Annotated in this window: 78 protein-coding genes (1 of these 78 cut by a window edge); 36 read left to right on the top strand and 42 right to left on the bottom strand. The window is 51.8% G+C overall.

What is annotated here, in order from left to right:
• Positions 1 to 116: 116 nt before the first annotated feature.
• The 3 genes from NDI45_RS03825 to glmM form a co-directional block, all read right to left on the bottom strand.
• A complete protein-coding gene (locus NDI45_RS03825) occupies positions 117 to 902 on the bottom strand; it encodes a TIGR03943 family protein (RefSeq protein ID WP_190792768.1) in 786 nt (261 codons plus the stop codon).
• A gap of 67 nt (positions 903 to 969) precedes the next feature.
• Entirely contained in the window at positions 970 to 2,007 is a 1,038-nt protein-coding gene (locus NDI45_RS03820) for a permease (RefSeq protein ID WP_348246403.1), read from the bottom strand.
• A gap of 179 nt (positions 2,008 to 2,186) precedes the next feature.
• Positions 2,187 to 3,641 carry a phosphoglucosamine mutase gene (gene glmM / locus NDI45_RS03815; RefSeq protein WP_348246401.1) on the bottom strand — a complete coding sequence of 485 codons (1,455 nt, stop codon included), beginning with the start codon at positions 3,639 to 3,641 and terminating at the stop codon, positions 2,187 to 2,189.
• Between glmM and NDI45_RS03810 the strand changes: the two genes are divergently transcribed.
• On the top strand, positions 3,577 to 3,720 hold the full coding sequence (locus NDI45_RS03810; RefSeq protein WP_348246426.1) for a hypothetical protein: 144 nt from the start codon (positions 3,577 to 3,579) through the stop codon (positions 3,718 to 3,720). The genes glmM and NDI45_RS03810 overlap by 65 nt on opposite strands.
• 441 nt (positions 3,721 to 4,161) lie before the next feature.
• On the opposite strand, the gene NDI45_RS03805 is transcribed toward NDI45_RS03810, so the two are convergent.
• Entirely contained in the window at positions 4,162 to 4,458 is a 297-nt protein-coding gene (locus NDI45_RS03805) for a hypothetical protein (RefSeq protein WP_190792771.1), read from the bottom strand.
• Between the two features lie 317 nt (positions 4,459 to 4,775).
• On the opposite strand from NDI45_RS03805, the gene NDI45_RS03800 reads away from it, so the two are divergent.
• Complete coding sequence (locus NDI45_RS03800) at positions 4,776 to 6,461, top strand: alpha-amylase family protein (RefSeq protein WP_348246399.1); 1,686 nt, start codon at positions 4,776 to 4,778, stop codon at positions 6,459 to 6,461.
• 62 nt (positions 6,462 to 6,523) lie between these two features.
• Here NDI45_RS03800 and NDI45_RS03795 read toward each other — a convergent pair whose 3' ends face one another.
• Positions 6,524 to 6,874, bottom strand: coding sequence for a hypothetical protein (locus NDI45_RS03795; protein WP_190792774.1), 351 nt, complete (start codon positions 6,872 to 6,874; stop codon positions 6,524 to 6,526).
• Positions 6,875 to 7,438: 564 nt separating this feature from the next.
• Between NDI45_RS03795 and NDI45_RS03790 the strand changes: the two genes are divergently transcribed.
• Genes NDI45_RS03790 through NDI45_RS03775 form a run of 4 tightly spaced genes read left to right on the top strand, consistent with a single transcriptional unit; the run spans position 7,439 to position 10,545 of the window.
• Positions 7,439 to 8,980: an acyl--CoA ligase gene (locus NDI45_RS03790; protein WP_348246396.1), complete on the top strand. Its 1,542-nt coding sequence runs from the start codon at positions 7,439 to 7,441 to the stop codon at positions 8,978 to 8,980.
• The gene (locus tag NDI45_RS03785; RefSeq protein ID WP_190792776.1) at positions 8,977 to 9,951 is read left to right on the top strand and encodes a 2-dehydropantoate 2-reductase; all 975 of its coding nucleotides are present in this window, start codon (positions 8,977 to 8,979) and stop codon (positions 9,949 to 9,951) included. The genes NDI45_RS03790 and NDI45_RS03785 overlap by 4 nt, the downstream gene beginning before the upstream one ends.
• A 35-nt stretch (positions 9,952 to 9,986) precedes the next feature.
• Complete coding sequence (locus NDI45_RS03780) at positions 9,987 to 10,364, top strand: hypothetical protein (protein ID WP_348246394.1); 378 nt, start codon at positions 9,987 to 9,989, stop codon at positions 10,362 to 10,364.
• A 46-nt stretch (positions 10,365 to 10,410) separates the two neighbouring features.
• Positions 10,411 to 10,545 carry a hypothetical protein gene (locus NDI45_RS03775; RefSeq protein WP_348246392.1) on the top strand — a complete coding sequence of 45 codons (135 nt, stop codon included), beginning with the start codon at positions 10,411 to 10,413 and terminating at the stop codon, positions 10,543 to 10,545.
• A 131-nt stretch (positions 10,546 to 10,676) separates the two neighbouring features.
• On the opposite strand, the gene NDI45_RS03770 is transcribed toward NDI45_RS03775, so the two are convergent.
• The 5 genes from NDI45_RS03770 to NDI45_RS03750 form a co-directional block, all read right to left on the bottom strand.
• A complete protein-coding gene (locus tag NDI45_RS03770) occupies positions 10,677 to 11,681 on the bottom strand; it encodes a hypothetical protein (protein WP_348246390.1) in 1,005 nt (334 codons plus the stop codon).
• Positions 11,682 to 11,876: 195 nt separating this feature from the next.
• Positions 11,877 to 12,194 carry a hypothetical protein gene (locus tag NDI45_RS03765; RefSeq protein ID WP_348246388.1) on the bottom strand — a complete coding sequence of 106 codons (318 nt, stop codon included), beginning with the start codon at positions 12,192 to 12,194 and terminating at the stop codon, positions 11,877 to 11,879.
• Between the two features lie 222 nt (positions 12,195 to 12,416).
• The gene (gene dnaA / locus NDI45_RS03760; protein ID WP_190792699.1) at positions 12,417 to 13,805 is read right to left on the bottom strand and encodes a chromosomal replication initiator protein DnaA; all 1,389 of its coding nucleotides are present in this window, start codon (positions 13,803 to 13,805) and stop codon (positions 12,417 to 12,419) included.
• Positions 13,806 to 14,083: 278 nt separating this feature from the next.
• Positions 14,084 to 15,100, bottom strand: coding sequence for a ribonuclease HI (gene rnhA, locus NDI45_RS03755; RefSeq protein ID WP_348246386.1), 1,017 nt, complete (start codon positions 15,098 to 15,100; stop codon positions 14,084 to 14,086).
• Positions 15,101 to 15,169: 69 nt separating this feature from the next.
• The gene (locus NDI45_RS03750; protein WP_348246384.1) at positions 15,170 to 16,405 is read right to left on the bottom strand and encodes an acetate kinase; all 1,236 of its coding nucleotides are present in this window, start codon (positions 16,403 to 16,405) and stop codon (positions 15,170 to 15,172) included.
• Positions 16,406 to 16,534: 129 nt separating this feature from the next.
• Here NDI45_RS03750 and psaK point away from each other — a divergent pair, with 129 nt between their 5' ends.
• Complete coding sequence (gene psaK / locus NDI45_RS03745) at positions 16,535 to 16,795, top strand: photosystem I reaction center subunit PsaK (RefSeq protein WP_190792696.1); 261 nt, start codon at positions 16,535 to 16,537, stop codon at positions 16,793 to 16,795.
• Between the two features lie 494 nt (positions 16,796 to 17,289).
• Here psaK and NDI45_RS03740 read toward each other — a convergent pair whose 3' ends face one another.
• Positions 17,290 to 18,417 (bottom strand): DegT/DnrJ/EryC1/StrS family aminotransferase, encoded by a 1,128-nt coding sequence (locus NDI45_RS03740; RefSeq protein ID WP_348246382.1) that lies wholly within the window; start codon positions 18,415 to 18,417, stop codon positions 17,290 to 17,292.
• A gap of 285 nt (positions 18,418 to 18,702) precedes the next feature.
• Complete coding sequence (locus NDI45_RS03735) at positions 18,703 to 20,523, bottom strand: N-acetylmuramoyl-L-alanine amidase (RefSeq protein WP_348246424.1); 1,821 nt, start codon at positions 20,521 to 20,523, stop codon at positions 18,703 to 18,705.
• A gap of 306 nt (positions 20,524 to 20,829) precedes the next feature.
• Here NDI45_RS03735 and NDI45_RS03730 point away from each other — a divergent pair, with 306 nt between their 5' ends.
• The 6 genes from NDI45_RS03730 to NDI45_RS03705 all read left to right on the top strand — a co-directional run bounded on the left by NDI45_RS03730 (position 20,830) and on the right by NDI45_RS03705 (position 25,569).
• Positions 20,830 to 21,156: a helix-turn-helix transcriptional regulator gene (locus NDI45_RS03730; protein WP_190794293.1), complete on the top strand. Its 327-nt coding sequence runs from the start codon at positions 20,830 to 20,832 to the stop codon at positions 21,154 to 21,156.
• A gap of 150 nt (positions 21,157 to 21,306) precedes the next feature.
• On the top strand, positions 21,307 to 21,579 hold the full coding sequence (locus NDI45_RS03725) for a hypothetical protein (RefSeq protein ID WP_190794292.1): 273 nt from the start codon (positions 21,307 to 21,309) through the stop codon (positions 21,577 to 21,579).
• A 125-nt stretch (positions 21,580 to 21,704) separates the two neighbouring features.
• Positions 21,705 to 22,991 carry a histidine--tRNA ligase gene (gene hisS / locus NDI45_RS03720; protein ID WP_348246380.1) on the top strand — a complete coding sequence of 429 codons (1,287 nt, stop codon included), beginning with the start codon at positions 21,705 to 21,707 and terminating at the stop codon, positions 22,989 to 22,991.
• Between the two features lie 175 nt (positions 22,992 to 23,166).
• Positions 23,167 to 23,367 (top strand): hypothetical protein, encoded by a 201-nt coding sequence (locus NDI45_RS03715; RefSeq protein WP_190794290.1) that lies wholly within the window; start codon positions 23,167 to 23,169, stop codon positions 23,365 to 23,367.
• Positions 23,368 to 23,998: 631 nt separating this feature from the next.
• On the top strand, positions 23,999 to 24,196 hold the full coding sequence (locus NDI45_RS03710; RefSeq protein WP_348246378.1) for an NblA/ycf18 family protein: 198 nt from the start codon (positions 23,999 to 24,001) through the stop codon (positions 24,194 to 24,196).
• A gap of 500 nt (positions 24,197 to 24,696) precedes the next feature.
• Positions 24,697 to 25,569, top strand: coding sequence for a universal stress protein (locus tag NDI45_RS03705; protein WP_190793341.1), 873 nt, complete (start codon positions 24,697 to 24,699; stop codon positions 25,567 to 25,569).
• Between the two features lie 46 nt (positions 25,570 to 25,615).
• Here NDI45_RS03705 and NDI45_RS03700 read toward each other — a convergent pair whose 3' ends face one another.
• Complete coding sequence (locus NDI45_RS03700) at positions 25,616 to 27,160, bottom strand: serine/threonine-protein kinase (RefSeq protein ID WP_347277904.1); 1,545 nt, start codon at positions 27,158 to 27,160, stop codon at positions 25,616 to 25,618.
• A 386-nt stretch (positions 27,161 to 27,546) separates the two neighbouring features.
• On the bottom strand, positions 27,547 to 28,656 hold the full coding sequence (gene proB / locus NDI45_RS03695) for a glutamate 5-kinase (RefSeq protein WP_190793342.1): 1,110 nt from the start codon (positions 28,654 to 28,656) through the stop codon (positions 27,547 to 27,549).
• 599 nt (positions 28,657 to 29,255) lie between these two features.
• On the opposite strand from proB, the gene gmd reads away from it, so the two are divergent.
• The 3 genes from gmd (at position 29,256) to lipA (ending at position 31,554) form a co-directional block, all read left to right on the top strand.
• Entirely contained in the window at positions 29,256 to 30,329 is a 1,074-nt protein-coding gene (gene gmd, locus NDI45_RS03690) for a GDP-mannose 4,6-dehydratase (protein WP_348246375.1), read from the top strand.
• A 76-nt stretch (positions 30,330 to 30,405) separates the two neighbouring features.
• The gene (locus NDI45_RS03685; RefSeq protein WP_190793344.1) at positions 30,406 to 30,597 is read left to right on the top strand and encodes a YqaE/Pmp3 family membrane protein; all 192 of its coding nucleotides are present in this window, start codon (positions 30,406 to 30,408) and stop codon (positions 30,595 to 30,597) included.
• 87 nt (positions 30,598 to 30,684) lie between these two features.
• Positions 30,685 to 31,554 carry a lipoyl synthase gene (gene lipA / locus NDI45_RS03680; RefSeq protein ID WP_348246372.1) on the top strand — a complete coding sequence of 290 codons (870 nt, stop codon included), beginning with the start codon at positions 30,685 to 30,687 and terminating at the stop codon, positions 31,552 to 31,554.
• 124 nt (positions 31,555 to 31,678) lie between these two features.
• Here lipA and NDI45_RS03675 read toward each other — a convergent pair whose 3' ends face one another.
• The gene (locus NDI45_RS03675; RefSeq protein ID WP_348246370.1) at positions 31,679 to 32,275 is read right to left on the bottom strand and encodes a hypothetical protein; all 597 of its coding nucleotides are present in this window, start codon (positions 32,273 to 32,275) and stop codon (positions 31,679 to 31,681) included.
• Positions 32,276 to 32,468: 193 nt separating this feature from the next.
• The gene (locus NDI45_RS03670; RefSeq protein WP_190793347.1) at positions 32,469 to 33,404 is read right to left on the bottom strand and encodes a phosphoribulokinase; all 936 of its coding nucleotides are present in this window, start codon (positions 33,402 to 33,404) and stop codon (positions 32,469 to 32,471) included.
• Positions 33,405 to 33,726: 322 nt separating this feature from the next.
• On the opposite strand from NDI45_RS03670, the gene NDI45_RS03665 reads away from it, so the two are divergent.
• From NDI45_RS03665 to NDI45_RS03650, 4 genes are all read left to right on the top strand, one after another.
• Entirely contained in the window at positions 33,727 to 34,488 is a 762-nt protein-coding gene (locus NDI45_RS03665) for a peptidylprolyl isomerase (protein ID WP_190793348.1), read from the top strand.
• Entirely contained in the window at positions 34,485 to 37,013 is a 2,529-nt protein-coding gene (locus tag NDI45_RS03660) for a type I secretion system permease/ATPase (RefSeq protein WP_190793349.1), read from the top strand. The genes NDI45_RS03665 and NDI45_RS03660 overlap by 4 nt, the downstream gene beginning before the upstream one ends.
• A 170-nt stretch (positions 37,014 to 37,183) precedes the next feature.
• On the top strand, positions 37,184 to 39,031 hold the full coding sequence (locus NDI45_RS03655; protein WP_348246367.1) for a cadherin-like domain-containing protein: 1,848 nt from the start codon (positions 37,184 to 37,186) through the stop codon (positions 39,029 to 39,031).
• A gap of 312 nt (positions 39,032 to 39,343) precedes the next feature.
• Positions 39,344 to 39,784 (top strand): ferritin-like domain-containing protein, encoded by a 441-nt coding sequence (locus NDI45_RS03650; protein WP_190793351.1) that lies wholly within the window; start codon positions 39,344 to 39,346, stop codon positions 39,782 to 39,784.
• Between the two features lie 11 nt (positions 39,785 to 39,795).
• Here the strand turns inward: NDI45_RS03650 and NDI45_RS03645 are convergent, their stop codons facing one another.
• Positions 39,796 to 40,254, bottom strand: a complete 459-nt coding sequence (locus tag NDI45_RS03645; protein ID WP_348246365.1) for a metallophosphoesterase family protein — start codon at positions 40,252 to 40,254, stop codon at positions 39,796 to 39,798.
• Positions 40,255 to 40,839: 585 nt separating this feature from the next.
• Between NDI45_RS03645 and NDI45_RS03640 the strand changes: the two genes are divergently transcribed.
• Positions 40,840 to 41,388, top strand: coding sequence for a GNAT family N-acetyltransferase (locus tag NDI45_RS03640; protein ID WP_348246363.1), 549 nt, complete (start codon positions 40,840 to 40,842; stop codon positions 41,386 to 41,388).
• Between the two features lie 46 nt (positions 41,389 to 41,434).
• On the opposite strand, the gene NDI45_RS03635 is transcribed toward NDI45_RS03640, so the two are convergent.
• The 3 genes from NDI45_RS03635 to NDI45_RS03625 all read right to left on the bottom strand — a co-directional run bounded on the left by NDI45_RS03635 (position 41,435) and on the right by NDI45_RS03625 (position 44,349).
• Entirely contained in the window at positions 41,435 to 43,162 is a 1,728-nt protein-coding gene (locus tag NDI45_RS03635; RefSeq protein ID WP_348246361.1) for a succinate dehydrogenase/fumarate reductase flavoprotein subunit, read from the bottom strand.
• A 142-nt stretch (positions 43,163 to 43,304) separates the two neighbouring features.
• Positions 43,305 to 43,859, bottom strand: coding sequence for a ComEA family DNA-binding protein (locus tag NDI45_RS03630; protein ID WP_348246359.1), 555 nt, complete (start codon positions 43,857 to 43,859; stop codon positions 43,305 to 43,307).
• 88 nt (positions 43,860 to 43,947) lie between these two features.
• The gene (locus NDI45_RS03625; protein WP_348246357.1) at positions 43,948 to 44,349 is read right to left on the bottom strand and encodes an SHOCT domain-containing protein; all 402 of its coding nucleotides are present in this window, start codon (positions 44,347 to 44,349) and stop codon (positions 43,948 to 43,950) included.
• A gap of 1,151 nt (positions 44,350 to 45,500) precedes the next feature.
• Between NDI45_RS03625 and NDI45_RS03620 the strand changes: the two genes are divergently transcribed.
• Together NDI45_RS03620 and NDI45_RS03615 are read left to right on the top strand one after the other, a co-directional pair.
• Positions 45,501 to 46,403: a J domain-containing protein gene (locus NDI45_RS03620; RefSeq protein WP_190792572.1), complete on the top strand. Its 903-nt coding sequence runs from the start codon at positions 45,501 to 45,503 to the stop codon at positions 46,401 to 46,403.
• Between the two features lie 109 nt (positions 46,404 to 46,512).
• Positions 46,513 to 47,535 carry an aspartate carbamoyltransferase catalytic subunit gene (locus NDI45_RS03615; protein WP_190792571.1) on the top strand — a complete coding sequence of 341 codons (1,023 nt, stop codon included), beginning with the start codon at positions 46,513 to 46,515 and terminating at the stop codon, positions 47,533 to 47,535.
• Here NDI45_RS03615 and NDI45_RS03610 read toward each other — a convergent pair.
• Entirely contained in the window at positions 47,487 to 48,323 is an 837-nt protein-coding gene (locus tag NDI45_RS03610) for a YdcF family protein (RefSeq protein ID WP_242067401.1), read from the bottom strand. The genes NDI45_RS03615 and NDI45_RS03610 overlap by 49 nt on opposite strands.
• A gap of 622 nt (positions 48,324 to 48,945) precedes the next feature.
• Between NDI45_RS03610 and NDI45_RS03605 the strand changes: the two genes are divergently transcribed.
• From NDI45_RS03605 to NDI45_RS03595, 3 genes are all read left to right on the top strand, one after another.
• Positions 48,946 to 49,908 (top strand): protochlorophyllide reductase, encoded by a 963-nt coding sequence (locus NDI45_RS03605; RefSeq protein ID WP_190792570.1) that lies wholly within the window; start codon positions 48,946 to 48,948, stop codon positions 49,906 to 49,908.
• A 153-nt stretch (positions 49,909 to 50,061) separates the two neighbouring features.
• A complete protein-coding gene (locus NDI45_RS03600) occupies positions 50,062 to 51,108 on the top strand; it encodes a serine hydrolase domain-containing protein (protein WP_348246353.1) in 1,047 nt (348 codons plus the stop codon).
• 159 nt (positions 51,109 to 51,267) lie between these two features.
• Complete coding sequence (locus NDI45_RS03595) at positions 51,268 to 52,953, top strand: NAD(P)H-quinone oxidoreductase subunit 4 (protein ID WP_348246351.1); 1,686 nt, start codon at positions 51,268 to 51,270, stop codon at positions 52,951 to 52,953.
• A gap of 395 nt (positions 52,954 to 53,348) precedes the next feature.
• On the opposite strand, the gene NDI45_RS03590 is transcribed toward NDI45_RS03595, so the two are convergent.
• The 4 genes from NDI45_RS03590 to NDI45_RS03575 all read right to left on the bottom strand — a co-directional run bounded on the left by NDI45_RS03590 (position 53,349) and on the right by NDI45_RS03575 (position 57,441).
• Entirely contained in the window at positions 53,349 to 53,738 is a 390-nt protein-coding gene (locus NDI45_RS03590; protein ID WP_190789759.1) for a DUF2267 domain-containing protein, read from the bottom strand.
• 117 nt (positions 53,739 to 53,855) lie between these two features.
• Positions 53,856 to 55,238, bottom strand: a complete 1,383-nt coding sequence (locus tag NDI45_RS03585) for an ATP-grasp enzyme (protein WP_348246349.1) — start codon at positions 55,236 to 55,238, stop codon at positions 53,856 to 53,858.
• 104 nt (positions 55,239 to 55,342) lie between these two features.
• Entirely contained in the window at positions 55,343 to 56,188 is an 846-nt protein-coding gene (locus NDI45_RS03580) for a class I SAM-dependent methyltransferase (protein ID WP_348246347.1), read from the bottom strand.
• Entirely contained in the window at positions 56,185 to 57,441 is a 1,257-nt protein-coding gene (locus NDI45_RS03575) for a sedoheptulose 7-phosphate cyclase (protein WP_348246345.1), read from the bottom strand. Before NDI45_RS03575 ends, NDI45_RS03580 begins: the two co-directional genes overlap by 4 nt.
• 897 nt (positions 57,442 to 58,338) lie before the next feature.
• Between NDI45_RS03575 and NDI45_RS03570 the strand changes: the two genes are divergently transcribed.
• On the top strand, positions 58,339 to 59,643 hold the full coding sequence (locus tag NDI45_RS03570) for an efflux RND transporter periplasmic adaptor subunit (RefSeq protein ID WP_348246343.1): 1,305 nt from the start codon (positions 58,339 to 58,341) through the stop codon (positions 59,641 to 59,643).
• Positions 59,640 to 62,987: an efflux RND transporter permease subunit gene (locus tag NDI45_RS03565; protein WP_348246341.1), complete on the top strand. Its 3,348-nt coding sequence runs from the start codon at positions 59,640 to 59,642 to the stop codon at positions 62,985 to 62,987. The genes NDI45_RS03570 and NDI45_RS03565 overlap by 4 nt, the downstream gene beginning before the upstream one ends.
• 4 nt (positions 62,988 to 62,991) lie before the next feature.
• On the opposite strand, the gene NDI45_RS03560 is transcribed toward NDI45_RS03565, so the two are convergent.
• Genes NDI45_RS03560 through NDI45_RS03550 form a run of 3 tightly spaced genes read right to left on the bottom strand, consistent with a single transcriptional unit; the run spans position 62,992 to position 64,628 of the window.
• Positions 62,992 to 63,411, bottom strand: coding sequence for a PIN domain-containing protein (locus NDI45_RS03560; RefSeq protein ID WP_348246339.1), 420 nt, complete (start codon positions 63,409 to 63,411; stop codon positions 62,992 to 62,994).
• A complete protein-coding gene (locus tag NDI45_RS03555) occupies positions 63,408 to 63,707 on the bottom strand; it encodes a hypothetical protein (RefSeq protein ID WP_190794465.1) in 300 nt (99 codons plus the stop codon). The genes NDI45_RS03560 and NDI45_RS03555 overlap by 4 nt, the downstream gene beginning before the upstream one ends.
• 48 nt (positions 63,708 to 63,755) lie before the next feature.
• A complete protein-coding gene (locus NDI45_RS03550) occupies positions 63,756 to 64,628 on the bottom strand; it encodes a lipid kinase (RefSeq protein WP_348246337.1) in 873 nt (290 codons plus the stop codon).
• A 365-nt stretch (positions 64,629 to 64,993) separates the two neighbouring features.
• Here NDI45_RS03550 and NDI45_RS03545 point away from each other — a divergent pair, with 365 nt between their 5' ends.
• A complete protein-coding gene (locus tag NDI45_RS03545) occupies positions 64,994 to 65,710 on the top strand; it encodes a heme oxygenase (biliverdin-producing) (protein WP_190794454.1) in 717 nt (238 codons plus the stop codon).
• Positions 65,711 to 66,064: 354 nt separating this feature from the next.
• On the opposite strand, the gene NDI45_RS03540 is transcribed toward NDI45_RS03545, so the two are convergent.
• The gene (locus NDI45_RS03540; RefSeq protein ID WP_348246334.1) at positions 66,065 to 68,293 is read right to left on the bottom strand and encodes a transglycosylase SLT domain-containing protein; all 2,229 of its coding nucleotides are present in this window, start codon (positions 68,291 to 68,293) and stop codon (positions 66,065 to 66,067) included.
• A 415-nt stretch (positions 68,294 to 68,708) separates the two neighbouring features.
• Between NDI45_RS03540 and NDI45_RS03535 the strand changes: the two genes are divergently transcribed.
• Positions 68,709 to 70,175, top strand: coding sequence for a leucyl aminopeptidase (locus NDI45_RS03535; RefSeq protein ID WP_190794456.1), 1,467 nt, complete (start codon positions 68,709 to 68,711; stop codon positions 70,173 to 70,175).
• Between the two features lie 273 nt (positions 70,176 to 70,448).
• Here NDI45_RS03535 and NDI45_RS03530 read toward each other — a convergent pair whose 3' ends face one another.
• On the bottom strand, positions 70,449 to 71,030 hold the full coding sequence (locus tag NDI45_RS03530) for a chromophore lyase CpcT/CpeT (protein WP_190794457.1): 582 nt from the start codon (positions 71,028 to 71,030) through the stop codon (positions 70,449 to 70,451).
• A gap of 256 nt (positions 71,031 to 71,286) precedes the next feature.
• Here NDI45_RS03530 and NDI45_RS03525 point away from each other — a divergent pair, with 256 nt between their 5' ends.
• Complete coding sequence (locus NDI45_RS03525) at positions 71,287 to 71,514, top strand: hypothetical protein (protein WP_190794458.1); 228 nt, start codon at positions 71,287 to 71,289, stop codon at positions 71,512 to 71,514.
• Here the strand turns inward: NDI45_RS03525 and NDI45_RS03520 are convergent.
• Complete coding sequence (locus tag NDI45_RS03520) at positions 71,489 to 72,379, bottom strand: DUF3598 family protein (RefSeq protein ID WP_348246331.1); 891 nt, start codon at positions 72,377 to 72,379, stop codon at positions 71,489 to 71,491. The genes NDI45_RS03525 and NDI45_RS03520 overlap by 26 nt on opposite strands.
• Positions 72,380 to 72,755: 376 nt before the next feature.
• On the opposite strand from NDI45_RS03520, the gene NDI45_RS03515 reads away from it, so the two are divergent.
• The gene (locus NDI45_RS03515; RefSeq protein ID WP_348246329.1) at positions 72,756 to 74,180 is read left to right on the top strand and encodes a septal ring lytic transglycosylase RlpA family protein; all 1,425 of its coding nucleotides are present in this window, start codon (positions 72,756 to 72,758) and stop codon (positions 74,178 to 74,180) included.
• Positions 74,181 to 74,195: 15 nt separating this feature from the next.
• Here NDI45_RS03515 and NDI45_RS03510 read toward each other — a convergent pair whose 3' ends face one another.
• The 4 genes from NDI45_RS03510 to NDI45_RS03495 all read right to left on the bottom strand — a co-directional run bounded on the left by NDI45_RS03510 (position 74,196) and on the right by NDI45_RS03495 (position 77,581).
• Positions 74,196 to 74,894 (bottom strand): PHP domain-containing protein, encoded by a 699-nt coding sequence (locus tag NDI45_RS03510; protein ID WP_190794467.1) that lies wholly within the window; start codon positions 74,892 to 74,894, stop codon positions 74,196 to 74,198.
• Between the two features lie 158 nt (positions 74,895 to 75,052).
• On the bottom strand, positions 75,053 to 75,532 hold the full coding sequence (gene ispF / locus NDI45_RS03505; RefSeq protein WP_190794460.1) for a 2-C-methyl-D-erythritol 2,4-cyclodiphosphate synthase: 480 nt from the start codon (positions 75,530 to 75,532) through the stop codon (positions 75,053 to 75,055).
• A gap of 86 nt (positions 75,533 to 75,618) precedes the next feature.
• Positions 75,619 to 76,518 carry a hypothetical protein gene (locus NDI45_RS03500; protein ID WP_190794461.1) on the bottom strand — a complete coding sequence of 300 codons (900 nt, stop codon included), beginning with the start codon at positions 76,516 to 76,518 and terminating at the stop codon, positions 75,619 to 75,621.
• A 307-nt stretch (positions 76,519 to 76,825) separates the two neighbouring features.
• Positions 76,826 to 77,581 (bottom strand): histidine phosphatase family protein, encoded by a 756-nt coding sequence (locus tag NDI45_RS03495; RefSeq protein ID WP_190794462.1) that lies wholly within the window; start codon positions 77,579 to 77,581, stop codon positions 76,826 to 76,828.
• Positions 77,582 to 77,846: 265 nt separating this feature from the next.
• On the opposite strand from NDI45_RS03495, the gene NDI45_RS03490 reads away from it, so the two are divergent.
• The gene (locus NDI45_RS03490) at positions 77,847 to 78,914 is read left to right on the top strand and encodes a fatty acid desaturase (RefSeq protein ID WP_190794463.1); all 1,068 of its coding nucleotides are present in this window, start codon (positions 77,847 to 77,849) and stop codon (positions 78,912 to 78,914) included.
• A gap of 128 nt (positions 78,915 to 79,042) precedes the next feature.
• Here the strand turns inward: NDI45_RS03490 and NDI45_RS03485 are convergent, their stop codons facing one another.
• The 3 genes from NDI45_RS03485 to NDI45_RS03475 form a co-directional block, all read right to left on the bottom strand.
• Entirely contained in the window at positions 79,043 to 79,987 is a 945-nt protein-coding gene (locus NDI45_RS03485) for an FTR1 family protein (RefSeq protein ID WP_348246421.1), read from the bottom strand.
• Between the two features lie 117 nt (positions 79,988 to 80,104).
• Positions 80,105 to 81,196: a heat-inducible transcriptional repressor HrcA gene (gene hrcA / locus NDI45_RS03480; RefSeq protein ID WP_190792367.1), complete on the bottom strand. Its 1,092-nt coding sequence runs from the start codon at positions 81,194 to 81,196 to the stop codon at positions 80,105 to 80,107.
• 94 nt (positions 81,197 to 81,290) lie between these two features.
• Positions 81,291 to 81,647 carry a rhodanese-like domain-containing protein gene (locus NDI45_RS03475; RefSeq protein ID WP_348246325.1) on the bottom strand — a complete coding sequence of 119 codons (357 nt, stop codon included), beginning with the start codon at positions 81,645 to 81,647 and terminating at the stop codon, positions 81,291 to 81,293.
• A gap of 481 nt (positions 81,648 to 82,128) precedes the next feature.
• Here NDI45_RS03475 and NDI45_RS03470 point away from each other — a divergent pair, with 481 nt between their 5' ends.
• The gene (locus tag NDI45_RS03470; protein WP_348246323.1) at positions 82,129 to 82,323 is read left to right on the top strand and encodes a hypothetical protein; all 195 of its coding nucleotides are present in this window, start codon (positions 82,129 to 82,131) and stop codon (positions 82,321 to 82,323) included.
• A gap of 65 nt (positions 82,324 to 82,388) precedes the next feature.
• Here the strand turns inward: NDI45_RS03470 and NDI45_RS03465 are convergent, their stop codons facing one another.
• Positions 82,389 to 83,708, bottom strand: a complete 1,320-nt coding sequence (locus NDI45_RS03465; protein ID WP_348246321.1) for a tetratricopeptide repeat protein — start codon at positions 83,706 to 83,708, stop codon at positions 82,389 to 82,391.
• 433 nt (positions 83,709 to 84,141) lie between these two features.
• Between NDI45_RS03465 and purD the strand changes: the two genes are divergently transcribed.
• Positions 84,142 to 85,413, top strand: coding sequence for a phosphoribosylamine--glycine ligase (gene purD, locus NDI45_RS03460; protein ID WP_348246319.1), 1,272 nt, complete (start codon positions 84,142 to 84,144; stop codon positions 85,411 to 85,413).
• A 149-nt stretch (positions 85,414 to 85,562) separates the two neighbouring features.
• On the top strand, positions 85,563 to 87,563 hold the full coding sequence (gene nblS, locus NDI45_RS03455) for a two-component system sensor histidine kinase NblS (protein ID WP_348246317.1): 2,001 nt from the start codon (positions 85,563 to 85,565) through the stop codon (positions 87,561 to 87,563).
• A 62-nt stretch (positions 87,564 to 87,625) separates the two neighbouring features.
• Here nblS and NDI45_RS03450 read toward each other — a convergent pair whose 3' ends face one another.
• The 3 genes from NDI45_RS03450 to NDI45_RS03440 form a co-directional block, all read right to left on the bottom strand.
• Positions 87,626 to 88,972, bottom strand: a complete 1,347-nt coding sequence (locus NDI45_RS03450) for an FMN-binding glutamate synthase family protein (protein WP_190793874.1) — start codon at positions 88,970 to 88,972, stop codon at positions 87,626 to 87,628.
• A gap of 333 nt (positions 88,973 to 89,305) precedes the next feature.
• Complete coding sequence (locus NDI45_RS03445) at positions 89,306 to 90,019, bottom strand: protein glxC (protein WP_190793873.1); 714 nt, start codon at positions 90,017 to 90,019, stop codon at positions 89,306 to 89,308.
• Positions 90,007 to 90,867, bottom strand: partial view of a class II glutamine amidotransferase gene (locus tag NDI45_RS03440; RefSeq protein ID WP_190793872.1) — the 3' portion only. The gene runs 30 nt beyond the window's last position; the window shows 861 of its 891 coding nt (coding positions 31-891); its start codon lies beyond the right edge, outside the window — the gene reads right to left on this strand; its stop codon occupies positions 90,007 to 90,009. The genes NDI45_RS03445 and NDI45_RS03440 overlap by 13 nt, the downstream gene beginning before the upstream one ends.

Here is a 90,867-nt window from a genome sequence, read left to right as displayed (position 1 = left end):
TAGTTGTCGATGAACGTGACGGTAGTGACTGCTTCACGGGGTGCAACCATTGCCCTGGCTCGCCTTCAGCAAACTTGTCCCTATTTTACTCCTTCTAGAGTGATGAAACAGGGATATTAGTAGTCGTAGGGATTTTGCGGTTTAGGAATCGCCTGAAGCCGCTCTGCCTGGATCACAAGCTGCCGCTTATTGTCGATCGTCTCTGTAATCATCTTGCCCTCTACTCGAAACCACTGATCTGCGGGGTAAGCGGCACGGCTGCCAGCAAGCTTCACAGGCAAACCGACCGGATACACATCCGCAGCACAGCAGGTAATCACGAAGCGAGAAATCATCAGATAATCATCTGGCAAGCTGGGCAGGTGAATCGCAAATCCATCGACGTTTGCTTTTTGCCCTTTGTAAGCATCCGGTTCGGGGTACACATTCAGTGTTCGCACCCATTCGATGATCGATCGGTCTTCAGGACGCTTATTGCCGCGAAAGGCTTGGGGCTGCGATCGGGTCATGCTCAGCGTGTCAGTTACGCCTCGATTAAGAGCAACATCGCTGGCAAACGGCTGGGGCGTAAACTGCAAGCCAAACAGTGCGACAGCTAACAGTAAGCCGCTACTCCATCCCGGCGGAAACAGGGAAAAGTGAGCGGGCATTGCCGTGGGTCTAAGCCGATTCGAGCGACGCATTCGCCAGAGAAACTGCCCCAGTTTGTACAGACCCAATCCCACCAGAAAAAATCCGGCAGAATATGCCAGCCAGATATAGCCCGGATGCAGCAGCACGTTAATTTTGCCAGTCAGCCAATACTTTAGCAGCAGCGCACCCCAAGCAAGAATTGCCAGCACATCCAGCAGGGGTTGCAGCCAGAGCAAGCGAGGAGCGATCGGCTTTGAACTTAGGGTCATATCAATCGGAAAAGAGAAAACGTCTGCAACAGAAAAAGTTTGGTTCAGGGCTAGCTTTGGTTCAGGGCTAGCTAACGTAGAGATTTACTAGCAACGCTATCAGAAACGTCATTTGCCCCGCCAGCAAGAAGAGGTAAACGATCGCCCTTGTCCGAAACACCGACAGCAGCAGCGCAATATTCTTCAAGTCGATCATGGGACCAAAGATCAGAAACGCCAGCAGCGATCCAGTGGTAAACGTCGAGGCAAACGACAGCGCAAAAAAGGAATCCACTGTCGAGCAAATCGACACTATGCAAGCCAACACCATCATTGCCACGATCGAGCTAACCTGCCCCTGTCCCAGCCCCAGCACCACTTCACGCGGAACTGCAATTTGCACGATCGCCGCTACCGCACTTCCCAAAATCAAAATGCCACCCAGTTCGCGCAATTCTTGAATAATGTTATCTACCATCAGCCGCAGGCGATCGGCAAAGGGTTTTGACAAAACAGGATTCTCTGGCAGGGCGGCCATCGCAGCCAGATTACCGTCTAAACGAAAAGGCTGCTCCTGTTGTCCCAGAATGAACGTACCGGACTGAAGCAGCGTTGGCGTACTGTCCTGATGCTTGCCTTTGCCTTTCGAGGGTTTTTCGGGCGGAACGGGCATCGCACGGGCGATCGCAGGCTGCATCAGCGGACGCAAATCTGCCTGCGTACTGAACACCCAGCCAATTACCGTGGCAATCAGTAGCGAACAGCCCACCCGCAAAAACACTAGCTCCGGCTGATCGCGAAACGCTGTCCATGTTGCCCAAAACACGATCGGATTCACCGTCGGAGCCGCCAGCAAAAAGCCGATCGCCATTGCTCCCGGCGCACCTTGCACGATCAGCCGTCGCGCTACGGGAACGTTCCCGCACTCGCACACCGGAAACAGGAAACCAATCAAACTGCCCACAAATGCTGCTAGCAGCGGGTTTTTCGGCACAAGCTGAATTAACCGCCGCTCATCTACAAAAAGCAGCAGCGTACTGGAAAAAAGCACCCCCAGCAGCAGGAACGGAATCGCTTCAACCAGCAGGCTAAAAAAGAGCGTCAGAGCGTTGTTGAGCTGATTCATGCAGAAATAGGGAACCTAAAACAATGTAGAGAACTGTGATTACCCCAAGGGGAACGCCTTCGCATCGGTGAACTGCTGCTGAGCTATTCTACCCGATCGCCGAAACCAAACGGAGTCCTCCCCCTATCTCCTCACTCCGTCATCTCCCCATTTCCTCACCGCTCCACTCATCCACCCTTCTACCCCACATACTTCTGCACCGCCGCCACCAGAGCCTCCGTCCAATAATGAGTCAGCTCTGCACTCTCAGCCTCTACCATGACGCGAATCACAGGTTCCGTTCCCGATGCCCGCACCAGCACCCGACCCCGATCGCCCATTACCGCTTCTGCCTGAGCAATCTTCTGCTGAAGTGTGTCGTCCTGCTGCCAGTTGAGCCGATGCTCCCGGTCTTCCACCCGCACGTTTTTGAGAATCTGGGGATAGGTCTGGAAGCTTTGATCCACCAGTTCTGTGAGCGAAGTGCCCGCTCGCTTGACCAGCGAAGCCAGATGCAGAGCCGTTAGTAAGCCATCGCCCGAGACGCCGTAGTGAGGACAGAGAATGTGTCCTGACTGTTCGCCGCCCAGCATGGCACCCTGCTTTAGCATTTCCGCCTGCACATACTGATCGCCTACCGCCGTCCGAATCAGCGATCCGCCCTGCTTCTTCCAGGCATGCTCAAAGCCGAGGTTTGCCATCACCGTGGAAACGATCAGGTTATTGGGAAGCTGATTTGCCTGCCGCAACGCCTGACCCCAAAGATACAAAATGTAGTCACCATCTACAGTGCGACCTGTGCTGTCTACTGCCATGACGCGATCGGCATCGCCATCAAACGCAAACCCTAGATCTGCGCTATGAGTCAGAACGGCAGCTTTGAGCGATTCCAAATGGGTCGAGCCGCAGTTAACATTAATGCGATCGCCTTTGGGTTCAGCATGGAGGCTAATCACTTCTGCGCCCATTTGCTGAAAAATGATCGGAGCGACCTGAGCCGCCGCACCCCAAGCCAGATCGAGGACAATCTTCAGACCCGACAGATTCGGGTAGGACAACAGCGGACCCCGGAGTGAGGCGAGATAATCTTTCACCAGTTCAGGACGATGGTAGTGCTGTCCCCAGGATGAGGAGAGAGCTTCTGTGCCCCAGTCTGTTTCGCCGCGCAAAGCAGACTCGATCGCTGCTTGCAGTTCGGTTGCCAGCTTTGTGCCGTTTGCGCCAAAAAACTTGATGCCGTTATCTTCGGGCGGATTGTGGCTCGCAGAAATCATTACGCCGCCGATCGCATCCGTGGCATGGGTCAGCTGAGCAACAGCAGGGGTGGGACACAAGCCCAGATTCCACACTTCTAGTCCGGCAGCAGTCAAACCCGCGGACAGGGCCATCGCCAGCATATCGCTGGAGTTGCGGGAATCTTGACCTAGGATGATCGCACCGGGACTGCTGCTATGCAGACGAAGCACTTGCCCTGCCCAGTAGCCCACCTGAAGCGCAAGCGGCGCCGAAAGCAAATCTCCCACCTTGCCTCGGATTCCATCTGTACCAAACAACTTGGCTGGAAGGGTCATCGCTCCCCAATTCAAGCCAGTGCTGGATAGAGCAAAGTTAACAGGAGGCGATATTTTTCCAGACGGTACAGACGATAAAACCATAAAGACCACTCCATACATCACACTCAAAGCGGAGAATAACACGGTTGCCCGCCAGGAGGAAATTCACCTCGCGGTTTAGTTTTTCTTGCATTGCGCCAAATTGCATTCAATAGGAATCAAATTCCGTTGAAATCCTGTTGGACAAGGCTGCAAATGACCTGCTTAATCCAACCCATTGCCGCCTGATTCTTAATTGCGATCGAACCTGCACAAGCCAGATACTCTCCTGGTAGCACGGACTACTGCTCAACCGGATTTGTTTCGTTAGCTTCGTACACCTTGATAACAAAAATCCTGACAACCAAAATCTTGACAACCAAGATTTAGAACAAAGCAGCGATCGAATTCTGACTGCTCTTTCCTCTAAAAATTAAACTGCAAGATTAAGTCTCTAAGAATGCTATTTCTTTCTGAAAATACCTCAGTATATCCGGAGAAATCAGTGCAAATATTTATACCCGATCGGTTGTGAGCTAATTGCGTAGGTATAACCGTATAACTTTTTGAGGAATGAGGTAGCCTATAGCCCGATCTCCGCCAACAATTCTTCTATATCTGCTAGCGATCGCCCCTGCTCAATGTATCGAGGATTTTGTGGGTTAAAGGGTCCATACAATCGATCGATCGCCGTAATCGTCGCGTTTTCTGGTAAAACAGGCACCTCTGGATCGTAGGCAGTCGGACGCATTAGCGAACTCGAAAACCCTTTAAAGATGGCGATCTCATCCAGTTCTCCTTCAATCTCAGCATAAACCAGCAACACTTCTTGAGGACGTTTGAGCGTGTATAGTTCTAGGCGACGGGCGATCGAAGTCACAGCTTCAGCTTCAATAAAACAACTCTCTGATTGTCTAAGATTTGGGGCACGATCGGATAGGATTGCGATCGATATCGTTAGCGGCTGTATCGCAGGATCTTCTTCAAAGCAGATGCAATTCAACATCAACAATTCAATATTAGAAGATACAATCTGGCTAGCCGGAAGGAATGCACCAACCCGAAATGAAGTACTTAGGGTTTACTTGTCGTTCAATGATTAAAGGCAAAGGGTTTTTGGCGTGTACATTGGCGTACACAAAAAATTCCTTGTCCGCTCTGTAAGTTTGAATCAAGTGAGTAGGTATTGTAAGGCTTATGCTGGATTTATGGTACAAAAACACCATCATTTATTGTCTCGATGTGGAAACCTTTCGGGATAGTGATGGAGATGGTGTGGGTGATTTCCCAGGACTGACTGAATGCCTTGATTATTTATCAGGTTTGGGAATTACCTGTATCTGGCTAATGCCGTTCTATCCCAGCCCAAATCGTGATAACGGCTATGACGTGACTGACTATTACAATGTCGATTCGCGTTTGGGCACATTAGGCGATTTTGTTGAATTTACGCGGCAGGCAAATCATCGCGGCATTCGGGTGATTGTCGATCTGGTGGTGAATCATACCTCAACCGAACATCCGTGGTTTCAGGCAGCTTGCAGTGATCAACAATCAAAATACCGGGATTACTACGTTTGGAAAGAAAAAAAGCCAGAGGACGCAGACGAAGGCATCGTATTTCCAGGGCGACAATCGACCACATGGACGTATCAAGAACAGGCACAAGCCTTCTATCATCACCGCTTTTATGAGCATCAAGCAGACCTCAACATTGCCAATCCCACAGTGAGGCAGGAAATCTGCAAGATCATGGGCTTCTGGCTTCAGTTAGGTGTGTCAGGTTTTCGGGTGGATGCTGCACCTTATCTGATTGAGCTACAGGGCGTGGAAGACCAGGCAGATGTAACCGATCCTTTTACCTACCTGAGCGAATTTCGTGATTTTCTCTCCTGGCGGCGCGGCGATGCGATCGTCCTGGCAGAAGCAAATATCAGCATCGAGGAAATGCCCAAATACTTTGGCAATGGCGATCGAATGCAGATGCTATTTGGGTTTATCGTCAATCAGCAGATGATGCTGTCGCTAGTGCGCGAGGAAGCCGCTCCGCTGGTCAATGCGCTAAAGTCCCTGCCGCCGATTCCCCAGATCGGACAATGGGCAATTTTTGTGCGAAATCATGATGAGCTGTCGCTGGATAAACTCACCCCCACTGAACAAGAGGAAGTTGCCGATCAGTTTGCGCCCGATCGCGAGCAGATGTGGATTTTCGATCGCGGCATTCGCAGGCGGTTACCGCCAATGGTGGAGGGCAACATCCGGCGGATTCAGCTTGCCTACAGCCTCATGCTGACCCTGCCCGGCACGCCTGTGCTGTTTTATGGCGAAGAGATTGGCATGGGCGAAGATTTATCGCTTGATGAGCGTAATTCTACCCGAACTCCAATGCAGTGGTCGGACGCACCGAATGGAGGATTCTCCACTGCGCCAAGCGAGAAACTGATTCGTCCTGTGATTTCCGAGGGGCAATTTGGCTATGCTGCCGTGAATGTCATGGATCAGCGGCGCGATCCCAAATCGTTGCTCAACTGGATGGAGCGGGCAATTCGGATGCGAAAAGAATGTCCTGAATTCGGCTGGGGCAAGTGGCAAATCCTGGATACGGGAAAGCCGCAAGTGTTTGCCCACCGCTGCGAGTGGCAGAAGGGTGCGGTAGTTGCGCTTCACAATCTCTCTAGTCAGCCCTGCACGGTAACGCTAAGCAGTTCGCCGGAAAATAGTCCGCCAGGAAACAGTCCGCCCGAGAACCTGCCGGAGAACGATCACCATTGGCTGGAACTGTTAGGCGACTGCCCCTATGAACCGTTAAAAGGCGCGTCTCGCGAGATTTACCTGGAGAGTTATGGGTTCCGCTGGTTTCGCGTCTGTTCCCGAGGAGTCTAGTGATTTATGAATTTAATCTATGAGTCTACAAGTGAAACAGCAAGTGAAACGGCAATCGATCGCTAGTAATAACCTGCGCTGTCGTGCTGCTTAATAGCTGCCTGATACGCACGATCGGCTAAAAGACGCGGAACGAGCTGTCCGTTTTCATCGAGCAAGCCTTCGCGCTGCATGAATTTGTAGATAATTTCGGACATCAACCGTTCAACGTGCAACGTTTCGCCTTCAAGCCATTGATGAATTTCGAGGGCTTGAGGTTCTTCTTTCGGACAATTGGCAGTGTAGTAGCGAAACTTCCGAACTTCTCGGAGCAAACCAACTAGATAAGCAGGACATTCACAGGAGATAACATCAGAGATATTGCAGATCTCTTGAAGCTCCTCATCGGAGAATTGGGGAGTGATTGCAGTCATTGGGAAAATGAATCTCCTAACACGATCCACAGGGGTTCCACAGAGACATTCTGGCAGGGCGGTTAATGTTGCCAGGATAAACGTAGATGCTTCGATCAACGTTCAAAAACAGGGACTACAGGTTGAAAGGCAAATGGAGATAGAGTGTATCTCAGCCGATCCTTAAATTGCACATCCTTCTTAACTGCACTTATAGGATACCCATTGAGGATTTGGTTTATTTTAGCTGGGGGCCACACCCGGAAAAAATACCTCTAGAGGAGTAGAAACTACGTAATTGTTAAGCATTAGAAGGTGATATTAAATACACGAATCTACTCTTAAAGGGGCACTTTGCTAATACAGTCGAGCAGCAATCGTCACAATCACGGCTCAGGAGAATTGTTGGTGAGTATCCGAGGTGCGGCATGGTTGCCCCAATTCCTGAGTGCTGCCTCAATCCCTTAATGTTAAAGGACTTTCTAGAGGACTTTAAAGCTCTCAAGCTCAGGCTTCTGTCTTGAATCAAGCTGATACAATCAATCGTATTTTCCCGCAACGCCCAATCTTTTTGCAATTCCTTTCATGACTGCAACGCTACCTCCATCTACAACATTACTCGATTTGCTACTTGGTGAAGATGACCAGATCGCGCTGATTGCGCCCAATTCTCCCGGCATTTCCTATCGCCAACTGCGGCAGCACGTCGTTGCTCTGGTAGAAACGCTGAACCAGTTTGGCATCAGTCGAGGCGATCGGATTGTGATTGCAATGCCCAACGGCGTCGAGATGATCATCACGTATCTGGCGGCGGCAATGTGCGGCACAGCAGCCCCTCTCAACCCGAAATACAAGCCTGAAGAATTTGCTTTTTACTATGAAGACACGCAGGCAGCCGCGCTGATTACCCTTAATGACGGCATCGAAGCTGCGCGGTCGTCTGTCCTGCCAGAGATGCTGCTGATTAAAGCCACAGCAAACCCAGACGGAATGCTGACCTTTGAGAAAACTGGAGGAGCCGCTCGACCCGCAAAATCGCCGGAATTAGCCGTTTCTGAAGACGTAGCAATGATTTTGCACACCAGTGGCACTACCAGCCGTCCGAAGCGAGTTCCGATTCGCCATCGCAATCTGGCAGCCTCGGCGACAAATATTATCGGAACCTACGGCCTCACCGCCGCCGATCGCGCTTTGTGCATTATGCCGCTGTTTCATGTGCATGGCATTGTCGCTTCGATGCTGTCTACCCTGGCATCCGGCGGTACGGTGATCTGTCCGAATGGCTTTAACGCAATGGAGTTTTGGAGCATTCTGACCGAATTTCAGCCAACCTGGTATTCCGCCGTGCCCACCATGCACCAGCTTCTTTTATCACGGGCAGAGCGCAACCGAGAGGCGATCGCCGCCAGCCGCCTCAGATTTATTCGATCGAGCAGTTCTTCGCTCCCGCCGATCATCCTGGAGCGGCTAGAGCAGACCTTTAACGCGCCCGTGCTGGAAGCCTACAGCATGACCGAAGCTGCCCATCAGATGACCTCGAATCCTATGCCTCCGGCAGCACACAAAGCAGGCACAGTCGGCTATGGTCACGGTGTTGAAGTCGGAATTATGAATGAGGCAGGCAATCTCCTGGCATCCGGCGAACTGGGGGAAGTGGTGGTTCGCGGCGCAAATGTCGTAGACGGCTACGAAAATAATTCAGAGGCAAACGCCAAAGCATTCACCAACCGCTGGTTTCGCACGGGAGATCAAGGCTACCTTGATCCAGAGGGCTATTTATCCCTGACCGGGCGCATTAAAGAGCTGATCAACCGGGGCGGCGAGAAGATTTCTCCGCTTGAGGTCGATAACCTGCTGCTGCGTCATTCGGCAGTGGCAGAAGCGATCGCCTTTGCAGTTCCTCATAAAATGCTGGGCGAAGATATCCATGCGGCAGTGGTGCTTAAGGGCGATCGGACAGCGAGCGAGAAAGAGCTGCGCGACTATTGCGCCGAACATCTGGCAGAGTTCAAAATTCCCCGGCAATTTCACCTTCTGACTGAGATCCCCCGTGGAGCAACCGGGAAGCTGCAACGACTCAAAATGGCAGAACTGCTGAATCTAAGCGCAGAGGGCAAATCACCATGAGAATCTGCATTGTTGGGGCGGGTGCGATCGGCGGCTATCTGGGTGCAAAGCTGGCACTTGCCGGAGAACAAGTGACCCTTATCGCACGAGGGGCGCACCTGGAAGCGATCCAGACCCACGGGCTAAAACTGAGATCGCCCAATGGAACCGAAGAAGCGGTGAAAGAAGTGTTTGCGACCCAGGACATTCGCCAGGCAGGAACCCAGGATATCGTCGTCGTCGCGTTAAAAACCCAGAGTGTCCCTGCGATCGCCCCCCAATTGCCCGCCCTTTACGGATCGGAAACGATCGTCGTCACCGCACAAAACGGCATTCCCTGGTGGTATTTCCGCAAGCTGGACACCCCTTATGCAGATTACCGGATTCGGGCAGTTGATCCTGACGGAACAGTCGAGGCAAATATTTCGGTCGATCGTGTGATTGGCTGCATTGTTTATCCGGCGGCAGAACTGGCGGCTCCCGGTGTGGTGCAGCATTTGAAAGGCGATCGGTTTACCCTGGGCGAACTAGATGGCTCCAAGAGCGATCGGCTGCAAAAACTCGCACAAACGTTCCGGCATGCAGGCTTAAAGGCTCCCGTACGAAACCAGATTCGCAATGAGCTATGGGTCAAGCTCTGGGGCAACCTGGCGTTTAACCCCCTCAGTGCCCTCACCCGCGCCACCCTAGAGCAAATCTGTCAGTATGCCCTCACTCGTGATCTGGCACGAGCCATGATGCAGGAAGCGCAGACGATCGCTGAAAAGCTGGGCGTAGAGTTCGGCATTTCCCTGGAGCAGCGGATTCAGGGCGCAGAAGAAGTCGGGGCACACAAAACCTCTATGCTGCAAGATATTGAAGCCAGACGACCAACCGAAGTAGACGCGATTGTCGGGTCTGTTGCCGAACTGGGAAGGCTGACCCAAACGCCAACCCCTCACATTGATGCAATTTATGCCAGCGTTAAACTGCTAGAGGAGCAGTACAAATAACGATCGGATGAGATCTCCCTGAAGGAGCACCGATTATGACTCGCGATGCAGCAGTTAGCCATGCCCAACTCAAACAGCTCCAAATGATTAACCGCAGCGGTGAACATTTGCTAATGCTAATTAATGACGTTTTAGAGATGTCAAAGATTAAAGCAGGTAGAACAACATTAAACGAAAATAGTTTTAGTCTATATCAGCTTTTGCAATCAATCGAAGAGACATTTCAACTTAAAGCAAACGCAAAAGGGCTAGAACTTATCTTTGAACAGAATGGAAATGTCCCGGAATATCTCCAGGCAGATAAAGGAAAACTGCAGCAGGTTTTAATTAACCTGATTGGCAACGCGATCAAATTTACAGAAAGTGGACGGGTTACGGTTCGCACGGTGGTGAGTAATCAGTCTAATTGTTGAAGACCAATGGGGAAATCACCAGTGGCTCGATCGCCTGCTTACACTAATGGAATTTGAATTGCGCGAAGACCAAACTGCAATTGCCCAAACTCTGAGTGATCTGGTCGATCGCCTTCAGTTTCAAGAGATTGTCGCGCTGACGCAAAATTTCGCTACCCAAACCAGTCATGAGCTAGATTAAAAAACCGTGCTTGGAGTTAGCACGGCTCATGCATTACACAAATTGAATTAAATCTGCCAGGTAAACTGCACCCTGAAAAAATAAAAATCACTGTATCTCGGTATGCACAATCAAGAATCGGTGCGAGTGCTTTAGCCCTCCTGATGGCTTGGCATCGACTCAACCGATCTGCGCTTCAATAGTTTGGCTGCTCCGATCGCACTTAGAACGATCGCCGTAGTCACACCTGGTTCGGGAACCTTCGCAGGTGGGGCTGGAGGTGGCGACACAAGAACGACAGGAGGAATATAAGGAGCCGGAACCGGAGCTGGAGCTGGAGTCGGAGCCGGAACCGGAGCTGGAGCTGGAGTCGGAGCTGGAGCTGGAGTCGAGTCTTGAGTCGGAACTGGAGCCGGAGCCGGAGCTGGAGCCGGAACCGGAGCTGGAGCTGGAGCCGGAGCTGGAGCTGGAGTCGAGTCTTGAGTCGGAACTGGAGCCGGAGCCGGAGCTGGAGCCGGAACCGGAGCTGGAGCTGGAGCCGGAGCTGGAGCTGGAGCTGGGGTCGGAGTTATGGGAGCGGTTCCCACCAGCTTACTGCTGCCCTCACGATTCGTTCCGACGCTTTGAACGCGCACCCCAAAGCTTTGATTCGTAAACAGAGACAGATCTAACTTGTGACCCAGTTTATGAGAGAGGGTAAAGACTGTCGATTGAATGTCATCACCGGCACCAATTCCTTGTGTACCAATCTCAACACCGGCATCAAAGAATTGCTTCTCACCCTTTCTACCCTCACCGTTCAGGTTGTTTCCGTTACCCAGCTCATTCACCTTACCGGCATCAAAGAGAAATTGGGATACGTTTGCTCCAGTTATGGTGAGATTCTTCAAAAGCGAATCATCACTAATGTTGAAGAAAATTCCCCGCAGATCTGCGAGATTAACGGTTCGATCGACATCCACCTTGAACTGAATGTTTCCAGCTCCGGCTGCCTGATCGTCTAGCGTGAAGTTTATTTTGGCAGGATCGCCTGTAAACGGGCTGACGCTAAAGGACAAAGAAGCCGCACTTGCAGACGAAAAGTTGCCTGCAACCAGGGGAAGAGAGACTGCGGTCAGGGCCACGGGGAGGAGCCTTGTTAAAACAATATGCTTCATGGAAATCGACTCCGCGTTGCAATAAAATAACAGAGTTACTGTATGCAACCTACACTATTTTCAAGGAAAACAAATCACGATTTCCACGCGCTTAATTGACTTTTTATTGATTGCAAAATCAATCCGAGAAAGTACGGAATTGCAAAATTTATCTCGGAAATTACCTGCGTTTTCGATCGCTCACTTTCTTATTAATTAAGCCGTTTTGTGAGGCAAAGCCTGTACATTTACGGATGGTTGCATCGGCGGTTTACCGTTTGCTTTTGCAGTTGCAGGGGGTAGAGGTTGGATTAGATCAGATTGGGAACCATTTTGAGTGCTATTGACGCTGCTAGTTCCGTTACCAGGGTTAGGCATCCACCAAGCCATAATTCCCGTAACGCCGCCCCAATAGAGTGCCTGATAGCTATCCTGCTGATCGGTAACTGCGAGTTTGTAGAGGCTAAATGTTAAGACGACCGTGCTGAATGCGACCTGAACAAAAAACTTCCAGGTTTCCTGATTATTTTTCATGAACTTGACCTTGAAGATAAGTGACAGCTAGGTGAAGTGAAAAGCGTACTGAGCAGCAGAGTTTTTTCACTGTCTCTCGCTATGAATAATCCTCAAGAGAGAGATCGGAAATTTCGTAAATCCCGAACAGCTTTATCAACCTGTTATCGCTCTATCCGCGAATTCTCTAAATTCTTCAATCCAAGCAAGACTAAAGCAACAGAAACTAGTTCCTATCCGGCATCAGCGGCGGGATTGATTCGGAGCGTGATTGGGAAGCGTAATTCGATCGCTAATTTGACGTAGATTCCTTGCCATTTCTGGATCAGCATTCTTTTGCTGAGAAATTTTCTCGCAGCTATACATCACGGTCGTATGATCCTTGCCGCCAAACACTTCGCCAATTTTTGGCAGACTCAAACCTGTATGCTGACGCATCAGGTACATTCCAATCTGTCTTGCCGTGCTAATTTCTCGACGACGCGAACTGCCCTTTAGATCTTCGATCGAGATGCCAAACGTTTCGACGATCGCATTCATCACGGCATCGGGGGAGGCTCCCACCTGGTCGCTGGGCGGATTAAGCACCGGGGCAATGTTCTCTACCGTCATCGGCAAACCGGAAATCGAAATATAGGCAACTGCCCGAATCAGTGCCCCTTCCAGTTCCCGAATGTTAGAGGTGTAGCTGCTGGCGATATATTCAATCACTTCACGAGGCAACCGCATATTCTCGTACTCTGCCTTTTTTTGCAGAATTGCCATGCGGGTTTCCAGATCGGGCGGCTGAATGTCGGCGATCAGCCCCATTGAGAACCGGGAGCAAAGCCGTTCTTGCAGACGGGGAATGTGATTGGGCGGACGATCGGAAGCGAGAACCACCTGCTTGCCTGCTTCGTGCAGCGTGTTGAACGTGTGAAAGAACTCTTCCTGCGTGTATTCCTTGCCTTCGATGAACTGAATATCGTCTACCAGCAACACATCAACTGCGCGATAATGCTCCCGAAAGCTCTGCATACTGTCTTTCCGAATTGCAGCAATCAGGTCGTTGGTAAACTGCTCAGTTGAGACGTAGAAGATTTTCGAGCGCGGGTCGATCTCTAGCCGATAGTGCCCGATCGCCTGCATCAGGTGAGTTTTGCCCAGTCCAACCCCCCCGCAGAGAAACAGCGGATTAAACTCGCGTCCGGGTGACTCTGCCACTGCGAGAGAAGCGGCGTGTGCCATGCGGTTGTTTGCACCAACGACGAAGCGCGAAAAAATGTACTTCTGATTTAGCTCGGTATGCCGCACTCGGTTGGCAGGCGGTTCTGCCGGGGGAACTTCCGCAGGCTGCGACCATACCATTTCTGAAGTTTCGGGCAAACCCTCGGACTCTGCCCCCGGTTTTACCACAATATGGATATCCACCGATCGCCCCAAAAGCTCTTGTACGACCTCGGCGATCGTCTTGACATAGTACTTCTGGAGCCAGTTTCGAGCAAAGGGGTTGGGGGTGCAAATCACCAGACAGTGATCGTCGAGCCGCTCGGCAGTGGCAGATTTAATCCAGGTTTCAAAAGTCGGGCGACTAAGTTGGAGTTGCAGCCGCTCCAAAACCTGATTCCAGAAGTTTTCCAGGCTAATTTCCACTGCTCACCTCAATGCTCGATCGCCACAGGACAAAATGAATGCTCAAATATCGTCACGTTCACCCACCTACACTCAAATCCTGCCAGTCTATTTCATATTCTTTTTCTAAGGGAAATTATTGCTGGATGCCCAGCCCACTTCAAGCAGCCCGCTAGATGTTGCGTAGAGGATGCCCTTTCGATCAAGATGTGGTGATATTATGCAGACAAACTGCCAAGAAAGCTAGAGAGCGATTGTTCTGATTCCACCCCTCACCGTCTCATTCCCTCACTCATCCCCTAATCCACCCGCTCGAGCTGCCAAAGAATCTGATTTCCCTCCCGCCGCACTCGCGAAACAACCCAATTGCGCCACACCCAGTTATCGCCGCGACTGGTCACTGCGCTCGCGTTCACATCCATTAGGTCTGCCAGCTCGGAACTGGTAATCAAGTAGCCCTGCTGAGCAATTTCGTCTGCCATTCGCAGCGTTTCGACTAGGCCTCGCAACATCGAGACCCGGACTTCACGCGGCAGGTCTGACCCCTCAGTCAGCGCAGATGAGTTGGTGGAATCTACCATAGTTAAGTCTGAAGTTAAGTTTGATCCGGCTTGCTCCGCGATCGAAAACTCGTGGGGTTGTCTGTGCGGTTGAGAGGATTGTATCGCTTCCTTCTGAGTCTGGTCAGTATTTACCGTAGCGAGATTGAGTATAGCTGGAGCTGTTGAACCGTTTTCTGGAGAAATGCGGCTCTGTGGCTCCCACTCAACAGGATCCCGCTCACTGGAACCCTGATTACCAGAACCCCGATCACTGGGACTCGGCGTCTTTTGGCTCAAGACGGGAGTTTGTCCCAGCGAAAAGGCACGGGCGATCGTATCACACCGTTCGTTGCCTTCGTTGCCCGAATGTCCGCGCACGTACTGCCACTTAAAAGCCGGAATCTGCTGCACTGCTTTTTGATTGAGCTGATCGAGCAGTTCCCAGAGATCCTGATTCAGAACGGGCTTTCCCGCAGAAGTTTTCCAGCCTTTGCGCTTCCAGCCGCTAACCCACTTGGTAATGCCGTTTTTGACATACTCGCTGTCGGTGTAGAGCGTCACAGATTCGGTCTGCGGGGAATTGAGCAAGTATTCCAGGGCTGCGATCGCCGCCTGCATTTCCATCCGGTTGTTGGTCGTTTGGCGATCGGCTCCGCCTAGCTCATACACCGAACCGTCGTCATAATAAATCACCGTGCCCCAGCCTCCTGGTCCTGGATTGCCAGAACAGGCTCCATCGGTATAAATACGCTGAATATTGGGTTGAGCAGTCATGGAGGAAAAGGCATCGATTACAGCAGCTTATTAATATACCGTGCAAGTCGATCAGTGGATAAAAATCAGCTAAGCCTGGAGAAGTTCCCAGCAGTCCCGTGCGATCGTCCAATCTTCCTGCGTGTGGATTACCCAGACGGGAATTGCCGAATCAGGGGCAGAAATCAAGGCGTCTTCCGAAGAAACCGTTTGAGCCGGATCAAGCTTTACGCCTAGCCAGGTTAACGGCTCACAAGCAGCCGATCGCACCAGGGCAGAATTTTCGCCCACACCGCCCGTAAACACCAGTGCGTCCAGTCCTCCCAGGCTCATCAGCATTCCCCCAATTTCTCTTCGGAGCCGATGCAGATAAATGTCGAGTGCCAGCCGAGCCCGGTAGCTTCGCTGTTCCCCGGAGGGGTCATCGTTCCCAGATTCGATTGCCTGCATGACCGCTCGCATATCGTTAGATACGCCGGAAATGCCCAGCAGTCCTGATTCTTTATTGAGCAATTGATCGAGGCGATCGGCGGTGTAGCCCTCTTGTCGCATGAGATAAATCAAAATACTGGGGTCAACACTGCCTGAGCGTGTGCCCATCATTAATCCATCCAGGGGAGTGAAGCCCATTGTCGTATCAATGCTGCGCCCGTTTTGAATCGCAGCCAGCGAGCAGCCGTTGCCCAGGTGACAGGTAATCAGCTTTAGTTCGCTCAGATCTCGCGCCATCAAGTCCGCCGTGCGCTGGGCGCAGTAGCGGTGGCTCGTGCCGTGAAACCCATAACGACGAATTCCTTTTTTGATCCAGTCATAGGAACCGGGATAGATCGCGGCGGCATCGGGCATCTGGGCATGAAAGGCAGTGTCAAAGACAGCAACCTGCGGCACATCGCCTAAGATTTGCTCGATCGCCTCAATACCTTCTAAGTTGGCAGGATTGTGAACGGGCGCAAGGGTTGAGAGCCGATCGATAGTGGCTTTGACCTCCGACGTGATCCGGATGCTGGTGTGATAGTCCTTGCCACCATGAACCACCCGATGCCCGACAACCTGAACTTCTTGCGGATTGGCAATCACCTGCGTTGCCCCTGTCCAGAGGGTTCCCAGCAGACGGTTTATCACCTGAGCCCGGGGCGAAGCGGGTAATTCTGCTTTTACCTTGCCGCCTTCAGTCGTGACGCTTAGTTCTGCCACGTTGGGCTGATGCGTCCAGTCAATCTTTGCCTCCCAGAGCGGATTTGGGGGCTGTGTCGGCAGCAAATCGCCAATCTCATAAAGACAGCTTTTCTGGCTACTCGATCCGGCATTCATCACCAGAATCTTCATCAGCTCACATCCTGTGCGGTCAGAAATGATCACCAATGTTAACTATTACTGCAATTCTTCGATACAGCGTCCCGTTTTTTGGTAAAACTCCGAAACAAGCGATCGTTAATAATCAAAGGAGACAAACCCTTGTTTACTGCTCTCATCGCTGATGTTGTTGCAAGACTACCTGAGTGGACTCCCACCGTTGGTTTAATCATGCTTGCCTGTAACCTGGTTGCTCTGGCGATCGGGAAGGTGGGCATCCGCTATCCCAAAGTGGGACCCGGAATTCCCATTCTGTCAGATACGCTGGGTCTGAGTGCAGCAGCAATCCTGGCAGCGACCAGCTTTGGTCATATTATCGGTACAGGCGTCATCCTGGGCTTGACAAACGCTGGCGTGATTTAACCCAGATTTTGCTGTAATTCGTTTTATCGAACAGTTCTCTTTTTTGCTTTTATTCCGCTTAAGGCGATCGGTCAGGGTCAAATCCCTGACTTTTTTGTTGGTTCTTATTTGTTAGTTCTTATTAAAAATGTTAATTCTGGGGACTAGACCGCTTGCACGAATGCGGCTCTCGGCTTAAATTCCTCTTCCAGAACGTAGAGAGACTTGAACCTCACTGAGGCTCTTTTGTCTTGCTCCCCTTCGCTCTTGGTGAGAGAAGGAGTTGGGGGATAAGGGGAAGCTTGGATTCTTGCAGGAGACATCATGATCAATCGCGCTCATCACCACGAATGAAACGCAATTTTCAAAGCAGGTCTATTGTCTCAGCCTGGCAATCAAGCTGCGATAATTCTGCCTCGATCGCCGCTTAGAAGGCAAACCCTCGCGCATGAGACTATAACACTGCTGAAAAGACGCTGCTGAAAAAAGCAGGCGGTTTTGGTGAAGTTCGCAAGTTATTGGAGACTGTCCTTTAGGGCGTAAACAATCTGATCCTGCTGGAGCGGTGAAAGTTCTGGAAACATTGGCAGAGAAAGCACTTCCTGCGCCATTTGTTCAGAAACAGGCAGTTGCCCCGGCTGATAGCCCAGCGACGCATAAACGGGCTGCAAATGCAGGGGCATCGGATAGTAGATCATGGAGCTGACCTGCTGCTCCTGGAGACGTTGCCGCACTCGATCGCGCTCATGAGACAAGTTGCCCTTGCTGAGCACCCGAATGGTGTACTGATTCCAAACCGAGGTTCCGCCTGCGATCGTTTGAGGCGACTGGATACCGGGGAGGGGCTGAAGCAGTTGGGTATAGCGATCGGCGATCGTCTGACGCTGGGCATTCCACTGATTGAGATAGCGCAGTTTAATCAGCAAAATGGTTGCCTGTACTGCATCAAGGCGGCTGTTCACGCCAACTTCTTCGTAGCGATATCGCTGACATTGTCCGTGGTCGCGTAGCATTCGCACCCGGCTGGCGATCGTCGGATCGTTTGTTGTAATGGCTCCCCCATCGCCGCAGGCTCCCAGATTCTTAGTTGGGAAAAAGCTAAAGCAGCCCACATGACCGATACTGCCAACTTTTGCCCCATTCCACTCTGCCCCGGTGGATTGAGCGCAGTCTTCAATCACAGAGAGGTGGTGCTTTTGGGCGATTTCCATTACCCGCGTCATATCCACAGGCTGACCAAACAGATGTACCGGGATAATGGCTTTGGTGCGATCGGTAATGGCAGCTTCTACCTGATCGAGATTCAGATTAAACGTTGCCGCATCGATATCCACAAAAACGGGCGTTGCGCCCACTGCGCTCACTGTTTCAGCCGTAGCAACGAAGGTAAACGGCGTGGTAATGACTTCATCCCCTGCGCCAATATTGAGCGATCGGAGTGCGAGATAAAGCGCATCGGTTCCAGAATTGCAGGTAATGCCGTGAGCCGTACCAACAAACTGCGCGAACTGCTGCTCAAACTGCTCCACCGGACTGCCGCCAATATATCGCCCAGATGCGAGAACTTCTAGGACAGCAGCACCCACTTCTTCGCCAATCAGCTTGTATTGCTCAGTTAAATCAAATGGGGGAATCGAATTCACTTGCGTTTACCGGGTTTTTAAGTCGAAATGCGATTTAGCTAAACAGGACTATCTTGCCTTATCTGGCTCGCGATCGGAAGAGACGCACTTTCGTAAAAAGGATGGTTAAAGAGGTTTGAAACAGATAGCGTGCCCAAAACTGCTTCCTGCCCCCAATTCTGGAGGGAACCGAGCCAATCACGCTCACGTTCAAAGTCCTCCAAAGTTGGGGGATTTAGAGGGCAATAGTAGGATTGCCACGCCTTGAACCACCTAGAGACACGCCGCAAACCACTTAGAGAGAGTCTATGGAGTCGAACTCCGAGCATCAATCCAAGCCTGAATTCCATCTGCCAGCGCGTCAGCAAGCCGCTCCTGCTCCTGGGGATCGGTGATCCACTCAAACTCATCTGGATTAATCATAAAGCCCAGTTCGAGGAGGACAGTTGGGGAAACGGTGGGTCGAGTCAGAGCCAGATTGTTCCAGAAAGTGCCGTAGGAAGGGCGATCGAGCTTTTCTACCAGGTAATCGTGCAGAAATACCGCCAGGTCGTGGGACTGCGGGTTGTACCAGAAGGTGCCAACGCCCGCTGTGTTTTCTGCGTCTCCGTTATCGGGCAGCGCGTTGTAGTGGATGCTGAGCGCGATCATCGGTTCTTGTGCATCAATAAAATCCATACGCGGACGCAAATCCAGATCGATATCGGCTTCTCGCGTCATAGAAACCCTTGCCCCTCTCGCTTCGAGCCGATCGCGTAGCAGGTTAGACACCACCAGAACCGCATCTTTTTCGGGGTAGCCCGTTGGACCTCGCGATCCCAGATCTTCGGGCCCGCCATGTCCGGGATCAAGGACAATCGAAACACCTTCTAGCTCTCGTCCCGTTCTCATCGGCGGATGCCGGAATGCCAGAATCAGGGTGGTTCCCTCATAGCGCATCCGGTAGCCCCACTGCTGGTCTGACTTCAGATGAAAAACGTATTGCACCTGATTGGGGCTGGGCTGTTGCCAATCCATTCGCCGAATCACGGGATCATTGTCCATATAGATCGTGTCGGTCTGGGCAGTAGTGTTGTACAGGTTCAAGGTGAAGGTGCGATCGTCCTCTTGTACGCTCAAGGGCACGGCAACCTGGAGGGGAAACAGCACTTCTGTCCAGTCTCCGGCTTCACGCGATCGAATGCTGCGAATCAGGCTTTGGGGCGGCATCGCGTTGGCAATTACTTGAGTTTCGGAAGCGCGAATCCAGGCTCCGTAGTCTAACCGCAGCCATTCTCCAGTGCGGGCGGTAACGGAGGCTCTGGTTCCTTTCGGGAGGGGAGTCAGGCGCGAATAGTCAGTGCTAGGTCCGGTGCGGGCGGCTCCCGGATCAGCAGTCACTTCCACCACTTGAAGCTGATTCGGCGAGAGCAGTTCCACTTTGCCGCTGCCTTGTTGAGTTACGGTTTGCCCGTTCAAGCTGAGGCGAAAAGTGGGAAAGCCCAAATCCTCAGTTCCACGCGCAGGCGCGAGCATAAAACCGCTTTGAATCGCATTCCCATCGCTTAACCTCGGCTGAAGTTCAGACGGAAACGTGGTGCAGCCCTCATAGGCGATCGCCTCTGACATTGCATTCGATGAAGTCGGCTGGTTTTGCAGCGTCAGAACGGCAGCATTGGGCGGCAAACTAACCGCATTGGGCTGAGGCAACAGCGGGAGCGATCGATCCTTTAGCGTCACCGAAACAGTCGCATTCGCAGGCGCGATCGCACTAAAGCAAATCGGCTCATTAGGCAGGCGAGCAATATTTTCCGCAGGGGAGAGCGACCCTTCTGCAAAAGCAGTTCCCACAGGAGCAGGCGGCTGGCCAGACGTGCGAATGACACGCAAGGTCAGCGTTTGGGAGCTAGCCTGGAGCGTGAAAACATTCTCTCCTATCTGAAGCGGAAAGCTGGGCGCAAAATGTCCTGCCGCACTGCGATCGATTGTTTGTCCGTTGACCATAACCGTCTCGCTTGCCGGAGCCGTGCCGATAAGAAAGATGCGATCGGAAGTGGTTTCGTGCTGGTCAGGTGGATAGACCACCGAAAGCGGCTGTTCTGCACTGGCGGGCTGTTCTGCTCTAGCACTATCTACAAGAAATGTCATGCCGATCGCTATCCCAAATCCAATAGCTCCAACACCGATCAAGCGGCGGAAATTGCTCATGCGGTTGCTCATGCGAAAAACGAGAAACAAAACCTGACTTCAAAATCATCCCTTATCCTATCGAACTCAGGACGCTTATCCCGCAGAAGCCGTTCCCAGTTGCAGCCCAAACCGTCAAAGGCTCAGTCAGCCCAACATCGAGCTAAAGAATCTCTAATAACAATGCGGCGATCTCAGAATAAATGCCTACAATGAAGACAGTTAGACTAAGTACATATACACATTGCAGTTAAGCGAGCACTGGTTATGACAATGAGCGGCGAGACGCAAAATGCTGGAAGCCTTTCCGAGCGGGAACTCCAAATCGTTGAGCTGGTCGCGGCTGGTTTAACTAACCAGGAAATCGCTGCAAAGCTTGACATTAGCAAACGCACCGTAGACAACCATATCAGCAACATCCTGACCAAGACCGCAACCGGAAATCGAGTGGCACTGGTGCGCTGGGCATTGCAGTGGGGCAAAGTCTGCATTGACGAAGTTAACTGCTGTACGCTACCGATCGCCAGAGACGCGCTCCCGCCTGCCACAGAGATGCCTGAAGAAGAAATAATGGCTACCGAAGATTTGCTCTAACCGACTCCATCTTTTCGCTTTCTGAAAACCTTTCGTATCCCGAAAGTTTGTATCCCAGAAATCTGTATCTTAGAAAACACAGTGTCAGAAACCTGTGAAAGAATGGGTAATACCTGCACAAACCCATGCCCCCTCACCGAAACTGCTTGAATGAATGCCTCTTTAACTCCTGTTCGACTGGTTTGTCCCCAGTTACCGCTTGCAGTCTACTGCGAAGTTGCTGCCCACCTGAGACAGGTTGATGGGGTTGAAGCAGACTTGCTGCCGCAAACTTCTCAACAGTTCAGCTATCAAGAAAGTCAGGTCGGCGGACTCTGGCTCCGCTACACCTCAGCCGCAAATACAACTGCTCAGCAGCGCGTCGAGCAAATTCTGCGCTACTATGCCGATCGCTTTGGAGGGTGGGAACGGCTGAATTCCTAGAGGGTGGGGCGATCACCTGCCGCACGAGTTGAGCTAAGATTTATTGCTTGGGAATTGATGCAAAAGCGATGCAAAACAGTTTCCCCTGCGCGGTAATCGCCTTTTTCACTCTCTAGATCTGATCCATGAGCGGAATTCAAGCCATTAAGGGAACACGCGACATCCTGCCCGATGAGGTGGGCTACTGGCAGTGGGTTGAGTCCGTTGCCCGGACAATTCTTAGCCGCGCCGCCTATCGAGAAATTCGCACCCCTATCTTTGAGCAGACCGATTTGTTTGAGCGCGGAATCGGGGAAGCCACCGACGTGGTCGGTAAGGAAATGTACACCTTCCTTGATAAAGGCGATCGATCGATCACGCTGCGCCCTGAAGGCACTGCTGGAGCCGTGCGGGCATACATCCAGCGTAGCCTCTATGCCCAGGGAGAAACTCAGCGGCTCTGGTACACCGGACCCATGTTTCGCTACGAGCAGCCCCAGGAAGGACGGCAGCGACAGTTTCACCAGCTTGGGATCGAATCAATCGGCAGTGCTGATCCCCGTGCCGATGTGGAAGTGATTGCGCTGGCGATCGACATTCTCAAAACCCTGGGTTTAGACAACCTGCGCCTGGATTTGAACTCAGTCGGAGATCCAGACGATCGCCGCCAGTATCGCGAAGCACTCATCAACTATCTCATGCCCTATCGGGCAGACCTGGATACCGATTCCCAAAACCGCCTGGAGCGAAATCCCCTCAGAATCCTCGACAGCAAAGACCCCAAAACAAAGCAAATTGTCCAGGACGCGCCTAAAATCTGGGATCACTTTTCGCCAGACTCCCAGCAGCGATTTGAACAGGTGCAGCAGCAGCTAACGGATTTGGGCATCGCCTATCGGCTGAATCACTGCCTAGTGCGCGGTTTAGACTACTACACCCACATGGCATTTGAAATCATTGCCGACACGGGACTGGGGGCGCAAAATACAGTCTGCGGCGGCGGTCGCTACGACGGGCTGGTGAAAGAGCTGGGTGGACCCCAAACTCCGGCAGTCGGCTGGGCGATCGGCTTAGAACGGCTCATCATTCTGCTGCGACAGGCGACTGAGGCAGCTCCGGCAGCTCCGCTGGATTTTTATTTAGTATCAAGGGGCGATCGGGCAGAAGCTCAGGCAACCCAGCTTGCGCAGATGCTGCGGCATCAGGGCTTTTCAGTAGAGCTGGACTTAAGTGGCAGTGCGTTTGGCAAACAGCTGAAACGTGCCGATCGGAGCGGCGCAACTGCCTGTCTCGTTCTGGGTGATGCAGAAGCAGATAGTCAAACAGTGCAGCTTAAATGGCTGGCTTTGGGTCAGCAGGAAAAAATTACTCAAGCCGATCTCTCTACAAAGGCAGATGAGTTTCGGGAGCGGATTGCTCAAGCTAGGGCCTAGCCAGTTCGGGAACCGACACATCTTGATTCCGGTCAATTTACCCACTGATTACAATCTGGAATCAGGTTTAAGATAGAATACCCCTGTGGTGTGAATGAGTAATAATTACTAGTCCAAGTTAATGAACAGCATAATTTCTTCTAATTCTGGTGTTACCGCTGAATCGGCTCAAAGAATGGCTGCATCATCTTCATTCCAGCCATCGCCCAATCGGAAACTGCCTTACCAGGCAACTCATCAAGTTGAGTTAATGCATCTTGAGGCAGAAACAGAAGCACTCTTGCAGCATCTTCAGGCATTGAAACAGCGTCGTCAAATCGTTCAGAATGTTTCGCAACCAGCGGGACAGCTCGAGCCTGCACTGGCAATGCGCTAATCTGGCTTGGCCGAGTTTGTTTTACTGGGCCTGTCTTAACTGGTCCGTTTTAACCTGACGGTCGCGCTCACAACTGCCATTTCACAGTTGCAACCTTATGATCCGAATAAGTTTTTTGCCTGCACTCGATCGAGCTGTAGGCTTTTTTGATTTCCGCCTGTTTCTCGCCTGGCTGGCTTTGTCGCCTCAGGCCGTCTTTACTGCCTCAGAGGTTATTGGACAGTAAACAACTTGATCGAGACCGTGAAAATGGGCTTGGAGTCACACGATTTAATGAGTCTTTCCGAAGAAATAGATTAGTTTTTCTGATCTCCCATTCCCCAAAAGCTTCTTTTTCTCAAGCAGGAGCAGGCCTCGATCGCTTTTGTTAAGAAGATTTAAGCGATCTGTTCAAGCCGAACATTCTTCGAGCGCGCCCCTTGCTACAAATACTTCATCCTAGAGAAATACCTATGTAGGGGGTGGTCGCTTTGTCAAACAATTGTTATCTTCTGTAATATGCAAGTGATAACCTGTATTTGTTTAGGGAACACTGCATTCACCAGGCAGCTAGAAGCAAAAGTCTTTTTTGATGCTCTGCTCCATGCCTGAGTCCCTCGGTTCACTACTTCACTTCAACTTGGAGTTAATTATGAGTCAGCCTATCGAACTCTCACTAGAACAGCAATTCAACCTTCGTTCGTTTGAAACTCAAGTCGAGCGGATGAGCCGTGAGCAGGCTCAAGATTTCTTAATCAAGCTCTATGAGCAAATGATGGTAAAGGAAAATATGTACAAGCATTTCCTGAAGCATCAGTGGGGAATTGAGACTGCGAACCAGTACGAGTAATCGTCTGCGACCTTGTGGACGACCTCCCTCTCTTGCTTTGTTCCAGAAGAGAAAGGGGCTGGGGATGCTGGGGCGTCAACTCGGAAGCTCATTTGCTTAAAAATCTAATGATGATAGCCTTTAATCAAGCCGCAAGCCGTCTTCTGAAGAGATAGTCGATACAGTCAAAAGACACAGATAACAGGTGGCTCAGGCGTAAGTTCAAAAAGACAATGGGTCAGACTGATCGGGAAAAGTGGGGAAAGAAAAACAGCATTATTCATACCCGATCGCTCAAGACTAGACCAAAATTCAAACTTATTTCAACGATTGAACTGTTCTCAAATCGTCATTTCGAGCGATAAAGCTGCTGAAATTTCTTAGGTTCAGCAATAGAGATGACCAACCGGAGAAAGGGCATTACTGGAGCCGTTGCTCGCAAAAATCACCGCATTTAGAGAATTGAATTCCCAGCAGGAATGGTAGGTTAAGAGGAACAGTCATCCTGCTTAGTTGCTACCATGTTCCAAAGGCTTCTTATCTGCACTGATTTCATTGATGGTTTGCAGCGCATGGTGCATTTTGTACCGAATCTTGCTGCAAGCGGCATTCAGCAAATCACGTTTCTTCATGTGATTCCGCTGGACAGCGATCGGCAAATTCCCAGAATCGATTCGGACAAAGCGCGTCAGATTCGCGATCGCCTTGCAGTCGCTCAACAAGCAGTGCCAGATGGGGTTGAAGTCAGAATTGAGGTGCAGTGGGGCCGCCCCATAGATGCGATCCTGAAGACTGCCCAGGACAATGCGACTGATTTGATTTTGCTTGGAACAGCAGCCCGGAGTTTATTGACCGAAAAACTGTTTGGCAGTACAGCAGTTGGAGTGTGCCAGCGCACCTCTGTTCCGGTGATGGTTTTTCGACCACAGCTCCTCTCGACTTTTATGGTGGAAGAGTTAGCACTACGATGCCAAAACCTTTTTCGATATTTCCTGATTCCTTACGACAGTTCCAATGAAGCAGAATACCTGCTACAGCGAATTCGTCAGCTTGCTCAGTCTGGCAAGGGACCGTTAAAAGAGTGCCTCCTGACGTGGGTCGTTAGCTCTAGTGGACGGCGAGAAGTTCCCAAGGATTATCAGATCAAAGACGCAGAAACTCGACTGGCCGCTGCCAAATCCACCCTGGACTTGCCCGACCTCACGATTCACACCAGAGTGCTCGAGGGTGAACCGGTCGCCGAAATTCTGCTAGCAGCAATCGACTACGATATCAGCGCAATTACGCTAAGTTCTAAACGGTTTGGCAAGCTGAGCGAACTCCCAACCCCCAGTTTTGCAGGGGAGATGCTGCGGCGAAGCTGGCATCCCATCATTTATTTTCCGCATTCCTAAGGGATAGCCCATTCGACAAAGCCTTTAAAGCATGCTGCAGTTCTAATCATGCCGATGGACTTTTAAAGGCAGTGAAGCCACTGCTGTAGAGCGTCTCTAGCTTGGTGAGAATCTGAGGCTTGATTTTTTCTAGCTCGTGCTTTAGCAAATCCTTGCTCACCGTTGGGTTAGGCGGAATTCGAGATGCCTGTCCTACCATTGCCCATTCATGCAGCAGTTGACACTGAGCTGGGGCGATCGACACTGACTGAATGCTGGCACAGCGCATCGGATCCTCAAGGGCGAAAAACAGGATGCGGTATTGTCCAGTGGTGCCTAAGAGCGTGGCCATTTGCCGACCCGGTGGACTTTTCAGATCGAGATAGCAGGGCAACCAGCGTGGCTCATGTTCCCGGTTGTAAAGCACAGTAAGCCACAGCAGCATCGGATGCGGCATTTCCAGAAAAAGAAACTGGTTATAGCGGCTACACGTCACGCGCTTGTGAATCTCGATCCGGGGCAGCATCACCCATAGGGTTGGCAGCATTCCCTGGCTGGTTTGCATTGGCTTGGGAAAGACAATCTCCGCGATCGGCATTTGGGGGGGCCAAGTAGCGAGCCGATAGAGTTCATCGCCTTCCAGGAAGTTCGAGGGCTGAGCGGCTGGGGTGACAGGCAGGCGAGACAGGGATGCTTTAATTCGCTGAGCGACTTGCAGCCCGGTTCCAAATCGTTCTTCGAGCGGTCCAAGCGCGGTTACAATTTCGGCAACTGACTGAGGACGATCGCCCGCCGATTTTTCCAGGCAGCCCATCACCAAATTTTCAAGGACTTTTGGCACTTTGACGCTGGGGTTGACGGTAGCGATCGGCTGGGGCTTTTGAAAATGATGTGCCTTGTACCAGCCCCCAAACGAGTGGGTATCGGCGTTGAGCGGCATTTTGCCTGTCAGCATTTGAAACATCAGCACGCCCAGGCTGTAGATATCGGAACGGGCGTCAAGTTCACGTCCTTCCATTTGTTCGGGCGACGAGTAGGCAAGCGTGCCCATAAAGCAGTTGGTTTGATGACCTTCGGGCTGAAGTACCTTAGCGATACCAAAATCCAGAATTTTGACGAGTTCCCCTAAACTATCGTTCTGCGTCACCAGAATATTGCTGGGTTTAATATCGCGATGAACGATCGGGAAGGTTTGTCCCTCGATTTGGATTCCCCGGTGAGCGCACTGTAGCCCCAGACAGATTTGCTTCAGCAGATGCAGAAAGCGAGGAACCACCATCGCCTGCTGCGCGACCAAGTCGCTGAGGTTAGAGCCTTTGAGGTACTCCATCACGTAGAACGGAATGCCTTCTTCGTCTACCCCATAGTCGGTCACACGCACAATGTGAATGCTGCGCTGTCCAAGCTGGGCGCAGGTTTTTGCTTCTCGCTCGAAGCGATCGCGCATTCGCTGATTCAGCAATGCCTGAGAGAGAAATTTGATGGCAACAGGAATCCCACCCAGCGCGTCGTCATCGGCTCCGTACACGCGCCCCATCGACCCCTGACCGAGCAACTGCCGCAGGTGATAGCGATCGTGTAAAACTCGCCCGACGTTAGCATCCGTCATCATCACAAAATCGCCCTTAAGAAAATGGACGCTACGACGGACATTAATCTGGGTCGTTTAACGGCTGTATTCAATCCTGAGTCGTTCACAGGCTTAGAGTGTTGCGACTGAAAGTGCTAAAACTCGACGTAGAGACCCGCCGGATTCTCAAAAGAGACTGTTGGAACCAATGGAGCAATAAAATTGTCTCGATCAAAGGAAGCTTCTTTAAGCACAGGTGGAAGTCCTTTCCAAGAGCAACTGCCCCTTCAAGCTGGAAAGCAAACCGAAGTAATGGCTATTTTAGCGATTTCATCTGTCGATTGGGGTAAGTATAAACCCTCTAAAGGGGTTCTGCTGTAGAGTGCCCTGAAACAACCCCATACACACCCGTCTACCCAGAATTTCGGCTAGCTGCTTAACACCAGGTTGTCGCGATGCACTACCGTCTCCGCCCCACCATAGCCTAAGATTTTTGGAATTTGCTCGGAATGACAGCCGCGAATCTTTTGCAGTTCACCGCTGGTGTAGTTGACAATGCCCCGCGCCACTTCCTGACCCGATCGATCGCAAAGTAACACTGCATCGTGCATCTGGAACTCGCCTTCTACCTCGCGCACTCCTGCCGCCAGCAACGACTTTCCGGCATCCCGAATTGCCACGATCGCCCCTGGGTCTAAAACCAGCTTTCCGGCAGGAACCAGACCATGAGCAATCCAGCGTTTACGGGCATTAACGCGATCGGGCTGCGGCTCAAATCGAGTGCCGATCGACTCTCCTGCAAGGATCTTGAGCAAATTTTGGGGCGATCGACCTTCGGTGATCACGGTGCGGATTCCAGCGAGTGTGGCAATGCGGGCGGCTGCAATTTTAGTCACCATGCCGCCTGTGCCCCAGCTTGTGCCCTGGTCACCCACTTCTACAAACTGGCTGAGCTGCTCGATATCTTCCACCACGGGAATCGGCTGAGCGTCTGGATGGGAACGCGGATCGGCGGAATAAAGGCGATCGACATCGGTAAGCAAAAATAGCCAATCTGCCCCCACCAAGCTGGCAACCCGCGCCGAAAGGGTATCGTTATCCCCAAATTTGAGTTCTTCGACGGCAAGCGTATCGTTTTCGTTCACGATCGGAATCACGCCCAGCTTCAAAAGTTGCCGAAAGGTGCGGTAGGCGTTGACATAGCGGCTGCGCTCCATCAGGTCAGTGCGGGTAAGCAATACCTGGGCGATCGGCTGCTGAAGCGAACTAAACAGGTCATCATATACCCGCATTAAGCGACCCTGCCCTACGGCTGCGACTGCCTGCTTCATGGCCATGCTGCGTGGACGCTCGGTTAACCCTAGCCGGGCACAGCCCACCCCGACTGCTCCCGAAGAGACCAGAATCACATCATGCCCCTGCTGCCGAAGCTGGCTGAGCGTTTCAACCAGCTGGGCGATCGTCGCCAATGCCAAAAATCCGGTGTCGGGTTGAGCCAGACTTGAAGTGCCAATTTTAACGACCAGCGTGTGACCCATGACCAAAAGAAGCAGGATAGAAGAAAAGGATCAGAAAACCAATGCGGTGTTCCAGATTTAGGATTGTATCGAATTTTGTAGGCTTCCGGGCAGGGCGGGCTTTCACCGAATTTTTATTAATCACTTACAAAACCTTCAAGACCAACTATACGGATATGCTTCTGAATCCCGTGAAATAATGCAAAGAAGGAGCGCCAATTCGTTCTTCTGATAGTTCAAGTGGTGGCTGAAGTGATCGTACGGTCAGCTCCCTTTGAGTTCACCTTGAGTTCAACAAACTGTTGACCTTTGACGTTCGAAAGCTGTTTCTCGCCAAGGTTCTGTTACGAATCGGACAGCCGATGGGAATTAAAGCTCTGTCTGCGGGAATGCTAGTTCATGACAATCTTGGATTTGACATGACGACTACTTTGACATCACAGCAGGTTCGCATGATCACGGGTTTGCATAATTATCAGAAAGCGACTTTGACCTAGAAAACGTCGCCTGACCCGGCAAATGACTGGGAAAACAATACAAGCTTGCCCCCCGGTTTAGCAAACGGTCGGGAGAACGATGAGCTTGCCAATCGTCTAAGTCCTTATACAAAAGAAAGCAGCATGACTGAACAGAAACGCGCACTGATTACGGGGATTACGGGTCAGGATGGCTCCTACTTAAGCGAACTGTTGCTCGAGAAGGGCTATGAAGTTCACGGCATTATTCGCCGCACCTCGACCTTCAATACCGATCGCATTGATCATATCTACGACGACCCCCACGAAGAGCAAGCCCGCCTGTTCCTGCATTATGGCGACCTGACCGACGGGACGACGCTGCGCCGGATTCTAGAGGAAATTAAACCCCACGAAATCTATAACCTGGGAGCCCAATCCCACGTTCGTGTCAGCTTTGACTCCCCCGAATACACCGTCGATTCTGTCGGAATGGGAGCGTTGCGCCTGCTTGAAGCTGTTCGCGATTACCAGCAGCGTACCGGAATCGAAGTTCGCTACTACCAGGCTGGTTCTTCCGAGATGTACGGCAAAGTACAAGAAGTGCCTCAAAAAGAAACCACGCCCTTTTATCCCCGCAGTCCCTACGCCTGTGCAAAGGTCTATGCCCATTGGCAAACGGTGAACTACCGCGAATCCTACGGGCTATTTGCCTGCAACGGCATTCTGTTTAACCATGAATCGCCCCGACGTGGTGAAACTTTCGTGACCCGTAAGATTACTCGTGCCCTAGCGCAAATCGTTGCAGGACAGCAGAACAAGCTGTTCATGGGCAACCTGGACTCTAAGCGGGACTGGGGCTATGCCAAAGATTATGTGCGCGCCATGTGGCTGATGCTCCAGCAAGAGCAGGCGGATGACTATGTGATCGCGACAGGCGAAACCTATTCTGTAAAAGAATTCCTCGACCTGGCATTTGGCTATGTGAATCTGAACTGGCAGGACTATGTGGAGTTTGACGAGCGGTATCTGCGTCCGGCAGAAGTGGATCTGCTGATTGGCGACCCGACCAAGGCAAAAACTAAGCTGGGTTGGGAACCGAGCGTTACCTTTGAACAGCTCGTGCATTTGATGGTTGAAGCAGACCTGAAGGCAATGGGCTTAGTGCCCCTTAACGGTCACATCCTTCAGCCTGTGCTAGATCACGCAACGGTTCGGCAAAAAGTAGTAAGCCGATAATCGTCCCCATGAAGGAGGTAGGTTGCAGGACGATCGCCAACAATGAGGTTATTCAGTGTCAAGTTGAGAAAAACCAATGAAAATTCTGAAATACCTTTTGGCGATCGTTCTACCTCCTGTGGCAATTTTGTTTACCTACGGCGTCAGTAGCGCACTGGCTATTAATATTGGGCTAACTCTGCTGGGTTGGGTTCCCGGAACTATTCACGCTCTCTGGGCAATCTCGAAGCACGAAGAAAAATTTGGCAGCGGTGTGACCAATTCATAAGCCCCACCAGTCTAGAAGTGTAACAATGGGTCGATCGCTTGCTGTTAAGATGGATTTGTTTCATTTAGCGATCGATCCAGGATTTTTGTGGTAGTTAAGCCAGAGTGGTTACGAGTTAAAGCTCCGCAGTGGGAGCGGGTCGGTAACGTTAAAGAAGTGCTGCGCGATTTGGGACTGAATACGGTGTGTGAAGAGGCATCCTGTCCCAACATTGGTGAGTGCTTCAACGCTGGAACCGCTACGTTTCTGATTATGGGTCCAGCCTGCACGAGAGCCTGCCCCTACTGCGACATTGACTTTGAGAAAAAGCCGAAGGCACTCGATCCCAGCGAACCCGATCGTTTAGCTGAAGCAGTGCGAAGAATGCGGCTCAATCATGTCGTAATTACTTCGGTGAACCGGGACGATCTGCCCGACGGCGGTGCATCACAGTTTGTTCGCTGTATTGAGGCGGTGCGATCGGTTTCTCCCCAAACGACAATCGAAGTCCTGATTCCCGATTTGTGCGGCAACTGGACTGCACTGGAACTGATCTTGCAGGCGAAGCCAGAAGTTCTCAATCACAATACCGAAACGATTCCCCGGCTCTACAGGCGAGTGCGCCCCCAAGGAGACTATGCCCGATCGCTGGCAGTTTTGAGCCAGTCGCGCCAGAGTGCTCCGTCGGTCTACATCAAGTCAGGAATCATGGTGGGCTTAGGCGAAACTGACGAAGAAGTACGGCAGGTGATCCAGGATTTGCGATCGGTAGACTGCGACATTTTGACGATCGGGCAATATCTCCAGCCCAGCCAGAAGCATTTAGGCGTTCAGGAGTTTGTGCCGCCGGAGCAGTTCGACGCATGGCGCAAGTTTGGGGAAGCGATTGGCTTTTTGCAGGTGGTTTCGTCGCCGCTGACGCGCAGTTCCTATCATGCGGAGCAGGTGCGTGAACTGATGCAGAAGTATCCGCGATAGGGATTTCATAACCGAAAACTCAATGACCCGAACACCCGCAAAGCAGCGGCGCAAGCCTGGAGCGTATAATTTAGCGGACGAGTAAAAGCTTTTTGGCTTTTGAGGAGTAATGCGCTCCGCTCCGCTAAGGCATCCTAGGGCTCTGCAACTGTTCAGGAACGAGATGACCGATCAATAGCTTCAGAAACAGGGTCGGAATAAACCACTCTATGCCCGGCGTTGGGCTAATCCCGTACAGTTCGATCGCAATGACAACTAGATATAGCCCTGCGGCGATCGGTCGTTTAAGGTAACTGCGGACAGACACTACAACTAAGGTCGCAATAAGCAGGTAAGAGCTAATCAAGCCAAAATAATGCCAGTCGAACTGAGGCGAATCTCGAAAAAGCCACGAGACGATCGCTACATGGGTAAGGTGGAGCAGGACGAAGGCAAGGTGTTGAACCCAGGTCACTTCAGGTCGGTGATACCATCGCTTTGTAGTGTCAGTTGCATTGCAAACGGCTCCACCAAGGATGTCAAAACTGAGGATGGCTCCTATAACGAGATGCAGGGGGTCAAACCCTAGCCACCAAAGTCGCAGTACAGCCCCAAACGTACCCGCAATAGAGCTGACTACGATTAAAGTATTTTCGGCTGGGGTAGCACCCGGTCCAATAAGCCGATCCCACAGCCCAGCTAAGCCACTGCGGGGAACCAGAGAACCAAAATCTTTTGCCATCTCCATCTAGACTTGTATTTGCCGATTGATGTCAAGTTTAGCTGACAAATTTAGCTGAGCAAATATTCGATGAATCGTGTTCTACTCATCGCTGCCTCTGCTGCCTCCGCTAGAACTGCCACTCCCTCCGCTACCAGATTAGCTGCCAATTCATTGTGTTTTTTGCCGGAAGAAGTAGGGGAACTTGCGGAGCTTAAAGGTTGAGTGCCTTTAGCATGTGGTAGGTGATCAGGAGCTGGGTAATCGCTAGTGGATAGCTCTGGAGCGTTTCGCCCGTAGTGCCGACGACTTTGCCGATCGTCGATTCGCTGCCTGCAATGCTGCAAAACTTACCCAGGTAAGGCACTTCGTTGCAGAGCATTCTTTCGAGCTGCTGCACCTGTTCTGAGGTAGCGTGACCGTCAATTTCTAGCAGGTCTACGGGTTTACCCATATCGCGATCGAGTCCGAGGCGCACTGCAGAGCTAACTGGAGCACCGCAGGGCAGAATATTGCAAAAGTCAGGATGGGGAATGGTCGGGCGCAACACCAGCCGTACATTCAGCAGCAAATCGTCTTGCGGAGTGCCGCTATTGGAAGGGTAAAACGATACGATGACATCTGCCCACTGTCGCTGCGGACGGATAAAAGCTTCCGAGTCGGATTCTCGCTTACGCATCTGATCCATCACCTGCTCTTCGGTGTAGCCGCGCTTGCGGGTGTCTCGCTTAATTTTCCAGTTAGTTCGCAGCTCTTCCGGGGGCGCAAGATAAACCTTGACATCGTAAGAATCGCGCATTCCGCGTGTCGAGTAGCCGAGCAGCCCTTCAACAATTACAAAGCGGCTGGGTTTGATGTACTCTGGCGGATCAAACATCCCCGTCGAGTGATTATAAATCGGCTTCAGAATCGGCTGTCCGCTGCGGAGCAGGCTGAGGTGCTGCTGAATAATGTCGAGATAGTTGCAGTCCGGATGGAGCGCAGAAATTCCCAGCTCTGCCCGCTGCTGGCGATCGTAGCGGTGGTAGTCGTCGGTGCAGATTACAGTTACATCTTCTTCGCCCAATACCTGAGCGATGCCACGTGTCAGAGTAGTTTTTCCGGCTGCGCTATCTCCGACAATGCCAACAATAATCGGGCGATCAGACATCGGTTTTCCCCGCTAGTTTTCCCTGCTAGAAGTCGCTGTTTCAACTGACTAAATTTTAAGTCTTCTTATTCTATGGGTTCTGGAGATCAGAGGAAGGTAAAGTTTTTTAGCGATCGATTACAAATATCGATTACAAAACTGATTTTTGCCTGCTAGGAGGGAGAGCCGGAGAAAAGAAGCAGATGAGTTTTGGCTATTCCGTAGAACCACTCATTGATTAGACCCCGGTCAAGTAGATCCACTTAACCAAACTTTGAAATTTGTATGAGGACGAGTGGATTTGGGCATAATGGGTTAGCTATGACGCTTTATTAGGATGAGCATGACATCCGAACCCTTTCTGACGATTGACGAACAGCCCATCACCATCGGGCAAATCTTTCGATATTTACAGGCAAGCCGCAAACTAGACGGCTTTATTGGTGATATTGTGCGGCAATTTGTGATCGAGCGCGAGCTTCAAGCGCAAAGCCAACAAGCCATGAGTTCGGTAGCGATCGAACAAGCCGTGATCGACTTCCGGCTGCAAAACCAGCTGACCGACCCCAACCAGTTTCAGCAGTGGCTCAACGAACACGGGCTGACCTATGAAGCGTTCCACACTCAGCTTGCGACCAATTTTCGGCTGAAAAAGCTCAAAGACGACATCACCGAGCCGAAATTGCAGGAATACTTTATCGGACGCAAGGTGTTCCTCGATCGCGTCGTTCTCTCCCGAATTATTGTTGCAGATAAGGAACTGGCAGAGGAATTAAAGAGTCAGTTGCAGGAAGGTAGTAGCTTCGAGCAGCTTGCCAAAGACTATTCGCTCACGGACGATCGCCTGATGAATGGAATGGTCGGTCCGGTCAGTCGCGGCACCATGCCCGATATTCTGCGGGCGGCGATCGATCTGGCACAGCCAGGAGAGGTCGTGGGTCCGATCGGCATGGAAGAACGCTGGGGGCTATTTCGCGTGGAGGCACTGCTTCCGGCAACGCTCGACGATCCGCAGCTTCATCAGAGCTTGCAGGATGAGCTGTTTGAACAATGGCTGGGCGAGAAGATGCAAACGCTACCAATTAAGATTCAGGTGAATGCATGATTACCAATGACCTGCTTGCCAATCTCGACTGGCAAAATCCGCCCCTTTCCTGGCTGAATCCAGAGCAGCAGCTTTTGCTTAAAGGTCGGGCCAAGACCCGCTCCTGTAATTTGGGCGAAGTGATCTGGTCTACGGAAACGCCGGGCAGTCAGTTTGTGGTGCTGACGGGCAAAGTGCGGCTGGTTCCCAGCGAGGGCAGTCCGGTGCTGCTAAAAGCAGGGGATTGGTTTGGCGATTTGCTGCACCTGACCGACCAGTGGAAAGCCAGAGCCGCCGATAAAGCAGTGGTGGTTGCCGAGTGGAGCCAGTCGGACTGGGAATTGCTCAATACAACGGAGCTACGGCAGTTTTGGGCATCGGTACGATCGCGCTATCAGCCGAACTATTCCGCCGCGCCCCAGCCCATTTCCGGCTATCCGTTTGTTGCGGGCTTGAATACCGCCGCCGCCAGTCTCACAATGCTGGCACAGCACCTCGATACGCCCGTGCAGTTGGAATGGATGCAGCGACAGTTGCGCGGTCGGCGTCCCAAAAATGTGATCGACGGGGCAGAAAAAGCGGGGTTTCAGCTTCGCCGCCTGCTGATTGGCAACTGGACGGATCTGCGGCAAATCAAATTCCCGGCTCTATTACAGTGGCAGCAGCCGGAACACTGGGTCGTGGCTTATGGCGTGCGGGGCGATCGTCTAATTATTGGCGATCCGATGAATCCGGGGCGCACCTGTGAAACCGTGCCACGTGCGCTGGTCGAAGAATCCTGGGATGGGCAGCTTTGGCAAGCGGAGCTAATTCATAAGCAGGAACAGTTCAACCTGGGCTGGTTTTTGCCCGCTGTCTGGAAGTTTCGGACGCTGCTGACCGAAGTTTTGATTGCGTCGTTTACGCTTCAGCTTTTGGGTCTAGTTACGCCCGTCGTCACTCAGGTCATTATCGACAAAGTGATGGTGCAGGGCAGCATTCCTACGCTGGACGTGATGGTGTTCGCGCTGCTGGGAGCGGCAGTCTTTGAGGCATTGCTGGGCATCCTGCGGATGTTCATCTTTACCCACACGACAAACCGCCTGGATATGGCATTGTCGGCTCAGCTTTTCCGCCATTTGCTGCGCTTGCCGCTGTCTTACTTTGAGGCGCGTCGAGTTGGGGATACAGTGGCGCGGGTGCAGGAGCTAGAGGAAATCCGTCAGTTTCTGACCAGTACGGCTCTCACGGTGGTGCTGGACAGCATCTTCTCCGTGATTTATCTGGTGATGATGTTTTACTACAGCCCGACCCTGACCGGGGTTGCGCTGGCGGCGATTCCGCTGTTTGCAATTCTGACGCTGATCGCTACGCCGATTTTGCGAACCTGGCTGAATGAAACCTTTAACCGAAGCGCGGATAGCCAGTCTTTCCTGGTGGAAACGATCACAGGGATTCATTCGGTGAAGGCACATGCAGCAGAAAAAACCTCACGCGATCGCTGGGAAGGACTCTACGCCCGCTTTGTTCGTACCGGATTCAAAGCAGCCACAACGGCAAATATCAGCAACCACGTCGGCGATTTTCTCACCAGCTTTTCTGCCCTGCTGATTCTCTGGTTTGGGGCGCATCTGGTAATCAAGCAGGAACTCACGATTGGTCAATTAGTCGCTTTCCAAATGCTGTCTGGTCGGGTGACGGGTCCGCTGCTGCGATTGGTGCAGCTCTGGCAGAGTTTACAGGAAGTGCTGCTCGCGGTCGATCGGATTGGCGATATTCTCAATGTTGCACCGGAAGCAGAACCGGGAACCGGACTAATGCTGCCGCCGCTGCGAGGTCAGGTCAACTTTGAGCAGGTGTTTTTCCGCTACCAGGAAGCGCAGGAGCCGATTTTGCGCGGCATTTCCTTTGATGCGGAACCGGGAATGTTTGTCGGTATTGTGGGGCGAAGCGGTTCCGGGAAAAGTACGCTATCGAAGCTGATTCAGCGGCTCTATCAGCCCGAAGGCGGGCGAATTTTGATTGATGGATTTGATGTCAAAAGTGCGGATTTGGCGTCGCTGCGTCCTCAAATTGCCGTCGTACTGCAAGAAGACTTTTTGTTTAACGGCACAATCCTGGAGAACATTACGCTGGGCAACCCGGAAGTCACCGCAGAACAGGTGGTGGAAGCGGCGCGGCTGGCTGTGGCACACGACTTTATTTGCGACCTGCCCAACGGCTACGAAACCAATGTGGGCGAACGTGGTACCTCGCTTTCAGGTGGACAGCGGCAGCGAATTACTCTGGCACGACTGTTTCTCTCGACTGCGCCGATTCTGATTCTGGATGAAGCTACCAGCAGCCTCGATGCCGAAACCGAACAGCAAGTCTTAGAAAACCTGAAGCGGGTTTCTCCCGGACGCACGATGTTTATGATTGCCCACCGCTTTTCGCCCCTCAAACGAGCTGACCTGATTCTGACAATGGAGAAGGGCGTGATTGTTGAGCGGGGCAAACACGATGAATTGCTTCAGCAAAAGGGACTCTACTGGTCGCTGTATCAGCGTCAGCAGGCAGCGGTTTAAAAGCTCTGCCAAAAATGATCGATCGTCCTTCATCTAAGTTCTGAAGGGCGATTTTTTTATGACCAGCAGTTTGTATCTTCAATCACAAAATCAAGGATTGTAAATATTTCCGGAAGAATCCCCAGCTGAACTGTTGACAAAAGCAGGAGTTTATGGAAGAGAAGCCCTCTATGGCACAAGATTCTGGAAATACGTTGCTCTCTGCCCGATCGCTGAATCTGGCAACGGGTCCAAAGACGCGCAGAGAAACGATCGGCGGCAGTAGTGATCCCCGCGACTTCTTCAAGTTCAATCTGACCAGCCGCAGCAGCCTGGATTTAAGCCTGAAAAAGCTGCGATCGAATGTTGATGTGTCGCTACTCGATAGCACCCGCAAAGTCATTGCCTCTTCTCGCCGAGCCGATCGCTTGTCAGAATCGATTAAAACCACGCTGGATGCAGGCACGTTCTATATTCGGCTAAACACGAAGGAAGCGAGTACAGGCTATCAGCTCCAGGTTGCCGCAACACCAATTCCAGGAAGTGGAACTCCGGGCGGTGGAACTCCGGGTGGCGGAACTCCGGGTGGTGGAACTCCGGGTGGTGGAACTCCGGGTGGTGGAACTCCGGGTGGCGGAATTCCAACCAATACTGCGCCAACGATCGGCACTAACACGGCACTAATCGTCAGCCGGAACGGAACGGGGACGATCGGACGAACCAATCTGTTCTCTAGCGACACGCAGCAAACCGCAGACCAGCTTTTGTATCGTGTCACCAGTTTGCCTGCTTCTGGATCGCTCTTCCTTAACGGAACCCCGCTTGGAGTGGGAAGTGCCTTCACGCAGACTGACATTGACACCAACAAGCTGACCTACAAGCAAAACTCTGCCAAGGACATTCCTAATGCAGGTCGACAAATATCTAGCGATGCTTTCCCACAGATTTCTGGCTCTAATGTAGTCTGGGGCGCAAAGGACAGCACTGGGGACACAGAAATTTTCTTTTACAACGGCATAACTAAAGCGATCACTCAACTCAGTGACAACACAGTAGAAGATAGTGCGCCCAAAATTTTTGGCTCGAATGTCGTCTGGGAGAGCGGCACAGGCACAGATGCTGAAATCTACTTATACAACGGTACATCTGGAGCAACCACACGCCTGAGTGACAATCCGCTAGCAGACACGAACGCCAGAATCTCGGACAGCTTTGTGGTCTGGCAACGGAGGTATCCGTCAGGAGAGCATGATATTCGGTACTATCGGCTCAGCGATGGAGCTTCGGGAGCAGTTAACAACAGCATAACCTTAAACGATATTGATCCTGCTTTATCTGGTTCCAAACTAGTGTTTCAGCGCGATAATATCGCAGGCGCATCGACAAACGCAGATGATGGAATTTTTTATTATGATCTGGCGACGTTAGGACCAACGCAAACTCAACTGAGTGTTGGAAACTCTGCTTATACCGATCGCAGAGCGCAGATTTCGGGTTCCGCTGTAACCTGGGAACGTCGGAACTCAACTGAATCCGATATTTTATATGATGCAGACGTTACCACATCAGGCGGAGTCAGTTCAATTAACGTCAGTGCAGACGACGATACTAACCCGCTCATCTCTGGTTCAAAAATTGTCTTCCAACGCAGCGGTACAACAGGCGGAACCAACGACGGAATTTATTTGTTCACGATCGGCGGAGCCGCAACCCGAATTATTCCTCCGTCTACAACTACTGCTGATGTGACGAGCTTTGACGGCAACAAAGTTGGCTATACCAACACATCAGGAGGCGGCTTCAAAGCAGCAGTTTATGACATCCTTGCAGGCAATTCCCAGGATCTGGTTGGGGGTGCAGCTGTTGAGGGAATACCTGTTGTTTCGGGCAACAATGCTGCCTGGATCGGTGGAGGGAGTTCCGCTTTGATTGACCGCCTCTTCTTCTACGACACTTCGATCGTTTCTGACAACTTTGGCTTCAGCGTCAGCGATGGCTTGCTAACGACAAACGGCACATTTAATTTCACGATCGGTTGATCAATTCGCAACATCGTTTGCAATAACCGGATCGAAAACCTGTTTAGGGCGCACGTTAGGGAGGAGTTGTTGATTCAATTCTTCCCTTTTCTATGGGGGATTCAAGCTGAAATCAGCCGCAAGCTGCATTTTATGAAAAATATCAGCTTGTACAATTGAGAAGGATTCTCATTCCTAAGTTAGTGCAAGCGAAAACCACAGCCTAGAAAAGAAGCCGTCTTTTACTCCGGTCTTAACTGCCTGCGCTTGTTACTTAAATCGGTATGACGTAAAATCGATTGCTTCACAGTTCCCGGAAGGGGGATTCGCCTTATGAAAGAACTTGATCTCCAGGCTACCACTAACACCCTCAATGCCATTCTCGAAGCCGAATTAGCAGGCGTGGTTCGCTATACGCACTATTCGCTGATGGTAACTGGACCGAATCGAATCCCGATCGTCGCATTTCTGAAAGCTCAGGCAAGCGAATCGCTGCTTCATGCTCAGCAGGCAGGTGAAATTATTACGGGATTAAACGGACATCCCAGTTTGAAAATTGCGCCGATCGAAGAAACTTATAAACACGAAATTTACGATATTTTGCTGGAAAGTGTAAATCATGAAAAAGCAGCTCTTGCACTTTACAAACAGCTTCTAGAAGTTGTGGAAGATGCCAGCATTTATCTTGAAGAATTTGCCCGCACGATGATTGGTCAGGAAGAGGCACACGGCATGGAATTAGGCAAAATGCTGCGCGATTTTCGACCGTCATAAAGGGACAATCCCTAGACATCGAGCGGCACAATTTCCGCCTCAGCCAATGTGCCTATAATTTGAAGCTGGGCGATCGTCACAGGTAGCTTGAACCTACGGGGTCCGGCACTGCCCGGATTAAGAAACAGAACTCCGTTCAACTTCTGAATGCTGGGCTTGTGAGAATGTCCACTAATCACAATTTGCACCCCCGTCGTGATGGGGTTGAAGTCGAGTTCAGTTGCAATATGCAGCAAATAAACAGACAGCCCTTCGATCGTGATCGTCTCCCGTTCGGGAATAGCGTTTGCCCACGCTCCTTTGTCATTATTGCCACGCACAGCGATCACGGGGGCGATCGTTTTCAATTCCTCCAGCACTTCGGGCTTGCCAATATCTCCGGCATGAAGGATTAGCTCAGAATTTGCCAGGGCAGCGATCGCCTCAGGACGAACTAAACCGTGAGTGTCAGAAATAACGCCAACTTTCATGTTGTCTCATCCTCATGGGATAACAAATGAAATAACAAAAATTTTCACGGTTTTCTCCCATCTATTTTTTCCATTCATTCTTTTTTCGCTCATCATAGTGATAATTTCTGATGGTCAACATCATTCTTGAGACTGTTGCATCAACGCGAACTCCCTAAGAAATTAAACCGATCGCTTCAGAAATTGATAAGGTCGTGTCATTCAACCCGAACGCGTTGCAGGTAGAACACGTATTTTTTGGGGAAAAGATGCGGAAATAGAACGCGGAATAAATTGGAAAATAGCAATAAAGAGCCGATAGACAGCCTAAAGAATGCTATAGCTCCGTTGAAACTACATTTCAAGGATTATCCTGTTTAAGAAATAACAGAGTTTTTTAAGCTTTTTGCCGCACTTATCGTCGTTACTTTTCCTAATGGGAGCATCGTTCTTGAGATGGCTGCGCGAACAGGAGCAAGATACTTCAGTTATCGCTTCATGCGATTGTGGAACTAGTTCATAAACAGTTTTCAGAATCTGTAGCTCTATTTACGGAAATTTGAATAAGCATCTTGAATTGAACTACAAGCTAATAAAAAGTGAAACGTGATTCAATCTCCGCATACCCTGATTACAAACCGCCTTATCCTCCGTCGTTTGCTGCTTAGCGATGCTGAAGCGGTTTTTGAGTATGGCAGCAATCCTGAAGTAACCCGGTATATGATCTGGCGCAACCATACCGCTATTCAAGATGCAGTTGCTTTTCTAGAACAGTGTATTTGCTCCTGGAATACAGGCAAAGAGTTTTGCTGGGCAATAACCGTTAAGCCAGAAGATCTAGCAGTTGGCACAATATCATGTCGAATTGAGCAGTCTGAGGCGGATTTTGGCTACGTGCTAAATCGGAAATACTGGGGACAGGGCTATGCAACCGAAGCGGTTCATTCTGTCATGTCTTGGTTGATGAACTTACCAGATGTCGATCGCATTTGGGCAACCTGCGATATTGATAACCGAGCATCGGCAAGGGTTTTAGAGAAAAGCAGTTTGCAATACGAGAAAACTGTACCTCGCGCGATGATACGTCCGAATCTGGCTTCGACTCCGCGAGATACGCTGGTTTTTAGCCGGGAGAGAGCAGAAGGACTTTGGTAAATTAACGGCTCATGCGCCTTATCAAACAACCTTCTGCCCTTAACTGCTAGTATTTTCGCTCCTGTGGCTGGAACATGGTAATCGTAACCGGACGATAGCGGATATCAATTCCGGCGGACGAGAAGTATGCATGAGTATGTTTGAGGAAATCGGTGTCGTTGCGATCGACAAAATCCTCTCGTGAGTGTGCCCCTCGGCTTTCCTGGCGATTGAGGGCACTGGTAAGGATCATTTCACCCACAATCAGCAGGCTTTGGAGTTCCAGAGCTTCGATCAGTTCGGTGTTCCAGAGTTTGCCTTTGTCATCCAGATAAACTCGCTGTGCCTGCTGCCGAATCGTTTGAAGTTGGCTCAGTCCTTCCCGCATCAGGGCATCGGTGCGAAATACGCCGCAGTATTCGGTCATGCAGTCTTGGAACCTTTGCCGAATCTGGTCGATTCGATATTCTCCGGGCTGCGCTATCAGGGCTTGAATCTGCTGTTCTGCTTGCGTGATGTACTTTTTCTCATCAACCTCGGGCAGTTTGCGATTCTGCACGTAGCGGGCGATCGTTGCTCCGGTTCGACGACCGTACACCACACATTCCAGCAGCGAATTGCTGCCCAGACGGTTTGCCCCATGCACCGAAACACAGGCAGTCTCTCCCGCCGCAAAAAAGGCTTCGACTAAGCCCTCGGCACTGCTGCGAACCTGTCCCTCCGTATTAGTGGGAATGCCGCCCATCGAGTAATGCACTGTGGGACGAACCGGAATCGGTTGATTGACCGCATCTACGCCGACCAGACGATGCGCCTCTTCCCAGCAAAACGGAATCCGGCTCATGATTTTTTCTTTACCCAGGTGCCGCACATCCAGATGCACAAGGGGTCCGCCTGCGCTGCCGTCGGTGTGAATGCCGCGTCCAGCCCGAATTTCTCTGGCGATCGCCCTGGAAGTAATATCACGTGGCGCAAGCTCCATCCGGCTGGGAGCATAGTCTTCCATAAAGCGTTTCCCTTCGCTATTAACGAGATATGCGCCCTCCCCCCGGACTGCCTCTGAAATGAGAACCCCTACCGGATAAAGACCTGTCGGGTGAAACTGGACAAATTCCATATCTTCCAGCGGCAGCCCGGCGACGGCAGTCATTGCCAGTCCGTCTCCTGTGGAAGCGTAGTCGTTAGAAGTGGTGTTGTAAACGCGCCCGTAGCCGCCCGTCGCAAACATTACTGCCTTTGCTCGTACGACTGCCAGCTTGCCGTCCCGAATGCGGAACATGACTAAACCCTTTGCCTGTCCCTCTTCCAAAATCAGGCGCATCACGTACCATTCGTCGTAAATGTGAACCCCATAGCGGCGCAGGTTGTTCACCAATTCGTGCAAAATGGCGTGTCCGGTTTTGTCGGCGGCGTAGCAGGTGCGTTTGTGGGAATGTCCACCAAAAGCTCGCTGGGCAATACGTCCGTCTGACAATCGGGAAAACAGCACGCCCATGTGCTCCAGGTCGATCACCACATCAGGAGCTTCACGGGTGAGAATTTCGACTGCATCCTGATCTGCCAGATAATCAGAACCCTTCACGGTATCAAAGGCGTGTGCTTCCCAGGTGTCTTGATCGTCTACGTTTTTTAGGGTTGCTGCCATGCCGCCCTGTGCTGCGACCGAGTGCGATCGAATCGGGTGGGTTTTCGCAATGACTGCCACACTGAGACGGGGATCGGTGCGAGCAATTTCTACCGCAGCTCGCGATCCTGCCAGTCCTCCCCCGACGATCACCACATCATGTTCAATCATGTCCAGCCTTGTCTGAATGACTTCTGGATCTATCGTGGCGCAGATGACAAAGGTTTGGGGGGAAAGGTCGATACTTCTTTATGTTTTTTGGAATAGGGAAATGGAGAGTGGGTGAGGGGACGAAGGATTAAAAGATGAGGGGTTAAAAGAAAAGGTAGTGCATCAGGTCAGCGGTGCGCTGGGGGGAAAGATGGAGGCGCTGCTGGAGATCGGGGAGATTGCGGTAGGGGTGAGATTGCCGGTGTTGAACGATCGCCCTCGCCAAGGCGGTGTCGATCGGGGGCAGGCGCATAAGTTCCTCTAAGGTAGCAGTATTAGCGTTGAGGCGAGGAAGGGCATCAGGACGATCGGGGGCGTAATAGCAAAATTGCAGCACAGGTTCCAGAGGGCGGAGGCGGGAAAGGGGGACGTTGAGGGCTGCGGCAATGTCTTCCAGGCAGTGAAACGCAACGCCGGATTGGGTCAGGGCAACGAGCGATCGAGCCTGATGAATCGAGAGTCCGGGCAGGCGCAGCCAGTCGTCTACCGAGGCTTGATTCACGTCGATCCGAATCCCTAGAGCGGCAGCCAGGCGCACTTCTTCAAGGGACTGCATTCGGTAGTAGGGATCGTTGAGCAGGCGCGATCGAAGGGGGTGCAGCGCGTTTTGCAGCGGTTTGCCCTGCGTCACACCATTGAGCCAGTCTGAAAGTCCCATTGCTTGCTTTCCTCTGAATCTTCTGAATCTTCAGATTTAAGATGATTGTCTGAGGCAGTATCCAGGCATGATCGCCCCGAAAGGGGAGCTACTTGGCATCGAGCAACTGTCGCCGCTTTTGTTCAAATTCGTATTCCGAAATCAGTCCTTCTTGCCGTAGGGTGTCCAGCTCTCTTAGCGCATCGCCAAATGCCGTGACCTGCTGTGGATGAATTGCGGCTGAGTTAGAAGGGCGATCGAAGCGGGGGGAGGGCAGGGAAAGCGATAAACTCGATTCCACATGTTCCCCATGAAACAGGTACCAGACTGCCTCGATCACACTGGCAATACGGGGAATCGGATTCCAGGGATTGACTAGTGATAGGGTGAAATAAAGACAGCCCCAGCCCGGTTGTCCCAGGTAGAACTTATGCCAGCCAGAGATGGGGGAGACGGCTCCAGCCAGTGCCAGCAAGGCAGCAACGCGACGGTCTTTCGGTTTTTTCAGCATGGAGCAAACTCGCCTTTAAGTTAAGTCTTCCAGAAAATACTGCAAGTTCATCAAAAGTTTCGATCGCGTCACAAGAATTGCCATTCTATAACGCTGAGCAGAGACAAAATAAACATCCGAATCGATCGTCCATTCCTCCGTATTCTTCAGCCTACTTGACAGAGTTATCCCTGGAAATGCGCACCGATCAAGCCTTTAGGCAGATTTGCATTCTAAAGATACAGTAAATTTCTGGATCAGGCGTGTCATGCAGGAATAAAGAGTTGTAGACTACGCAAAGATACGGAAATACCAAGCAAAGTTCACTCAGTGGTTCCACCCACTAAGTCTACCCAGTAAGTGGTCTATCCAATAAGTGTCTACCCGGTAAATCCGCTCGGTAAATACACTTGGTTACTATGCTGCTTAGGAGGAGTGCTTGTCTAAAATGATGGTCTGAAACAATGATGGTCTAAAGCATCGTCTGTAAAAAACTAATTTATTGCTGAATTAACAATTTACCTTGTGGGCTGAAAGTTCTTACAGCAAATATTTACAGCAAGCGTAATTTGCAAGGGCAATCTACAAAATCTTAAAATTCATTTTAAACCTGCATCTGCGAGGGCAGCCTGAGCCGTGAAGCCTAGCCTGTAGTGTGTGAATTAGGGTCATCGAAAAAGCAAAGTCGAAAAGTTAAATTGTGAAACTGCCGATTTACATCCTTTTCTGAAGCATGATTGCCTTAATTGCCTCTCACCAGGCGTATTCAGTCATTACGGTCGCGCATCTTAAAAAACATCTGCTGACTTTGCCCCCGGTATCCCCACTGCATCAGTGTTGCTTGACTTAACCGTGTCTTTTGCTGAATTTGGGGTGGTTTGATCGCACGACTTAAAGCTTTACTCAAGCTGTTCTTCTAGGGTCGTTTCTGATTTGCGCCTTTAAAGGGTCTTCTGCATCTACTGGATTAGCTTGGCGGCTGTTGCGAGTCTGTTCAGCTCCTTGATTTGGATATGCTGCCAGCACGACGGCTGATCGATCGTCGGCAGGTGAGCGAAACAGGAGTCAGACTTACTTAATAGCAATCAGTTCATCAATTTTTCCTAATCCATTTTTGGAATTTCTACTGCTTCTTCCATTTATTGCATCTCAACTATCCGAGAATCGATTCCATGTCGCAGACTTCTTTCTCCCCTGACTGGCTGACGCAGTTTTCAGATCCCTATGCGGTTCTGGGTCTGTCCGTGACTTCAGACGATCGCCGAGTTTTGAAGCGATATCGCACCATCGCAAAATTGCTTCATCCCGATAGCTATACTCAGTCGGTCAGCGATCGAAACTTTGCGACTCAACTGCTAGCTCGTCTGGTTAACCCTGCCTATCAGCAGCTCAAGCAGGAGAAAGGCAGAGCCGATATGGTGGCAACCCTGCGCTTCCGGGTACGCCGTATTAATAAAGACGAACCACTCTTGCCCCAGACGGAAGTGGGACAACGCCTGATCAAAACGCCCGTGCCCCAGGTTGATGTCTTTTATGAGCAGGCAGTCACCCGGTTGTCTGAATCGCAATTTCTACCGCTCAGTGATTTTGAGTCTGTGACCCAACAGCTCACTGAGCTAAATCTCATCTATCTGTATCTCAAAATGGGCGAACTCCTGATTCTCGAAAAACGGACTGGAATTATTTCCGCGCCGATCGAGCGTCCGACCAAGGCGGCTCTTAAAGAAGAAATAAACGCAACCGAAGATAACTACGCTCAGCGACACTACCAGCGAGCGCGGGAGTACGGCAGAAAGGAAAACTGGTCTCAGACAGTGGCAGAACTGCGGGATGCGATCCGGCTGGAGCCAAACCGAGCTGAATTTCATTCGCTGCTGGGGAAAGCATACCTGATGCAAAACCTGGCAGGCATGGCGAAAGTTCACTTCCGGCAAGCCCTCAAGTTTAATCCACAAGACCCCCTGGCAGTGTACTACGCTGAAAAGCTGAAAATTTCCCTAGAGACCCCAACTGCAAATAGCTCAGCAAAGCCAGCGAATAGAGGGCTCTTTAGCCTCTTCGGACGGAAACGCTAGAGCAATTCTCTCTTAGACAGTTCTTTCGGGCAGTCCTTTTAGACAGTCCTTTCAGACAGTCTTTGCCCCATGCAGTACAATTTTGAAGATCCGCTTGGGGAAACTGAGTATGACGACAGGGTGGACGCGCCGCCACATTATTTCCCTGGCTGACTTTCAACCGTCTGAGTACGATGTGGTGCTACAAACGGCTGCCAGCTTTCAGGAAGTGCTGTCTCGACGCACCAAAAAAGTGCCTGCTCTTCAGGGACAGGTGGTTGCCAATCTGTTTTTTGAATCCTCAACCCGCACCCGCAGCAGCTTTGAACTCGCGGCAAAGCGACTGTCTGCTGATACGCTCAACTTTGCTCCCGGTACGTCTTCGCTAACTAAAGGCGAAACGATTCTGGATACGGCAAAAACCTACCTGGCAATGGGCGCAGACCTGATGGTAATTCGCCACAAGGAAGCAGGCGTTCCCCTGGCGATCGCGCAAGAAATGGATCGGCTGCAAACGCGAGTAGGCATTCTCAACGCTGGGGATGGGCAGCACGAGCATCCCTCTCAAGCATTGCTGGATCTGTTTACCATTTGCACGCTGATTGATCCTGAAACGCCCAAACTTTCGCTGCTGAAGGATAAGAAAATTGCGATCGTCGGCGATATCCTGCATTCACGCGTAGCGCGATCGAACCTGTGGAGCCTGACGGCAAGCGGTGCAGAAGTTCACCTGGCAGGTCCACCCACACTACTGCCCAGGCAATTTTCAGACTTTGTACAATCAGAGTCTACTCCAGCGCTGCCGCGCAAACTGATCATTCACCGATCGCTTGGCCCCGCCCTGAAAGATGCCGATTTTGTCATGACCCTGCGGCTTCAACGGGAGCGCATGACCCAGCATTTGCTGCCCAGTCTGCGGGAATATCATCAGCAGTTTGGCATCACCCTCGATCGGCTGAAGCACTGTCAGCCCGGCGTGCGCGTCCTCCATCCAGGTCCAGTGAATCGCGGTGTCGAAATTAGCTCCGAACTGATGGACGATCCGCAGTTCAGCCTGATTTCCCAACAGGTGACAAGCGGCGTTGCGGTGCGAATGGCACTGCTTTATCTGATGGCAACTGGAAAAAACGCTTCTGTTTCGGCAACGGGCTGAGCAGGTTGGACGATCGCTGTTGGAGTTTCGGTCACACTGCGGGGCGTGTAGCGTCCGAGCAAGCCGTAAGTCACGAAGCCAAAGCATTCTCTGACGACTAGAAATGCCGTTTTACGTTCGGGGAATTGCGGCGGCAGGGGGCTGGCATGGGGAATTACCTCAAAGCCTAAACTGCGGAAGGTGAGCCACGATCGCCGCAAATGGGGCAAATCTGTCACCAGCAGAATTCGGTGAATGCCTCTGGGCTGAAGCAAGGCAGCCGTGAATTGAGCATTTTCCTCGGTGGTGCGCGAGCAGGGTTCGCCGTCGATCGCTGAAGCAGGAATGCCGCCTTTTTTCAGCATAGCAGCGATTTCTAGGGCATCGCCTCTGCCGCTGGCAAAAATCAGGGGAGCGCGATGACCCACCTGGGAAAACTGCTTCACATCATTTCGCCACAGCGCTGCCGCCGTCTGAACACGCTGGGGTCTTAGCTCCCTTCCGCGCCCCAAAATCACGATCGCCTCAACGGGTTCGCCTGAATCTCCGGGAAATGCCCCGGTGAGAAACCGTTCTCCCAAATTTGCCGTAAGCGGCGATCCGAGCAGCAGATAAACCAGCAGCAGCACCGCACCCGTTCCGCTATACAGCCATTTGCGCCGAAAAATTCGCAGCAGCCAGGGCAGAATGATCCAGATCATCAGGGGCGGCAGCACCCACTGAGGATTCATCAGCAGCCTGACCAGAAGAGACGTTGAGCGAGTCCACAAGCTGACAGACTCAGCAGTACAAAGAGCCGGATCCATCATGGCGAGCGCAGTAGCACAGTTTACAAAAGTTCAATTTCTCAGAGGCTAGTGTACTCATCCCTCAGCCGATCATGCTGTGATATAGACCACCTTCGGCAGAATCGGTCAGGGGGGTTTGAGCAGGGTTCCCTGTGCTACCTCGCTCGCTGAGTTGCCCGGAAATGGGGGCTTTGAAACTTGGCAGAAAGCCCGGTTTCCCGAGGATAGAAGGCTAAGGGCAGTCCGGGTGACAATCAGGACTTTTCAAACACCCTATCAAACGCGGTGCAAAACGTCTTGTAGAAGGATTGGGAGTCGCTCGGATTTTAATGGTTAGGGCTGCAAGATTATTCCAATCCTTCTGTTTGCCGCGCAGCAATTCTCAATTCGATCGATGATTCAAAAAATCATTTACAAAGTGAAATTAAGAGAAACGACGCTTCATATTTATTAACGGTTAAAGATACAGTCCTTTATTTAGAATCAAGCCTGAATCAGAGCTGAGATGACAGGGCTATTTGCACTTTGACGGGTCGATCGCTTTACTTTTTCTAACAGTTTGCAGTGAGACGATCGACCTCAAATGCCCCCCTCGTATGCGAATCTAGAAACAGTCAACGTCGGTCAACGGAGTTTAAACAGAATGTCACAAAGTCAGAAACCTACGGTGATTATCACCGGAGCCTCTTCAGGAGTTGGGCTTTATACCGCAAAAGCAATGGCTCAGCGCGGCTGGTTCGTGGTGATGGCTTGTCGAGATTTAGCAAAAGCAGAAAATGCTGCCCAAACCGTTGGCATCCCGAAAGATAGCTATACGATTCTTCATATCGACCTTGGCTCTTTAGAAAGTGTGCGGCAGTTTGTTAAGGACTTTCGGGCAACGGGCAGAACGCTCGAAGCTTTACTATGTAATGCCGCAATCTATATGCCGCTAATCAAAGAGCCGCTGTGGAGTCCAGAAGGCTATGAGCTGAGCATGGCAACGAATCATCTGGGACATTTTCTGCTGTGCAATCTGATGTTAGACGACCTGAAGCAGTCCCCCGCGTCCGATAAGCGACTGGTCATTTTAGGCACGGTGACGCACAACCCGGATGAACTGGGCGGCAAAATTCCTCCGCGTCCCGACCTGGGCAATTTTGAAGGATTTGAAGCCGGATTCAAAGATCCGATCACGATGGCAGACGGCAAAGCCTTTGAACCTGTCAAAGCATACAAAGACAGCAAGGTGTGCAACGTGCTGACCATGCGCGAACTGCACCGCCGTCATCATGATTCCACCGGAATTACCTTCAGCTCGCTCTATCCCGGCTGTGTGGCAGATACGCCGCTGTTCCGCAACCACTACAAGCTGTTCCAGAAAATCTTCCCGCTGTTCCAAAAATACGTCACGGGCGGCTATGTATCACAGGAGCTGTCCGGTGAACGGGTGGCAATGGTGCTGGCAGACCCGGCATACCGTCAGTCGGGCGCGTATTGGAGCTGGGGCAACCGCCAGAAGAAAGACGGCAAATCATTTATTCGTCAGGTTTCGCCGCAGGCACGCGATGACGAAAAAGCCGAGCGGATGTGGATTCTGAGCGAGAAGCTAGTCGGGCTGGCATAAGGAAAACAAAAGATAAATAACGTGGCTTGGTTGCATTAGCGATCGTTTCTTATGATTTTTTCATGCTGAGAAGCGAGGCTGCTAAGGCGATCGAGCCAATTTTAGTTTTTTCCGGTTCTGCTGATAAGGTCAACGGTGAACGGGAGAGATGCAGTGACTAACTTGAGGGAACCACTATTTCAGATACTCAACGATCGGGTTCAGGATCGGGGCATTGCCGGGATTGCCGTTGCCCTGAAGCCAGGCGCAAAGCCTGAATCAGTTTGGCTGCCAGCTTCGATCCCAGATGAGCCTACTTTCCTGGCATACAGCATTACCAAAACCTTTACGGCGGCTCTATTGCTTCTGCTGCAGGAGGAAGGACGGCTATCGCTCGAAGACCCTCTGGTGCGGTGGTTTCCCAACATTGCTCAAGCCGATTGCATTTCTCTGCGCCAACTGCTCAACCATACTGCCGGAATTCCAGACTACGGTTCTTTGCAGGCTTACCACGAGGCAGTACGCACTTCTCCATCCGTGCCCTGGTCGTTTGACCAGTTTGCAGCCGCCACCTATGAGCAGGGGCTATTGTTTGCGCCAGGAACAGGCTGGGCGTACTCGAACCCCGGCTATCTGCTCTTAAAACGCATTGCCGAAGCCGCAACGGGTATTTCCTTTCGCAATCTCATCTTCAATCACATTGTTCGCCCCCTGGGGTTACGTCAAACGTTTGTACCAGAATCGATCGCGGAACTTACCTCCCTTGCGCCAGCCTTCTCTCGCGCCCTGGCTGCCGATAGAACAGCTCGTGATGTTCGCCACTTCTATCATCCTGGCTGGGTATCTCACGGTGTGATCGCATCAACTCCTGCTGAGATTGTGCTGTTTTTGAATGCTGTGTTTGGCGATCGTCTTCTTCCAGGACATTGCGTTGAAGAGATGGCAATCCTTACACCCGTTCCGATGCCAGATACCAGCAATTCACCTCAGGCAGAGTCTCCGTGCTGGGTCAAACCGAGCTATGGACTGGGCCTTATGGGAGATCCAGCATCAAGATGGGGCTTAGTGTTAGGTCATAACGGCGGTGGACCCGGTTATAACACCAGCGCATTTCACGCTCCTGAACTGGGAGGGGTATCGGTCTGTGCAATGTGTGCAGTGGAACAGAGCATTCAAGCTGAGGAGCTTGTTTTAGCGGTACTGGATTGGATTGCATCCTGAAGCACCAAATGAAGCAGCAGACCTCCGGCTCCGGCTTTTCTGCTTTTTTGCTTGCCTCGAATAAAACTGATATTGAGGTAAGGTAAAGTCTTATGAACAAAAGTACATACTCTTTAGTAGAATAGCGACATACAAAGGTAAGTATTTTTGCTCATTACCATGACAGCCGATCATTTTCCCTGGCTAACTGCGATCGTCCTGCTCCCCCTCGTAGCTTCCCTCCTCATCCCCGTGCTGCCCGACAAAAACGGCAAGCAGTTGCGGTGGTATGCCCTGGGCGTAGGTCTCGCAGATTTTGCTTTAACGTGTTACGCCTTCTGGAAGCATTACGATCCGAGCAGTGCAACGTTTCAACTCGCAGAAAGCTATTCCTGGGTTCCCCAGTTAGGTCTGAACTGGGCAGTTTCGGTTGATGGAATTTCTGCCCCACTGGTTCTTCTGGCTGGATTTGTAACTACGCTGTCGATCTTTGCCGCTTGGCAGGTCGATCGCAAGCCAAGACTCTTCTACTTCCTGCTCCTGGTGCTGTACTCCGCACAGATTGGCGTGTTCGTGGCTCAAGATATCCTGCTGCTGTTCATCATGTGGGAGATTGAGCTGGTTCCCGTCTATCTGCTGGTTTCGATCTGGGGCGGGCAAAGACGACGCTATGCGGCAACGAAATTCCTCCTTTACACGGCAGCCGCTTCAATTTTCATCCTGGTTGCGGGTTTGGCAATGGGTCTGTATGGCGGCACAGACATTACCTTCAACATGGCGGAGCTGGGTCTGAAAGACTATCCGCTGACGCTGGAACTGCTGCTGTATGCAGGTTTGCTGATTGCCTTTGGTGTGAAGCTAGCGATTTTTCCCCTCCACACTTGGCTACCGGATGCTCACGGTGAGGCATCTGCTCCCGTCTCAATGATTCTGGCAGGCGTGCTGCTGAAGATGGGCGGCTATGGTTTGATTCGCCTGAATCTGGAACTGCTGCCCGAAGCGCACATTTACTTTGCCCCCATTCTGGCAGTGCTGGGCGTGGTAAACATCATCTACGGTGCGTTTAATTCGTTCGCTCAGTCCAATATGAAGCGGCGGTTAGCCTATTCCTCAATTTCGCACATGGGGTTTGTGCTGCTGGGCATTGCTTCCTTTACCGATGTCGGAATTAGCGGCGCAATGCTGCAAATGCTGTCCCACGGTTTGATTGCGGCAGCTCTGTTCTTCCTGGCAGGCGTGACCTACGATCGCACCCACACCTTGGCAATGGAGGAAATGGGCGGGATTGGTAAGGCAATGCCCAAAGTGTTTGCCCTGTTCACAGCGGCATCAATGGCATCTCTAGCCCTTCCTGGCATGAGCGGCTTTGTCAGCGAGATTTCGGTCTTTGTTGGCGTGGCAACCAGTGATGTCTACGGTTCCACTTTCCGCACCGTGACGGTGATTCTGGCGGCGATCGGACTGATTCTGACTCCGGTTTATCTGCTCTCGATGCTGCGTCAGGTCTTCTATGGTGTCACCGTTCCGCCTTCCTGTGATATTAGTGGAGCGGGTGTGGCGGCGGCGGGCACTCAAGAAGTGGTTTGCTTTGGCACGAATTGCGTTTTGCCTGCGGATGCGGTCTTTAGCGACGCGAAACCGCGTGAAGTCTTCATCGCTGCCTGCTTCCTGGTGCTGACGATTGGCATTGGCTTCTATCCCAAGCTGGCAACCCAGATGTACGACGCAAAGACTGTGGCAGTAAATGCCGGACTCAATCAGTCCTATAGCCAAATTGCTCAGCGAAATCCCCAGATCTACGCAAAAAGCTTACTTCCGAGGTTCTCGCGACCCGAAGCGGCTCCAGTTGTCGGGGTGATCGAATAGCGCGATCGCGACAAGCTATTCATCCGCGTTCAATTGCACGGTTCAATTACACGATACCTACACCGTATGCATTAACCATTCAAGGGGCGATCGACTCGCCCTTTTTCTTTTGCAAGTTTTTTGGGTGTTGCTGAATCGGAGTATGATACGCCCCCCTAGCCCCCCAACTTTGGGGGAACCAGAATTCAAAGTCCCCCAGTATTGAGGGATTTAGGGGGCGATACAGAAGCTAAATTTGCACCCTTCCTATCCCGATTCAGCAATGCCGTTTTTTGCAGATGTTCAGCTCAGTTCCGTTAAGGGACAATTTGAAACCGCTCACCACTTAAAACCTCTCACCATAAAGGCAAGAGGCTGGGTCATACGATCGCCTGACGATTCGCCTGATAATTGGCTTACACCTGGGCGGGGGGAGCAAACAGTTCCTCGTATTCTTCAGAGAAGTTGGCTTTTACGTCTGCAAATTCGCCAGGGGTAACGGCAGCGTTAAGCACCGCAAAGACAGCTCGGCAGTAAGTAGGGGCGATCGTCAGTTCAACGCCTGCTTTTTGAGCCACGCGCTCGTAGAATTCTCGCAGGGAAAAGTAGGTTCCGTTTTGTCCTTCGCGTCCGTACAGGTACTCATCAAGCTGTTTAGGAAGCTGGGCAGCAAGCTGGTGTGCCTCGTCGCCCACAATGCGGTCTGCGATCGTTTCTAACACAGCTCCAGTGGCGGTTTCAGCGGCCTCACGCGAATCGAGTTGAGCAAAGCTCTGGACGTGCTTAATAAACTGGTCGTACTGCATAAATCTTGCTTCGGGTGAATCAACAAAAGTTGTGCTTATTCTAAAAAGCAAAATTTGGGTTTCCCCTCTCACAAAAGAACGTGATTCGGTCGCATTTCGTCCCTCTTTTGAATCACGCTAATCGCCGCCCAATTCCACCAGTTTGCCGATGTTGAAGTCAATTCTGACCCAGCGTTTTTGACGTTGCAGCGCGTTGAGTAACAGCAGCGGGATATGCCAGTGATGCACCATAAGAAACGGCAGCGGATCGTCGGCCTGAAGAATAGCGTCTTTGCCGCGCAGTAAGGAATTGAACCACTGGATGAAATCACTGGATGAGCGAATTCCGGTCAGTCGCCAGAGTTCGTGATATGTCCAATAAGTCGGCTTGCTGCTAGGCAGGGGTTGAAGCGGCGCGTCTGGGAGCGGCTGTTTGCTGAGATAGGCATCGGCAACGCCAGGATGATTGTAAAACAGGGTAATTGCCGAATGGGTACGGGGATTGCATTCGATCGCATACACTGTGCCATTCTGTGCTTCGATAAAGTCGAACGAGATTTGTCCCGTGAGCTGATAGGCTTTGACAAATCGCGTCACCCACTCAAGAATTTTGGGATGATCGACCTGCTCGTAATTCACTTGAAAGGCAGACGATCGGGAACAGCAGTGAAGCTGAATTTTGCCGTTTTGCACTGTGCTGTGGGTGCAGTATTCCTGCCCCGGGATAAACTCCTGGAGAACCCAGGGATTGTCTGCTCGAATCGGCAAACCTTGAAGCTGTGCCTGAGCAGCCTGCCGGGATGCCATCGGATACTGGGTCATGTCCAACCGATGCACCGCATCATAGGCAATATTTTTGAAAATATAGCGGCTGCTGTCCGATGGAAATTCAAAATCTAGAAGCTGCTCTGGGGAGGTGATGCGGAACGTACGGGGAACGGATAACCCGATCGCATTTGCCATCTGAGAAAATTCATATTTGTCATCCAATCGACGAATCAAATCCGTATCAAACTGAAAAACTTCACAGGACGACGGCAGTGATGATTTTGCTAATGCTGTGTAATAGCTTTCATTAGCAGCAGTGACAGGAACCAAAAAGTTAACCTGCTCTTGTTTAACGATCGCGGTAAGATCCTGAAGAAATGCTTCTAGATCTGTTCGGGGTGAGGCTACGGTATAAAAGCGATCGACTGCTTTCGAGAACCGATGTCCGGTCATCCAGTATTTATCAATTTCAACCAAAATCACACGATGTCCGGCAGCATGAAAAGAACGGGCAAGCTGCAATGCTTTAGTCATTTTGCCGCCCGTAATTAAAACAGTTCTTTGATTAGATCCTGAATTAATACGAACATTCGCAGAATTTGTTTCGGAATTAGCTTGCGAATTTAACGTATGAATAATCAGTGTAATGGCAACAATAATCAAATTAACTGGAAAGACGACATACAATAATGCCAGTGTTGCTAAATTTTGCAGCTCAGCTAGAGTGCGATCGGATATTGATTGAGAATTCATCGTTTAGGAATTAGCACACCGCAGGATGGGCATAAAATATGAAAGGCGAGGCTCAAACCAAACAATGCTGGTCAGAGCCGTCGCACAGGAAGGGAAACTTGAGACTACAGGCGGCGGATCACCGTGATGCCATCTCGCAGCGGCAACAGCACTTGCTCAACTCGCGGATCGGCAGCAACGGTTTTATTGAATCGATCGATCGCCTTTGCATTTTCTGATCGATCAGCTTCTGGCAGATAAACCTGTCCCTGATACAAAGTGTTGTCCACACAGATATAGCCGTTTTGCGATAGAAGGCTGCTGTCCATCAGCTTTTGATAGTACTGAACGTACTCTTTCTTATCGGCATCAATGAACACAAAATCAAACGATTCGCCGCTTGCTGCCAGCTCGTCTATAATTTCCAGGGCTGCCCCCAGCTCGATCCGAATCTTGTCTCCGTGAGGTGACTGATCCAGCAGCGTATGGGCAAACTCTGCCACGTAGGGATCGACCTCGCAGGCAACCAGATAACCGTCGGGAGGCAGGGCCTCTGCCATTGCCAGTGCCGAGTATCCGGTAAACATGCCAATGTCGAGAATGCGGCGCGATCGCGTCATCTGCACGAACAGTTTCAGCGTTTGTCCCTCGACGTGACCCGACAGCATTTCCTGCTCTAGCTGCCGTACTGTTGCACCACTGGTATATTTTGCCTGCCACGGTTCCAGATGAGTTTTCTGGGCGATTCGGGTTAGTGCGGGCGATTCGGGCGTGGTGCAGGCTCCCAGATAAGGGTCGAGTCCGGCGATCAACATCGTGGCTTGCTGAAGATGAAGCGCGAGTTCGTCGGGAACATCTTTCACCTGGGTCAGCATTGCCATTGCAGCTTCTAAGTGGTTGGCGGCGATTCCTACAGGCGTGATCGGGCGGGGCATTTCAGCAACAACTTGATTGACAATTCCCTGGGTCATAGATTGCTCCCTACCAATGCTGGCATTTCAACAGAAGTCATCGACTCGCGATCGCCCACATAAGCATCGACGCCGGCTCCCTCACGCGGATAGGAGGCACAGAGATCTTTGTGCGCTTTGATGCAGCCATCTAGCTCGTCGCGAGTCAGATCGCTGATAAAGTAACACTCACCGATCGGACAGGGAACTGCCGCACGGAGGAGACCATCGCGGGTGAGCGTAATCGATTGGGTTGCTTGCCACATCAAATCGCTTTCCATCATCGGATGGTCGAGTGCCAGCCCTAGTCGGCTCATCAGTCCCAGGATGCGATCGCGATCGGCAGTTGAGATATAGCCTCTTTGGGCTGCCAGCGTTGCCGACAAAGCCATATCGATATTGACCGCATGCCCGTGGAGCAGGGGCGGTTCGGGTGCAAGTTCCAAAGTTGGGCTCCAGGTATGACCGTAGGCAATGACGCGATCGAGCATAATCTCATGCAGGTTGCAGGTCTCTAAATCCAGCATGGTTTTGATCGATTCGTAATTGACCCGATTGCCGATCTCTTGCAGTGTTGCGTCGTTGTCCTGATAGCCAAAGTGCGTGTAAAGCAAATCTTCGCCGTGGCGATCGAGTAAATCGAAGACTTCTGCGTTGGCAACGACAGCAATTTTGACCAGTTCTGCCATGCCGTTGCGGATTTGATCGACGGGCAGCGTTTTGAGGAACGAAAAATCCAGGAAGATTTCCTTGGGCGCGTGGTAGGCGCCGAGGCGGTTTTTGAGTTTGCCGTGATTCACTGCCACTTTGATCGCAATTCCAGCATCGATTAAACCAATCAAGGTGGTGGGAATGCGAATATAGTTTGTGCTGCGGCGATAGGTAGAGCAGGCAAATCCGGTGACATCCAGCACTAAACCGCCGCCGATCACCAGCACAGGTTCTTTGCGTCGCAGGTTAAAACGACAAAATGCATCAATGATTGTCTCAAACGTATCGATCGTCTTATCGGGCTCCTCAATCACAACCGGAAACACTGTCAGTTCAATTCCGTAGTGCTGAAAGTAAGCTTCGAGCTGCGGCCCATAAAGACGATGAACATTGTGATCCACGATCGCTAAACAGCGTCCCAATACTTTGTAGTGAGCTGCCAGATCGGGCTTCTGGATATCAAACATTCCATCGACAAATTGAAAGCCAAAATCAATTTTTTCGTAGCCTTCAACCCGAAATCCCGTATCCGTTGTGTGCAGTTGGGCTTGTACGTTGCTCATAGTTCTTTGCTCGGTCGTTAATAAGTCTGGGAATGGTGAATCAACATGAAAAGGCGATCGTCTTCAGCCCAACGGATGCAAACTTGCTGATCACAGAAGACATCACTGAATTGATGCAGTCCCAAATCGGAGATAGCAAATTTACAAAATCGCTGAGCGTTCTCTTAATCAGGTCAAAACCTTGCTGTTCAGAACCTGACAACCGCGAACATTTTGTTTAGTTAGAATGATGAATTTCTGGTTAGCCTTGGGCAATAGCAGCCCAGTCTGTTGCGAGAAAGTACGAACAGATAAAGACGCGAATTCGGATCGATTTGGCGAACTCCCAGAAAATGATGTAACTAAAAATACCGTTAGCCTGAATCATTGAGGAGCATCACCCTACAACTGCAAGTAGCGTAATCAGTCTGTGGGATAGCTAAACACTGTCGAAAGTGAGAGAGCCTTTCTACCCAAAGGTAGAGAAACTCTGAAAGGTGAAAAATACGTTAAGTAGAGAAACAGAGCTAGTAAACTTCGGTGAACTGCCTTCTCTAAGGGTTAAATCAGTAAACCGCTGATTTACAGATGTCAGAGTAAAACTATCAAACTATTATCGTAAAACGATAAGAAGTTTTCTAAACAAAGCTGCGTTTCCCCAATAAAAACTAAAGGATTACAAGCAAAACTCTAATTTTTTTAATTCTCTTTGTTTAATCCTCTTTGAATCGACCATTCGAAAACGTTTTGCCTCTACGCCTCGATCGCCCGCAGCCCGCTTCGATAGATTCCCCCGCAGCCCGCTTCGATAGATTCCCCCGCCGGACTGATTGTGGAGCTGCATACTAAGCAAGTGAGTTTGAGCGTGTACAGTGTTAATAAATCGTAAAATTTGTCCTTTGCCCTTACCTACTCCCGATGCGCTTTCCCTTCACCGTTCGCTTTCTGATGGCGACGATCGCTCCCCTAGCAGCTCTCGGTTTATTAACGGGCTGCAATATTTCCCAGCGGGCAGACGCTCAATCCCAGGCTTCTCAATCTCGTCCGGCAAATGCCCCGACTTCGGTTGAAACTGCGGTTGCCGAGACAGGTTCGCTGCAAGATGCGATCGCCTACACGGGTACAACCCAACCTGCCAGAGAAGTCGCACTGCGATCGCAGGCAGAGGGACGACTGCTAGATCTGGCGGTGAACGTGGGAGATGCGGTCGGACGCGGACAGACGATCGGGCAGGTAGACGATCGCTTGCTGGTGGCACAGGTGAATCAAGAGCGGGCAAATCTGGCAGCCCTTCAGTCGGAGGTCGCCCAGGCGCAGGCAGAAGTCAGCGATGCCCGAACGCAGGTTGAACAGGCACGAATCGAGCTTCAGCAGGCCCAGGCAGACGCCAATCGGCTTGAATTGCTTGCTCGGGACGGAGCCATTACTGCTCAGGCAGCAGAACAGGCACGAACCCAGGCAAACACGGCACAGCAAGCACTGCGATCGGCCCAGGAGCAGGTGAGAACTCAGCTTCGGGCAGTGGAAGCGGCTCAGGGTAGGGTTGCGGCACAGCGAGCCACGTTAGCCGAAGTGCAAGCCCGCCAAAATTACTCGGTGCTGACAGCTCCGATTAGTGGAACTGTTGTGCAGCGGACAGTTGAACCGGGAGATTTGGTACAGCCGGGGGGTGAAGTGGTGCGGCTGGGCGATTTTAGCCAGGTCAAAGTGGTGGTGCAGGTGTCGGAGCTAAAGCGAGGTCGGCTGCGGGTGGGGCAAACGGCAAATGTGCGGCTGGATGCTTTTCCCAATCAGCAGTTTCGGGGGGAAGTGATTCGCATTTCGCCGGCAGCAGATCCGACAGCGCGACAAATTCCGGTCGAGATCGTGATTTCCAATCCTAATGGGGCGATCGGCAGTGGATTTTTGGCGCGGGTGCAGTTTCCCACAGGTGACAACAGTGGCGTGATCATTCCTGAAAGTGCGCTGAGCGTGAGCGGAGAAAGCGATGTAGCGCAGGCAGCCGCCGGATCGAAAGTGACCTTATTTGTAGTGCAGGGCGAAGGACAGAACGCAACAACCGTAGCGCGGTCGATTGAAATTGGCAGCCGGGAAAACGGTAAGGTTGAAGTGCGATCGGGTTTAAAGCCGGGTGAAGCCTTTGTGGTGCGGAGCAGTCAGCCGCTTAAGGAAGGGCAGCCCGTGCAGTTCAGTATTTTGTCAGAAAGGGGACAGTCGCAATGAGCCAGGATGGACGATCGCCCAATCTTCAGCCTTCGCGGAAAGCCTTTAGCATCAGTTCGGTTTCGATCCGGCAACATATTGGCACACTGATGCTGACGCTAATGGTAATTGTGCTGGGCGTGTTTTTCCTGGTGCGGCTCCCGGTTGATTTACTGCCGTCGATCACTTATCCGCGTGTGTCGGTGCGTGTGCAGGCTCCGGGCATTTCGCCGCAGGTGGCAGTGGATGAAATTACCCGCCCGCTGGAGCAGGCCCTTTCAGCAACCGATGGCGTGGAGCAGGTTGTTTCTCAGACACGAGAAGGGCAGGTCAGTGTGGATCTGTACTTTCAGCCGGGAGGAAACATTGACCAGGCTTTAAATGATGCGACTGCTGCTGTCAACCGGGCAAGAGGGGATTTACCGGATACGGCGGAGCAGCCAGAGTTATTTAAGTTTGACCCGTCTCAGTTGCCGGTTTACGAGTTTGCCCTCACGTCCCAAACGCTTCAGGGGGTTGATTTGCGCGTCTTCGCTGATGAAGACCTAGCGCGAGAACTCACGGTTGTTCCGGGCATTGCCAGCATCGATGTAGCAGGCGGACTTCAAGAAGAAGTGCAAATCAATCTGGATCTCGATCGCCTGCAAGCGTTAGGAGTCGGTCTCAACGATGTGCTGACAACTCTGGAAGACCGTAACCAGGACACCTCCGGCGGACGCATTTCCGGCGGCAATACCGAATCCCTGACGCGAACGATCGGACGTTTTCGCACGGCAGATGAAATTCGCAATTTGTCGTTTGATGTGAATCGTCCAGCATCTCAATCCGGTTCACAAAACGCTTCACAGGGAAATTCACAAATCAGCTCACAAACCTTTCCTCAAACTGTCTCTCAGCGTGTCTATCTACGTGACTTTGCTCAGGTCAACGACAGCACAGAAGACCAACGCGTTTTTGTCACCCTTAATGGAGAACCTGCGGTTAAAGTCAGTGTTCAGAAGCAGCCGGATGCAAACACCATTACCGTAGTCGATGGCCTCAAACAAAAGATTGAATCGCTGCGATCGTCTGGTGTAATTCCTCAGGATTTGCAGATTACAACAACGCTAGACGAGTCTCGCTTTATTCGCAACTCGATTTCTAACGTGACCTCTTCCGGTCTGAGTGGGGCAGCATTAGCGGGAGTTGCCGTGCTGCTGTTCTTGGGGTCGCTGCGGCAAACGTTGATCATCGTGCTAGCGATTCCTTTGGCGTCGCTAGTAGCCATTATGCTAATGGGAGTATTTGGCTTGTCCATGAACGTGTTCAGTCTGGGAGGGCTGGCGTTGGGCGTGGGAATGGTGGTTGACAACTCAGTCGTAATGTTGGAAACCATTGTCAAAGGGGTTAGTACGTCTCGCAACAGCGGAGATTCCCACGGAGAGGAGAATGGCAACGGACATCACCCTGCCCCTTCCAAGCAGTCCCGTGCCCAGATTATTGATGAAGCAGAGCGCACCAGTCAGCAGCTTGAGTCAGCTCTGCTGGCTGCCACCACCACAAACCTTGTTTCCGTGATTCCGTTTCTGCTTATTGGCGGCTTTATTTCGCTGCTATTTAATGAGCTGATTCTAACCGTGAGCTTTGCAGTGGCGGCTTCGCTGGTCGTGGCGTTGACGGTCGTGCCGATGCTTACCTCTCGCCTGCTGGCGGTGCGGTGGTCGAGTCGGGTGGGCGACTTCTGGCTGCTGCGAAATTTTCGGCGGCGGATTGAGGATGCAACGGTGCTCTACGGTCGCCTTCTGGGGCGGGTGCTTCAGCATCGCGTGGTCGCGATCGTCCTTGTTGTTCTCTTACTCGGCGGTGGTAGCGTGCTTATGGCAAGGGGAATTCCACAGGAAATCTTGCCGCGCATCAATACTGGACAGGCAAGACTCATTGCTCAGTTTCCGCCGGGAACACCTCTAGAAGACAACCGCAAGGTCATGGAGGCAGTGAACGAGCTGATGCAGCAACAGCCGGAGACGCAATTTGTGTTTACCACTTCGGGCGGTTTCCTCTTTGGCAGCAACACAAGCGAGAACCCTTTGCGCGGCTCCAGCAGTATTACGCTGAAACCGGGAACTGATATTGAGGCATTTGTCGATCGCATGAACGGCGAACTCCGAAAGCTCAATCTGGTCGATACGCGGCTAAGGCTATCCCCAGACTCAGTGCGGGGTCTGGTGCTGAACAACTCTCCGGTGCGCGGCGGCGATATTGACTTGGCATTGCAGGGAGACAATGAACAAACGCTCAGGCAGGCAGGGGCGCAAATTCTAGCTGCCCTGGATCAGCAAGCAAAACTAGCTCGCTATCGCCCGGATGCTGACCCACCTCAACCAGAAGTGCAGATTCGCCCAGATTGGGAAAGAGCTGCTGCTCTGGGGCTTTCGGCACGGGATATCGGTGAAACCATTCAGACGGCGATTGAAGGCAGCATTCCCACGCAGCTTCAGCGGGGCGAACGGTTGGTTGATGTGCGGGTGCAGATCCCATCTGATGCAATCCAGCGACCAGAAGCACTGCGGGGCATTCCTTTATTTACAGAAGACAATCGCCTCGTACGTCTGGAAGAAGTGGCAACGATCGAGTCCGGGCAAGCTCCGGGACAGATTCAGCGCATCAATCAGCGGCAGGTGTTTCTCATTGCCGGAAACCTTTCGGAAGGGGCAAGCCTGGGTGATGCCATTGCTGAGAAAGATGCAATTATCGGTCAGCTTCAGTTGCCGGAAGGCGTGTCGTTCCTGCCCAGTGCCAGTGCGGAAACATCAAAGCAAATTCAGGACGCGGTAATTCTATTAGGTGGACTAGCTTCTTTCCTCGTGTTTACTGTGATGGCAGTGCAGTACAATTCGCTGATCGATCCGCTGGTGATCATGCTCTCGGTTCCGCTGGCTCTGGCGGGCGGTATCCTGGGCTTGTTTTTAACGAATACGGCGATCGGCGCGACGGTAGCTGTGGGAGCCGTACTGCTGGTAGGAATTGTGGTGAACAGCGCAATCATTATGCTCGACCTGGCAAACCAGATCCGCGCTGAGGAGGGAGCTGACCCCTATACGGCAATCCTGCGGGCTGCACCAGAGCGTCTTCAGCCGATTCTGATGACCACCATTACCACCGTCATCGGGATGTTTCCCTTGGCATTGGGCATTGGCGAAGGCTCAGAATTCTTGCAGCCATTAGGCGTCGTCGTGTTCGCCGGACTCACCGTTGCCACTCTGCCCACGCTAATCATCATTCCCTGCTTCTACACCCTGTTCCACGATATTCGCTGGCGAACCTGGCGTAAACGGCGATCGATTCAGGCACTCCAGGGCGTTTCGGAACCAATCTCTCAGCGGTAATTTCCTACTCCGTTGGGACAAGCTGCTCAAGAAGCTGCCTAACAGTTAGCACTCGAATTGGGGAGGCAGCGAAACGTAAATCGCGCGTCACGATTGCATCCAATCTTCGGTCGAATGCACAGGCAATTTGCACAGCATCCTCAAAATCTGGGATTTCAAATTCCAGAGCATGTCGCAGAACAGCACGATTAACTGGACAAATTCTCATTACTGCCAATATTGTTCTAACCGCTTGTCTTGCTCGCTCAATGCTTTGAGTATGGCGCCTTGCAATGTAGAAAATATTGGTCAAAGTAGTCGCTGTCGCATAGCCAATCGCCAGTCCTGATTCAATTGCCTGAAACAAAGCGGCTGCATCCTCCAAAAACGGCTCCCTTTCAAGCAGAAAATCCAGAATGATGTTTGTATCTACCAAAATTTTCATTGCAAGTATTTTTCTATCCGTCGTTCCTCTAGCAGCTTTTGAACTTCAGCATCAGTAGGAGTTGGCTGGTCGGTTTTTAAGAGTCCGCCCATCTGGCGAATTGCAGCCGCCCGTCGTGCTTGACTTTTTGTTGAAGCAGTACTCCTCACAAGAGCCTCGATCGGAGCTAATGATGCCGATGAATCATTTGGATGCTCAGGCACATCCTCAAGTGACTCGGTAATGAACTGCAAGAGAGTACGCCGATCGCTCGCCGATAATTGCAGGGCAAGCTCTTGAACTTCTTGCAGGGAGATTTTTGGCAGAGACATTGTAAGACTTATTGGAAGCTCAGTATTTAGATTTTAATTCCCAGGCACAAAGACGCGAATCGCCTGGGGAATCACCTTAAACTGAGCCGGGGTTTCGGTCGTAATTTCGCCATCGGTATCGATCGCGGTTGGAGTGCGGGTGTAAATCGTGAATTCTTGGCTATGCAAAATCCGAACCCCGCGTCCTGCGGCATATTGTCCGCGTGTGAGGGCAGGCAGTAGCCAGAAAATTTGCCACCAGTGCTGAAGTTCCATGCTGCACAGGTCGAGTCGCTGGTCGTTGATTGCTGCATCTGCCGCTACGGTTAAACCGCTGCCGTAATATCGCCCGTTGCACACGGTAATCTGGTAACTCTTGACGCGAATTACTTCGCCATTGCAGTGAATTTCAGCACGGAGCCGTCGCTGTTTCAAAATGAGCTTCAGGGCAGTCACCGCATAGGCAACCACGCCCCATTTGCGCTTCAGGTGTTTCTCGACCTGGCGATTAATGCTGGCACTCAGCCCTATCCCTGCCACGTTAAAAAAGTAGTGCCCATTCACCCAGCCCAGATCAATTGCCTGAATTCGACCCTGAGCGATCGTCCCACAGGCTTCCGTCAAATCCGTCGGAATTCCCAGCGTTCGCGCCAGATTATTGGCTGTGCCCAGCGGCAATACTCCCACAGGCAACTGAGTTTGCAGCAGTCCTTCGATCGCCGCATTCACGCTGCCATCTCCGCCGCCGATCACCACGCAGTCCACCTGATGCTGATATTGCCGAATCACGTCTGGAAAGCGATCGGGCGTGGCTTCAACCGGAGTCAAATCAAGATTTTGCGCTTCGAGCGATCGTTTGACCTGTGCGCTAGATGCCGCTCCGCGACGAGCGTGAGGATTAATTAGCAGCAGTGCCCGTTGTGTCACGATCGTTCTTGCCTCATCGTTTCCGCCTCATCGCTCTTGGCTCTCAGTTAGCTCCTTTCATTTCATTATGGTTCTACTAAGATAGTTTTCATTATGGTTCTACTGAATCGTTTTCCTCAGCTCTCAAGCCCTGGATTCTTAAAACACTCCCCTTGTAAATTTTAATTTTTGCAACCGATCATCCCACCTGCGTAAGAATTTTTAACACAAACGCTCATCAAATCAGTTTACTGTAACAATCTAGGTGCGCCTTTCGATATAGTTTTTCCTTCAAGCACCTCGTGTTCTCAGGTGCAGTCACCGAAATTCGGTAACCCGTTTATCCATATCAAACCTTAATTGAGACGTTGAGTAGGAACTTTAGCATGAGCAGTAATCTCGCAACAAAGCTCAGAGAGGGTACGAAAAAAGCCCATACGATGGCGGAAAACGTCGGTTTTGTGAAGTGCTTTCTCAAAGGCGTGGTAGAGAAAAATTCCTACCGCAAGCTCGCAGCAAACTTCTACTTTGTGTATTCCGCGATGGAAGAAGAAATGGAGCGTCACCGGGAACACCCTATTGTTTCTAAAATTTACTTTTCTGAGCTGAACCGCAAAGCGAGTCTGGAACAAGACATGCGCTACTACTTCGGCAACAACTGGCGAGAGCAAATCGAGCTTTCCCCTGCAGGCGAAGCTTATGTGCAGCGCATTCGTGACATTTCCAACAACAGCCCCGAACTGCTGATTTCCCACTCCTACACGCGCTATCTGGGCGACCTGTCTGGTGGACAAATTCTCAAGAACATTGCGCAGCGCGCTATGAACCTGGCTGAAGGTGAAGGCACGGCTTTCTACGAATTCCAGGACATTTCCGACGAGAAGGCATTCAAGGCAAAGTATCGCCAAACACTGGACGAACTGCCCATCGATGAAGCAACCGCCGATCGCATTGTGGAAGAAGCCAATGATGCTTTTGGTATGAACATGAAGCTGTTCAACGAGTTGGAAGGCAACCTGATTAAGGCGATCGGTCAAATGCTGTTTAACTCGCTGACTCGTCGCCGGACGCGCGGCGCAACCGAGCTGGCAACCGCTGACTAGGGCGAACAAATCAAGACATTGGCTCATTGAGTCATCGGGTGTCAGATTTCAGGTTTTTTCACACCGTCATCAGGCAAATCGTTTGTGATTGGGTGAAAGAGACTTGAGAACTGGCACCTTAGTTGTTGGTCAAGTTTGGGGCGTTGCTGAATTTAAGTATTGATTCGCCCCCCTAGCCCCCCAAAGTTGGGGGGAACTACTCTTCAAAGTCCCCCAGCATTGGGGGATTTAGGGGGCGATGCAGGAGCTCACTTGGGTTCTTCATATTTCGATTCAGCAACGCCAAGTTTTGTTAGTCGAGTTTTATTTAGGGTCAGATCCAGACCCGGTTCTTCCAGGTTTTCAGTAACTGAATTAATTGCGATGAAGCACAGCATGGTTTTCAGAAAACTGAGCCAGCTTTGCAGACACTTCCGGGTTATAAATTCGTAGATAGTTCCAGTAGTTTTCTAATACCGAAGTAACATACCCCTTAGTTTCGGGATAGGGAATGCGTTCAATAAACTGATCAGGATCGATCGCCCCAAATTCCTGCACCCACTCGGCAACAGCACCCGGTCCCGCATTGTAGCTGGCAACGGCAAGCAAAGAGTTGTCTTGATATTCGCGATGGGTGTAGTTGAGATACCAGGTTCCGATTTTGATATTGTCGGTTGGATTCTTGAGATTGTAGTTTTTGAGGTTAATCTGGCTTGCCACCCACTCCGCCGTTTCCGGGATGACTTGCATTAAGCCGATCGCCTCTGCCACAGAAACAATTTCCGGTTCAAAGCGGGATTCCTGGCGCATCAGGGCAGTGATCAGGAGCGGGTTGATTTGCTGCTGTTGGGCGGCTTGCTCGATCGGCTTCAGATATGGGAACGGATAGAGTGCTTGCCAGTAAGCGGGCTGCTGCTTGATTGCTTTTGCCTCTGCTTTTTCAGCAGCGGAGTCACGCCACCCCAGACTGGAGAGCATATAGATGCCGTCTAGATTGTCGTTCACACCAAGGCGCAGCAGTCCATCGGTAAATTGTTCTGCCACAGTGGGCTGACGATAGTTCGTGAATTCCACTTGCCACTGCGACCAGGCGTCGCGTTTTTGACCCAGCCGATATAGTTCTTTAGTCGCGTCTGAGCCTGCCAGCAAATCGGGACGAATTTCGGGTTTGACAACCTGGGGCTGCTTGGTGCGAACCGAGGAAAAGTCGCCTACGTTCTCCCAACCCAGACTACTTGCCGATCGCCACGCATAGTAGGATTGCGGGTACTGGCTCAGGGTGTATTCAAACGCTTTCGCAGCTTCTTGCGGTTTGCCCAGTGTAGTTGCCCACTTTCCGACCCAAAAAGAAGCTTCAGGGGCGAGTTCGCTGTCAGGATTTTGCTCTACAACCTGCCGCGCCCATTCCCAGGCAGCCTGAGCATCGCCCTTTTTGGCGTTAAGTTCTGCCTGCTCCCAACGGATTTCGGCTGCCGTCTCCGATGCACTGTACTGCGTGAGAATCGACTGTCGGGCTTTTAGAGCCGATTCATTGCTGCCCATCGCTTGCAGCAGCTTTGACTTTTTCAGCAGAGCTTCCGCTGCTTCGTTGGGAAACTGGTTGATGGCTCGATCGAGATAGCCGATCGCCGCCTGCGGGGTTTCTGCCAGGTCAGCCAGACGCACCAGTGCCATCCCGGTTTCCTTCGCATCGGGAAAAGCCTGAACCAGGCGATTATAGAAATTGTAAGCAGTTTGCCCCTGTTCGTTAAGCTGCGCCCCTCGTCCCGCCCGATAGAAATTCAGCGGCGTATTTGGAGCCTTGGCATAGGCAGAAGCCGCACTGCCATACAGCCCATTTTCCCAGGCAGCAAAGCCGATCGCCTCCCAGTCTTCAGGCTTGAGTTGACGGGCGTACTCGGTTCTTAGACGATCGAGAATGCCGCGAATATTAGGCAGATAGACTGCGTGACGTGTCAGCAGCAGAAGCATTCCTGGCTGGTTGGGTTCTTTCTCTAATCGCGTGATCGCAATTTCAACGCTGCGGGGGTGGGCCGGAAACTGGTCAAGCGCCTGATCCCAAAACTGCGGATTTTGCTTGCCCAACTGAAACAATGCTTCTGCAGCGATCGGAGCTTTAGGGTATTGCTCGACAAGCTGCTTCCAGGTCGCTTCAGCTTGGGCAGAGTTCCCAGTTGCGCGGTAAGCCTGCGCCCGCTTTGCCAAAATCTGCGCTGCCAGCACAGGGTACTCTTTTTCCAGTCCCTTCAGCCAAGGCAGTGCCTTACCGCCATGATCCTGCTGAATCAAATCGCTTGCCAGTAAATAGCGGGCACGACTTCGATCGATCGAAGGGGAACCCTTAGCAATTGCTTCCAGCTTTGCCGCCCGTTCTGCCGCCGCTTGAGTTGCCAGAGGCAAAACCGCTGAGTCCTGCGCCGAAGTCAAATTGAACGAAGCCGAATTTAATTGTGCCGGAATCGACTCAAAAGATTGAAACCAGGAGCTGATCAAGGGTACATGGCGAATTTTTCCGGTCAGCGTCAGGGCGGAGGCAGTCGCACCTGTCAGCACGGTTAGACCGATCGCCGTCAGCAGCACTTGCTTTTTGGGGAGCTTGAGCATGAAGCTGGGGGAAGAGGACAGTTAAACTTCAGTCACTTTAACAAATGCTGAGCGAATCGCGGTGATGTTTACGAAGCGGATATTTGAAAACTAAAGCTGCGATCCGAACTGCCCCCTCACCCTCCATTTCTACCGGGGAAACGAGAAGTTTTTGGGTTTAGTGCTTGAGGTTTGCTGGCTCCCTAAATCCCTCAATTCTAGAAGGCTTTGAACGATCGGGAAGCCTATTCCAATCAGGGCAATGCGGGCCTAGGGGCAGTGTGGGACAGTTGCGACCGCTTAACCAATCTGTAAGCAGAATTTTGTTGATTGATAACGATGAGTTCTGTTGGTTCACAAACGAGGTTCAAACGGAGATCCAAACTCAAAACAATACGCAATACTGGAGGAAAGTTCTTTTCAGGTGATGTCAAGCATGGAGCTTCGAGGAATTGACACACCCCGGCTAGAGTGGTCGGGCGATTGTTTAGTGATTGGCTTGTTTGAAGACGACGTTGAGCTATCCGGCGATTTGGCAGAACTCGATCGCAAATTTAACGGCGTCCTGTCTGAGCTAATTGCTGAAGTCGAGTTTAAGGGGAAAGAAGGCAGTACGGCAGTTACGCGCACCGGAACATTGCCTAAAAAAGTCGCGATCGTTGGTTTGGGCAAAGCAGACGGACTAAAGCTAGACACCCTCAGGCGATCGGCTGCCGCTGTGGCTCGGTTGGGCAAGCGGGAGAAAGCAAAAACGCTAGGAATCAGTCTGCCCGTCTGGAACAGCGACCGTGTACAAACCGCACAGACGATCGGCGAAGGCATTGAACTGGCACTGCATCAGGACAATCGGTTTAAGTCGGATACCGAAGAGAAAGGATCAAAGCTGGAGACGATTGAGCTATTGGGTTTGGGCGGTCAAGACGCTGCCCTGACTTGTGCCCGCCAAATTGCCTTGGGCGTGATTCTTGCCCGTGAACTGGTTGCCGCTCCCGCAAATATTGTGACGCCGCCTGTGATGGCAGCAACCGCCGAAGCGATCGCCCGTGAGTACGGCATGGACATCCAGATTCTGGAGCAGGAAGACTGCGAAAAGCTGGGAATGGGTGCATTTTTGGGAGTGGCAAAAGCCTCTGACCTGCCGCCTAAGTTTATTCACATCACTTATCGTCCCGAAGGTACGCCCCGGAAGAGAGTGGCGATCGTCGGCAAAGGACTCACTTTTGATAGCGGCGGCTTAAACGTCAAAGGGGCAGGCAGCGGCATCGAAATGATGAAAACCGACATGGGCGGGGCAGCGGCTACCCTGGGCGCAGCTAAGGCGATCGGCGCACTCAAGCCAGATGTGGAAGTGCATTTCATCAGTGCCGTTACCGAAAACATGATCAGCGGTCATGCCATGCACCCCGGCGATATTCTCACTGCTTCTAACGGCAAGACGATCGAAGTCAACAACACCGATGCCGAAGGTCGCCTGACGCTAGCAGACGCGCTGGTGTACACCGAGAATCTAGAACTGGATGCGATCGTTGATCTGGCAACCCTGACTGGAGCCTGTGTGATTGCTCTGGGCGATGACATTGCTGGAATGTGGACAGCCGATGAGTCGCTCGCCAATCAGCTTGCCCAGGCGGGCGAAACCGCAGGCGAAAAATTCTGGCGGATGCCGATGGAAGAAAAATATTTCGACGGGCTGAAGTCAGGCGTTGCCGATATGAAAAATACTGGACCCCGACCGGGCGGCGCAATTACCGCAGCACTCTTCCTAAAGCAGTTTGTCAAAGAAACCCCTTGGGCGCACCTAGACATCGCTGGACCTGTCTGGGCGGACAAAGAAAACGGCTGCAATAATGCTGGAGCAACAGGATTTCCGGTGCGGACGCTGGTGAGTTGGGTGTTGAGTTAGGGTGAGGGGATGAGGAGGTGCGAATTTTCAATTGTTCAATTGTGTTCAATTGATAGATAAAGCGGTGAAGGGGGCGATCGACGAGGTTCAAGAACTCAGCGTAATGTCTGATCAACAACCTTCCGATTCCCCATTTTCCCACCTTCCCATCTCTCATCTCCCATCTCACCGAGTTTTCTTTGAACCACTGCTTAAGTATCTTTGCATCAGGAAGGATTACGGGTATCGAACTTATCTTTTAGCAATCGCGAATGTCAGTGGGGTTCCAGAAGTTTATTCTTGGCTGGAGTACTGTTTAATTTTCTGAAATTCATAGGCTCCCATCACTGCGCCCCACAGTGCCTGTCCTGTAGTTGAATCAACGCCCCGATCGAGACTCAAAAAGCGATCGACACTGACTTCAAACCCTAATACGACCTGACGAGTTTCGCCGTTGTACTGAAAGCAGCATTTTGTGTCCGGTTCTGGGCTAGCTGTAAAGCAGTCATTCTGAAACTGAATGCTGAGGCAACAGCCAGGAAGGAGCTCCAGATCCTCTAAAGTAATTCGCTTCAAAAGTTCAGGATTTAATCCTGCGCCGCGCACGCGATCGGGCTGACGAAAGCCAAAATACTGCGCCTGAAACTGGGCGGGCTGCTCGGTCGGTTTCAGCACCCACACCCGCTGCCGGTAGGGATTGTTGAGATACAGTGCGTTTGCCTGCTCTGCAAAAAGGGTGGGATGTCCGTCAATGGCGATCGGAAAAGGGCGATGCCACAGCCGCAGATGCACAAACCAGATTGGCTGATTGAAGGCTTGAGCCTGATTGTCGAATTCTCCTGTCAACCACTGGGTCAGCGTCGCTAAGGTAGACATAAAAAAGGCAATAAGAATTCTCTGTTTTGAGTGCTCTGTTTATGATTGTGTAGCAAAATAAACATTCTGGCAGCCATTGGACAGGGTAATTCGATCAGACGAGACGGTGAATACAATCGGGAATGCCAATGTCAGCGTGAAGTTGATGCAGGAAGGACGATCGCACTAAGGACTAAACGACATATTAAACGCCTCGATCGATGGCAGAATGAGGGCTGACGCACGATTGAGATGAATTATGTAACGGAGAACAAATATGTGGCGGGTAATCATTCAGTGTTCTGCGGCAAGCTGGCGTGACCATGGCACTGAGTTTAAGACGATCGCCGAGCAGTATCCAACAACACTACTGGCTTCTAAGAAAATGAAAGATGATGAGCGGCGAATTATGGAATATCAGCTTGAGAACGTCAATGATGTCGAAGAATTTATCGAAGCCTGCATGACGCTGGACGGATTCACGGCAACCTTTGAGGCTCTTTAACTTCCAACCCTGATTCAACCTTCAACACGGATGGGGTTCGATGCTCTGTCACCAAAGTAAGACCGCTCCAGCCGCCCTGCGCGTCGTAGCTGCGAATCATGCGCTGTCTCAAATTTGGCTCAATTAGCCAGCCTGCCTCTAGCAAGAAGGGCTTATCTCTGGGAACCGTGAGGGGCGTATTAGAAGAAGCTCCATCCGGCAGCAGCAAAACCTGAATCGGAAAGCTTCCCTGGTCAAACAGCAACCGTGAACCCTGAATCGCTGCGCTGGAGGCAATTTCAATTTGGGGCAGGGTCAATTTTTGGTGCAGTCTTTCCGCTTCTCGCCAGATCGAGAGATGCGTTGGATAGTGATCGGGGCTACGCCAGTCCGGGTAAAGGGTAACGGCTTCGCCCTGCCAATTGCCCAGTAAAGCGTCAACCGTCAGCAGCGGACGATGACCGGGGGAAGTGTTCTGCCGATGTTCGCGAATCAGCGTCAGCCTAGAAAGCCAACTGTCCTGGTCAAAAAGCTGCACCAGCCGTAACCGTCGATCGCCCAAAATGAAGCCTAACTCCGCTCCAAATTCTGCAAAAGGACCAAACTGAAGCGACCCCTGTGAAAAGGCTCCGTCTTCAAAAAACAGTGTACTGCGGTTCAACGAAGAGTATTCCAGGACTTTGTTTTGCTGAAGTGTTCCGTCTGCATTAAAGTGCTGAATCGTTTGGCGAACGGTTTGATTGTTGTTGATTCCATCTAGCGTAATGATCGATCGCACATCTTCTTGTACGCTACCATCCGTCTGAAGACGGGTAAATGATCCTTCCCAAACGCCCAGATTCAGCAATAATCTATCCCATTGAGAAGTTGCGTTTAGATGTGACATTTTTTAATAATCTCTAAGAACGTTAGGAAGAGATTTTTGTGAAAGGAGAGTAATTGATTAGAATGGTTTATGTTGACTCCTATGTTGACAGCCCGTACTTCCTAAAATTATGGTCTCAATTATGGTCTTCGATGTGAAGCAGTTTATTGAAGGAGGTACTGGTTCCGTAGTCTCTTTATTAAATTTTACAAAATTCGCTTAACAAGCTTAATTCTGTTTTTGTCCTGATTCCATCTGCGTGAGTTCCTAGCGCTCATCTACCGCAGCATTCACTGTTTGATTCATGAATTTGTTTTCCTGGTTGTGGATTGTTTCCTGGATTGGTAGTTGTTTATTTACACAGGCTCTATTGAGAGCAGCTCATGCCTCTCCCCCAGTGCCTCATGCATCGGTTTCAAGTCAATATAGCTCCCCGTTGGTTGCCGTTCTATTACAGGCTCCGTCTACGGTGAAGTCTCCACTGGTAAAGCCTCCGCTGGTAAGGTTTCCGGTGAAGGAATTAATGTTGCACAGAAGTTCTTCTGATAGGGCAATTGATTCGCTCTTTTCCCAGTCAGCCCTACCTCACTCCACTGCTCTATCAAGTTCCTTTCTATCAAGTTCCTTTGCTTCGGCTGCTTCGGCAGAAGGCGTCACAAAAATCACGGCTGCTTTTGCGTTGCCTGAGCTGAGCAATTCAGTTGCCCAACTCCCCTTTGATCTGCTTCAGACTCATCCCGTCACTGCGCCCACTTATCCTGCTAACAGCACCGTATCCCATCGCCTGCTGCAACTCGTGAACCACCTCTCGCGCTGGACAAAGGGTATCAGCGAAGCACTACGCCTGGTTCCCCTGGTGACTGTGGTGCAAATCAATCCGCCGCCTCTAGAGGTCGATCGCTGGAATGTGCTGGGATTGGACGATTTGGGTGTTCCTCCTGCTGAGGCTGCCGATTTTCCCCAACCGTCTTGTTTGGGCGAAGCAACAGAAACCTTTCCATCCACCCTGACTTCGCTGTTTCAGGTGCAGGTGCGCGGCAAGCCGATCGCCGAATTTCCCACGCAGCAGCAAGCAGAACAATGGGCTGAACGCCTGCAACGGGTCATTCAGATGGACAACTTTGACCCACAAACGCTAAAACCTGTCCTGCTCGACGGCACACCGGGCGGTAAAGCAGGTGAAGTGCCGATCTTCTGGGTTGAACCCGAACTAGCGTTGCAGCTCGATCGCAGTGCTGAGCTATTAGCCATCACCTGGATTAACAATCTGAGAACGGCACTCAATGTTCCCGCCCTGAGCCTGGTCGAGTCTCAGAAACAAATGCACGATCTGGTGGTCACCGACGATCGCCTGGAAGGAACCGCGTCCTGGTATGGTCCCTATTTTCACGGTCGGTTAACTGCTACAGGCGAAACCTTTGACCAGACTGAGCTGACTGCCGCCCACCCGTCGCTGCCTTTTGATACTTACTTGAAGGTAACAAACCTGGAAACGAGCAAAGCGGTGATTGTACGCATTAACGATCGCGGTCCCTACTTTGAAGATCGATCGCTAGATCTGTCTCGTGAAGCGGCGCGCTGCCTCAACAGCGAAATTTCTGGCGTGGTTTCCTACGAGGCAATCATTATGAAGCGTTCTTCTGGGGCGTTTGATGCAGCTTCTGTCGAGGAAGTTCCGACTGACAGCCCGACTGATGTAACGGATCAAATCGCAGCGAACGACTCTTCTCAAACCGCAGCCAGCCCAGAGGAACAACTGCAACCCGTAGATTCCTCTAGCAGCGCAGAAACCCCGGCATCTTCAGAGACAGCAAACCCCTGACAACAAGCTGTGCTCCTATAAGCGTTGCAGCAGGCTCATCCCGTGCGTATCTGTACCGCAGCTATTCAGGAGTCCACATGCTTGTCCCAGAGCTTGCACCTCTGATGTTTGGCGGGGGCTGGACTGCCAGGGAGAAGGATTTTCATAAGCATAAAAGGTTTCAATCCCATCAATTCCCGCCTGTGCGGCTGCCGGAATCAGCTCTTTGGGCGATCGCCGATAGCGGGCAGGATGGGCCAAAACTGCCAAACCTGCTGCCCGGTGCAGTGCTTCAATCACCTGTTCTGCCTGATACCCTTCTCCCCCAACCGTTGCGCGATTCAGGTAGGGGGCGATCGCCGGATGCTGCGGGTCAAAGGCATAGCCCAGAATATGAACTTCCACATCCAGCAGTCCGGCGTTAATCTCTACCCCAGTCCAGAGCCGAGGCATCGCCGCTTCCGAGTCAGTAGTGCGCCGCTGATCCAGCCATCGCTGCGCGACCTGATAGCCGCCAACGCTGTGATGATCCGTAATCGCCAGTCCTTGCAGCCCAATCTCGATCGCCTGCGCAATCACTTGCTGAGGCTGAAGCCGCCCATCTGAGTGAACGGTATGCATGTGAAAATTATAGGATCGGGGACAGCTTGTTACAGTCAACGATTGAAACACTGTCCGTAGCGCGTCTCTATCCTGTGCTGAAACACTCGAACTTAATGCCAGGTCGATCGCCATAGTTTTTTCCACGATCTATCTTCACGATCGTTTACGTCCGCTTTCTACTATAGCGAACCCCCCGATCGTTATGTCTAACCCCGCACTGTTCAAGCCGATTGCGACTCAAGCAGACCCATCTCCCTATCCCCTCATCCCCCTCACTCACCCATCCACCCTTATTCCCGAATTAACAACGCCACCGCATAAGCCGCAATCCCCTCTTCCCGCCCGATCGGTCCTAGTTTCTCATTCGTCGTGGCTTTAATGCTGATACAGTCGGGGTCAAGCTGGAGCACAGTTGCCAACCGATCGCGCATCGCGGGAATGTGGGGTTTAATCTTCGGACGTTCTGCCACAATCACCGAATCCAGATTATTAATGCGCCAGCCGCGTGACTGAATTAGCTCATTCACTTTTTGCAGCAGTATCAGGCTATCTGCGCCTTTCCACTGTGGATCGGTCGGCGGGAAATAGTGCCCGATGTCCCCTAAGTTCAGAGAACCGAGGAGCGCGTCCATAAGCGCATGGGTTAGCACGTCAGCATCGCTATGACCGAGTAGCCCTAAATGATGGGGAATGTGAACACCGCCCAGGATCAAAGGACGATCGCTCACAAGCTGGTGAATATCGTAGCCGTTGCCTATTCTGAGATTCATGAATCGATTGAGACGTGCCCGAAACTACTTATAGCAATTGGCATCATAGCAATTGGCATTGCGATCCATCGCTGGCGATTGGGCGGCTATTGGGTCTGCGCGGCTTTGTCCAGCGCAATCTGACTGTTTTGCCGATACTGTTCAACGCGATTTTGAGCCGTGGCATAGCGCGAATCCGTTGAGGCAACCTGAGCCATTAAATCGGACGCTTTTTGCCAGCGACTCGCCACTTCTAACCATTCTGCCGAAGTTTGAGTAGTCCGGCTAGAAGCAGCCGTTTGCTCAGCCAGCCGGACTGCTTCCGCAAAAGGGTCGGATGAGGCTGAGTTAGCCACCGATGGGCTGGCAGGAGCCGAGGGTGAGGAAGTCGAGATCGAAGTAGAGCCTGCCGCAGCCGGACTTGCCGAACTAGTTTGGGCTGACGAAGCAGGGGACGACGCACTGACCGCACGATCGAGCACAAGACGCTCGTACAGAAGCCAGCCAATAACCAGCACGCCCAGGCTAAGCACAGCTCCACCCAGCAACCCACGCCAGAACTGCTGCTTTTCTCGTGAGAGGCGGCTGACCGAAGCTTTTGGTAATGTGGGTTTCGACGGGTCGGGCTGATTGTCCTGCCAGTCTCGCGCAACTCGCTGGAAGAAGTTGGGTTTCTTCAGGGTAATTTCTTCTGCCCACAGCACTTGTTTATTGCGATCGCGGCTGATTTCCTCCAGCCAGAGCAACTGCTGTTCCCGCACAATTCGGCTATTGATATTAACCCGACGAATGTGCTTCGGTTGAATAGACTCTAAAATCTGCTGCACCTGGGGAACCAGAATTGACTGCTCAAGCTGCTCTGGCTTTGCCGCCTCACACAAAAGCTGCAAAACCCCTTGAGCTAGAACGGCTCTAGTTCTCACTCCAGAACTGGCTAACTTCTCGTTCAGAATCTGAATGATTGCGGAGACGCTGCCTTGGCGTGCTTGTCTTGCAATGTCATCCATCGTATTTTCTACCGTAATAAATGGAGATTGAATCTGGGCAATTAATTCGGGCGATTAACTTGGGCAAATCAATTGCTCAAGAAACGTGAATCCATTGCAATCCTGCTCGATTCCGATTGATTTCGACTCACACTGACCAACCCTAGCGACTGAGAACTCTCCTGATTCGATCGGAAATCTTGCTGTGCAATTCTACCGAATTTTGTCGCCTTCTCATGCAAACCGCTCATCAAATTCACTAAATTAATTTTCCTCCATCAATCTATAAGGGAAAAATCAATAAAAAAATCAATTGAATGGAGATGCTCTAAACAGGGTTGGACGCTAGATGGTGATGGTCATTAAAGCGGCGAATTTGCCATAAATCCGTGTTAAAGCGGTTTTGGTCGGTGCGATGCCAGCGCGATCGATCGATCCAAAATTCAAACAGTGCGGTATTGCGGGGATGCAGTCTCCAGGAGCGATCGCAGCCCAGAAGTTCGGCTATCAAGTGCTGCATAATCCAGCTATGGGTAACGATCCAGATTTGTTCTCCGTCCTGGTGGCGATCGAGCAGTCGCAGCATAAACGCACGGGAACGACTGCGAGCGGCTTCGAGCGATTCTGCACCAGGGATTTGAATCCAGTCGGTCGAGTTTTCAAGCTGTTCACAAAGCTCAGGATATTTGGCTTTGGCTTCTGCCCAGGTTAAGCCCTGAAAAATACCGTTTTGAAATTCGCGCAGTTCGTCGGCATATTCCACGGGAATCGATTGCGTGGTTGAGAGAGCGATTCCAGGCTCGATTGGATCGAGTAGATCATCAACCAGATCGCTCACCACCGCAGGCAGCGGCTCAGCCAGAAACCGCGACAGTAAGATTTCGGTCGTCTGTACGGCGCGTTTTTGAGGGCTGCTGTAGACCCAAGAGGGCTTCCAGGCTTCGTTTAGGAGTCGATGCGCTAGCTTTTCTGCCTGTCGTTTGCCTTCTGCCGAAAGCTCAAATTCGCCGTGCCCCTGCATGCGTTTTTGTTGATTGCCCACCGACTGAGCATGACGGATAAACAGCAGCTTGAGCGGCTTCATGGCCTGATTCCTCAATTTTTTTCTGAGGATACCTCAATTTTGCTGACTTGCTGGCGGCGGTCAGGATTTTCAAATGGATGCTTCGAATATATGATAAGCTGACTAAGTTTTGTGACAGAATGCCCGTCCTGAAGGACGACTGGCGTTTGCTTGTTTTTGCCGCCTGATTTTTGTCACAATATACGCTAATTCAGGATTGCCTGCTCAAATTTTTGTGGGGCAAGCTGATTCCTGCTATTTGTTTTTCCCTTCTTCTAACAATTGCATGACCCTATCGACTAACCCGCCTGAACAAATCTCGTCTATTCCGATCGATGCAAAGCAGCTTCCCCTCAAGGACAATCCTTTGCGTCTGAAGCACATCCTCAAAACTCTGCCCAGGGAGTGCTTTCAAAAAGATATGCGGCAAGCGTGGTCTGCTCTTGGATTTAACGTGTTAATGGTGGGTTTGGGCTACTGGGGGTTGAGTGTCGCTCCCTGGTTTTTGCTGCCTGTACTGTGGGTATTTACTGGGACTGCCCTCACTGGGTTCTTTGTTCTGGCGCATGACTGCGGACATCGATCGTTTGCAAAGCAGCGTTGGTTAAATGATTTGGTGGGACACACCCTGATGCTGCCGCTGATTTATCCTTTTCATGCCTGGCGGATTCTGCACAACCACCACCACAAGTACACCAACAAAATGGACGTGGACAATGCGTGGCAACCTTTTCGTCCAGAGGTTTACACCCAGTTTGACTTTGCGCTGCAGTGGATCTATCGTCGGGTACGTGGTCGTTTCTGGTGGCTTGGGTCGATCGGCCACTGGGGTAAGCTGCATTTTGATTGGCGGCAATTTCAGGGTAAAGCCAGAGAACAAGCCAAATTTTCGGTGCTGGTGGTGATTGGGTTTGCGGCGATTGCATTTCCCGTGCTGTTTGTGACAACGGGCTTCTGGGGCGTCGTGAAGTTCTGGCTAATGCCCTGGCTGGTGTATCACTTCTGGATGAGCACCTTTACGCTAGTTCACCACACAATGCCCGACATTGCCTTCCAGGAGCCGGATCAGTGGCACGAGGCACTGGCTCAGCTTTCGGGTACGGTTCACTGCGAGTATGCTTTCTGGGTGGAATGGCTCTGCCATCACATTAATGTGCATGTGCCGCACCATCTCTCAACAGCGATTCCGTCCTACCGTTTGCGAATGGCACACGAGAGCCTGCGGAAAAACTGGGGCAGCTATCTCTACGAAACCGAGTTTTCCTGGGCACTGATGCAAGAAATTACCGATCGCTGCCATCTCTACAGCGCTGATCAGGGCTATCAGTCATTTCAGGACTATCACAGCCGCTAGATTTAAGGCGATCGAATTGGTGGCTTAAAAAGTCATATAGCCTTTCCAGGAGGATGGATAACCATCCTCTTTTTTTGGCTTTATTGGCTTTGTTGGCTTGATTGGCTTGATTGGCTTGATTAGCTAAGTTAGCTCTGCTCCGAAGCAGTCTTACTTGAATGAGGAGATTGCTTGCGATCCGTTAAACTGCGACCGTACAGCCCTCCCACAATTGCTAGAAACAGGATATAACCGATCGCCTGCGCTAGATAGAGCGTTTGCGTATAGCCAAAGAGTGCCTTCAGCAGAATTCCCGGAAACTGACGATCGGGCAGAATGCTACTCAAATCCCATACAAGCGGACCCAGCAGACAGGATGACCCCTGACCAATACACCAGTTTGTATCAGGATTGATTTGCGCCAGCAGTCCGATTGCCCGATCAAAATGGCGCAGCGCAGACACGACTAAGCCCGAAACGATCAGCAACAGCAGCACCCCCATGGTTTGAAAGAATTGCCGCAGGTTAATCTTGACACCCAGCCGAAATAGCAAAACGCCGATCACCGTTGCGCCTGCTAGCCCTGCCACGGCTCCGACTACCGGAAGCCAGCCCTGCTGAAATTTTGCCGCGATAAACAGAACCGTCTCGAAGCCTTCGCGCAGTACGGCGATCGCAATCAGTCCAAACACGCCCCAGCCTGCACCAGTTTCGCCGTTTTCGCTTTTGCCAAGCGCAGAAGTAATTGCGCCTTCCACCTCGGACTTCAAGGCTTTTGCCTGCTGGGTCATCCAGATCAGCATCCAGCTTAATAAGCCGATTGCCAGTAAACTAAATCCGGTTTCCAGTAGTTCTTTAGTGAGTTTGGCGCTGGGCTGATTTGCCGTTTCAAGTGCCGCCAAGACGCTGCTCAAGACAATGCCGATCGCCACGCTCGCCGCAACGCCAGCCCCAATTCCCGCATAGACCCAGCGATTCAGGCGAGACTGCCCTGCTTTGCTGAGATACGCCAGCACAATGCCCACGACAAGAGCCGCTTCAACGCCCTCGCGGAGCGTTACCACAAACGTCGGCAGAGCCGCACTCCAATCCATCATGCGTTTTCCTGAGAGCGATGAGAGAAAAGTTCTACCCTTTTAGCGTAAAGGTTCCAGCGCGAAATTCAAGGGAGCGAACCTGCGCACCCCTCATCAACCCATCGACCCCTCCCCTCATTCCCGGCTTTGACTAATCGCCTCTGACAAATAATCTGCCGCCGCTTCGACCATCGCGATCGCATTTTCATACACCATCCGAGTAGGCCCTAGCATTCCGACGCTGCCGACAGGAATGGAGTTGCGCTGGTAGGTAGCAGATACTAACGCACAGGAGCGCATCGGCTCCAGCGGATTTTCTGCCCCAATTCGTACCGAGACCCGCTTACCCGTTCCTTCCGAGTCTGCCGACTCAAAAATGAGCGACCAGAGCTGATCCTGCTCAGATTCCAGCAAATGCACGATCGGCTGAACCTGCTGAAGCTCAGAAAATTCGGGCTGTCGCTTCAGGACTTCGGCAACACCGTTGATCAAAATCTGCGTAGAGAGGGAGAGGCGACGACGCTGATTCAGCTCCAGCAGCGAGGTTTGCAGCAGGGTGGCGTAGCGATCGAACTCGCGCCCCAGTTCTGTCCAGTCTAGCGTGGCGATTTCGCTCAGCGTTCTCCCCCGCAGTTCGCTGTTGAGGAAGTTGGAGAGAATTTGCAGCTCTCGGTCGAGGCGATCGCTGTCGGTCTTTTCATCCTCAGAAAGTGGCAGATCAACAAGGGTCGATTGGGTTTCGTAGGTGTCTAACACCACGATTAGCATCAGCCGCGCTGAATCAAGCTGAACCAACTGCAAATGCTTCAGCTGGGCTGTGCTGGATTGGGGCAACGTCACCAGGGCAATATAGCCGCTTAGCGTCGATAGGATCTGAGCAGCCCCCCGTAGCAGTGACTCCAGGCTCATTTCTTCCCAGTTCAACTGTTCAGTTAGCGTTTGGGCAACCTGACGAGCCAGTGTGTCCGAAGGCGTGACCAATTGATCCACATACAGCCGATAGCCCGAATCGGAGGGAATCCGCCCGGCAGAGGTGTGAGGCTGATACAGCAAGCCTGCTTTTTCTAAATAGCCCATCGCGTTTCGAATCGTCGCTGAGCTAACTCTGGGGTTAAATTCTTCTAACAGCGCTTCTGAGCCAACAGGCTTAGCAGTCGCAATGTAGTAGCGAACTGTTGCGCCAAACACCTGCTGCTGGCGCGAGTTGAGTTTCACAGGGAAGGACATAAGAGCAACGTCGGAGCAACCGATAGAATGAATGGGAATAGAATGAACGAAAACTGAAGACAGTCCAGAAATCGTCTAGAAATCGGGAAGTCAATTAATAGTGCGGAACCGATCGATCGACTCTCAGAGAATAGGCGTCGATGCCGCCCGTGACATTCTTTACTTGAGAAAAGCCCTGATGCTGCAACCACTGGCACATTTGCGCTGATCGAATTCCATGATGGCACAGCACGATCGTCTCTGTCTGTGGGTCAAACTGGCTGAAGATTTGCCCTGACCACTCGTTAAACTGGCTCAGCGGCAGGTTCAAAAAACCCTCCAGGGAGGAGAGTGCGACTTCTTCGGGCTCACGAACATCGATAAGCTGCGCTGAATCATCCTGTGACTTGAGCCGCTCTGCCAGTTGCTCAACTGTAATCGCATCAAAGGTTGGGTTAAATTGGGCTGTCATACTTTAATACTTCTTCAATACTTCAATTTCAATACTTCAAGGTAGTGAGCCGCTGTGAAAGTGGGGCATGAGTGAATTCCAGACTATTCCACTCATCTGGTAAAGGATCACTTAAGTGAATCCCCGACAAATCAAGCAAGATCTGCTCTTAAGCTAAGATTTGTTAAGAAGATATTTTCAAAATCTTAAGTTCAAATTACCCGGAACCCTCGACTTCCGCAAGCCCACTCTGAACGAAAGGCAAGGGGCACATCATGCATAACCTGTCTCGCCAACCTGTTCCGCTGAGCTCCCGCTGACCTGCTTACCTCCTCACTTCCTCTCCCTCTAATCCTCCCCGGGGGGACATCAGCACGATCGCGGAATTCTCGCATCTTCTTTTTGAAAACTTCAAACAGCCAGTCGGTAAACTGCTGATGTGAATCGGGAAGATCCTGTCAACAATATCTTTCAGAGACGTCAGATGTGAAGGAGAGAGCCGATGACCGTCAGAGTTCCTGAAAGAAACAACGTTGCTGCCCGCTGGACTCAAGCAACTGCCATTACCTTTGCACTGTATCTAATAATGAGCCAGTCTCAATCCGCGTTCGATGCAGCACCAGAGTGGCGATCGACCTCAGATCAGGCTGGGAGGGTTCAGCTAATTAGCGAGTTTCCGACGCTGCCGTTTCGGTAACGATCGCCAACCCAGCGTTTTCCTTCTAAGGATTGCCGCATTCTACGCCGCCCTCCAGCAGAAGGTTACTGGCTCAGCGTTTGAATCTGCGTATTGAAGTAATCCACCTTATACCGGAGCTGCTGAGCCAACTGTAGCCCCTGCTGGAAGGCGACGAGTGCTTGGGGCTGGTTTCCCCGCTCCTTCAGCAATTGACCGATCTGATCGTAGGTATTCATCATACCCAACGTGTTGTAGGACTGCTGCTCGACATCCAGCAAGAGTCGGTACGCTGCCAGGGCTTCATCGAAGCGGTTTTGAGTGCGGTAAAGCGTAGCAAGCCGCTGAAGCGCATCGCTGGCATAGGCAAGCTGCTGTACAGATCGCGCTACGGCAAAAGCTTCCTGGTAGTTGGCGATCGCAGCATCAGTTTGTCCCAGGGCAGCAAATCCTTCACCCATTGCCAGTTTAAGTCCGGGAACAGGCTGCAGGTTGCGCTGGCTGCGATATAACTCAACGAGCTTCTGCTGACTGGCAATCGCCTCGGTCGGCTGATTGTTTTCGGTGTAGATGCGTGCAAGTTGCTCAAGTGCCGTTGCTTGAGTGGTGCGATCGCCTTTTGCCTCGGCTACCTGACTAAGCTGCTCATAGGCGGCGGCTGCGCTGGGATACTCAAACCAGGACAAATGGAGATTGCCCAGGGCGGTGAGCAGTTGAATTTGGCGATTCACGTTCTGCTGCTGCTGTGCCTGGGTCAGCAGTTTAGTGTACAGTGCGACTGCCTGATCCTTTGCCCGGATGGTTTCATACGCTTCAGCCATGCGGAAGGGCAAATTAGGATTGCCTTCGGGTCTTGCCTCAATCTGCTGTTCGATTTGCTGAAGCCGCTCGGTGATTAGCCGCAGTTCCGTTACTTGACTCTGCCGCCAGGCGACTGCACCCACTCGGCTCAAAGCCGCTACTTCTTCTGGAATGCTGAGATATCGCCGCAACCGCAGTTCTCGATTAAAAATTTCAAATGCGCCCGGAATATTGCCTGCCTGAAGCTCGGCAAGTGCCTGATTTTGGAGTTCAACCAGAGCCGATCGCAGCACGTCTTTTTCCGGCGGACTCAAGGGACGATCGACCGTCATGGCCGGCAGCAGCGGGTCGGGCTGAGGCTCCAGCGCATTCTCTGGAATGGCTGTTTCTGGGGCAGTTTCTGATTCTGGGGTGGTTGAGGCTGCGCCTTCTGGAACTGCATTTGGAGCTACATTCTCCGGACTAGCAGGCGTGGAAGGAGGCGTTTGTGCCAGAGTGCTGAGGGGAAACGTCAGTAGCATTGCGAGTCCCAGCAAGCAAGCACGCCAGTTTCCCCTGCGGAGCAACTGTTGCGCATCGCCCATGAGTTTAATCAACCCGTTCATAAACCTCTCCTGTTATCCTGCCTGTTCATCTGCAGTCAATCAGTTGCCGACTGATCAGCCGACTGACCAACATGATGGTTGTCTTGCACGGTTTGTTTCTAACCAGCTTACTTAGCTTTCCTGACGCAAACCGGAACACCAGACCCTAGTTTACTCGCTGTCCGATGAGCAGATGGAGATCTGATGGTTGAGAATCTACTATTATTTATTATTATTATTAAGAGTATATTTTTTACTCGTAAGATGAAATTTGCAATCAATGCTGCGAATTTTCGTGCCCTGAGAATAGAGCAGGCGATGCGAAGCACTTTCCCCCGGGGTAATCGGTAGAATCAGGACATCGCAGTTGATATGCAGTTGACATGAGGTTCAGTCAGGTTGCTCAATCAAGATTGAAATTTACGGGCAAGTTCTTTGTAAGGGTGAGTCAGGCGTGAAAGTTTTAGTCATTGGTAATGGCGGGCGCGAACACACGATCGCCTGGAAATTGCTCCAGTCTAAGCGGGTGCAGGAAGTGTTTTGCATTCCGGGGAATGGGGGCACGGCAAAGCTGGCAAGATGCCGAAATCTCGCGCTGTCGGTCACAGACTTTGAGGGGATTGGACGATTTGCCCTGGTCAACAACGTCGCGCTGGTGGTCGTCGGTCCAGAATTACCCTTGGCAGCAGGCGTCACTGACTATTTGCAAGCGCAGGGGCTCACGGTGTTTGGTCCAGTGCAAGCGGGCGCACAAATCGAGGCAAGTAAGGCATGGGCAAAAGCCCTGATGCAAGAAGCTGAAATCCCCACTGCAAAAGCGGCAGTCTTTACCGAGGCGACAGCAGCGATCGATTATGTGAAGGCACAAGGTGCGCCGATCGTGGTCAAAGCAGACGGGCTGGCAGCCGGAAAAGGGGTCACGGTCGCAGATACGGTTGAAGCAGCAATCGAGGCAATCGAGGCGGCATTTAACGGACAGTTTGGCGCAGCCGGACAAACCGTTGTGATTGAGGAATGCCTCAGCGGGCAGGAAACCTCTGTGCTGGCGATTACCGATGGAATCACGATTCGCCCCTTGGTTCCCGCCCAGGATCACAAGCGCATCGGCGAGGGCGACACCGGAGCAAATACGGGCGGCATGGGGGCTTACGCACCTGCCCCGATCGTTACGCCTGCCCTAATGGAGCGGATTCAGCAGGAAATTCTGGAACCGACGATCGCTGCCTTGAGAAAGCGCGGCATTGACTACCGGGGCGTCCTCTATGCAGGACTGATGATCACGCCCGAAGGCAATCCCCAGGTGGTCGAATTTAACTGTCGATTTGGCGACCCAGAAACTCAGGCAGTACTACCCCTGTTGGAAACGCCCCTGGAAACCGTTTTGCTGGCCTGCACTCAGCAAACCCTCGATCGGTTGCCGCCCCTAGAATGGCATGCCGGAGCATCGGTGTGTGTGGTCGTGGCGGCAGAGAATTACCCAGAAAGCTACCGCAAAGGAATGCCGATTCAAGGCATCGAGCAGGCGGAGGCGGCTGGGGCAATCGTCTTTCATGCAGGAACTAAGTTCAATCAGCAGGTCATTGCCGACGGCGGGCGAGTGCTGGGCGTAACGGCGATCGGCGAATCTTTGCAAGATGCAGCTGCGAAGGCTTATCAAGCGGTGGACTGCATTCAGTTTGAGGGTATGTATTACCGGCGCGATATTGGGCATCGTGCTCTGCAATAAGCAACTAGAAGGGCGAGCGATGCAGGTTTGACAAAACTTTGTAAAAATTAAGATGTGAGGAGTTAATCTAGGGATAATTCACCCAAAGTCATCTCCCAAATCTATCTCCTGAATCTATCTACAGTCTCTTGTGACAAGTTGAGCGACCCTTGCTGAAGCTGCTTTATCGAATTAAGGCAATCATCGATCGCTGGTGGTCTGAGTTCACGCTTCAGACTCGCCTGATGGCGGCTGCCACGCTGGTCGTATCGCTCATTATGAGTGGCTTAACCTTTTGGGCAGTGAACACTATTCAGCAAGATGCCCGCCTGAACGACACCCGTTTTGGTCGAGATTTGGGGCTACTGCTAGCGGCAAACGTCGCACCGTTGGTGGGCGAAAATAACCGCACGGAGCTTGCCCGCTTTTCCCACCGCTTTTATAGCAGCACTTCCAGCGTTCGCTATATGCTGTACGCCGATGAGGATGGCAATATCTTTTTTGGCATTCCCTTCTCAGAGTCCGAGGTGCAAAATTCGCTGACGATTCGCCGCCGGATGCAGCTTCCCGAAAACTATGCAGCAAATTTAGATGCGCCGATGGTACGCCAGCATCTTACTCCTGCTGGAGAAGTCACCGATGTCTTTGTACCGCTCAATCACGACGGAAAGTATCTGGGCGTGTTGGCGATCGGCATCAATCCGAATCCCACGGTGGTCAACTCCTCGCACCTGACGCGAGATGTAACGATCGCTGTATTTGTCTCAATCTGGGTGATGGTAATCCTGGGAGCGGTCTTTAACGCGCTAACGATTACTAAGCCAATTAAAGAATTGCTGGTTGGCGTGAAAAACATTGCTGCCGGAAATTTTAAGCAGCGAGTTGATTTGCCCCTGGGTGGCGAACTGGGGGAGCTGATCCTTAGCTTTAACGAAATGGCAGAGCGGCTTGAACGCTATGAAGAGCAAAATATCGAGGAGCTGACCGCCGAAAAAGCCAAGCTGGAAACCCTGGTTTCGACGATCGCTGATGGAGCCGTGCTGCTGGATACCAATATGCAGGTCATCCTGACTAATCCGACGGCTGAACGGATTTTTAGCTGGGAAGATGCTCAGGACGTGCTGGGTCAGAACGTGCTGTACCACCTGCCGAATGCGGTTAGTGCCGAATTAACCCGTCCCCTGTATCAGCTTGCTTCCGGGCAGCCTCCAGCGGAGATGCGGGATGGGGCAGAGTTTCGGATTACGATCCCGGAGCCAATCAACCGAACGGTGCGAATTTTGCTGACGACGGTGCTGGATCAGTATCGCGAAGCGGTGAAAGGCATTGCGATCACGGTGCAGGACATTACCCGCGAAGCCGAACTCAACGAGGCGAAAAGCCAGTTTATCAGCAACGTCTCCCACGAACTGCGGACTCCTCTGTTCAACATCAAATCCTTTATTGAAACGCTGCACGAGTACGGCGATGATCTGAGCGAAGTCGAACGGCGCGAATTTCTCGACACCGCAAACCGGGAAACCGATCGCCTCACCCGCTTGGTCAACGATGTGCTGGATCTGTCTCGACTGGAATCCAACAAGCGATACAGCATGGAACCCGTGGAGATTGTGCAGCCGATTGAGCAAACGCTGCGAACCCATCGCCTCAATGCCAAAGACAAAGGTATCGAGCTGTGTCAGGACATTGAGCCAGATTTGCCGCCCGTTTTTGGTAACTACGATCTGCTGCTGCAAGTGTTTTCTAACCTGATGGGCAACGGTCTGAAGTTTACGCCCGCAGGCGGTAAGGTGATGATTCGCGCCTATCTCCTTCAGTCAAAGGACGAACAGCCCCCCAGCCATGTACGGGTTGAAATTTGCGATACGGGTATCGGCATCGACCCTGAAGATCAGGAAGCTATTTTCGATCGCTTTTTCCGCGTCGAGAACCGGGTGCATACGCTGGAAGGAACCGGACTGGGACTGTCGATCGTTCGCAATATTATCGAGAAGCACCATAGCCGAGTCTATCTGGTGAGCGAAGTGGGCGTGGGGACGACTTTCTGGTTTGATTTGGCAGTGTTTAAGGAAGGCGCAGCGCTCCCCCACGAGTTGACCCCCACCGAGCATCGGGTAAAAGAAGTTAAGACGGTCAGCATTGCTGCCAGTCCGGTTTCCAGCGACGCATAGCACATCGAGAGTTCCGTCCTGGGAGACTGGTGGCATCAAATTCACGCTGCTTCAATTTCCAGCTAGTAGCCCTGTACACCGGGAATCCAGCTTGTGCCTGCTAAAGGCAGCTTTGCCATTGCCGCCGCTTCGACCGTCAGTGCAACCAGATCTTCCCGCTCCAGGTGATGCACGTTTTGCTTGCCGCAGGCGCGGGCGATCGTCGTCAGTTCCATATTCAGCGTTTTCAGATAGTTTTTTAGCCGGTGCGCTCCGACTTCTGGCTCTAGCCGCTTCTCTAAAATCGGGTCTTGAGTCGTGACGCCAACCGGACATTTCCCGGTGTGACAGTGATGACAGTAGCCGGGAGCCGTGCCAAGTTCCAGATAATCGTCGATCGCCGGATGATGCTCTCCGTTCTGAATATAGCTTTCGCTGTTGCAGCCCAGAGCCATCAGCACCGCCTGACCGATCGACACGGCATCCGCGCCCATTGCCAGAGCCTTTGCCACATCTGCTCCAGTCCGAATGCCACCGGACACAATGAGCTGGACTTTGCCTTTCATGTCCATTTCTTCCAGTGCCTCAACCGCCTGCCGCAGAGCCGCCAGCGTGGGAATGCCAACGTGCTCAATAAACACCGTTTGGGTAGCAGCCGTGCCGCCCTGCATTCCATCCACAACGACGACATCTGCTCCGGCATGAACGGCGAGCTTGACATCGTTATAAGTGCGGGACGCTCCCACTTTGATATAAATCGGCTTTTCCCAGTCGGTTAGTTCGCGCAGTTCCTGAATTTTGATCGTCAGGTCATCGGGCCCGGTCCAGTCAGGATGACGACAAGCCGATCGCTGATCCACGCCTTCGGGTAACGTTCGCATTGCCGCGACCCGCGGATTAATTTTTTGACCCAACAGCATTCCGCCACCGCCCGGCTTTGCGCCCTGACCGATCACGACTTCGATCGCATCTGCCTTCCGCACATCGTCCGGATTAAAGCCATAGCGAGACGGAAGACACTGATACACCAGCGTTTTAGAAGACCGTCGCTCCTCCTGAGTCATGCCGCCGTCGCCCGTCGTGGTGGATGTGCCCATTTCGGTCGCGGCGCGTCCGAGGGCTTCTTTGACGTTGGCAGAGAGAGAACCAAAGCTCATTCCGGCGATCGTAATTGGAATGTCTAGTTCGATCGGTTTGCTGGCAAATCGTGTACCTAGAACAGTCTTGGTAATGCACTTTTCTCGATAGCCTTCCAACGGGTAGCGAGTCAGTGAGGCTCCCAGGAAAACCAGATCGTCAAAGTGGGGCAGGCTGCGTTTTGCGCCCAGTCCTCGAATTTCATAGAGTCCGTGGGCAGCGGCGTTCTGGATGTAGTGGAGCGTGCGGCGATCGTATCCGGCGGATTCTTCGCGATAGATGTTGGAGGTCATGGGGAGAGGGGAGGGGGGAGAGCTTTTGCGGTAATGGGTCTAAAAGGGAATTGAGATTTTTGTTGAAAATGGTTTGCCTTTCCGGTAAGGGTTATTGCCATTTTCTGGATGAGGGCGATCGATCAAAGCCTTAAAACGAAATACGATCGCTTGCTCTAGCTTGAGCAATTCTGAATTCGCATTAGTACTAGGCGTTGCTGAATCGGGATACGAACGGTGCAAATTTAGCTTCTGCATCGCCCCCTCAATCCCCCAATGCTGGAGGACTTTGAATTCTGGTTCCCCCCAAATTGGGGGGCTAGGGGGGCGTATCATACGCTTATTCAGCAACGCCTAGTATTCCTGGTTGGCGTCAGCATTCCAGTGATAGAGCTGGCGGGCGGAGGCGATCCGTTTGAAATCCTGGGGAGTGTGGGGGAGGCTGGCTTGGTCAAGGAGGGTTTGAACGATCGCATAGTCCTCCTCGGTCATCGGTTCAAATTGAGCATCTGCGCCCAACGATTTCACGGTTCCTCGGATATAAATGACGGCTTCGTAGAGCGAATCGCCCAGCGCGTCTCCGGCGTTGCCGCAAATTACCATTCTGCCTGCCTGCGCCATAAAGCCGGAAAAGCTGCCGACACTGCCGCCCACCACAATATCGGCTCCTTTCAAGGAAATGCCGCAGCGCAAGCCTGCATCGCCATCGATGACTAATAGCCCACCGTGGGCAGACGCACCTGCCGACACCGAAGCAAAACCCTTAACGTGAACCCTGCCAGACATCATGTTTTCGGCGACTCCGGTTCCAGCGTTACCGTAAAGGGTGACGATCGCCTGTTTATTCATGCCTGCCGTGTAGTAGCCCGTATGCCCGTGGATCTCGACTTCGATCGCCGTATCGATGCCGACCGCTAGATTATGCGCTCCGTTGGGATTGACGATCGCCACTTTGTGTCCATTGGGCAATTCGGAATGGTGCAGGTAGGCATTCACCTCTCGCACAGGAGCTTGGCTCAGATCAAAGGTGTGGGTTTCGGTTGGGGAAGCAATGATTACACTGTCCATACATACATCTCCTCTGGAGCGGGTTCGTAGAGGTTTGCCTGATTTACATTGGGCAGATGGGCAAGCGATCGAAATTCAGAAGCGATCGCCACATAGTCATCGGTTTCGGCAACGATCGCAGGTTTGCAGGCAAAAGGATCGCGAACGAGGGCAAGTTTATCTGCGGTTCCCATCAGGAAGGTATAAAAGCCGTCCAGTTCCTCAAAGCCGTTTTGAATCGCCGTTTCCAGATCATCGCCTTCCTGCATCCGCCATTCCAGGAAACGGCAGGCAGCTTCGGTATCGTTGTCGGTCTCAAAGTGAATGCCACGTGGTTCTAATTTCCGCCGAATCTCGTTCGGGTTCGAGAGCGAGCCATTGTGAACCAGACAAAAATCTTCGCCTGCGGTGAACGGGTGAGCGTGTGCCGGAGTGACGGCAGATTCGGTTGCCATCCGCGTGTGCCCGACAGCATGAGACCCTTTGAGCGATCGAAATTCATATCGGTCAGACACGGCGATCGGTGTCCCGGTATCTTTGTACAAATCGATTGTGCGTCCGGCAGACAGCAGGTGAAGCTGCGGATAAGCCGACTTCAGCCACGCTCTAACCGTCTGTGGCGGCAGATCAGTCATGAGGACTGCCTGATTGCCATGAGGGTCGATCGTTGCCTTGCCCAGTTCGCTCAATGATTGGGGGAGAGCTGACCAGTCAATCACCTGATTGCCCGCGTAGAGGCTGTATTTGCGATAGGGATCGGGCAGGGTGGCGGTGAATACTGCAAGTCCGGCGGAGTCAGGTCCGCGATCGCTCATGCCAACCAGCATGGGGACAAGCAGTTCGCCGAGGGAATCGCGCAGGGATGGGGT

Source organism: Leptolyngbya sp. GB1-A1, assembly GCF_039962475.1.
Taxonomy (GTDB): Bacteria; Cyanobacteriota; Cyanobacteriia; order Elainellales; family Elainellaceae; genus Leptolyngbya_A.
This window is presented reverse-complemented; position numbering and strand designations above follow the sequence as displayed.

Excerpts from the sequence above, each read along its gene's own strand:
- NDI45_RS03540 (WP_348246334.1), bottom strand. The coding sequence starts at position 68,293 with ATGCTCAAGCTCCCCAAAAAGCAAGTGCTGCTGACGGCGATCGGTCTA.
- NDI45_RS03535 (WP_190794456.1), top strand. The coding sequence starts at position 68,709 with ATGGAGCTTCGAGGAATTGACACACCCCGGCTAGAGTGGTCGGGCGAT.
- gmd (WP_348246375.1), top strand. The coding sequence starts at position 29,256 with ATGACTGAACAGAAACGCGCACTGATTACGGGGATTACGGGTCAGGAT.
- NDI45_RS03670 (WP_190793347.1), bottom strand. The coding sequence starts at position 33,404 with ATGTCTGATCGCCCGATTATTGTTGGCATTGTCGGAGATAGCGCAGCC.
- glmM (WP_348246401.1), bottom strand. The coding sequence starts at position 3,641 with ATGGTTTTATCGTCTGTACCGTCTGGAAAAATATCGCCTCCTGTTAAC.
- NDI45_RS03660 (WP_190793349.1), top strand. The coding sequence starts at position 34,485 with ATGATTACCAATGACCTGCTTGCCAATCTCGACTGGCAAAATCCGCCC.
- hrcA (WP_190792367.1), bottom strand. The coding sequence starts at position 81,196 with ATGTCCTTCCCTGTGAAACTCAACTCGCGCCAGCAGCAGGTGTTTGGC.
- NDI45_RS03655 (WP_348246367.1), top strand. The coding sequence starts at position 37,184 with ATGGCACAAGATTCTGGAAATACGTTGCTCTCTGCCCGATCGCTGAAT.
- proB (WP_190793342.1), bottom strand. The coding sequence starts at position 28,656 with ATGGGTCACACGCTGGTCGTTAAAATTGGCACTTCAAGTCTGGCTCAA.
- NDI45_RS03450 (WP_190793874.1), bottom strand. The coding sequence starts at position 88,972 with ATGACCTCCAACATCTATCGCGAAGAATCCGCCGGATACGATCGCCGC.
- NDI45_RS03630 (WP_348246359.1), bottom strand. The coding sequence starts at position 43,859 with ATGGGACTTTCAGACTGGCTCAATGGTGTGACGCAGGGCAAACCGCTG.
- NDI45_RS03790 (WP_348246396.1), top strand. The coding sequence starts at position 7,439 with ATGACTGCAACGCTACCTCCATCTACAACATTACTCGATTTGCTACTT.
- NDI45_RS03635 (WP_348246361.1), bottom strand. The coding sequence starts at position 43,162 with ATGATTGAACATGATGTGGTGATCGTCGGGGGAGGACTGGCAGGATCG.
- NDI45_RS03715 (WP_190794290.1), top strand. The coding sequence starts at position 23,167 with ATGGCTGCATCATCTTCATTCCAGCCATCGCCCAATCGGAAACTGCCT.
- NDI45_RS03615 (WP_190792571.1), top strand. The coding sequence starts at position 46,513 with ATGACGACAGGGTGGACGCGCCGCCACATTATTTCCCTGGCTGACTTT.
- NDI45_RS03665 (WP_190793348.1), top strand. The coding sequence starts at position 33,727 with ATGACATCCGAACCCTTTCTGACGATTGACGAACAGCCCATCACCATC.
- NDI45_RS03465 (WP_348246321.1), bottom strand. The coding sequence starts at position 83,708 with ATGAACGGGTTGATTAAACTCATGGGCGATGCGCAACAGTTGCTCCGC.
- NDI45_RS03650 (WP_190793351.1), top strand. The coding sequence starts at position 39,344 with ATGAAAGAACTTGATCTCCAGGCTACCACTAACACCCTCAATGCCATT.
- NDI45_RS03580 (WP_348246347.1), bottom strand. The coding sequence starts at position 56,188 with ATGACCCAGGGAATTGTCAATCAAGTTGTTGCTGAAATGCCCCGCCCG.
- NDI45_RS03590 (WP_190789759.1), bottom strand. The coding sequence starts at position 53,738 with ATGCAGTACGACCAGTTTATTAAGCACGTCCAGAGCTTTGCTCAACTC.
- NDI45_RS03610 (WP_242067401.1), bottom strand. The coding sequence starts at position 48,323 with ATGATGGATCCGGCTCTTTGTACTGCTGAGTCTGTCAGCTTGTGGACT.
- NDI45_RS03500 (WP_190794461.1), bottom strand. The coding sequence starts at position 76,518 with ATGGATGACATTGCAAGACAAGCACGCCAAGGCAGCGTCTCCGCAATC.
- NDI45_RS03700 (WP_347277904.1), bottom strand. The coding sequence starts at position 27,160 with ATGATGACGGATGCTAACGTCGGGCGAGTTTTACACGATCGCTATCAC.
- NDI45_RS03675 (WP_348246370.1), bottom strand. The coding sequence starts at position 32,275 with ATGGCAAAAGATTTTGGTTCTCTGGTTCCCCGCAGTGGCTTAGCTGGG.
- NDI45_RS03445 (WP_190793873.1), bottom strand. The coding sequence starts at position 90,019 with ATGGACAGTGTAATCATTGCTTCCCCAACCGAAACCCACACCTTTGAT.
- NDI45_RS03485 (WP_348246421.1), bottom strand. The coding sequence starts at position 79,987 with ATGGATTGGAGTGCGGCTCTGCCGACGTTTGTGGTAACGCTCCGCGAG.
- NDI45_RS03735 (WP_348246424.1), bottom strand. The coding sequence starts at position 20,523 with ATGACATTTCTTGTAGATAGTGCTAGAGCAGAACAGCCCGCCAGTGCA.
- NDI45_RS03560 (WP_348246339.1), bottom strand. The coding sequence starts at position 63,411 with ATGAAAATTTTGGTAGATACAAACATCATTCTGGATTTTCTGCTTGAA.
- NDI45_RS03685 (WP_190793344.1), top strand. The coding sequence starts at position 30,406 with ATGAAAATTCTGAAATACCTTTTGGCGATCGTTCTACCTCCTGTGGCA.
- hisS (WP_348246380.1), top strand. The coding sequence starts at position 21,705 with ATGAGCGGAATTCAAGCCATTAAGGGAACACGCGACATCCTGCCCGAT.
- NDI45_RS03780 (WP_348246394.1), top strand. The coding sequence starts at position 9,987 with ATGACTCGCGATGCAGCAGTTAGCCATGCCCAACTCAAACAGCTCCAA.
- NDI45_RS03490 (WP_190794463.1), top strand. The coding sequence starts at position 77,847 with ATGACCCTATCGACTAACCCGCCTGAACAAATCTCGTCTATTCCGATC.
- NDI45_RS03645 (WP_348246365.1), bottom strand. The coding sequence starts at position 40,254 with ATGAAAGTTGGCGTTATTTCTGACACTCACGGTTTAGTTCGTCCTGAG.
- NDI45_RS03545 (WP_190794454.1), top strand. The coding sequence starts at position 64,994 with ATGAGCAGTAATCTCGCAACAAAGCTCAGAGAGGGTACGAAAAAAGCC.
- NDI45_RS03470 (WP_348246323.1), top strand. The coding sequence starts at position 82,129 with ATGACCGTCAGAGTTCCTGAAAGAAACAACGTTGCTGCCCGCTGGACT.
- rnhA (WP_348246386.1), bottom strand. The coding sequence starts at position 15,100 with ATGACTGCTCAACCCAATATTCAGCGTATTTATACCGATGGAGCCTGT.
- NDI45_RS03795 (WP_190792774.1), bottom strand. The coding sequence starts at position 6,874 with ATGACTGCAATCACTCCCCAATTCTCCGATGAGGAGCTTCAAGAGATC.
- NDI45_RS03710 (WP_348246378.1), top strand. The coding sequence starts at position 23,999 with ATGAGTCAGCCTATCGAACTCTCACTAGAACAGCAATTCAACCTTCGT.
- NDI45_RS03495 (WP_190794462.1), bottom strand. The coding sequence starts at position 77,581 with ATGAAGCCGCTCAAGCTGCTGTTTATCCGTCATGCTCAGTCGGTGGGC.
- NDI45_RS03730 (WP_190794293.1), top strand. The coding sequence starts at position 20,830 with ATGACAATGAGCGGCGAGACGCAAAATGCTGGAAGCCTTTCCGAGCGG.
- NDI45_RS03510 (WP_190794467.1), bottom strand. The coding sequence starts at position 74,894 with ATGGCGATCGACCTGGCATTAAGTTCGAGTGTTTCAGCACAGGATAGA.
- NDI45_RS03565 (WP_348246341.1), top strand. The coding sequence starts at position 59,640 with ATGAGCCAGGATGGACGATCGCCCAATCTTCAGCCTTCGCGGAAAGCC.
- NDI45_RS03525 (WP_190794458.1), top strand. The coding sequence starts at position 71,287 with ATGTGGCGGGTAATCATTCAGTGTTCTGCGGCAAGCTGGCGTGACCAT.
- NDI45_RS03785 (WP_190792776.1), top strand. The coding sequence starts at position 8,977 with ATGAGAATCTGCATTGTTGGGGCGGGTGCGATCGGCGGCTATCTGGGT.
- NDI45_RS03605 (WP_190792570.1), top strand. The coding sequence starts at position 48,946 with ATGTCACAAAGTCAGAAACCTACGGTGATTATCACCGGAGCCTCTTCA.
- NDI45_RS03820 (WP_348246403.1), bottom strand. The coding sequence starts at position 2,007 with ATGAATCAGCTCAACAACGCTCTGACGCTCTTTTTTAGCCTGCTGGTT.
- NDI45_RS03620 (WP_190792572.1), top strand. The coding sequence starts at position 45,501 with ATGTCGCAGACTTCTTTCTCCCCTGACTGGCTGACGCAGTTTTCAGAT.
- ispF (WP_190794460.1), bottom strand. The coding sequence starts at position 75,532 with ATGAATCTCAGAATAGGCAACGGCTACGATATTCACCAGCTTGTGAGC.
- NDI45_RS03625 (WP_348246357.1), bottom strand. The coding sequence starts at position 44,349 with ATGCTGAAAAAACCGAAAGACCGTCGCGTTGCTGCCTTGCTGGCACTG.
- NDI45_RS03770 (WP_348246390.1), bottom strand. The coding sequence starts at position 11,681 with ATGAAGCATATTGTTTTAACAAGGCTCCTCCCCGTGGCCCTGACCGCA.
- NDI45_RS03585 (WP_348246349.1), bottom strand. The coding sequence starts at position 55,238 with ATGAATTCTCAATCAATATCCGATCGCACTCTAGCTGAGCTGCAAAAT.
- NDI45_RS03570 (WP_348246343.1), top strand. The coding sequence starts at position 58,339 with ATGCGCTTTCCCTTCACCGTTCGCTTTCTGATGGCGACGATCGCTCCC.
- NDI45_RS03765 (WP_348246388.1), bottom strand. The coding sequence starts at position 12,194 with ATGAAAAATAATCAGGAAACCTGGAAGTTTTTTGTTCAGGTCGCATTC.
- NDI45_RS03825 (WP_190792768.1), bottom strand. The coding sequence starts at position 902 with ATGACCCTAAGTTCAAAGCCGATCGCTCCTCGCTTGCTCTGGCTGCAA.
- NDI45_RS03530 (WP_190794457.1), bottom strand. The coding sequence starts at position 71,030 with ATGTCTACCTTAGCGACGCTGACCCAGTGGTTGACAGGAGAATTCGAC.
- NDI45_RS03750 (WP_348246384.1), bottom strand. The coding sequence starts at position 16,405 with ATGAAGATTCTGGTGATGAATGCCGGATCGAGTAGCCAGAAAAGCTGT.
- NDI45_RS03575 (WP_348246345.1), bottom strand. The coding sequence starts at position 57,441 with ATGAGCAACGTACAAGCCCAACTGCACACAACGGATACGGGATTTCGG.
- NDI45_RS03725 (WP_190794292.1), top strand. The coding sequence starts at position 21,307 with ATGAATGCCTCTTTAACTCCTGTTCGACTGGTTTGTCCCCAGTTACCG.
- NDI45_RS03595 (WP_348246351.1), top strand. The coding sequence starts at position 51,268 with ATGACAGCCGATCATTTTCCCTGGCTAACTGCGATCGTCCTGCTCCCC.
- NDI45_RS03475 (WP_348246325.1), bottom strand. The coding sequence starts at position 81,647 with ATGACAGCCCAATTTAACCCAACCTTTGATGCGATTACAGTTGAGCAA.
- NDI45_RS03800 (WP_348246399.1), top strand. The coding sequence starts at position 4,776 with ATGCTGGATTTATGGTACAAAAACACCATCATTTATTGTCTCGATGTG.
- NDI45_RS03520 (WP_348246331.1), bottom strand. The coding sequence starts at position 72,379 with ATGTCACATCTAAACGCAACTTCTCAATGGGATAGATTATTGCTGAAT.
- NDI45_RS03705 (WP_190793341.1), top strand. The coding sequence starts at position 24,697 with ATGTTCCAAAGGCTTCTTATCTGCACTGATTTCATTGATGGTTTGCAG.
- NDI45_RS03775 (WP_348246392.1), top strand. The coding sequence starts at position 10,411 with ATGGAATTTGAATTGCGCGAAGACCAAACTGCAATTGCCCAAACTCTG.